108 protein-coding genes and 1 tRNA gene (1 of these 109 cut by a window edge) are annotated in these 112,000 nt (G+C 62.3%); 63 read left to right on the forward strand and 46 right to left on the reverse strand.

Going from position 1 to position 112,000, the window contains the following annotated elements:
* The 5 genes from colR to L1O02_RS06940 form a co-directional block, all read left to right on the forward strand.
* Positions 1-134: the 3' end of a two-component system response regulator ColR gene (colR, locus tag L1O02_RS06920; protein ID WP_060840784.1), read on the forward strand. It extends 550 nt beyond the left edge of the window; only the last 134 of its 684 coding nucleotides appear in the window; the start codon falls outside the window, past its left edge; the stop codon is at positions 132-134.
* Positions 124-1,404 carry a HAMP domain-containing sensor histidine kinase gene (locus L1O02_RS06925; RefSeq protein ID WP_060840783.1) on the forward strand — a complete coding sequence of 427 codons (1,281 nt, stop codon included), beginning with the start codon at positions 124-126 and terminating at the stop codon, positions 1,402-1,404. Before colR ends, L1O02_RS06925 begins: the two co-directional genes overlap by 11 nt.
* 198 nt (positions 1,405-1,602) lie before the next feature.
* Positions 1,603-2,283 (forward strand): class I SAM-dependent methyltransferase, encoded by a 681-nt coding sequence (locus tag L1O02_RS06930; protein ID WP_060842008.1) that lies wholly within the window; start codon positions 1,603-1,605, stop codon positions 2,281-2,283.
* Positions 2,284-2,286: 3 nt separating this feature from the next.
* Positions 2,287-3,000 carry a lipopolysaccharide kinase InaA family protein gene (locus tag L1O02_RS06935; protein WP_235759725.1) on the forward strand — a complete coding sequence of 238 codons (714 nt, stop codon included), beginning with the start codon at positions 2,287-2,289 and terminating at the stop codon, positions 2,998-3,000.
* Positions 3,001-3,002: 2 nt separating this feature from the next.
* Positions 3,003-3,227 carry a hypothetical protein gene (locus tag L1O02_RS06940; RefSeq protein ID WP_060840781.1) on the forward strand — a complete coding sequence of 75 codons (225 nt, stop codon included), beginning with the start codon at positions 3,003-3,005 and terminating at the stop codon, positions 3,225-3,227.
* Between the two features lie 94 nt (positions 3,228-3,321).
* Here L1O02_RS06940 and L1O02_RS06945 read toward each other — a convergent pair whose 3' ends face one another.
* From L1O02_RS06945 to L1O02_RS06980, 8 genes are all read right to left on the reverse strand, one after another.
* Entirely contained in the window at positions 3,322-4,419 is a 1,098-nt protein-coding gene (locus L1O02_RS06945; protein ID WP_235760235.1) for a DUF1513 domain-containing protein, read from the reverse strand.
* Between the two features lie 2 nt (positions 4,420-4,421).
* Positions 4,422-5,486 (reverse strand): imelysin family protein, encoded by a 1,065-nt coding sequence (locus L1O02_RS06950; protein ID WP_060840780.1) that lies wholly within the window; start codon positions 5,484-5,486, stop codon positions 4,422-4,424.
* 43 nt (positions 5,487-5,529) lie between these two features.
* Positions 5,530-6,954 (reverse strand): di-heme oxidoredictase family protein, encoded by a 1,425-nt coding sequence (locus L1O02_RS06955; protein ID WP_235759726.1) that lies wholly within the window; start codon positions 6,952-6,954, stop codon positions 5,530-5,532.
* Between the two features lie 190 nt (positions 6,955-7,144).
* Positions 7,145-8,485, reverse strand: a complete 1,341-nt coding sequence (locus L1O02_RS06960) for an imelysin family protein (RefSeq protein WP_060840778.1) — start codon at positions 8,483-8,485, stop codon at positions 7,145-7,147.
* 162 nt (positions 8,486-8,647) lie between these two features.
* Positions 8,648-10,699: a GGDEF domain-containing phosphodiesterase gene (locus tag L1O02_RS06965; RefSeq protein ID WP_060840777.1), complete on the reverse strand. Its 2,052-nt coding sequence runs from the start codon at positions 10,697-10,699 to the stop codon at positions 8,648-8,650.
* A gap of 303 nt (positions 10,700-11,002) precedes the next feature.
* Complete coding sequence (locus L1O02_RS06970; RefSeq protein ID WP_011063080.1) at positions 11,003-11,599, reverse strand: Fe-Mn family superoxide dismutase; 597 nt, start codon at positions 11,597-11,599, stop codon at positions 11,003-11,005.
* A 176-nt stretch (positions 11,600-11,775) separates the two neighbouring features.
* On the reverse strand, positions 11,776-12,378 hold the full coding sequence (locus tag L1O02_RS06975) for a LysE/ArgO family amino acid transporter (protein WP_060840776.1): 603 nt from the start codon (positions 12,376-12,378) through the stop codon (positions 11,776-11,778).
* 2 nt (positions 12,379-12,380) lie between these two features.
* A complete protein-coding gene (locus tag L1O02_RS06980; protein WP_060840775.1) occupies positions 12,381-12,785 on the reverse strand; it encodes an ACT domain-containing protein in 405 nt (134 codons plus the stop codon).
* Between the two features lie 110 nt (positions 12,786-12,895).
* Between L1O02_RS06980 and L1O02_RS06985 the strand changes: the two genes are divergently transcribed.
* From L1O02_RS06985 to L1O02_RS07000, 4 genes are all read left to right on the forward strand, one after another.
* Positions 12,896-13,795 carry a LysR family transcriptional regulator ArgP gene (locus L1O02_RS06985; protein WP_060840774.1) on the forward strand — a complete coding sequence of 300 codons (900 nt, stop codon included), beginning with the start codon at positions 12,896-12,898 and terminating at the stop codon, positions 13,793-13,795.
* Positions 13,796-13,898: 103 nt separating this feature from the next.
* Entirely contained in the window at positions 13,899-14,891 is a 993-nt protein-coding gene (locus L1O02_RS06990; RefSeq protein WP_060840773.1) for an NAD-dependent epimerase/dehydratase family protein, read from the forward strand.
* 106 nt (positions 14,892-14,997) lie between these two features.
* Positions 14,998-15,837, forward strand: coding sequence for an ATPase (locus tag L1O02_RS06995; RefSeq protein ID WP_235759727.1), 840 nt, complete (start codon positions 14,998-15,000; stop codon positions 15,835-15,837).
* A 117-nt stretch (positions 15,838-15,954) separates the two neighbouring features.
* A complete protein-coding gene (locus L1O02_RS07000) occupies positions 15,955-16,803 on the forward strand; it encodes a cache domain-containing protein (protein WP_108545317.1) in 849 nt (282 codons plus the stop codon).
* 56 nt (positions 16,804-16,859) lie between these two features.
* Here the strand turns inward: L1O02_RS07000 and L1O02_RS07005 are convergent, their stop codons facing one another.
* A complete protein-coding gene (locus L1O02_RS07005) occupies positions 16,860-18,374 on the reverse strand; it encodes an MDR family MFS transporter (RefSeq protein WP_060844461.1) in 1,515 nt (504 codons plus the stop codon).
* Positions 18,375-18,776: 402 nt separating this feature from the next.
* Here L1O02_RS07005 and L1O02_RS07010 point away from each other — a divergent pair, with 402 nt between their 5' ends.
* Entirely contained in the window at positions 18,777-19,691 is a 915-nt protein-coding gene (locus L1O02_RS07010) for a helix-turn-helix domain-containing protein (RefSeq protein ID WP_060840769.1), read from the forward strand.
* Here L1O02_RS07010 and L1O02_RS07015 read toward each other — a convergent pair.
* The gene (locus tag L1O02_RS07015) at positions 19,684-19,860 is read right to left on the reverse strand and encodes a hypothetical protein (protein ID WP_016968420.1); all 177 of its coding nucleotides are present in this window, start codon (positions 19,858-19,860) and stop codon (positions 19,684-19,686) included. The genes L1O02_RS07010 and L1O02_RS07015 overlap by 8 nt on opposite strands.
* A 129-nt stretch (positions 19,861-19,989) precedes the next feature.
* The gene (locus L1O02_RS07020) at positions 19,990-20,895 is read right to left on the reverse strand and encodes a LysR family transcriptional regulator (protein ID WP_060840768.1); all 906 of its coding nucleotides are present in this window, start codon (positions 20,893-20,895) and stop codon (positions 19,990-19,992) included.
* Between the two features lie 113 nt (positions 20,896-21,008).
* On the opposite strand from L1O02_RS07020, the gene L1O02_RS07025 reads away from it, so the two are divergent.
* Complete coding sequence (locus L1O02_RS07025) at positions 21,009-21,893, forward strand: MBL fold metallo-hydrolase (RefSeq protein ID WP_108545319.1); 885 nt, start codon at positions 21,009-21,011, stop codon at positions 21,891-21,893.
* A 69-nt stretch (positions 21,894-21,962) separates the two neighbouring features.
* The gene (locus tag L1O02_RS07030; protein ID WP_060840766.1) at positions 21,963-22,577 is read left to right on the forward strand and encodes an NAD(P)-dependent oxidoreductase; all 615 of its coding nucleotides are present in this window, start codon (positions 21,963-21,965) and stop codon (positions 22,575-22,577) included.
* 113 nt (positions 22,578-22,690) lie between these two features.
* On the opposite strand, the gene L1O02_RS07035 is transcribed toward L1O02_RS07030, so the two are convergent.
* A complete protein-coding gene (locus L1O02_RS07035) occupies positions 22,691-23,572 on the reverse strand; it encodes a LysR substrate-binding domain-containing protein (protein WP_060842006.1) in 882 nt (293 codons plus the stop codon).
* Between the two features lie 144 nt (positions 23,573-23,716).
* On the opposite strand from L1O02_RS07035, the gene L1O02_RS07040 reads away from it, so the two are divergent.
* Together L1O02_RS07040 and L1O02_RS07045 are read left to right on the forward strand one after the other, a co-directional pair.
* Positions 23,717-25,354, forward strand: coding sequence for a 5-guanidino-2-oxopentanoate decarboxylase (locus L1O02_RS07040; RefSeq protein ID WP_235759728.1), 1,638 nt, complete (start codon positions 23,717-23,719; stop codon positions 25,352-25,354).
* On the forward strand, positions 25,351-26,799 hold the full coding sequence (locus L1O02_RS07045; RefSeq protein WP_235759729.1) for an aldehyde dehydrogenase family protein: 1,449 nt from the start codon (positions 25,351-25,353) through the stop codon (positions 26,797-26,799). Before L1O02_RS07040 ends, L1O02_RS07045 begins: the two co-directional genes overlap by 4 nt.
* A 27-nt stretch (positions 26,800-26,826) precedes the next feature.
* Here L1O02_RS07045 and L1O02_RS07050 read toward each other — a convergent pair whose 3' ends face one another.
* Positions 26,827-27,756: an AraC family transcriptional regulator gene (locus tag L1O02_RS07050; RefSeq protein ID WP_060840763.1), complete on the reverse strand. Its 930-nt coding sequence runs from the start codon at positions 27,754-27,756 to the stop codon at positions 26,827-26,829.
* A gap of 328 nt (positions 27,757-28,084) precedes the next feature.
* Between L1O02_RS07050 and L1O02_RS07055 the strand changes: the two genes are divergently transcribed.
* Positions 28,085-28,450: an antibiotic biosynthesis monooxygenase family protein gene (locus L1O02_RS07055; protein WP_060844457.1), complete on the forward strand. Its 366-nt coding sequence runs from the start codon at positions 28,085-28,087 to the stop codon at positions 28,448-28,450.
* A gap of 9 nt (positions 28,451-28,459) precedes the next feature.
* Positions 28,460-28,732 (forward strand): hypothetical protein, encoded by a 273-nt coding sequence (locus L1O02_RS07060; RefSeq protein ID WP_060840761.1) that lies wholly within the window; start codon positions 28,460-28,462, stop codon positions 28,730-28,732.
* A gap of 9 nt (positions 28,733-28,741) precedes the next feature.
* Here the strand turns inward: L1O02_RS07060 and L1O02_RS07065 are convergent, their stop codons facing one another.
* Positions 28,742-29,371 (reverse strand): flavin reductase family protein, encoded by a 630-nt coding sequence (locus L1O02_RS07065; RefSeq protein ID WP_060840760.1) that lies wholly within the window; start codon positions 29,369-29,371, stop codon positions 28,742-28,744.
* Positions 29,372-29,536: 165 nt separating this feature from the next.
* Entirely contained in the window at positions 29,537-29,989 is a 453-nt protein-coding gene (locus tag L1O02_RS07070; RefSeq protein WP_235759730.1) for a heme utilization protein, read from the reverse strand.
* Between the two features lie 386 nt (positions 29,990-30,375).
* Here L1O02_RS07070 and L1O02_RS07075 point away from each other — a divergent pair, with 386 nt between their 5' ends.
* A complete protein-coding gene (locus L1O02_RS07075; protein ID WP_235759731.1) occupies positions 30,376-31,131 on the forward strand; it encodes a hypothetical protein in 756 nt (251 codons plus the stop codon).
* A 98-nt stretch (positions 31,132-31,229) separates the two neighbouring features.
* Here L1O02_RS07075 and L1O02_RS07080 read toward each other — a convergent pair whose 3' ends face one another.
* The 4 genes from L1O02_RS07080 to L1O02_RS07095 all read right to left on the reverse strand — a co-directional run bounded on the left by L1O02_RS07080 (position 31,230) and on the right by L1O02_RS07095 (position 37,583).
* Positions 31,230-32,552, reverse strand: coding sequence for an MFS transporter (locus tag L1O02_RS07080; RefSeq protein ID WP_060840757.1), 1,323 nt, complete (start codon positions 32,550-32,552; stop codon positions 31,230-31,232).
* 259 nt (positions 32,553-32,811) lie between these two features.
* On the reverse strand, positions 32,812-34,146 hold the full coding sequence (locus L1O02_RS07085) for a sigma-54 dependent transcriptional regulator (RefSeq protein ID WP_060840756.1): 1,335 nt from the start codon (positions 34,144-34,146) through the stop codon (positions 32,812-32,814).
* On the reverse strand, positions 34,140-35,906 hold the full coding sequence (locus L1O02_RS07090; protein WP_060840755.1) for an ATP-binding protein: 1,767 nt from the start codon (positions 35,904-35,906) through the stop codon (positions 34,140-34,142). Before L1O02_RS07090 ends, L1O02_RS07085 begins: the two co-directional genes overlap by 7 nt.
* A 153-nt stretch (positions 35,907-36,059) precedes the next feature.
* Positions 36,060-37,583, reverse strand: coding sequence for a fumarate hydratase (locus L1O02_RS07095; protein WP_060840754.1), 1,524 nt, complete (start codon positions 37,581-37,583; stop codon positions 36,060-36,062).
* Between the two features lie 337 nt (positions 37,584-37,920).
* Between L1O02_RS07095 and L1O02_RS07100 the strand changes: the two genes are divergently transcribed.
* Genes L1O02_RS07100 through L1O02_RS07110 form a run of 3 tightly spaced genes read left to right on the forward strand, consistent with a single transcriptional unit; the run spans position 37,921 to position 40,736 of the window.
* Positions 37,921-39,027, forward strand: a complete 1,107-nt coding sequence (locus L1O02_RS07100) for a GGDEF domain-containing protein (protein ID WP_235759732.1) — start codon at positions 37,921-37,923, stop codon at positions 39,025-39,027.
* A complete protein-coding gene (locus L1O02_RS07105) occupies positions 39,020-39,958 on the forward strand; it encodes an iron-sulfur-binding ferredoxin reductase (protein ID WP_235759733.1) in 939 nt (312 codons plus the stop codon). Before L1O02_RS07100 ends, L1O02_RS07105 begins: the two co-directional genes overlap by 8 nt.
* Positions 39,959-39,986: 28 nt before the next feature.
* Positions 39,987-40,736, forward strand: coding sequence for an enoyl-CoA hydratase-related protein (locus tag L1O02_RS07110; RefSeq protein ID WP_235759734.1), 750 nt, complete (start codon positions 39,987-39,989; stop codon positions 40,734-40,736).
* Between the two features lie 82 nt (positions 40,737-40,818).
* Here the strand turns inward: L1O02_RS07110 and pyk are convergent, their stop codons facing one another.
* Positions 40,819-42,270 carry a pyruvate kinase gene (pyk, locus tag L1O02_RS07115; RefSeq protein WP_016963242.1) on the reverse strand — a complete coding sequence of 484 codons (1,452 nt, stop codon included), beginning with the start codon at positions 42,268-42,270 and terminating at the stop codon, positions 40,819-40,821.
* Between the two features lie 157 nt (positions 42,271-42,427).
* Here pyk and L1O02_RS07120 point away from each other — a divergent pair, with 157 nt between their 5' ends.
* Together L1O02_RS07120 and L1O02_RS07125 are read left to right on the forward strand one after the other, a co-directional pair.
* On the forward strand, positions 42,428-42,802 hold the full coding sequence (locus L1O02_RS07120; RefSeq protein ID WP_060840750.1) for a hypothetical protein: 375 nt from the start codon (positions 42,428-42,430) through the stop codon (positions 42,800-42,802).
* A 218-nt stretch (positions 42,803-43,020) separates the two neighbouring features.
* On the forward strand, positions 43,021-43,380 hold the full coding sequence (locus tag L1O02_RS07125; protein ID WP_060840749.1) for a PilZ domain-containing protein: 360 nt from the start codon (positions 43,021-43,023) through the stop codon (positions 43,378-43,380).
* A 15-nt stretch (positions 43,381-43,395) separates the two neighbouring features.
* Here L1O02_RS07125 and L1O02_RS07130 read toward each other — a convergent pair whose 3' ends face one another.
* From L1O02_RS07130 to L1O02_RS07155, 6 genes are read right to left on the reverse strand one after another with little or no spacing between them, the layout of a single operon-like run.
* Positions 43,396-44,727 (reverse strand): DUF58 domain-containing protein, encoded by a 1,332-nt coding sequence (locus tag L1O02_RS07130; protein WP_060844450.1) that lies wholly within the window; start codon positions 44,725-44,727, stop codon positions 43,396-43,398.
* Positions 44,728-44,740: 13 nt separating this feature from the next.
* Positions 44,741-45,766 carry a MoxR family ATPase gene (locus L1O02_RS07135; protein ID WP_060840747.1) on the reverse strand — a complete coding sequence of 342 codons (1,026 nt, stop codon included), beginning with the start codon at positions 45,764-45,766 and terminating at the stop codon, positions 44,741-44,743.
* Positions 45,763-46,926 (reverse strand): DUF4350 domain-containing protein, encoded by a 1,164-nt coding sequence (locus L1O02_RS07140; RefSeq protein WP_235759735.1) that lies wholly within the window; start codon positions 46,924-46,926, stop codon positions 45,763-45,765. Before L1O02_RS07140 ends, L1O02_RS07135 begins: the two co-directional genes overlap by 4 nt.
* On the reverse strand, positions 46,923-48,473 hold the full coding sequence (locus L1O02_RS07145; RefSeq protein WP_235759736.1) for a DUF4129 domain-containing protein: 1,551 nt from the start codon (positions 48,471-48,473) through the stop codon (positions 46,923-46,925). The genes L1O02_RS07140 and L1O02_RS07145 overlap by 4 nt, the downstream gene beginning before the upstream one ends.
* The gene (locus L1O02_RS07150) at positions 48,460-49,440 is read right to left on the reverse strand and encodes a stage II sporulation protein M (protein WP_235759737.1); all 981 of its coding nucleotides are present in this window, start codon (positions 49,438-49,440) and stop codon (positions 48,460-48,462) included. The genes L1O02_RS07145 and L1O02_RS07150 overlap by 14 nt, the downstream gene beginning before the upstream one ends.
* Entirely contained in the window at positions 49,437-50,162 is a 726-nt protein-coding gene (locus L1O02_RS07155) for an RDD family protein (RefSeq protein ID WP_060840744.1), read from the reverse strand. The genes L1O02_RS07150 and L1O02_RS07155 overlap by 4 nt, the downstream gene beginning before the upstream one ends.
* Before the next feature lie 185 nt (positions 50,163-50,347).
* Between L1O02_RS07155 and sbcB the strand changes: the two genes are divergently transcribed.
* Complete coding sequence (gene sbcB, locus L1O02_RS07160) at positions 50,348-51,775, forward strand: exodeoxyribonuclease I (protein ID WP_060840743.1); 1,428 nt, start codon at positions 50,348-50,350, stop codon at positions 51,773-51,775.
* A 104-nt stretch (positions 51,776-51,879) separates the two neighbouring features.
* Here sbcB and mvaT read toward each other — a convergent pair whose 3' ends face one another.
* Positions 51,880-52,254 carry a histone-like nucleoid-structuring protein MvaT gene (gene mvaT, locus L1O02_RS07165; RefSeq protein ID WP_060840742.1) on the reverse strand — a complete coding sequence of 125 codons (375 nt, stop codon included), beginning with the start codon at positions 52,252-52,254 and terminating at the stop codon, positions 51,880-51,882.
* Positions 52,255-52,601: 347 nt separating this feature from the next.
* On the opposite strand from mvaT, the gene purU reads away from it, so the two are divergent.
* Together purU and L1O02_RS07175 are read left to right on the forward strand one after the other, a co-directional pair.
* Entirely contained in the window at positions 52,602-53,450 is an 849-nt protein-coding gene (purU, locus tag L1O02_RS07170) for a formyltetrahydrofolate deformylase (RefSeq protein WP_047305937.1), read from the forward strand.
* Between the two features lie 67 nt (positions 53,451-53,517).
* The gene (locus L1O02_RS07175; RefSeq protein ID WP_060840741.1) at positions 53,518-53,718 is read left to right on the forward strand and encodes a hypothetical protein; all 201 of its coding nucleotides are present in this window, start codon (positions 53,518-53,520) and stop codon (positions 53,716-53,718) included.
* A 9-nt stretch (positions 53,719-53,727) separates the two neighbouring features.
* Here the strand turns inward: L1O02_RS07175 and L1O02_RS07180 are convergent, their stop codons facing one another.
* Positions 53,728-55,617, reverse strand: a complete 1,890-nt coding sequence (locus L1O02_RS07180) for a methyl-accepting chemotaxis protein (RefSeq protein WP_060840740.1) — start codon at positions 55,615-55,617, stop codon at positions 53,728-53,730.
* 193 nt (positions 55,618-55,810) lie between these two features.
* Here L1O02_RS07180 and L1O02_RS07185 point away from each other — a divergent pair, with 193 nt between their 5' ends.
* Positions 55,811-57,298, forward strand: a complete 1,488-nt coding sequence (locus tag L1O02_RS07185) for a helicase HerA-like domain-containing protein (RefSeq protein WP_108545330.1) — start codon at positions 55,811-55,813, stop codon at positions 57,296-57,298.
* Positions 57,299-57,315: 17 nt separating this feature from the next.
* Here the strand turns inward: L1O02_RS07185 and L1O02_RS07190 are convergent, their stop codons facing one another.
* Positions 57,316-57,771 carry a DciA family protein gene (locus L1O02_RS07190; RefSeq protein WP_060840738.1) on the reverse strand — a complete coding sequence of 152 codons (456 nt, stop codon included), beginning with the start codon at positions 57,769-57,771 and terminating at the stop codon, positions 57,316-57,318.
* Positions 57,772-58,093: 322 nt separating this feature from the next.
* On the opposite strand from L1O02_RS07190, the gene secA reads away from it, so the two are divergent.
* The 3 genes from secA to L1O02_RS07205 all read left to right on the forward strand — a co-directional run bounded on the left by secA (position 58,094) and on the right by L1O02_RS07205 (position 63,234).
* Entirely contained in the window at positions 58,094-60,835 is a 2,742-nt protein-coding gene (secA, locus tag L1O02_RS07195; protein ID WP_060840737.1) for a preprotein translocase subunit SecA, read from the forward strand.
* A gap of 120 nt (positions 60,836-60,955) precedes the next feature.
* Positions 60,956-62,173 (forward strand): bifunctional glutamate N-acetyltransferase/amino-acid acetyltransferase ArgJ, encoded by a 1,218-nt coding sequence (gene argJ, locus L1O02_RS07200; RefSeq protein WP_060840736.1) that lies wholly within the window; start codon positions 60,956-60,958, stop codon positions 62,171-62,173.
* A gap of 116 nt (positions 62,174-62,289) precedes the next feature.
* On the forward strand, positions 62,290-63,234 hold the full coding sequence (locus L1O02_RS07205) for a Nudix family hydrolase (protein ID WP_060844446.1): 945 nt from the start codon (positions 62,290-62,292) through the stop codon (positions 63,232-63,234).
* Positions 63,235-63,347: 113 nt separating this feature from the next.
* Here L1O02_RS07205 and L1O02_RS07210 read toward each other — a convergent pair whose 3' ends face one another.
* Genes L1O02_RS07210 through L1O02_RS07220 form a run of 3 tightly spaced genes read right to left on the reverse strand, consistent with a single transcriptional unit; the run spans position 63,348 to position 66,937 of the window.
* On the reverse strand, positions 63,348-63,935 hold the full coding sequence (locus tag L1O02_RS07210; protein WP_060844445.1) for a cob(I)yrinic acid a,c-diamide adenosyltransferase: 588 nt from the start codon (positions 63,933-63,935) through the stop codon (positions 63,348-63,350).
* Between the two features lie 2 nt (positions 63,936-63,937).
* A complete protein-coding gene (locus tag L1O02_RS07215; RefSeq protein WP_060844444.1) occupies positions 63,938-65,974 on the reverse strand; it encodes an ATP-binding protein in 2,037 nt (678 codons plus the stop codon).
* A 45-nt stretch (positions 65,975-66,019) separates the two neighbouring features.
* Positions 66,020-66,937 (reverse strand): putative 2-dehydropantoate 2-reductase, encoded by a 918-nt coding sequence (locus L1O02_RS07220; RefSeq protein ID WP_108545331.1) that lies wholly within the window; start codon positions 66,935-66,937, stop codon positions 66,020-66,022.
* A 143-nt stretch (positions 66,938-67,080) separates the two neighbouring features.
* Between L1O02_RS07220 and L1O02_RS07225 the strand changes: the two genes are divergently transcribed.
* Positions 67,081-67,566 (forward strand): YajQ family cyclic di-GMP-binding protein, encoded by a 486-nt coding sequence (locus tag L1O02_RS07225; RefSeq protein WP_011063029.1) that lies wholly within the window; start codon positions 67,081-67,083, stop codon positions 67,564-67,566.
* A 138-nt stretch (positions 67,567-67,704) separates the two neighbouring features.
* A complete protein-coding gene (locus tag L1O02_RS07230; protein WP_108545332.1) occupies positions 67,705-68,547 on the forward strand; it encodes a mechanosensitive ion channel family protein in 843 nt (280 codons plus the stop codon).
* 272 nt (positions 68,548-68,819) lie between these two features.
* On the opposite strand, the gene L1O02_RS07235 is transcribed toward L1O02_RS07230, so the two are convergent.
* Positions 68,820-70,136, reverse strand: coding sequence for an OprD family porin (locus L1O02_RS07235; RefSeq protein ID WP_016963221.1), 1,317 nt, complete (start codon positions 70,134-70,136; stop codon positions 68,820-68,822).
* A gap of 932 nt (positions 70,137-71,068) precedes the next feature.
* Between L1O02_RS07235 and L1O02_RS07240 the strand changes: the two genes are divergently transcribed.
* Together L1O02_RS07240 and L1O02_RS07245 are read left to right on the forward strand one after the other, a co-directional pair.
* Positions 71,069-71,494, forward strand: a complete 426-nt coding sequence (locus L1O02_RS07240; protein ID WP_060840729.1) for an HIT domain-containing protein — start codon at positions 71,069-71,071, stop codon at positions 71,492-71,494.
* A gap of 3 nt (positions 71,495-71,497) precedes the next feature.
* A complete protein-coding gene (locus tag L1O02_RS07245; protein ID WP_060840728.1) occupies positions 71,498-71,704 on the forward strand; it encodes a SlyX family protein in 207 nt (68 codons plus the stop codon).
* 66 nt (positions 71,705-71,770) lie between these two features.
* On the opposite strand, the gene L1O02_RS31095 is transcribed toward L1O02_RS07245, so the two are convergent.
* Positions 71,771-72,376, reverse strand: a complete 606-nt coding sequence (locus L1O02_RS31095) for a cold-shock protein (protein ID WP_060840727.1) — start codon at positions 72,374-72,376, stop codon at positions 71,771-71,773.
* 454 nt (positions 72,377-72,830) lie between these two features.
* On the opposite strand from L1O02_RS31095, the gene L1O02_RS07255 reads away from it, so the two are divergent.
* The 17 genes from L1O02_RS07255 to L1O02_RS07335 all read left to right on the forward strand — a co-directional run bounded on the left by L1O02_RS07255 (position 72,831) and on the right by L1O02_RS07335 (position 86,030).
* Positions 72,831-73,304: a Dps family protein gene (locus L1O02_RS07255; protein ID WP_060840726.1), complete on the forward strand. Its 474-nt coding sequence runs from the start codon at positions 72,831-72,833 to the stop codon at positions 73,302-73,304.
* Positions 73,305-73,491: 187 nt separating this feature from the next.
* Positions 73,492-73,713, forward strand: a complete 222-nt coding sequence (locus L1O02_RS07260) for a zinc ribbon domain-containing protein (protein WP_010457489.1) — start codon at positions 73,492-73,494, stop codon at positions 73,711-73,713.
* A gap of 95 nt (positions 73,714-73,808) precedes the next feature.
* Positions 73,809-75,584, forward strand: a complete 1,776-nt coding sequence (gene aspS / locus L1O02_RS07265; RefSeq protein ID WP_060840725.1) for an aspartate--tRNA ligase — start codon at positions 73,809-73,811, stop codon at positions 75,582-75,584.
* Between the two features lie 110 nt (positions 75,585-75,694).
* On the forward strand, positions 75,695-76,441 hold the full coding sequence (locus L1O02_RS07270) for a YebC/PmpR family DNA-binding transcriptional regulator (RefSeq protein WP_060840724.1): 747 nt from the start codon (positions 75,695-75,697) through the stop codon (positions 76,439-76,441).
* A 129-nt stretch (positions 76,442-76,570) separates the two neighbouring features.
* On the forward strand, positions 76,571-77,095 hold the full coding sequence (gene ruvC / locus L1O02_RS07275; protein WP_016963215.1) for a crossover junction endodeoxyribonuclease RuvC: 525 nt from the start codon (positions 76,571-76,573) through the stop codon (positions 77,093-77,095).
* A gap of 114 nt (positions 77,096-77,209) precedes the next feature.
* Entirely contained in the window at positions 77,210-77,818 is a 609-nt protein-coding gene (gene ruvA / locus L1O02_RS07280; RefSeq protein ID WP_060840723.1) for a Holliday junction branch migration protein RuvA, read from the forward strand.
* A complete protein-coding gene (gene ruvB / locus L1O02_RS07285; protein ID WP_060840722.1) occupies positions 77,819-78,877 on the forward strand; it encodes a Holliday junction branch migration DNA helicase RuvB in 1,059 nt (352 codons plus the stop codon). It abuts the gene before it with no gap.
* Between the two features lie 138 nt (positions 78,878-79,015).
* On the forward strand, positions 79,016-79,483 hold the full coding sequence (gene ybgC, locus L1O02_RS07290) for a tol-pal system-associated acyl-CoA thioesterase (protein WP_060840721.1): 468 nt from the start codon (positions 79,016-79,018) through the stop codon (positions 79,481-79,483).
* Positions 79,473-80,168 (forward strand): protein TolQ, encoded by a 696-nt coding sequence (tolQ, locus tag L1O02_RS07295; protein WP_016963211.1) that lies wholly within the window; start codon positions 79,473-79,475, stop codon positions 80,166-80,168. Before ybgC ends, tolQ begins: the two co-directional genes overlap by 11 nt.
* Before the next feature lie 13 nt (positions 80,169-80,181).
* Positions 80,182-80,634, forward strand: coding sequence for a protein TolR (tolR, locus tag L1O02_RS07300; RefSeq protein ID WP_011063015.1), 453 nt, complete (start codon positions 80,182-80,184; stop codon positions 80,632-80,634).
* On the forward strand, positions 80,634-81,695 hold the full coding sequence (gene tolA, locus L1O02_RS07305; protein WP_016963210.1) for a cell envelope integrity protein TolA: 1,062 nt from the start codon (positions 80,634-80,636) through the stop codon (positions 81,693-81,695). The genes tolR and tolA overlap by 1 nt, the downstream gene beginning before the upstream one ends.
* 17 nt (positions 81,696-81,712) lie before the next feature.
* Positions 81,713-82,993 (forward strand): Tol-Pal system beta propeller repeat protein TolB, encoded by a 1,281-nt coding sequence (tolB, locus tag L1O02_RS07310; RefSeq protein WP_015636767.1) that lies wholly within the window; start codon positions 81,713-81,715, stop codon positions 82,991-82,993.
* Between the two features lie 53 nt (positions 82,994-83,046).
* The gene (gene pal, locus L1O02_RS07315; RefSeq protein WP_003227510.1) at positions 83,047-83,544 is read left to right on the forward strand and encodes a peptidoglycan-associated lipoprotein Pal; all 498 of its coding nucleotides are present in this window, start codon (positions 83,047-83,049) and stop codon (positions 83,542-83,544) included.
* Positions 83,545-83,550: 6 nt separating this feature from the next.
* Positions 83,551-84,375, forward strand: coding sequence for a tol-pal system protein YbgF (ybgF, locus tag L1O02_RS07320; RefSeq protein ID WP_060840720.1), 825 nt, complete (start codon positions 83,551-83,553; stop codon positions 84,373-84,375).
* 165 nt (positions 84,376-84,540) lie between these two features.
* On the forward strand, positions 84,541-85,188 hold the full coding sequence (queE, locus tag L1O02_RS07325; RefSeq protein WP_016963208.1) for a 7-carboxy-7-deazaguanine synthase QueE: 648 nt from the start codon (positions 84,541-84,543) through the stop codon (positions 85,186-85,188).
* Between the two features lies 1 nt (position 85,189).
* Complete coding sequence (gene queC / locus L1O02_RS07330) at positions 85,190-85,891, forward strand: 7-cyano-7-deazaguanine synthase QueC (protein ID WP_060840719.1); 702 nt, start codon at positions 85,190-85,192, stop codon at positions 85,889-85,891.
* A 63-nt stretch (positions 85,892-85,954) separates the two neighbouring features.
* A tRNA-Lys gene (locus L1O02_RS07335) sits at positions 85,955-86,030 on the forward strand.
* A gap of 90 nt (positions 86,031-86,120) precedes the next feature.
* Here the strand turns inward: L1O02_RS07335 and L1O02_RS07340 are convergent.
* Positions 86,121-86,993, reverse strand: a complete 873-nt coding sequence (locus L1O02_RS07340) for a response regulator transcription factor (RefSeq protein ID WP_060840718.1) — start codon at positions 86,991-86,993, stop codon at positions 86,121-86,123.
* Positions 86,994-87,324: 331 nt separating this feature from the next.
* Here L1O02_RS07340 and L1O02_RS07345 point away from each other — a divergent pair, with 331 nt between their 5' ends.
* The 12 genes from L1O02_RS07345 to L1O02_RS07400 all read left to right on the forward strand — a co-directional run bounded on the left by L1O02_RS07345 (position 87,325) and on the right by L1O02_RS07400 (position 98,027).
* Entirely contained in the window at positions 87,325-87,516 is a 192-nt protein-coding gene (locus L1O02_RS07345) for a Flp family type IVb pilin (RefSeq protein ID WP_060840717.1), read from the forward strand.
* 626 nt (positions 87,517-88,142) lie between these two features.
* Positions 88,143-88,334, forward strand: coding sequence for a Flp family type IVb pilin (locus L1O02_RS07350; protein ID WP_016967360.1), 192 nt, complete (start codon positions 88,143-88,145; stop codon positions 88,332-88,334).
* Between the two features lie 29 nt (positions 88,335-88,363).
* Positions 88,364-88,882: a prepilin peptidase gene (locus tag L1O02_RS07355; RefSeq protein ID WP_060844440.1), complete on the forward strand. Its 519-nt coding sequence runs from the start codon at positions 88,364-88,366 to the stop codon at positions 88,880-88,882.
* 14 nt (positions 88,883-88,896) lie between these two features.
* Positions 88,897-90,219, forward strand: coding sequence for an AAA family ATPase (locus L1O02_RS07360; RefSeq protein ID WP_060840715.1), 1,323 nt, complete (start codon positions 88,897-88,899; stop codon positions 90,217-90,219).
* 12 nt (positions 90,220-90,231) lie between these two features.
* Positions 90,232-91,038: a Flp pilus assembly protein CpaB gene (cpaB, locus tag L1O02_RS07365; protein ID WP_060840714.1), complete on the forward strand. Its 807-nt coding sequence runs from the start codon at positions 90,232-90,234 to the stop codon at positions 91,036-91,038.
* 47 nt (positions 91,039-91,085) lie between these two features.
* Positions 91,086-92,417, forward strand: coding sequence for a TadE/TadG family type IV pilus assembly protein (locus L1O02_RS07370; protein WP_235759738.1), 1,332 nt, complete (start codon positions 91,086-91,088; stop codon positions 92,415-92,417).
* Between the two features lie 9 nt (positions 92,418-92,426).
* Complete coding sequence (locus L1O02_RS07375) at positions 92,427-92,897, forward strand: TadE/TadG family type IV pilus assembly protein (RefSeq protein WP_016967354.1); 471 nt, start codon at positions 92,427-92,429, stop codon at positions 92,895-92,897.
* Entirely contained in the window at positions 92,897-93,400 is a 504-nt protein-coding gene (locus L1O02_RS07380; protein WP_060840712.1) for a TadE/TadG family type IV pilus assembly protein, read from the forward strand. The genes L1O02_RS07375 and L1O02_RS07380 overlap by 1 nt, the downstream gene beginning before the upstream one ends.
* On the forward strand, positions 93,394-94,611 hold the full coding sequence (locus L1O02_RS07385; RefSeq protein ID WP_060840711.1) for an AAA family ATPase: 1,218 nt from the start codon (positions 93,394-93,396) through the stop codon (positions 94,609-94,611). Before L1O02_RS07380 ends, L1O02_RS07385 begins: the two co-directional genes overlap by 7 nt.
* A 3-nt stretch (positions 94,612-94,614) precedes the next feature.
* A complete protein-coding gene (locus tag L1O02_RS07390) occupies positions 94,615-96,054 on the forward strand; it encodes a CpaF family protein (protein WP_060840710.1) in 1,440 nt (479 codons plus the stop codon).
* Positions 96,051-97,037, forward strand: a complete 987-nt coding sequence (locus tag L1O02_RS07395) for a type II secretion system F family protein (protein WP_060840709.1) — start codon at positions 96,051-96,053, stop codon at positions 97,035-97,037. Before L1O02_RS07390 ends, L1O02_RS07395 begins: the two co-directional genes overlap by 4 nt.
* Before the next feature lie 27 nt (positions 97,038-97,064).
* Complete coding sequence (locus L1O02_RS07400; RefSeq protein ID WP_060840708.1) at positions 97,065-98,027, forward strand: type II secretion system F family protein; 963 nt, start codon at positions 97,065-97,067, stop codon at positions 98,025-98,027.
* 117 nt (positions 98,028-98,144) lie between these two features.
* Here L1O02_RS07400 and L1O02_RS07405 read toward each other — a convergent pair whose 3' ends face one another.
* The 3 genes from L1O02_RS07405 to L1O02_RS07415 all read right to left on the reverse strand — a co-directional run bounded on the left by L1O02_RS07405 (position 98,145) and on the right by L1O02_RS07415 (position 100,479).
* Positions 98,145-98,402, reverse strand: a complete 258-nt coding sequence (locus tag L1O02_RS07405; RefSeq protein ID WP_060840707.1) for a DUF3613 domain-containing protein — start codon at positions 98,400-98,402, stop codon at positions 98,145-98,147.
* Positions 98,403-98,404: 2 nt separating this feature from the next.
* A complete protein-coding gene (locus L1O02_RS07410; protein ID WP_060840706.1) occupies positions 98,405-99,130 on the reverse strand; it encodes a tetratricopeptide repeat protein in 726 nt (241 codons plus the stop codon).
* Between the two features lie 107 nt (positions 99,131-99,237).
* The gene (locus tag L1O02_RS07415) at positions 99,238-100,479 is read right to left on the reverse strand and encodes a type II and III secretion system protein family protein (RefSeq protein WP_060840705.1); all 1,242 of its coding nucleotides are present in this window, start codon (positions 100,477-100,479) and stop codon (positions 99,238-99,240) included.
* A gap of 789 nt (positions 100,480-101,268) precedes the next feature.
* Here L1O02_RS07415 and nadA point away from each other — a divergent pair.
* Positions 101,269-102,327, forward strand: coding sequence for a quinolinate synthase NadA (nadA, locus tag L1O02_RS07420; protein WP_060840704.1), 1,059 nt, complete (start codon positions 101,269-101,271; stop codon positions 102,325-102,327).
* A 63-nt stretch (positions 102,328-102,390) separates the two neighbouring features.
* Here nadA and L1O02_RS07425 read toward each other — a convergent pair whose 3' ends face one another.
* The 8 genes from L1O02_RS07425 to L1O02_RS07460 all read right to left on the reverse strand — a co-directional run bounded on the left by L1O02_RS07425 (position 102,391) and on the right by L1O02_RS07460 (position 111,928).
* Positions 102,391-102,879: an RDD family protein gene (locus L1O02_RS07425; protein ID WP_060840703.1), complete on the reverse strand. Its 489-nt coding sequence runs from the start codon at positions 102,877-102,879 to the stop codon at positions 102,391-102,393.
* 96 nt (positions 102,880-102,975) lie between these two features.
* On the reverse strand, positions 102,976-103,188 hold the full coding sequence (locus L1O02_RS07430) for a cold-shock protein (protein WP_007977299.1): 213 nt from the start codon (positions 103,186-103,188) through the stop codon (positions 102,976-102,978).
* A gap of 392 nt (positions 103,189-103,580) precedes the next feature.
* On the reverse strand, positions 103,581-104,705 hold the full coding sequence (gene gcvT / locus L1O02_RS07435) for a glycine cleavage system aminomethyltransferase GcvT (RefSeq protein WP_235759739.1): 1,125 nt from the start codon (positions 104,703-104,705) through the stop codon (positions 103,581-103,583).
* A gap of 39 nt (positions 104,706-104,744) precedes the next feature.
* Positions 104,745-106,121, reverse strand: coding sequence for an L-serine ammonia-lyase (locus L1O02_RS07440; protein WP_060840701.1), 1,377 nt, complete (start codon positions 106,119-106,121; stop codon positions 104,745-104,747).
* A gap of 107 nt (positions 106,122-106,228) precedes the next feature.
* Positions 106,229-109,078 carry an aminomethyl-transferring glycine dehydrogenase gene (gcvP, locus tag L1O02_RS07445; RefSeq protein ID WP_235759740.1) on the reverse strand — a complete coding sequence of 950 codons (2,850 nt, stop codon included), beginning with the start codon at positions 109,076-109,078 and terminating at the stop codon, positions 106,229-106,231.
* A 10-nt stretch (positions 109,079-109,088) separates the two neighbouring features.
* A complete protein-coding gene (gene gcvH / locus L1O02_RS07450) occupies positions 109,089-109,472 on the reverse strand; it encodes a glycine cleavage system protein GcvH (protein ID WP_060840699.1) in 384 nt (127 codons plus the stop codon).
* A gap of 416 nt (positions 109,473-109,888) precedes the next feature.
* Positions 109,889-111,397, reverse strand: coding sequence for a sigma-54-dependent transcriptional regulator (locus tag L1O02_RS07455; RefSeq protein WP_060840698.1), 1,509 nt, complete (start codon positions 111,395-111,397; stop codon positions 109,889-109,891).
* A gap of 171 nt (positions 111,398-111,568) precedes the next feature.
* Positions 111,569-111,928, reverse strand: coding sequence for a DUF5064 family protein (locus L1O02_RS07460; RefSeq protein WP_016967335.1), 360 nt, complete (start codon positions 111,926-111,928; stop codon positions 111,569-111,571).
* Between the last annotated feature and the right edge of the window lie 72 nt (positions 111,929-112,000).

A 112,000-nucleotide genomic window follows, 5' to 3' on the forward strand; every position in this document is an offset into this window, starting at 1 on the left:
GCCCGGACAGCGACAGCCTGCGTAGCCACGTTCACCAACTGCGCCAGGTGATCGACAAGCCATTTGCCAAGCCGCTGCTGCACACCGTGCATGGTGTCGGTTACCGGCTGGCCGAGGGCCGTGATGGAGTTTAAGCAAAGCCTTGCCCAGCGCATCATCATCGCCTTTGCCTTGATGAGCGCATTGGTGGCAGGGGCATTCGCCATGGGCATCGTGGCGACCGTGCATCTGGTGGAAGAGAAGCTCATCTCCGCTGGCCTGGGGGGCGACCTGCAACGCCTGTTGCTGATGGACGACGTCAACGATTGGCGGCATCGTCCCGAGCCCGACCAACTGTTCTACTACAGCGGCGGTCGCGGCGATTTCGAGTTGCCCAAGGACTTGCGCCATCTGGATCCGGGCTTCCATGAAGTGTTCCGCGAGCAGCTGTCCTACCACGCCATGGTCGAAGTGGTGGACGGCCGGCGTTACGTGCTGCTGCAGGACCAGAGCGATTTCGAAGAGCGCGAGCGGGTGCTGTTCGCCGTGGTGCTGGTGGGCTTCGTCCTGAGCCTGGCGCTGGCGGTGTTCCTGGGCTGGATCCTGGCGCGCCGGGTGATGGCGCCCGTCGTGCGCCTGGCCCGTCAGGTACGGCATCGAGATCAGTTACTGGGGTTGGCGCCGCCGTTGGCGCCGGATTATGCCGCGGATGAGGTGGGCGAGTTGGCCATCGCCTTCGACGCCACCCTGGGGCGCTTGCGTCAGGCCTTGAGCCGCGAGCGGCTGTTCACCAGTGATGTCAGCCATGAACTGCGCACGCCGTTGATGGTGTTGGCCACCTCCTGTGAGCTGCTCCTGGAGAACCCCGGGCTGGACCCGCGCGGACGGGCTCAGGTGGAACGGATTGCCCGGGCCTGCGAGGAGATGCGCGAACTGGTGCAGACCTTCCTGATGCTCGCGCGTGCCCAGCGAGAAGACGCCGGCATGGCGCCGCAACTGACCCTGACGCAAGCGGCCACCGATCTGGTCGGCCTGTGGCGCGAGTCCATCGAGGGCAAAGGCATCGAGTTGATCTTCGAACCCGGCCAGCCCGGCGACACTCGCTACAACGCCACCTTCCTGCATGCGGTGATGGGCAATCTTCTGCGCAACGCCTTGCACTACACCGAGCAGGGCTTTATTCGCCTGAGCCTTGAGCCGGGCGGGTTTGTGGTGGAAGACAGCGGCGTGGGCATTCCCGAAGAGAAGCGCGAGGCGATGTTCCAGCCCTTCGTGCGCGGCGATGAAAAGCGTGGTGAAGGCTTGGGCTTGGGCTTGTCCCTGGTGCAACGCATCTGCGAGAACCAGGGCTGGAGCGTCAGCCTCACCACCATGATCCCCAATGGCTGTCGTTTTCACGTGCAGCTGCAACCAGCCAAGAGCTGAGTTTCCTGATCCGGCCCTGTTATGCAGGGCCGGTCACTTGTCGTTTTTTGTTCCTCTGTGGCCCTAGGCCATTGCCGGCAGCCTGTAAAAATCTGAAATATCTTCCTGTCGGACGGTACGAAGTTTTCACAAAGGGATGACCTGTCGCTGACATGCCGCTGCCTAAGGTGGCGCCATCAGCTACAGGAGACCTTGATGATGGCCAAGCCGATCAGGCTGGAATTTTCCGACAAGTACGATGCCCAACACGCCGAGCAATACCTGCAGAAGCATCAGGATGGCCTGGCCCGTCGTTTGTCCCATTGGCGCGATGAACAACTGGCCCGCGCGGCCCTGGCCGCTGCCGGCGAGCCGGGGCTGGTGCTGGACCTGCCTTGTGGCGCTGGCCGCTTCTGGCCGTTGCTGGCGCAGAAGGCCAACCGGGTCATCATTGGCGCGGACAATTCATCGGCTATGCTGAGCACCGCCATGGCGGCGCAGCCTGCCGACGTGGTGAGACGGGTACGGCCTTTGCAAACGTCCGCCTTTGCCATTGATTTGCCGGACAACGCCGTGGACTGCATTTTTTCCATGCGGCTGTTGCACCATGTGGGCCAGGCTGAGCATCGGCTGGCGTTGTTGCGGGAGTTCCAGCGCGTGACCCGCGACAGCGTGATCATCTCGCTGTGGGTTGACGGCAATTTCAAGGCCTGGAAGCGCAAGCGCCTGGAGCGCAAGCGGTTGTCCGCAATGGGGCCGGAGACTTACCAGAATCGTTTCGTGTTACCGGCGGCCACCGTCGAAAAAGAGTTCAGGCAAGCCGGTTTTCGTGTCCAGGAGCACCTGGATTTTGTTCCGCTCTACGCCATGTGGCGAGTGTACGTATTACGAAAGAGGTAACGGATGGTTGTTGAATCTGCTTCGCAAATGGATGCTGCGCCCTCGGATCGCTTCGAGTACTTCTGGAACAGACAAGGTGAATGGGTCGAGGAACCCAATCAGCGTCGAGGCGGTGAAAGCGGTGTGCAGCGCATTGTGAGCAGCAGCGGGCGTCTGCTCTATGCCAAGCGCCAGATCGGGCACATTTATCGAAGCGTGCTGCACCCTTTCGGGCGACCGACCGTCTTGCGCGAACTCGCCGCGTTGCAAGGCCTGCGGGTGCTCGATGTGGGGGTTCCGGAACTGGTGTTTTGTGGTGCTCGGCGCGATCCGCAGAATCGCTGGCAGGCCCTGCTGGTGACCGCGGCGCTCGATGGCTTTGTGGAAATCGACAACTGGTACGCCGCCGGTGAGCGTGAGCACCATGGTGAAGCGTTCCATGAGCGTTTGCTGGAGGCCCTGGCGGTGACCCTGGCGCGCATGCACAAGGGGCGCTGGCAACATGGCTGCCTGTACGCCAAGCATATTTTCGTGCGTGTGGAAGGCGAGGGCGAGCAGGCCCGGCCACAGATCGCGTTGCTGGATTTCGAGAAGTGCCGGCAGCGCCTGAGCAGTCAACGAGCAGCAGCCCACGACCTCAAGCAACTGCGCCGCCATTCGTCGTGGAACGACACGGATTGGCAAAAGCTCTACTACTTTTACAAAACGGCGTTTGGCAGCTCCATCAAAGGTTTATAGCTATGAAGCTAGAAATTGCACGAGGTGTTTTCCTGGCAGGAGCCTTGGCAGTTGCTTCCTTGGCCCTGGTTGTCTGGGAGCAGCCGCGAACGCAGGTGCTCAGTGCCGCTCAAGGGGAACATTGTCCTTTGCCGCGGGTTGCCAAATCGACAACCGCCGCGCGGCCCGATCATGAGCTGCTGTTGTTCATGTTCGGCATGAGCCAGGGCTTGAAACCCCAGAGCTGAACCTATTCTCCTGCCCAACCAAAGGCCTCGCCATGCGAGGCCTTTGGCATGTCTGGGGCTCGGGCATTGGCGCTGCCCGCTGCCCGGAGGCTGTTCAGACCAGATGCAAATGGTTGTCCCAGAGCCCGGCGGGCAGTTCCAGGGGCTTGGCCACAATCTGCTGCTGACGACAGTCATAGAAGCGGCAGCGGCCTTGGCCCGAGGTCACCACGAAGCCGTCGGCCACGGCACCGACCCCGGCGCAGTCCGGCAGAGGCGCATCGACCCGCACCGCGCCAGTGTCCAGATCCCAGATGAAGAAGCGGTTGCCCCGCGGGGCGGTCAGGGCCACCAGGCGCAAGTCGCTGTGGACGGCAACGCTGGCGGTGTAGTGCCCCATGGCCTGCAGCTGCTGCTCGGGGACCGGGAAAGGCGCAAAGGGCTGGCCCGGGCGCTTGATCGCCAACAGCTCCGAGGATTCGTGGGCGGCGCCCATGAACTGCTGGCCGGTGACGATGGTGCCGTCGCTGGCGATGCCCATGTGGCGCACGCTGTTCATCTGCTGGGCCAGGGTTTCCTTGCTCAGCAGGGTGCCGTCACGCTGCATCAGCACCAGGCTCGGCTCCATGGCGTCGAGGTTCATTTCCACCCGGCTTTCGGCTTCGGTGCGGATACCGCCGTTGGCCACCACCAGGGTTTCGCCGTCGGGCATCCAGGACACTTGATGCGGGCCGATGCCATGGGTGGACAACTCGCCGCTGTGCACCAGGCGTTCGCCTTCAAAACGGTAGATCCCCAGCAGGCCGCGCCCCGGATCACGGGTGTCGTTCTCGGTGGCATACAGCCACTGGCCGTCCTTGTGGATCACTGCGTGGCCGTAGAAATGCCGGTCAGGCTGCGAGCTCAGGGTTTGCAGCAGGCTGCCGTCCCGCAGGTCGATCAGGTAGCTCTCGGTGCCCGGACGCCGGGCCACGAACAGCGCGATCGGCAGTTGCGGGTGATTGATGATGTCGTGGCAACGCTGGCCGACCTGGGTAGCAAACACCTGTTTACCGTCCAGCTGATAACCGACGGCGTAATGCTTGCCGTCACCATCATCCCTGGCCGACAGCAGCAGGGGCTGCTTGTCCTTTTGCTTGAACAGCGTCCAGCCGCCCAAGGTCACCGCACTGAGCAGCAGGCTGCCCAGTGCCAAAGCCTGACGTCGCAGCATCATCAGTCACCGTCGTTGGCGTTGAAGCCCAGTTGGATGCCCAACGCCTTGGCCAGTTCGCCTTCGTGCAGGCGGTGGACCACGTTGAGGCTGTCGTACAGATCGTTGAGCTGCTGGCGCCCGGCGTCGTCATTGAGCATTTCAGTGAGCGAGCGCTGGGTGCTGGCAAAGAGTTTCAGCGAGGCGGCGTAGGCGGCGTCGATCTTCTCGGCCAACGGTTTCTGGTCGGCCGGCAACAGGCCACGCAGGCCCTTGTTGTCGACCCCGGCCCAGACGGTCTGGGCGGCGCTGAGGCTGGCTTCCAGGCCCTGCAGGGACGACTGGCTGCGCCAGGCGTCGGCCTGGAACGGCTGGGGGATGCCCTTGGTCTGGCGGCCCATGGGCGTACCGAGTTTCTTCTTCAGGGTATCCAGAGCGGTGACCTGAACCCGCAGCAGGTCGGCGATGGCCTCGTGGGAATCGGCGTAGCGCTGGTTGGGGAACTTGCTCATCTGCGCGAGCATGCCGTCGTTGGTGTTCCAGCTCGACAGGATCTCTTCGGCCAGTTGCTTCTGGCGTTCACCGATGGCGGTCAGCAATGGGCAGTAGCGGGCTTTCTGCGCGCTGTCGGCCATGTCGATCTTGCTGTCGAAGAGGATGTATTCGTAGGCCGACAGGCCTTGCACCACCACGCTGGACTTGGCCAGGGCCGCGGCATCGATCTGCGGGGTGGCGCTGACCAGTTGCTCGACCTGACGGCCCACCAGGTTCTTCTTGTCCGGCCAGAACTGCACCTGCCAGGAGCGGTTGCCCTCGGCCAGCGGACCAATCAGCAAGGGCTGCAGCTCGGCCCAGGCCTTTTGCGCGTGGAGGAAGTCGGCCCGGGCGGTGTCCAGGCTTTCCTTGCCTTCACAGAAGGCCAGGGCGCTGATGGCCAGCTGGCGGTCGGCATCGACCCAGCGGCTGTAGGTCGGCAGGATGACCTGCTTGGCGATGGCCGCCGAGGTCACGGCTTGTGGGTCCTGAGGCGCGCAGGCGCCCAGAGCGAGTGCAGCCAGGCTGGTGAACAGCAGTTTGGGGCGGAACATGTTCGGGCTCCCTTTATTGTGGAGAAAGCAGTTGAGTCGAGCGTTATAGAGAATTCAGGAAGGCCAGCAGCGCGGCGCGCTGCTCGGCGTTGAACGCGAGCACCTGTTGTTTTGCGCCTTCGGCCTCGCCGCCATGCCAGAGCACCGCTTCCATCAGGTTGCGGGCACGGCCGTCATGCAGGAACTGGGTGTGGCCACTGACGGTTTCCGTCAGGCCAATGCCCCACAAGGGGGCGGTGCGCCAATCGCGGCCACTGGCCTTGAACTCCGTGCGGTGGTCGGCCAGGCCTTCACCCATGTCATGCAGCAGCAGGTCGCTGTAGGGGCGTATGACCTGGTTGGCCAATTCGGGTTCGGCGGCATCGGCCGCCGTGGTGAAACTGGGGGTGTGGCAGGACTGGCAACCGGCCTGGAAGAACAGGTTCTTGCCCGCCAGGACCTGGGGCGAGTCGACGTCGCGGCGCGCCGGTACCGCCAGGTTGCGGGTATAGAACAGCACCAGGCGCAGGATGTTGTCACTGACCTCCGGCTCGTCGTCCGGGCCATTGCCGTTGGGCGCCTGCTTGCACGCGGTTTGCGCCTCGGTGCAGTCGTCGAAGGGCCGCAGGCTTGTGGTCAGGCCCATGTCGCCGGAAAACGCATGAACATTTTGTTGATTGAGATTGGGTTGTCCGGCTTTCCAGCCAAAGCGCCCGAGCACGGTCTTTTGCTGAGCGTCATCCCAGACCCAGTTGGGCCGTCCGGCAATCCGGTTGTTGCCGGTGGCGGGCTGAGCGTTGGCCAGGATCGCCGCTTCGGGAATGGCTTCCAGCAGCCCCAGGCCGATCATCGGCGGCGCGACCCGGGCTGAAAAAGCGGTGTCCGGATGCATCGGGCCGTAACCCAGGTCGGTGATCTGCAGCCTGGGCTTGCGCAACTCCACCAGGCTGCCGTCCTTGAACCGTACCGGCACGCTGTCGTAATCGACCCGGACCCGGCCTTCGGGAGCGACGCCGGGAATCGCCATGTCCTGCAACTGGCCGCCGTACACCGGTTCCGGCACCACGCCGAGCTGTTCGATGACCTTGGCGTAGGCCGGGGCATCCGGGATCGACAGGCGCACCAGCATGGACACCGCGTTCAGGGCATCCGGCGCGGGCGGATGGCCGCGGCCGTCCTTGACGTGGCAGTTCTGGCAGGCGTTGGTGTTGAACAGCGGGCCCAGGCCGTCGCGGGCGGTGGTGGTGGAGGGGGCGATGACCCAGGGGTTGCGGAAGAAACTGTTGCCCACGCTGAAGTCCAGGCGCCGGGTCGCTGGCAGATTGGCCGAAGGCAGGGAAAACGCGTTGCGATCCGCCTTGTTGACCGTGGTGGCGCCGCCGGCGCGGGCTTCACCCGGTTCGGCCTGGGTAAAGCGTGGAGCGTCATCGCAGGCACTCAGGCCCAGGGCCATGGTCAGAGCGAACCAGCGAAGCAGCGACGAGGGCATCGGACATCCTGCAAGACGAGCAAAACAAGGGCGCAAAGTCTAACAGGCTGCTGAAGTTTGAATAAGAGGAATTATCGTTTGGTTTGACCCAGGACAAGCTTGCCGAGGGACGGCTCACCCACGGCGTTGGAACCGCGCAGCGACAAAAAAAGGCGACCCTAGGGTCGCCTTTTACCTGCAGCGGCGCTGATCAGAACTCGTGATCGGCGTTGTCCGGGTTCAGGTCGCTGATGCCCAGCTTGCCGGCGGCCTGTTCGATCGAACCGGTCTGCTTGACCAGGGCGGCGATGGCGTCGCGCACGATCTGGTTGCCGGATTCGTTGCCGGCGGCGATCAGCTGGTCGTAGTGCTCACCCTTGTTGGCGTGGTCGACCATGACCTGGATCTTGGCTTCGGTAGCTGCCAGATCGGCTTTCAGGGCGGCGTCGGCTGCGGGGTCGGCCTTGGCCACCAGGGACGACAGGCTGGCGCCGGTCATCTTGGTACCGTCGACACGGGTGTATTCGCCCAGGTAGACGTTGCGGATGCCCTTGGCGTCATAGAAGTGCGAGTTGTGGGTGTTGTCGCTGAAGCAGTCCTGTTCGTCTTCAGGCGAGTTGGCCTCCAGGGACACTTTCATCCGTTCGCCGGCCAATTCGCCCAGGGACAGGCTGCCCATGCCGAAGAGCATTTTGCGCAGGCCGGTTTCGGCCGGTTCCGCTTCCAGGGTGGCGCGGTAGTTGTCGGCCACGTCCGGTTTCCAGTTGCCGACCATCTCTTCCAGGTCGTTGACCAGCAGTTGGGTCACGGCTTTCAGATAGGCGCGACGACGATCGTTGTGGCCACCGGTAGCACCTGCGCCTTCCAGATAGTCGGACGCCGGGCGCGCGCCGGCGCCTGGGCCGGTGCCGTTCAGATCCTGGCCCCAGAGCAGGAATTCGATGGCGTGGTAGCCGGTGGCGACGTTGGCCTCGGCACCGCCCAGCTCGTTCAGGCTGGCCAGGGTTTCCGGGGTGATGTCCTTCACGTCGATCTTGTCTTCGCCGACCTGGATCTCGGTGTTGGCGATGATGTTGGCGGTGGCACCGGGGTTGCCCAGGGCGTGTTCATAGCTCTTGTCGACGTAGTCGATCAGGCCTTCGTCCAGCGGCCAGGCGTTCACCTGACCTTCCCAGTCATCGATGATGGTGTTGCCGAAGCGGAACACTTCGCTCTGCAGGTAAGGCACGCGAGCGGCCACCCAGGCAGCCTTGGCGGCCTTCAGGGTTTCGTCGTTGGGCTTGGCGAGGAAGGCGTCGATGGCGGTTTGCAGGGTTTTCGCGGTGGATTCGGCGTCGCTGTAAACGGCAAATACCATGTCGGCGTAATGCGCGACCACGGCCTTGGCTGCGGCTTCGTCGACCTTGCCGGCGGCGTCGTTGGCCGGGGTGGCAGTGCTGGCAGCCGGGGTCGGCGCTTGAGCGGCAGCCTTGTCGTCTTTGCCTTCGCCGCAGCCGGCGAGGGAAATAGCGATGGCCAACAGACTGGCGGTAGCCAGAGGCATACGAATCATGGCGAACATCCTGCTTCGAGAGGGGGAATGGACGGCGCGTGGGGCGCGCAAAACTGCGACATAATGCGAAAGATTTGCATTATGTGTAAAGGGTCGTGCCTGTAAATATTTCTTATTCAGCGCAGGATTGCGTCAGCCGGGGGGACCGGCGCAATACCCGGTTCAGAGGATGGCCGCGTTACTGCGCTGCGCCTGTTTCAGGTAGGCACTCAGCTCCCGGGCCGGCAGGGGTTTGCTGTAGTGGTAGCCCTGACCTTCATGACAGCCTTCGGAGATGATATAGGCCTCCTGTTCGGCGGTTTCCACGCCCTCGGCAATCACTTGCATGCCCAGGCTTTTGCCCAGTTGGATGATGGCGCGCACGATGGTGGCATCGTCGTCGTCATCCAGCAGGTCCTGCACGAAGCTCTTGTCGATCTTGATCTTGTCCAGGGGCAGGCTTTTCAGGTAGCTCAGGGACGAATAGCCGGTGCCGAAGTCGTCGATGGCGATCAACGCCCCGGAGCGGCGCAGGCTCAGCAGGTGCTGGGCGGCGGTGCTGATGTCTTCCATCAGGCCGGTTTCGGTAACTTCCAGTTCCAGGCTGCGGGGCGGCAGGCGGTAGATCTGCAGCAGGTTGTTGACCACCCGTGGCAGTTCGGCGTGGTGCAGTTGCACCGTGGACAGGTTGACCGCCATGCGCAGGTCGGTGAACCCCATGTCGTGCCATTCCCGCAGTTGGCGACAGGCCTGGTCCAGTACCCATTCACCGATGGCGATGATGGTGCCGTTCTGTTCCGCCAGGGGGATGAACAGGTCCGGCGGCACCATGCCGTGCTCGGGGTGCTGCCAGCGGATCAGGGCCTCGACCCCCACTACCCGATGGTCGCGATAGCTGATCTGCGGTTGATAGACGAGGAAGAACTGTTCCCGGATCAGGGCTTCGCGCAGGTCCTTTTCCAGTTCCCGGCGCCGGCGCATCTCGCTGTCGACGCTGGCGATGTAGAACTGATAACGGTTGCGTGAGCGGCTCTTGGCCAGGGTCATGGTCTGTTCGGCTTTCTGCAGGAGTTTTTCCGTGCTGTCGCCGTCTTCCGGGAACAGGGTGATGCCGATGGTGGCGCGCAGGCGGATTTCCTGATGATCGAGAGCAAAGGTGGCTTCCAGGTCGTCGAGGATGCTTTGCGCCAGTTCCGCCGCTTCGTAGGGCTGTTCGATATCGGCCTGGACCAGGGCGAACTGGTCGCCGCCCAAACGCGCCAGGGCACCGAGACGGCCGCTGTGGCCACGCAGGCGGTCGGCCAGGGCTAGCAGCAACTGGTCACCGGTCTGGTAACTGAACTGTTCGTTGATGCCCTTGAAGTCGTCCAGACCGACACACAGCACGGCGACCCTGCGTTGCAGGCGGCCGGCGTCTACCAGGATCTTGTCCAGCTGTTGTTGCAGTTGCTGGCGATTGGGCAGGCCGGTGAGGAAGTCGTATTGGGACATGCGCAGCAGGCTGTTTTCCGCCTCGTGGCGCAAATGGGTGTTGCGCTCGATGGAGGCCAGCAACTGGTTGGCGGTGTTGATCCAGATCCCCAGTTCGTTCTTTTCGTGGCCCTTGAGCAGGGGCAGCTGGTGTTCACTGGGGCGGTCGGGGTTGATGTTGGTCAGGTGCTCGATGATCCGTGACAACGGCTTGGTCAGCAGGCAGTGATAGACCAGGTACAGCACCAGGCCCATGGCCAGGGCGCGCAGGACCCCTGAGACAAAGATGATCACCGAGCTGATGATGAAATCCTGGCCATAGGTGGCGGTGTCGAGGGTAATGCTCAGGTCGCCGTAATACTCGCTGTAGGGCCCGCGGCCAACCAGTTGGGTGGTGAAGGTGCGTTCCTGGCCAAGGATCAGGTCCGTGAGCCAGCGACTGGGGGAATGCTGCAGCTCGCGGGATTTCTCCGCCAGCATGGTTTCGTTGGGGTGGCCGATGGACGCCATGCGCACCGCGTCATCCTGGAACAGGCCTTCAATGACTTGCATGCCCATTTCCCGATCCAGGCTGTAGACGGCCTGTGTCGATGGGTCGCGAAACATGTCGAGAATGCGCTGGGCATCGTTCGCGACCGCCTGCCGGGTCTTGTAGGCGTCGAAGACGATCTGGGCGCAGCTCAGAACCACGCCGACGATGAGTGCCGACAGCAGCACAACCCGGAGCAACTTCACCGACAAGCTGTTTTTGAGTTCCAGCTTCAAAGGGCTATTCCTTGTTCCGTGCGTGTAGCGTCAAGTTGCCGTGAGTATTGGCAATCCCGTGATAGCCGTCAAAGTGACATCAGCGCCGAAAACGGGACGTCTGCGGGCCAGGCCCGGGTGATCAGATTCAGGATTGCTCTAGCTGTGGATAGTGTGTCGGTAGCGACGCCTTGCAACTTGAGGGGCGGCGTTGTTTTTTACATCAGATGAATCTTAGCGCCTCGGCTGGGCGGGACAAGATGCCAGCTTTGTCCAAGGCAAAAAAAACCCGGCCAGGCCGGGTTTTTTGCACTGCAAACGGACTTAAGCGACGAAGTTCTTGCCTTCGAACTGCTCAGCCACGAATTTCCAGTTGACCAGGTTCCAGAACGCCTCGACGTACTTAGGACGAACGTTGCGGTAGTCGATGTAGTAGGCGTGTTCCCAGACGTCGCAGGTCAGCAGCGGGGTGTCGCCGCTGGTCAGCGGGTTGCCGGCGCCGATGGTGCTGGCCAGGGCCAGGGAACCGTCAGCCTTCTTCACCAGCCAGCCCCAGCCGGAACCGAAGGTGCCAACCGAAGTCTTGGTGAATTCTTCTTTGAACTTGTCGAACGAACCGAATGCCGCGTTGATGGCTTCGGCCAGTGCGCCGGTAGGTTGGCCGCCGGCGTTTGGCGCCAGGCAGTTCCAGTAGAAAGTGTGGTTCCAGACCTGGGCTGCGTTGTTGAAGATGCCGCCCGAAGAGGTTTTGACGATCTCTTCCAGAGTCTTGCCTTCGAACTCGGTGCCTGGCACCAGGTTGTTCAGGTTCACGACATAGGTGTTGTGGTGCTTGTCGTGGTGGTATTCCAGGGTTTCCTTGGAAATGTGCGGCTGCAGGGCGTCGTGTGCATAGGGCAGCGGCGGCAATTCGAAAGCCATGATGATTCTCCTAATCAGGTCAGTTGCGGTGAGCGCAAGGCCGATCACGGGCGGCCGGACATGCGCCGGGGAGTTTGTACTCTTTGCGGCGCAGGGATCGGATCATAGCACCGGGGGTGCGGCTTAACCACGCAACAACTGTGTGGGATAGAGGTTCCAGAGCCTTTTGGAATAAGTCACGCAGCGCTGATCAACTGCAACGCCACGCTGAACATCATCACCGCCACCAGCAGGTCGAGAATCCTCCAGGTGCTCGGTCGGGCGAGCCAGGGAGCCAGCCAGGCGGCGCCCAAGGCCAGGGTGAAGAACCACAACAGCGAAGCACTCGCAGCACCGACCACATAGGCGCCCGGTTCGGTCTGCTGAGCCCCCAGCGAGCCGATCAGCAGCACGGTGTCCAGGTACACGTGAGGGTTGAGCAGGGTCACCGCCAGGGCGCTGAGCATCACCGCCCGCAGGGAGCGCACGGTCTGGCCTTCGCCCTGTTGCAGGCTTTGCCTGGAGCAGGCCCGGCGCAGCGCCTGGGCTCCATACCAGATCAGGAACGCCGCCCCGCCCCAGCGCGCCACGGCCAGCAGCATCGGACTCTGGGCGAGCACGGTGGCCAGGCCGAATACTCCGGCGGCCACCAGCAGGGCATCGCAGGTGACGCACAGTGCCGCCACCGGCAGGTGGTGCTCACGGCGCAGACTCTGGGCCAGGACGAAAGCGTTTTGCGTACCGATGGCCATGATCAGGCCGGCGGCCACCAACAGGCCGTTCACATAGCTTTGCCACATGTTCATTGCTCCTCGCCGGCGGCCAGTTGCTGCAGGACCTGCATGGCCCGCTGGGCATCTGCCTGACCGACAAACAGGTGATCGTGGTAGTAGCCGGCGATCACGTTGCAACTGATCCCGGCTCGGCCCAGCGCGCCGGCAAAGGCGGCCGTCAGGCCGACCGCCTGGAGTGCCGAATGCACATTGAGGGTGATCCAGGCCGCGACGTAATCGAAGACCAGCCCCAGGCGTTCGGCTTCCTGCCGCTGGATGATCACCGTCAGGCCTTCCTGTTCGCGAAAACTGCCCAGCACCTCGACGCCCTGCAGCAGGCTGTGGTCAGCGAGGGAACAGAACACGTATTCGCCGTCGTTGAGTTGCGGGCTCATGCTGCGCAGCAGGGTTGTGAGGGAAGTTTCACCGGCCATGAACAGAATCCTTTAACGAAGAGGTATTACCGAGGCTTTAGGCTGGCTATTTTCCGGTTGCATGCCGTATAAGAAAAACCAATATTGCTGATCACTCATTAGGAAAACTGATGTTCGACTACAAGCTGCTTTCCGCCCTGGCTGCGGTGATCGAACAGGCAGGCTTCGAACGGGCGGCCCAGGTGCTGGGGTTGTCGCAGTCGGCGATTTCCCAGCGCATCAAACTGCTGGAGGCCCGGGTCGGGCAGCCGGTGCTGGTGCGGGCGACACCGCCGGCGCCCACGGAAATCGGCCGGCGCCTGCTCAACCATGTGCAACAAGTGCGTCTGTTGGAGCGGGACCTGCAAAGCCTGGTGCCAGCCCTGGATGAAGAAGGGCTGCCGGAGCGCTTGCGCATCGCCCTCAATGCCGACAGCCTGGCCACCTGGTGGGCCCAGGCCGTGGGGGACTTCTGCGCCGAGCATCGCCTGCTGCTGGACCTGGTGGTGGAGGACCAGACCGTGGGCCTCAAGCGCATGCGGGCCGGGGAAGTGGCCGCCTGTGTCTGCGCCAGCGAGCGTCCAGTGGCGGGGGCCCGCAGCCTGCTGCTGGGGGCCATGCGCTACCGGGCCCTGGCCAGCCCGGCATTTGTCGCGCGGCACTTCCCCCAGGGCGTGCGTGCCGAGCAACTGGCCCGGACCCCGGCGCTGGTGTTCGGTCCCGACGACTTCCTGCAGCATCGTTACCTCGCCTCCCTGGGCGTCAACGGCGGTTTCGAGCATCATCTGTGCCCGTCATCCGAAGGCTTCATCCGCCTCACCGAAGCCGGCCTGGGCTGGGGACTGGTGCCCGAGCTGCAGGTTCGCGAGCAACTGCAGCGCGGTTCGCTGGTGGAGCTTTTGCCGGATAAACCCATCGATGTGCCGTTGTACTGGCATCATTGGCGCAATGGCGGGCAGTTGCTCGGGTTGTTGACCGAACACCTGGCTCGTCTATCTGCACAATGGTTGGTGCCCTGGGAGCAGCCATGAGCGTCAAGCGACAGTCAATCCGCGGCTGTGCACTTGCAGCTTGTCGCTCGTGGCTTGTCCCTGCTTTTCTGTGGTTCGTCACTGCTTTTCTTAGGAATATTTCATGAAGATTCTGGTTACCGGCGCAAGCGGCTTCATCGGCGGGCGCTTTGCTCGCTTTGCCCTTGAGCAGGGCCTGGAGGTGCGGGTCAATGGCCGGCGTGCCGAAGCGGTGGAGCATCTGGTGCGCCGCGGCGCGGAGTTCATCCCGGGCGACCTGAGCGACGCCGATCTGGTCCGCGAGCTGTGCCGCGACGTTGATACCGTGGTGCATTGCGCCGGTGCCGTGGGCCTGTGGGGGCGCTATCAGGACTTCCATCTGGGCAATGTGCTGGTCACCGAGAACGTGGTCGAAGCCTGCCTCAAACAGCGGGTGCAACGCCTGGTGCACCTGTCTTCGCCATCGGTCTATTTTGATGGTCGCGATCATCTGGGGCTGACCGAGGAACAGGTGCCCAAGCGCTTCAAGCACCCGTATGCGGCCACCAAGTTCCTGGCCGAACAGAAGGTCTTCGGCGCCCAGGAGTTCGGCCTGGAGGTGATTGCGTTGCGCCCGCGCTTCGTCACTGGCGCCGGCGACATGAGCATCTTTCCGCGGCTGTTGAAGATGCAGCGCAAAGGCCGCCTGGCCATCGTCGGCAATGGCCTGAACAAGGTCGACTTCACCAGTGTGCACAACCTCAACGAGGCCCTGTTCAGCAGCCTGCAGGTCGGCGGCTCGGCCCTGGGCAAGGTCTACAACATCAGCAACGGCGCACCGGTGCCGCTGTGGGACGTGGTCAACTACGTGATGCGCCAGATGCAGGTGCCGCAAGTCACCCGCTATCGCTCCTTTGGCCTGGCCTACAGCGTCGCGGCGCTCAACGAGGGGTTCTGCAAGCTCTGGCCCGGACGCCCGGAGCCGACGCTGTCGCGCCTGGGCATGCAGGTCATGGACAAGAACTTCACCCTGGACATCAGTCGCGCCCGGCATTACCTGGGGTATGAGCCCAAGGTCAGTCTGTGGAGCGCCCTGGATGAGTTCTGTACCTGGTGGAAGGCTCAGGACATAAGCTGAAATCAAAGACTGAACCCCGCTTGCCCGGTCCGGTCCATTGGCCGGGCTGATTAGCGGTTTATACTCGCCGCACTCAGCCATCACCGCGGTCCATAAAGGTTGCCCCATGCGTAACGATGCACACGATGACTTCGATGACGTTCCAAGTCTGCGCGCCGATCCCCTCGACGACGATGTCTTCCCCACCACCCACGCTGCCCGCGAACGCACCACCGTGCATTCGCGCAGCACCCCGGTGGTCAAGGTCAAGGGGCCCAGCACCGGTCCTTTGTGGGCACTGGTCGGTGCGCTGTTCTTTGCCTTCATCGGTCTGGCCTGGTGGAGCTTTCAGCAGATCTCGCTGATGGAGCAGCAGCTGGTGGCGACCCAGGAAAGCTTCGCCAGGATCAGCGAAGAGGCGGCCGGACGCTTGCAGGACATTTCCGGCAAGGTGGTGGCCAGCCAGACCAATGTCACCACCGACAGCGAAGCGTTGAAGCTGCAGATCAAACAGTTGGAAAGCCGCTTGCAGGACCAGAGCCGACAGCAGCAGGGCGTGGCGGGCCAGGCCACCGACCTGGACAAGCGCCTGGCGCAGATGAGTGCCCAGACCGGCGAACAGCAGGCGGCCAACAGCCAGTTGCAGGCCCAGGTCAAAGCCCTGAGTGCTGAGCTGGCGAGCCTCAAGGGCGCCCAGAGCGATGCCGGCAAGCTCGATGCCCAGCTCAAGAGTCTGAACGCCGATCTGGCCGCGCTGAAAAAACAGGGCAACCCGAGCGCCGCCATCGAGCGCCTGGAACAGGAACTGGTGGTGCTCAAGAGCGAACAGGACAATCGTCCCGCCGCCGCGCAGAACGGCGCCAGCACTGCCGAGTTCGATGCCTTCCGTGGTCAGGTCACCCGCAACATCAATACTCTGCAAAGCCAGATCCAGAACCTGCAGCAGCAGATCAACAACCGTCCTTGAAGGCTCAGCCCCCCGCCTGTGGTGGCGGGGGAGGGCCAGCCAGGGTTTGCTGAATACTCGACCATATCCTGCCGCCGTCTACGCTCTTCACACGCCAACGGGAACGAGGAGCGAGCGATGAGGCGAGTGAAGAAAACGACCTGGCTGGGATGGCTGCTGTGGCTCTGCATGGGGTCGCTGCAGGCGGCGGTACCGGCTGCCGATGATTCGGTGGCGGCCCGCGCGTTGCTGGAAAAGGCCCTGCGCTATTACCACGACCAGGGTGACAAGGCGTTCGCGGCGTTCAGTCGTCAAGGCGAGTTCGTCGATCGCGATCGTTATGTGTTCGTGGTCGATACCCGGGGCGTGATGCTGGCCAGTGGCGGTCCTTCGTCGGCGCTGATTGGCCGTGATGTCTCCGAGGTACTGGGGCCGGACCTGCGCAAGGCGTTCAAGGACGCGCTGAAGACTCCCGAGGCCAATGGCATCCAGCAGGCCGAATACCGCTGGCAGAACTGGGCCGACGGCAAGATCGAGCGCAAGCATGTGTATTTCCAGCGTATCGGCGAGCGCATCCTGGCAGTGGGGTATTACCTGCCACGGGCCTCGGCCGACCAGGCCAAGGCCTTGCTGGAACGGGCGGCCACGGCCTTGGAGCGCGACCGCGCCGGCACCCTCAAGGCCATCAATGATCTGCGGGGCGGGTTTCTCGAAGACGATCTGTATGTGTTCGTGGTGGACCTCGACAGCCGGCGCTATCTGGCCCACGGCACCAACCTGCGGCTGCTCAACACCGATTTCGCCAAGATCAGGGATCCCGAGGGCAAGCCGGTGGGGGAACCGATCCTGGCGCTCATGGCTCGCCAGGACCAGGGGGAATACCAGTACCGCTGGAAGAATCCGGTGACCGGCAAGGTCGAGGACAAGCACGCCTATCTGCGCAAGGTGGGCCGGGTGCTGGTTGCGGTGGGCTACTACAGCCCCTGACTCCCGGTTGCGGGCCGCTGGCCGCCCTGGTCCGGCGGCTGGCGGCGGGTGGTCCCTCAGGCCTTGTCTTCACGCCCGCGCAACAGCCGGTTGGGCATGGCAATGGCCGCCGCCAGGCCCAGCAGGGAAACCCCGGCACTGACCAGCAGCAGATGGCGGAAGGTCAGCAACAGTTCGTTGCGCAAGGCCTCCCGCGCGGGACCGGGGGCGGCATTCAGACCGTCCAGCAGCGCGTTGCCGGATTGACCTTCGCCCATCAGCCCGGCGCCGCTTAAATGGGCCAGGCTGGAATCCTGCAGCAAGGCCAGCAGCAGCGCCGACATCAGCGCCACCCCCACCGCACCGCCCAGGGCGCGAAACAGGTTGGTGGTGCTGGTGGCGACGCCGATGTCCCGCTGCTCCACCGAGTTCTGGCTGCCCACCAGGGAGGTGGGGAACTGCATGCCGCTGGCGATTCCGCAGAGCAACATGCACAGGCCGCTCGGCAGCAGCGCTTGGGGCGGCACCAGGGCCATGCCGAGAATCGCCAGCGGCATCAGCAGCGCGCCACCGAGGATCATGGGTTTATAGCGTCCGGTCACCGAGGTCAGGCGGCCGGCGCAGTAGGCGCCCATGGGCAGGCCCATGGCCAGGGGCAGCAGGTGCAGGGCGGCGCTGTCGGCCCCGGCCCCGGTGATGCTCTGAAAGCGCAGCGGCATCAGCACGATCAGCGAGATGGCCTGGAAGCTGGTGAAGAAGATCGTGCACCAGCACAGCAGCGCGTTGCGGTTGGCGAACAGGTGCATCGGCAGCAGGGGTTCCCGGGCCCGTCGTTCATGCCAGACGAACAGGGCCAGGACGATGACGGCGATGGCCAGCAGGTCGAGCACGTCGGCACTGCGCCAGGAATGGCCCTGGCCCACCTGCGTGATGCCCAGCAGCAGGGCGCTCAGGCCGATGATCAGCAGCACGGTGCCGAGGTAGTCGATGATCGGTTTGCGCTGGGGCACCGGCAACCCTACCAGGGTGCGATGGGCCACCCACCAGGCGCCCAGGCCCAGGGGCAGGTTGATCAGAAACACCCAGCGCCATGAGAGAAACTCGGTCATGTAGCCGCCCAGCACCGGGCCGGCGACACTGGCCACTGCGTACATGCTGCTGAAGTAGCCCTGGTAGCGACCGCGCTCCCGGGGCGGGACTATGTCGCCGATGATCGCCTGGCTCACCGAGATCATGCCGCCGGCACCGATGCCCTGGAAGATCCGCGCCAGCACCAGTTGCTCCATGTTCTGTGCCAGGCCGCAGAACAGTGACGCCAGGGTGAACAGGCCCATGCCGAACAGCATCAGCCGTCGCCGGCCATAGAGATCGCCGAGCTTGCCGTAGATCGGCACGGCCACGGTCATTGCCACCATGTAGCCGGAGATGACCCAGGCCAGCAGGCTGACATCCTTGAACTGGGCGGAAATGGCCGGCATGGAGACAGCGACGATGGTCTGGTCCAGGGCGCCGAGAAAGATCGCCAGCATCAGGGCGATCAGCACGCTGCGGATGGCCGGTTTGGTCGGGACGGGTTGTTGGAGGTGAGTCACGAAAGAACCTGCGGGCGGTAATTGACCCGGTGCGGCAAGGCCGGCGGGGTTAGGCGCCAGTGTACTCGATAGGGAGCTATCGGATAGCTCCGCCAGCCTGGTGCCGGGAGATTTTCATGCAGGTTTTTCAACTCGGGGTGTCGCGCCAGACCGTCTCGTCTGCCGCGTTCCGGAAAAGCTTTGTGGCACTTGCTGATGCCGGGTAATGGGACGCATTCTGTATAGTGTCGGCCCTGTACCGGCAGCCTGAACCTTGACTGTACGAATGTTCATTTGTGTGTGCGGTGCTTGCATTTTTCCTGGGTGAACCTGTCAATTGACCGGTGGAACCTGGCGGTTACCCGAGCATTTCGCCGATCGGTGCAAATGTCCCCCCGATACTCTGAGGCCTGGACTGTAGTGATGAACAAGCCTGCCCTTGCGCCCATTCCCGTGTTCAAACTCTATGGCGAAAGCCTGGGCTGGCCGACCCCGGACCTGCTTCATTGCGAACCCATCAGCCAGCGCAGCCGCGAGCACCATTGGGAAATAAAACCCCATCGACACGCCGACCTCTGCCAGTTGCTGTTTATCAGTCGCGGGCAGGCGCAGTTGCAGGTCGAAGGGCAGCACAGGCTGCTGGACGAGCCGCTGGTCCAGGTGTTGCCACCGCTGTCGGTGCACGGCTTTCGTTTTTCCGAAGACATCGAAGGCTTTGTCGTGACTCTGGCAGCGCCGCTGGTCAGCCACTTGCAAGCTCAGTTGGGAGCCTCGGCAACTGCCCTGGCGAAGTCGGGCAGCTATCCGGCCGGGGAGGATACGCAATACCTGAACGGGCAGTTCGCCGCCCTGCAGAATGAATACCAGGGACAGCAACCTGCCCGGGAAATGCTCATGCATGCGCTGGTGAGCACGATCGTGGTCTGGATCGGGCGCCGGGCTCTGCAGTGCAGCAGTGCCAGCCAGCGTCCGCAGCGCGCCCGGGAATATTTCAATGGCTTCATTCAGTTGGTCGAGGCCCATTACCGCGAGCATCTGAAGGTCGAGGATCTGGCGCAGAAACTCGGTATCTCGGTGTCGCACCTCAATGGCACCTGCCGTGAGCTGGCCGGGCAACCGGCGCTGCAGATCATCCACCAGCGCCAGTTGCTGGAAGCCAAGCGCCTGCTGACCTACACCGGGATGACCATCTACGAGATCTCCGATGAGCTGGGGTTTTCCGACCCCACCAACTTCACCCGGCTGTTCCGGCGCCGCGAAGGCATCTCGCCCAAGGTGTTCCGCGACCGGCTCAAGGCCGATCAGGCCGGAGACGGCGTGGCGTCGTCACTCACCTGAGGGCGTTCAGGGTGGCGTTGTGGGGGATGCAGCGTTCCAGGTTGCAGCTGGCGTAGTTGCGCGGCTGCATGCGGGCCTGCTCGACGCGATAAGCCGCGGTACCGTAAAGCGCCAGGGTCACGGTGCAGGTCATGAAGATGGCCAGGTACCTTCTTGTCTTGACGTTCATGGCTAAAACCTCTGAACCAATACCCCCGTCATTTGAGGGGGTACTGTTATCAGCATAGGTCAGTTGCCGTTGCTTGCCAGACCGCTGGCCGGTCTGATTGGCGAGGTATTCAGCGGTTCGATCGTATGGCTAGAGCCCCACGTCCCAGAGCGGTTCCTGGGGGAATCTGAGGACCAGGAAGTCCAGCATGCTGCGCAGGGTGGCGGGCATGTGCTTGCGCGAGGCGTAGACCGCGTACATGTTCATCTTGCGCGGTTCGGCATGGGGCAGCAGGCGCACCAGCTCTGCGCGCTTGATGTACTCCCCGGCCTGGTAGCTGGGGAGCATGGCGATACCGGCGCCGGCCACGGTGGCGCGCAGCAGGGTGCTGGCTTCGTTGGCGCTGATGTTGCCCTGTACCGGCACTGACACCTGCTCGCCGTCCTGTTCGAAATGCCACAGGCTCTTGCCGAAGTAGGAGTGGGTCAGGCAGTTGTGCCGGCTCAGCTCTTCCACCCGTTGCGGTGCCGGGTGTTCGCGCAGATAGGCCGGGGACGCGCAGATCACCGAGCGGCAGACGGTCAGGCGGCGGGCGATCAGGTTCGGGTCCAGGTCGTTGCTGGTACGGATGGCCAGGTCGATGCGCTCATCCACCAGGTTCACCGTGCGATCGAGCATCTGCAGGTCGATGCTCACGCCCGGATAGCGTTTGACGTAGTCGGCCATGGCATCGGCCAGTTGCGATTGGCCGAACGAGGTACTGACGCTGATGCGCAGCAGCCCGCGGGGCGCGTCATCAGGTTCGCCGACCGCCGCCTGCATGTCGTTGGACAACTCCAGCATCTGTCGGCAGCGGGGCAGGATCTCGCCGCCGGCGGCGGTCAGACTCAGCTTGCGCGTGGTGCGGTGCATCAACCGCGCGCCGACCCAGTCCTCCAGTTCCGCCAGATAGCGTGAAACCACCGGTCGCGACAGGTCCAGGTGGTCGGCGGCGGCCGATTGGCTGCCCAGGTCGACGACGGTGACGAAGACCCGCATTGCTTGGAGACGATCCATGATTTGCCCGCTTTCAGAAACAAACTATGTTCAAGCATCGCATTTTTTGTAACGAGACTGGCAACTAAGCTTGCTCCACTTCTCACCTGTCAATCGATGCCGGAGCTGCCTTCATGATCGGATTCACCTCACTCAAACGCCTGCTGCTGGCCACCGCCACCCTGGGTTTTGCCGCCCATGCCGCAGCCGCCGAGCCCAGCCTGCAACTGGATGTCTACAACCCGGGCGCCAATGCCATCTTCCCGGTGACCTCGGTGCTGGTCAGCGGCAAGAAGGACGCCATCCTGGTGGACGCCCAGTTCGGCAAGTCCCAGGCCCAGCAACTGGTGGACAAGATTCGCGCCAGCGGCAAGCACCTGACCACCATCTACATCAGCCACGGTGACCCGGACTACTACTTCGGCCTCGACACCCTGACTGCCGCCTTCCCCGACGCCAAGGTCGTGGCTTCGCAGCCGACCGTGGATCACATCAAGGCCACGGTGGACGGCAAGCTGGCGTTCTGGGGCCCGAAAATGGGCGCTGACGTGCCGGCCAAGACCATCGTGCCCGGTGTGCTCAAGGGCCACAGCCTGACCCTGGAAGGGCAGAAGCTCGAAGTCATCGGCCTGGACGGCAAGCAGCCGGACCGCAGCTTTGTCTGGATTCCGTCGATCAAGGCGGTGGTCGGTGGCGTGGTGGTCGCGGAAAACATCCACGTGTGGATGGCCGATACCCAGACGCCACAGTCCCATACCGACTGGCTGAGCACCCTGAAGACCATCGAGGGCCTGCAACCCAAGACCGTGATCCCCGGGCACTTCCTGGGTGACAGCGCCCGTACCCTGGCCCCGGTGCACTTCACCGCGGACTACATCAAAGCCTTCGATGAAGAGACAGCCAAGGCCAAGGATTCTGCCGCACTGATCGCGGCCATGAAGAAGCGTTACCCGGACCTGGGCGAAGACAGCTCCCTGGAGCTGAGCGCCAAGGTCGCCAAGGGCGAAATGAAGTGGTGACACCGGTTTGACCCGCTCCCCTGTGGGGGCGGATGCCTCTGTACTCTCTTAGCCAACTGGAGACACATCATGAGCAACATCGCAATCATTGGCGCCACCGGCCGTGCCGGTAGCCAACTGCTGGAAGAAGCCCTGCGTCGCGGTCACAGCGTCACCGCCATCGCCCGTAGCACAGCGAAGATCGGCCAGCGTGCCGGCGTGGTCACCCGCGAAGTGGATGTGGCCGACAGTGCTGCGTTGCAGGCGGCTGTGGCCGGTCACGACGTGGTGATCAGTGCCGCGCATTTTTCCACCATCCCGGCCAATGCCATCATCGATCCGGTGAAAAAGGCCGGGGTCAAGCGTCTGCTGGTGGTGGGCGGTGCCGGTTCGCTGCTGTTGCCCGGCGGCGGCAAGGTCATCGACAGCCCGGGCTTCCCGGAGGAGTACAAGGCCGAGGCCAGCGCCGGTGGCGTGTACCTGGACACCTTGCGCAAGGAGCAGGATCTGGACTGGACCTTTCTTTCGCCATCGGCGGAGTTCGTCGAAGGTGAACGTACCGGGCACTTCCGCCTGGGCCAGGACGATCTCTTGGTGAGCGCCGAAGGCCGCAGCTGGATCAGCTTTGCCGACTACGCCATCGCCCTGCTCGATGAAGTGGAAAAACCGGCTCATCGCCGTCAGCGTTTCACCGTTGGTTACTGATTAGCGGCCGATTGCCCCGGCAGCCGCCTGCTCCAGGCGGCTACCGGGGTGCACTCAGTGTCGAAGGCCCCACGCGGGCCTTTTTGCTGTCTACCGGCATCAGGTTTTCTGCTTCAGCGCTGTCGGGCCTGTTCCACCAGCCAGTCCAGCAGTTCCTGCAGGGCCGCCGAAGGCCCCGGACGTTCCGGGTACACCAGGTAATACGCCTGCCCCGTGGGCACCTTCAATTCAAAGGGCATGACCAGCCGCCCGGCACTCAGGTCATCGCCAATCAACGCCCAGTCACCAATCGCCACGCCCGTGCCCTGGGACGCCACGGACATCGCCAGGTCCAGGGTTTCGAAGTGCTGGCCCTTGCCCAGGGTGTCCAGTGGCGTACCGGCGGCCTTGAGCCAGGTCTGCCAGTCCCGTTGGTCATGGGATGGGTGCAGCAGCAGGTGCTGTTGCAGGTCGGCTGGGCTTTTGAGCGGTACCGGGCCTTCCAGCAGCGGCTGGGAGCAGACCGGGGTCAGCTGTTCATTGAACAGGTGCCGCGAGCCCAGGGTCGGGGGCGGCGGCGCGCCATACATCACCGCCGCGTCAAACGGCTCGCGGCCGAAATCCACCCCGTGGGCAATGGTCGTGGTCAGTTGCACCGGCACCTCGGGGCGTTCCTTCTGCCACTGCAGCAAGCGGGGCAGCAGCCAGCGCATCACACAGGTCGGGGCCTTGAGCCGCAGGTGGCGATTGCGCCCGCCGATCTCGTCCACCGCACCATTGATCAGTTCGAACACCTGCTGCACCCGCGGCAGCCATTCCCGGCCTTCGGCCGTGAGGCTCAGGCCGCGGGCCTGGCGCTGGAACAACGGATAACCCAGGTGGCTTTCCAGTCCGGCGATCTGCCGGCTCACGGCGCCTTGCGTGATGTGCAATTGCTCGGCGGCGCGGGTGAAGTTGCAGCACTGGGCGGTGACCAGAAAAGTGTGCAGCGCGGGCAGGGGGGGAAGGCGTTTCATGGGGAGCCAAGGCATGACGTGGGGACATGGCTAGTATGACTTTTTATCCATTGTTGCGGCTACCGGCGCGCCGTTCCAATAGCCCTCTCCCGGCGCCCGGCAGTGGCGCCCGCCGGGTATCCAATCAACAAGAAGGGCGATGAGATGGCGACGTGCGGTGAAGTACTGGTCAAGTTACTCGAGGGCTATGGCGTCGAGCAGGTGTTCGGCATTCCGGGGGTGCATACGGTCGAGCTGTACCGCGGCCTGGCCCGTTCGTCCATCAAGCACGTCACCCCGCGGCATGAACAGGGGGCCGGTTTCATGGCCGATGGCTACGCCCGCACCAGCGGCAAGCCCGGTGTGTGCTTCATCATCACCGGCCCCGGCATGACCAACATCACCACCGCCATGGGCCAGGCCTACGCTGACTCGATCCCCATGCTGGTGATCTCCAGCGTGCAGACCCGCAGCCAGCTGGGCGGCGGGCGCGGCAAGCTGCACGAGTTGCCCAACCAGAGTGCGCTGGTCAGTGGCGTGGCGGCGTTTTCCCATACCCTGATGAGCGCCGACGAGCTGCCGGCAGTGCTGGCCCGGGCCTTCGCCCTGTTCCAGGCCGGGCGGCCGCGGCCGGTGCACATCGAGATTCCCCTGGATGTACTGGTGCAACCCGCCGATCACCTGCTGGCCAGCGAACCGGTCAACATCGCCCGGGCCGGTGCAGCCCCGGCGGCGGTGGCGCAGATGAGCCAGTGGCTGGCTCGGGCCAAGCGTCCGCTGATACTCGCCGGCGGCGGTGCCATCGAGGCGGCGCAATCCCTGACCCTGCTGGCCGAGCTGCTGCAGGCGCCGGTGGCCTTGACCATCAACGCCAAGGGCCTGCTGCCGTCGGCGCATCCGCTGCTGATCGGCTCCACCCAGTCGCTGGTGGCGACCCGGGCCCTGGTGGCGGAGGCCGACGTGGTGCTGGCCATCGGCACCGAACTGGCGGAAACCGACTATGACGTGACCTTCGCCGGTGGTTTTGAAATTCCCGGTGCCTTGCTGCGCATCGATATCGACCCCGACCAGACCGTGCGCAACTACCCGCCGAAAGTGGCATTGGTGGCCGACGCACAGATTGCAGCCCAAGCGCTGCTGGCAGAATTGTCGCGCCAGCCCTTGAGTGCCCGGGGCACCGATTGGGGCCCGGTTCGGGCTGCGGCCCTGCGCAGCGAACTCGAAGGCCTCTGGGACGCGCCGACCCGGGCCCAGACCCGGTTGCTGGAAACCGTGCTCGAGGAGTTGCCGGAGATCGTCGTGGTGGGCGATTCCACCCAGCCGGTGTACAGCGGCAACCTGACCTTCAACCCCGAGCGGCCACGACGCTGGTTCAATGCCTCCACCGGCTACGGCACCTTGGGTTATGCCTTGCCGGCGGCGATTGGTGCCTGGCTCGGCGGCGGCTCGCAGCCCAGCCAGCGCCGGCCGGTGGCCTGCCTGATCGGCGACGGTGGCTTGCAGTTCACGCTCGCGGAACTGGCCTGCGCGGTCGAGGCGCAGACCCCGATCATCGTCCTGCTGTGGAATAACCAGGGCTACGAAGAGATCAAGAAATACATGGTCAACCGCGCCATCGAGCCGGTGGGCGTCGACATCTACACCCCGGATTTCATCGCCGTGGCCAAGGGCCTGGGGTGCGCCGCCGAGCGCATCGACACCGCCGAGCAACTGCGTGCGGCATTGCGCGCGGCGGTGGATCGCCAGGGCCCGACCCTGATTGAAATCGACCAGAACCGCTGGACCCAGGGAGTCACGGCATGAGCGCGCAAGCGGTGTTGAACGGGCTGTACATCGACGGCCAATGGTCGGCGGGCGACGCGCTGTTGCAGGTCATCAGCCCCGTTACCGAGGCCCCGCTGGCGCAGGTGGCGGTGGGCGGTGCCGAGGCGGTGGATCAGGCGTTGCAGGCCGCCACCCAAAGTTTCGCGCGCTGGTCGCAAAGCAGTGGGGCCGAGCGTGCCGCGGTGCTGCGCAGGATTGCCCGCGGCGTCGCCGAGCGCCGTGAGCGCCTGATGCACTTGCAGTCGAGCAACAACGGCAAGCCGCAGTTCGAAGCCGCAATGGACGTGGACGATGTGATTGCCACCTTCGACTATTACGCCGGGCTGGCCGAGGGTCTGGACCGGGCCCAGGACACCGAGGTGGCGCTGCCCAGCGCCGACTTCAGCGCCCGCTTGCGCCGCGAGCCCTGTGGCGTGGTCGGGCTGATCGTGCCGTGGAACTTCCCCATGGTCACCACCGCCTGGAAGCTCGCGCCCGCTCTGGCGGCGGGCTGTTGCGTGGTGCTCAAGCCTTCGGAAGTGACCCCGCTGGCGGAGCTGGAGCTGGCGGCGATCATTGCCGACAGCGGCTTGCCCGGTGGCGTGTTCAACCTGGTGTGCGGCACTGGCTTGGCGGTGGGCGCGCCGTTGGCGGCGGACCCGCGCGTGGCGAAGATTTCCTTCACCGGCAGCAATGCGGTGGGGGGCCAGGTGATGCAGCGGGCGGCGGAAACCGTCAAGGGCGTGAGCCTGGAACTGGGCGGCAAGTCATCCTTGCTGGTGCTGGCCGATGCCGACCTGGACCTGGCGGTGGAGCTGGCCTGTGGCGGCGGTTTCTTCAATGCCGGGCAGATGTGCTCGGCCACCAGCCGGGTGTTGGTCGCCGACGAACTGGCCGATGAATTCCTCTTGCGGCTCAAGGCCCGGACCGAGGCTATTCGGGTGGGCGACCCGTGCGACCCGGAGGTGACCATGGGGCCCCTGGTCAACCAGGCGCAATACCGGCGCGTGCTGGCGCACATCGAGCGCGGCTTGAATGTCGGTGCCAGGCTGGTGCGTGGCGGCGGCCGTCCGGTGGGGTTGGCCCAGGGCTTTTTCATCCAGCCCACGGTGTTCACCGAAGTGCCGCTGGACAGCGCCTTGTGGCGCGAAGAGATCTTTGGCCCGGTGCTTTGCGTGCGCAGCTTCAGCAGCGAACAGGAGGCGATCGCGCTGGCCAACGACAGCGAGTTCGGCCTGGTGGCCAGCGTGGTGGGAGCGGACCTGGACAATGCCGAACGGATCGCCAATGCCTTGCAGGCCGGCCTGGTATGGATCAACGCGCCCCAGGTGATCTTTCCCCAGACCGCCTGGGGCGGTTACAAGCAGAGCAGCATCGGCCGCGAACTGGGCCCCTGGGGCCTGCAGGCGTTCCAGGAACTCAAGCACGTCATCCGCGCCCTGTAGGCGCCGGCGTGTTCTGGCGAACCCGAGCTACCCGCCAACCCGCAGGCGCGCCATGTCCCGCAACGGCGGCGCGCCGAACAACCGACTGTATTCGCGGCTGAATTGCGACGGGCTTTCATAGCCGACCCGGTAACCCGCCGCCGAAGCTTCCAGCCCTTCGGCCAGCATCAAGCGCCGGGCTTCCTGCAGGCGCAGCTGTTTCTGGTACTGCAAGGGACTCATGGCGGTCATCGCCTTGAAGCGGTGGTGCAGGGTCGACACGCTCAGGTTGACTTCCCGGGCCAGCTCATCGATGCGCAGCGGGTGGACGAAATTGCCGTTGAGCCACTTGATGGCCTGGTTGACCCGGTGGCCCTGGCTGTTGGCGGTGGCGATCTCATACAGGCGGTGGCCCTGGGGGCTGCGCAGCAGGCGATAGAGAATTTCCCGGCGCACCAGGGGCGCGAGCATGGCGATGTCTTTCGGGGTGTCCAGCAGGCGGGTCAGGCGCAGCACCGCGTCGAGCATCGCCGGGTCCAGGCGTTCCACGTACAGGCCGCGCCCGGTGGGCCGGGCAGGGACGCCGAGGGGGCCGGCATCGGCGATCAGCGCATTGATTTCGCCGGGGTCGATGTCCAGGCGCAGGGCCAGGATCGGCTCCTGCGGCGACACGATCGCCACCTTGCCGCTCAGCGGTACGGAAACCGAGACCACCAGGTAATTCAGCGGGTCGTAGTTGTAGCTTTCATCGGCCAGGCGCACTTCCTTGCGGCCCTGGGCCATGATGCACAGCGCTGGTTGCGCCAGCACCGAGCCGAAGTGATGGGAGGTGCTGTGGCGCGAGACGAACAGCGAGTCGATGGCAGTGGCGTAGCTGCCGTCTTCGGTGGTGTTGCGCGCGATGATCGCGGCCAGTTCCACGCGCTGGCGTTCCATCTCCGGAGCCAGGGGCGGCGGCAGGGTATCCAGTGATGACATGGGGCGCCTCGGGGTGTTTGCAGTCGGCACAGCTTAAGTTTGTGCAAGAGTCGCGGGTAGGCGAATCCTGCGTAAAACTTGCCTGATCCTGCTGCTTACGCGCGGGATAGACAAGAGGCGCCGACGCCCGGGCGCGTCACTTGCTTGAAACGCCGCGGTAACGCTTTTGCCCCATGCCGCCGCCCAAGCGATGGAGAAAGCGGCTGGTCGCAGGATTGGGCAAATCAACGGCAGAAATCGACTAACGCGCGAAAGGGCCCGCCCCGTATCGTTGATCCTGTCGCAGCCCGTCCCCGGCTGCCTCGACAACACCCTGGGAGGGTCGCACATGTCCACGCATATTCCGGTCAGTCACATGGCCTTTGTCCGAGCCCGGGCCGGGCGTTCCAAGGAACTGGGTGCGCGCTTGAGCAGCCTGATCGAACCGTCGCGCCAGGCCAGTGGTTGCCTGCACTTCGCCCTGCAGCATTCGCAGTGTGATGCCGACCTGTGGCTGGTGTCCGGTTTCTGGAGCAGCCAGCAGGCGATGACCGCCTATTTCAGCTCGCCGGCCATGGCGATCTTTGCCGAGCTGGTGCAGGACCTGGTGGTCAACAGCCTGGATTTTCATACCTTCAGTACGGTGTCGGCGCTGCAAGCCCATGGCGAATACCCCCAACTGCAGCGTGCACCGCTGCACAAGCTGGCCAGTTGAAGGTTTAGAATGGCCGACTTTTCATTGGCCAGGACTTGCAACATGGCACGCAAAGAGTTTGCACATTACGAAGCCGTTTCCGCGGTGGTTCCGGGGGAGGGCGGATACAGCGCCGCCATCGCCGTCAAAGCCCTCGGAGCATCGGGCGCCCCGCGCTTTCACAAAGTCCTGGATGAGCAGAGGTTCAAGACTGCTCATGACGCCGACCAGGCTGCCGCACAACAACTCGAACAGCTGGCCGACGTCGATCAGGACGGCGAATTGAGCTGGAAAGCCGACTGATTCGTCGCGCTACTTGACCGCCCCCGGGCGGTGCATCTTGAACAACGCTTCCGGCCCCAGCTGGAAGTAATCCGCCGGTCCGCCGCCGCGCAGAATCGGTTCTGCCGCGGCGGTGTCGTAGATCCCGTCCTTGAGCAGCCACTTGGCGATATGCACGGCGACCACCTCGCCGAGGATCAGCCAGCTCGGCACCAGCTCTTGGTCCGCCCGCTGCAATTGAATGATCTGGGTGACCTTGCACTCGAAGGACACCGGGCTCTCGGCTACCCGCGGCACACTGATGACCTTCGACGCCACGGGCGTCAGGCCGGCCAGGGCGAACTCGTCGACCTCGGGCGCAACCGCGGCGCAGCTCTGGTTCATCTGCTCGGCCAGTGGCCGGGTGGCCAGGTTCCAGGCGAATTCACCGGTGGCCTCGATGTTGTTCAGGCTGTCTTTGCGCCCGACGCTGGAGAACCCGATGATCGGTGGAATGTAGTTGAAGGCATTGAAGAAGCTGTAAGGCGCCAGGTTCAGGCGGCCTTGTGCATCCTGGGAAGAGATCCAGCCGATGGGACGCGGGCCGACGATGGCATTGAACGGGTCATGGGGCAGACCGTGGCCGAGGGCGGGTTGGTAGAAGTGGATATCGTCGGACATGGCTCAAGGTTCCTGCTGTGGGGCGAGTGAAGGGCGCCATAGTGCAGTGCGCACTGCTCGAATTCCAGCGTTCCAAACCCCGGTTTAGGCCGCTGACGGGGGATGTTGGCGGAGCACAAAAGACTAAGCCCGGCCGAAGCCGGGCTGTGATGTCAGGTGAGTCGATCAGCTGATGGTGGCGGAACCGGTGCGATCGTAGCCGTCGGCCGCGAAGGTGGCGGAACCGGTGCGGTCGTAGCCGTCTTCAGCGAGGGTGGCGGAACCGGTGCGGTCGTAGCCATCGGCAGCAAGGGTGGCAGAGCCGGTGCGGTCGTAGCCATCGGCGGCGAAGGTGGCGGAACCGGTGCGGTCGTAGCCGTCTTCAGCGAGGGTGGCGGAACCGGTGCGATCGTAACCATCGGCGGCGAGGGTGGCAGAGCCGGTGCGATCATAGCCGTCGGCGGCGAGGGTGGCGGAACCGGTGCGGTCGTAACCGTCGGCAGCGAAGGTGGCGGAACCGGTGCGGTCGTAGCCATCGGCGGCGAGAGTGGCAGAGCCTGTGCGGTCGTAACCGTCGGCAGCGAAGGTGTTGGCAGCCAGTACCGACAGGGTCAGGGCGAGGATCAGTTTGGTTTTCATGGCGGTGTCTCCGGGTTCGTTGAGGTGTTTGCGTTGGGCTTGATGTGAATCCTACTCCGATAAAGTTGATTAAAAAGCGCAAATAAATGCTTATTAAAATCGAATTTATCGATGTGTATAGGGGCGTCACTCACCGCCGATCAGCGCATTCAGGCCTCATTACAGATACGCACCAAGTCGCAACTTGGATTCAGTAGCAGCCTAAGGAGCCGGTATTAACTGACCGTTAATGGCTCAGTCCATGGGGCGGGAAAGGATTAAAAAAACCATCAACGGTTTTTTCATTCGGCCCCGACCTATTTTTCACCCCCGAGCCTTCAGCCTTCGCGCAGGTCTGCAACCCACGACAGGCCATTTTGAATGCGACCCTTGGAGCTCCTTGATCAATGAACAAACTTCCCCAGATCACCCTGGCCTTCTGGGTCATGAAAATCTGCGCGACAACCTTGGGGGAAACCGCCGGTGATCTGCTGTCGATGACCCTCAATGTCGGTTACGCCATCAGCTCGATGATCCTGATCAGCGTGTTCCTGCTGACCCTGGTCACCCAGCTGTGGTCCAAGACCTACAACCCGGTGCTGTACTGGATGGTGATTCTCTCCACCAGTACCGCCGGCACCACCCTGTCGGACTTCATGGACCGCACCCTGGGCCTGGGCTATGCCAGTGGCTCGCTGATCCTGATCGGGATGCTGCTGGCGACCTTCGCCGCCTGGCGCCTGAGTGGCGACTCGCTGAACGTCAACAGGATCCAGACCTTTCGCGGCGAGCTGTTCTATTGGATGGCGATCCTGTTTTCCAACACCCTGGGCACCGCCCTGGGCGATTACCTGGCGGACGATTCGGGGCTGGGTTTTGCCGGCGGCGCGTTGCTGATCGGCTCGACCATTGCCGTGGTGGTCCTGCTCAAGTACCTCACCCGGCTCTCGTCGGTGCTGCTGTTCTGGGTGGCCTTCGTGCTGACCCGGCCGTTCGGCGCCACCCTGGGCGACTTCCTCACCAAGCCCCATGAAAAGGGCGGGCTGGATTTCGGCACCATCGGCTCGTCGGCGGTACTGGCGGGGATTCTGCTGGTGATGATTGTCGGCGCGGCCTGGGCCCAGAACCGCTACGCGCGCCAGGGCGCCGCCGAACTCTCCTGAGCCACACCCACTTTCTGTAGGCGCCGGCTGGCCGGCGAACGCCTCCCCACAGATCGCGAAAAAAAGCGCCCGGGCCTTGCACCCGGGCGCTGTGGTTTTCAGTCGGTCTCGATCCGCGAATGCTTGCGGGTGTCCTTCATGGTCGCGTAGACCAGCAGCGAACAGGCAATACAGGCGGTGACGTACCAGTAGTAGCCGGTTTCCATGCCGATGCTCTTGAACCACAGGGCGATGTATTCCGCGGTGCCGCCGAAGATCGACACGGTCAGTGCGTAGGGCAGGCCCACGCCCAGGGCGCGGATTTCCGTGGGGAACAGCTCGGCCTTGACCACTGCGTTGATCGAGGTATAGCCGCTGACGATGATCAGCGCCGCCATGATCAGGAAGAACGCGCCCCACCAGGTCTGGATGGTGTGCAGGGTGGTGAGGATCGGCACGGTGAACAGCGTGCCGAGGATGCCGAAGGCAATCAGGATCGGCCGCCGGCCGACCTTGTCCGAGAGGGCACCGATCACCGGCTGCAGGCACATGAACAGGAACAGGGTGGCGGCAGAAATGGTGGTGGAGTCGGAAATGCTCATGCCGACGGTGTTCACCAGGTATTTCTGCATGTAGGTGGTGTAGGTGTAGAAGGCCAGGGTGCCGCCCATGGTCAGGCCGACCACGGTCAGCAGTTCCTTGGGATGACGCATCAGGGTGCGCATCAGGCTTTCTTTGGGCTTCTCTTTCTTCTTGGTGAAGGACTCGGTTTCTTCCATGCCGCGACGCAGGTAGAGCGCCACCACCGCACACAGGGCGCCGATGCCGAACGGAATTCGCCAGCCCCAGGATTGCAGCTCCTCGGTGGTGAGGATGTTCTGCAGCACAATCAGTACCCCCAGGGCGATGAGCTGGCCGGAGATCAGGGTCACGTACTGGAAGCTGGAGAAGAAGCCGCGACGATCCTTGGTCGCCATCTCGCTGAGGTAGGTGGCCGAGGTGCCGTATTCGCCGCCCACCGACAGGCCCTGCATCAGGCGCGCCAGCACCAGCAGGATCGGGGCGCCGACGCCGATGGTTTCGTAACCCGGGGTCAGGGCGATGATCAGCGAGCCGAAGCACATCAGCAGCACCGAAGCCATCAGCGCGGCTTTACGGCCTTTGCGGTCGGCGTACAGGCCCATCAGCCAGCCACCGATCGGGCGCATCAGGAAGCCCACGGCGAAGATCGCGGCGGTGTTCAGCAGTTGCGCGGTGGTGTCGCCCTTGGGGAAGAAGACCTTGGCGAAGTACAGCGAGAAGGCGGCGTAGACGTACCAGTCGTACCACTCGACCATGTTGCCCACGGAACCGCTGAAGATCGACTTCAGGCGGCTGGCGGTGGTCTTTTCGGTGGCGGATGCGGCCGCCGACCCAGCAGGCAGGGTATTAGAGATATCCATGACGGATCCTTCTATTCATTGTTTTTGTGGAGCGCGCGCAAGCGCAGCCTGCTGGGGCTATAGCAGGACCTGTGCCAGGGCCGGGAAGCCCGGAATACAAGGGTTTGGCGAAAAGGATGAGCGGAAATCCGCCGATTGGCGGCGATCTCATGAGCGGAAATCTGCCAGGGGGGGGCAGGGGCAAGCTTTAAGCTGCAAGCCGCAAGCTTGGCGTTTGGCTTGCCGCTTGCCGCTTGCCGCTTCTGCTGCCGTTGTCGCTTCAGCTGTCCTTGAGGAACATTTCCCGGGTCAGGCCGTGCCGCTGCATTTTTTCATTCAGGGTCCGGCGTGGCAGTTGCAGTTCGTTGAGCACGGCCTTGATCTCGCCCTTGTGGCGGGTCAGGGCGGCGCGCAGGCATTGGGCTTCGAAGGCTTCCTGCTGCGCGGCCAGGGATGGGCCGGTTTCAAGCACTTCGGCCTCCGGCTCCCCGAGGCCCAGCACCTGACGCTCGGCGGCGTTGGCCAGTTCGCGCACGTTGCCCGGCCAGTCGTGACTGAGCAGGCGGCTCAACTGGGCGCCACTCAAGGGCGCGACGCTGCGTCCCAGGCGCTCGGCGGCGGCCCGGGCGAAGTGCTCGTAGAGCTGTGGAATGTCTTCGCGGCGCTCGCGCAGGGGCGGCAGGCGCAGTTCGGCCACGGTCAGGCGATAGGCCAGGTCTTCGCGGAATCGTCCGGCCCGCGCTTCCTCCAGCAGGTCCGGTTTGGTGGCGGCGATCACCCGCAGGTCGACCTTGATGCTCTGGTTGGCCCCCAGGCGCTCCAGTTTCTGTTCCTGCAACACCCGCAGCAGCTTGACCTGCTGGGCCAGGGGCATGCTCTCGATCTCGTCGAGAAACAGCGTGCCGCCGTCGGCATATTCCAGCTTGCCGATGCGTCGGCCCTGGGCGCCGGTGAACGCCCCGCTTTCATGGCCGAACAGTTCGGCCTCGAACAACTGCTCGGGGATCGCTGCGCAGTTCAGGGCCACGAAGGGTTTGCCGGCCCGGGGGCCGAAGTCGTGCAGGCAGCGGGCAACCAGCTCCTTGCCGCTGCCGGTTTCGCCACGGATCAGCACATTGACTGGCAGCGCGGCCAGGTCCAGCACCTGGCGGCGCAGGGTCTGCAGGGCGCGGGACGCCCCGAGCAAGGTGGCATCGAGCTTGGCCCGGCTGTCGGCCTGGTGATGCAGGTGGCGGTTCTCCAGGACCAGGCGCCGCTTGTCCAGGGCCCGGCGCAGGCTGCTGAGCAGGGTATCGGGGCTGAAGGGTTTTTCCAGGAAGTCATAGGCGCCGTCGCGCATGGCCTCGACCGCCATGGGCACATCACCGTGGCCGGTGAGCAGGATGATCGGCAGATCCGGGTCCAGGCGCTGGACCTGGGCCAGCAGCTCCAGGCCACTGATACCAGGCATGCGCACGTCGCTGAGGATCACCCCGGGAAAGTTCTGCGGCAATTGCGCCAGGCAGTCCTCGCCACGGCTGAACAGCTGGACGCTGAACCCCGAGAGGCTCAGCCACTGTTCGACGGCGGTGCGGATACTGGCCTCGTCATCCACCACGATCACCGAGTTCAGCATTGGATATGGGCCTCCAGGTCGATGGGCAGGCTCAGGGTGAACACTGCGCCCTGATCGCGATTGGCGGCGCTCAAGCGTCCTCCCAGTTCATGGACGATGGCGTAGGACACCGCCAGACCCAGGCCCAGGCCGTCGCCCACCGGCTTGGTGGTGAAGAACGGGTCGAACACGCTCAGCAGGTGTTCTTCGGCGATCCCGCCGCCGCTGTCGGCGACCCGCAGTTGCCACAGCTGGTCCTCGGCTTCGAGGCTGATCTGCAGGTGTTTTTCGGGCTTGTTCTGCATGGCGTCGAGGGCGTTGCGCAGCAGGTTGATCAGCACCTGCTCCAGGCGGATGGCATCGCCGCGAACCCAGGCCGGGCGGGTCAGGTGCAGCTCGACCTGGATGTTGTCGGCACGCAGCCGGGTTTCCAGCAGTTGCAGCGACTGGTCCACCACCGCGGCCAGGTCCAGGCGTTCGCGCAGGCCGCTGGGGCTCTTGCGGGCAAAGGTCTTGAGATGACTGGTGAGGGCGGCCATGCGCGTCAGCATGTCGTCCAGGGGCCGCAGGGCCTTGTAGGCCTCATCCACCCGACCGTGATCCAGCAGCAGCCGCAGGGTGGCGAGCTGCATGCGCTGGGCGGTCAGTGGCTGGTTGATTTCATGGGCCAGGGCCGCGGACATCTGCCCCAGGGCGGCCAGCTTGGCCGATTGCACTAGGCCTTCCTGGGCGGTGCGCAGGTCCCGGGTGCGTTCTTCCACCAGTTGTTCCAGCTCCTGGCGATTGCGCTGGCGGATTTTCCCCAGGCGCCAGCGCTGGCTGAGGAACAGCAACAGGAACACCAGGGTCAGCCAGGCGCCGGCGGCGGCGAGGCCGGCGTTGCGGCTTTCCTCGAAGGCGCTCGCCGGCTTGCGCAGCAGGTGCAGGGTCCAGCCTTCGGCGCTCAGCGGCAGGGATTCCCACAGGTAATTGGCAACGCCGTCGGGGCCGTCGACCCGGACCAGGCTGCTGTTGGCGTCAAACCGTTGCAGGGCCGTGTGTTGCAGCGGAGTCAGGGGTTGCTTGTCGTACTGGCGGGTCAGCCTGATGTCCGCCAGATCGCTTTCGGACAGCGGCTGTAACTGCCGATAGCGCCAGCCGGGCTGGTTGGCGATAAAGATGATGCCTCGCGAGTCGCTGACCAGGAGGGTGTCATTGCCCTGGCTCCATTCATGCTCCAGCTCGGGAAACTCCAGCTTGACCACCATGGCCCCGAGGAAGTCATCGTTGTCGGCCTTGACCGCGCTGGAGAGGAAATACCCGGGAATCCCGCTGGTCACGCCCACCGCGTAGAAACGTCCGCTGCCCTGGCTACGGGTCTGCTTGAAGTAGGGGCGGAAACCGTAATTGTGGCCCACATAGCTGCTGGGCAACTGCCAGTTGCTGGCGGCCACGGCCAGGCCTTCGTGGTTGAGCAGCTCAAGGGTCGAGGAGCGGGCGGCGCCGTTGATCTTTTCCAGCTTGCGGTTCAGTGCATCCTGGGTCTGTGCCGTGACCGGGCCCTGCAGCGCCGCACGCAGTTCCGGGTCCAGGGCCAGCACCGCCGGCAGCGCGCGATAGCGCTCGATCAGGGTGTGCAGGGAGTTGGCGTAGAGTCCCAGCTGCTCGTTGGCGCGAGCCGCCTCTTCCACCAGTGCCAGGCGCTCGGCGTGGCGCATGGCCAGGCCGGCGCTGATTACGGTACCGGCGAGAATCACCAGGATGTAGAACGTCAAGCGTAGAGGGCGAGAGATCTGGGCCATGAGTCGGGGCAGGCTGCAATGGGGGCGGGAACGATAGCATGAGCGCCGGAGGTAACGTTGATCGCCGACAGTGTCGCGCAAGGGCGCGGCATAAAAAAAGCGGCGGGCCGTTGTCTCAACAGCGCCGCCGCTTTGGCCAGACGAGAGAAGGGCTTACTGCACTTCTACCGCCAGGCTGTCACTGATCTTTTTCTGCCAGATGGCGGGACCGGTGATGTGGACCGACTCGCCTTTGCTGTCCACGGCGACAGTCACCGGCATGTCCTTGACCTCGAACTCGTAGATCGCTTCCATGCCCAGTTCGGCAAAGGCCAGGACCTTGGACTTCTTGATCGCCTGGGCCACCAGGTAGGCGGCGCCGCCGACGGCCATCAGGTACACGGCCTTGCTGTCCTTGATCGCGTCGATGGCGGTCGGGCCGCGCTCGGACTTGCCGATCATGCCCAGCAGGCCGGTCTGCTCGAGGATCTGCCGGGTGAACTTGTCCATCCGCGTGGCGGTGGTCGGACCGGCCGGGCCCACCACTTCGTCGCCTACCGGATCAACCGGGCCAACGTAGTAGATGAAGCGACCCTTGAGGTCCACCGGCAGGGTTTCGCCCTTGTTCAGCATCTCGACCATGCGCTTGTGCGCAGCGTCGCGGCCGGTGAGCATCTTGCCGTTGAGCAGCACGGTTTCGCCCGGTTTCCAGCTCTGTACTTCTTCCGGAGTCAGGGTGTCGAGGTTGACCCGACGCGCCGACGGACCGGCTTCCCAGACGATTTCCGGGTAGGCGTCCAGAGGTGGCGCTTCCAGTGCGGCCGGGCCCGAGCCGTCGAGCACGAAGTGTGCGTGGCGGGTGGCGGCGCAGTTGGGGATCATGCACACCGGCAGGGAGGCGGCGTGGGTCGGGTAGTCCATGATCTTCACGTCGAGCACGGTGGTCAGGCCGCCCAGGCCCTGGGCGCCGATGCCCAGCTGGTTGACCTTCTCGAACAGCTCCAGGCGCATTTCTTCGATGCGGTTGGACGGGCCGCGAGCCTTGAGCTCGTGGATGTCGATGGACTCCATCAACACTTCCTTGGCCATCACCGCGGCTTTCTCGGCGGTGCCGCCGATGCCGATGCCCAGCATGCCCGGTGGGCACCAGCCGGCACCCATGGTCGGAACGGTCTTGAGCACCCAGTCGACGATCGAGTCGGACGGGTTGAGCATGGCCATCTTCGACTTGTTCTCGGAGCCGCCGCCCTTGGCCGCCACGTCCACTTCCACGGTGTTGCCCGGGACGATGGAGTAGTGGATGACCGCCGGGGTGTTGTCCTTGGTGTTTTTCCGGGCACCTGCCGGGTCGGCGAGGATGGAGGCGCGCAGGACGTTTTCCGGCAGGTTGTAGGCGCGACGCACGCCTTCGTTGATCATGTCGTCCAGGCTCATGGTGGCGCCGTCCCAGCGCACGTCCATGCCCACGCGAACGAACACGGTGACGATGCCGGTGTCCTGGCAGATCGGCCGGTGGCCGGTGGCGCACATGCGCGAGTTGATCAGGATCTGCGCCATGGAATCACGGGCGGCCGGCGATTCTTCGCGCAGGTAGGCCTCGTGCATCGCCTGGATGAAGTCCACGGGGTGGTAGTAGGAAATGAACTGCAGGGCGTCGGCAACGCTCTGAATCAGGTCGTCTTGCTTGATCACGGTCATGAGTCGCGCTCCTCTAAAAGACGGGAACATTTAATAAGGTGGCTGCAGCGGGGTACATCGGTCGGTTGCAGGCACCTTCTAAGGCACGCCGGACAGACAACTGGCGCGACGCTAAAAAGGCGCGGCAGTATACCGCGCCTGGGGGCCTGGCACACCCGCCAGCCGGGCAAACGAAAGTCGCCTATCGGATGGGCACCGTTCTTGCGTGGATCGGCGGCGAAAGCGCGGAACACGGCTTAAAATTTGGATAGTCATTTGCAGGGCGCAGCACTAAAGTGGCAACTGGCCTGCAGGGTAGGACACTCTTTAAGCCTCCTTTCTCACGGTGAATCGACGATTGACCCATAAAGCCATCCAGAGCTTGTTGTTCAAGCGCTTCAGCATTGCCGCTGGCACGTACGGACTGATCCTGCTGCTGTTCTGGCTGGCCGTTCTTACGGGGCACTATCGCGCCTCCATCAGCAGTGCACTGTTGGGCAGCGCCTTGGTGGTGGCCAGCCAGGGGGTGCTGTACTGGGTCTTCACCAGTGGGCGCAACCTGCGCTTTGCCGACCCCAGCCTGACCGAGGTCCAGGTGGTGTTGGGCATTGCCTGGCAGACCTGGCTGATTGCCCATCTGGATCAGGCCCGCGGCGCCTTCCTGGTGTTCTATATCCTGCCGCTGCTGTTCGGCCTGTTTCACTTGTCCCGGCGTGCCTACCTGCGCTGCGCGGTGCTGATCTTCTTCTGCTTTGCCGGGGTCAACCTGTGGGACGGTTTTCGTTTTGTCCTCGAGGACCCGCAACTGGCGGCGCTGCAAGTCTGTGTGTTGCTGGTGATGCTGGTGTGGATGTGCCTGTACGCCGCCTATGTGCAGGCTTCGCGCTCGCGCATGCGGCAGCGGCGTTTTGCCTTGCAGGCCCACCAGGACACGCTGCGGGGAATGATGCGGCAACTGGAGGATCTGGTGGCCACCGACGAACTCACCGGCCTGTTCAACCGCCGGCACTTCCTGCGCAATGCCAGCCGTGAACTGCAGGCCATGGGCCAGGAGCAGGTGCATGGGTTGGCACTGATCGATCTGGATCATTTCAAGCGCATCAACGATCTGCATGGTCATGCGGCGGGGGATCAGGTGTTGCAGGCCTTCGCCGGAGTGGCCAGCGCCTGCCTGCGGGACGGCGATGTACTGGCGCGCTACGGCGGTGAGGAGTTCGTGGTCCTGCTGCCCGAGTGTGATGCCGAGCGCCTGACCTCCTGCTGTGAACGCCTGCGCCTGGCCTTCATGGAGGTGCAACTGGTGGGCCTGAATGTGCGTGACCTGAGTCTGTCCGCGGGGATGACCCTGCTGCAGGCCGGCGATGACCTGGACGTCGCTCTGCAGCGGGCCGACCAGGCGCTGTACCGGGCCAAGCGCGATGGCCGCAATCGTTGCTCGGCCGCCTGGGAAAACCTCGATGCCTGAATTGACTGTCGGTAGCCGGCGCTGGTCGGTGGCGCCGGCCAGCAATCTGCTGGATGCCTTGAATCAGGCCGGGGTGGCGGTGCCCTACAGTTGCCGCGCCGGCAGTTGTCACGCCTGTCTGGTGCACTGTGTCCAGGGCCTGCCCAGCGACAGTCGGCCGGATGCCCTGAGCGATGAGCAGCGCCGTCGCGGCTGGCGCCTGGCCTGTCAGTGCCAGGTGGTGGAGGATCTGCAGGTCGAGACGTTCAATCCGCAGCGCGATGGCCAGCCGGCCAGGGTGAGCGGGCTGGACTGGCTGTCTTCCTCGGTCCTGCGCTTGCGCCTGCAACCTGAACGGCCGTTGCGTTATCGCGCCGGCCAGCACCTGGTGCTGTGGACGGCCACTCAGGTGGCCCGGCCATACTCCCTGGCCAGCCTGCCGGAAGAAGACCGCTTCCTGGAGTTTCACCTGGACTGTCGGCACCCGGGGCAATTCAGCGATGCGGCGCGCCAGTTGCAGGTGGGCGATACCCTCTCTCTGGGCGAGTTGCGCGGTGGTGCCTTGCACTACGACCCGGACTGGCAGCAACGGCCCCTTTGGCTGTTGGCGGCGGGCACCGGGCTGGCGCCGTTGTTTGGCGTTCTGCGCGAGGCCTTGCGGCAGGATCACCAAGGCCCTATCCGTCTCATTCACCTGGCCCATGACAGTTCCGAGCATTACCTGGCCAAACCCTTGGCTGCGCTGGCGGCGAACCGCCCGCAACTGAGCGTCGAGCTGTGGCAGGGGGCTGAGTTGACGGCGGCCTTGGCGCAACTGCGGCTTGTTTCCCGGCAAACCCTGGCCTTACTCTGCGGGCACCCCGACAGCGTCGAAGCCTTTGCCCGGCGCCTGTACCTGGCGGGGCTGCCGCGCAATCAACTGCTGGCCGATGTGTTCCTGCCCCGTGGTTGAGCGCTGACTTTTCCAAAGCGAGATCTCCATGACCGATGCCATCGAGCTGCACCGCGAAGGTGGGCTGCTGACCCTGCGCCTGAACCGCCCCGACAAGAAAAACGCCCTGACCCGTGCCATGTACGGTCGCCTGGCCCAAGCCCTGGCCGAGGCGGACGCCGATCCGCAAATCAATGCCGTGCTGATCTGCGGCAGCAGCGAATGCTTTACCGCCGGCAACGACATCGCCGACTTCCTGGAGCAGCCCCCCAAGGACCTCGACAGCCCGGTGTTCCACTTCATGCGCAACCTGCTCGATTGCCGCAAGCCGGTGGTGGCTGCGGTCGCGGGGGCGGCGGTGGGCATTGGCACCACCTTGCTGCTGCATTGCGATCTGGTCTACGTCAGTCGTGATGCGCGCTTGCGCATGCCGTTCGTCAACCTTGGGCTGTGTCCGGAATTCGGTTCGAGCCTGATCCTGCCGCGCCTGCTGGGGCGGGCCAAGGCCGCTGAGTTGCTGCTGCTCGGCGAAGGCTTCAGTGGCGAACAGGCCGCTGCCTGGGGCATTGCCACTGCGGCTTTGGGGGATGGCGTAGCGACCTTGGCCAAGGCCCGGGAAGCGGCCTTGCGTTTCAGTCAGCTGGCGCCCGACGCGGTGCAGATCAGCAAGCGCCTGATGCAGGCGCCGGACCGTGAGCTGTTGCGCCAGGTCATCGAGCAGGAGGGGATGGAATTCACCCGGCGCCTGCAGTCGCCGGAAGCGATTGCCGCGCTGTCCGGGTTTCTCGCCAAGGGTTGAGGGCGGCGATATCTGTTCCCGGCGGAGATGAAAAAGCCCCGGCGTTTTCGGCGCCGGGGCTTTTCGTGCAGCGGGTCGGTACTCAGACCATCGGGTCGCCAACGTGCAGGATCTTCATGCCGTTGGTGCCACCGGTGGTGTGGTAGCTGTCGCCCTTGGTGAGGATCACCCAGTCGCCTTTCTCCACGACGCCGCGCTTGAGCAGCTCATCGATCGCGGCCTGGCTGACCTGCTCGGGCGGCAGGGAGGCCGGGTCGAACGGGATGGTGTAGACGCCACGGAACATTGCCGCGCGAGCCTGGGTTTCGCGGTGCGGGGAGTAGGCATAGATCGGCACCGAGGAGCGGATGCGCGACATGATCAGCGGGGTGTAGCCACTTTCGGTCAGGGCGATGATCGCCTTGACGCCAGGGAAGTGGTTGGCGGTGTACATGGCGGCCAGGGCGATGCTCTGGTCGCAGCTTTCGAACACCTTGCCCATGCGGTGGCTGGAGGTCTTGCTGGTGGGGTGCTTTTCCGCCCCGACACAGATCCGCGCCATGGCCTGCACCGCTTCCAGCGGGTAGGCGCCGGCGGCGCTTTCCGCCGAGAGCATGACCGCGTCGGTGTAGTCGAGCACGGCGTTGGCCACGTCGGACACTTCGGCACGGGTCGGCATCGGGTTCTGGATCATCGACTCCATCATCTGGGTCGCCACGATCACCGCCTTGTTGTGGCGACGGGCGTGCAGAATGATTTTCTTCTGGATGCCCACCAGCTCGGCATCGCCGATTTCCACGCCCAGGTCGCCACGGGCCACCATCACCGCGTCGCTGGCATTGATCAGGCCGTCGAGGGTTTCGTCGTCGGCCACGGCTTCGGCGCGTTCGATCTTCGCCACCAGCCAGGCAGTGCCACCGGATTCGTCACGCAGCTTGCGCGCGTATTCCATATCGGCGGCGTCGCGAGGGAAGGACACGGCCAGGTAGTCGACCTGCATTTCGGCCGCCAGCTTGATATCGGCCTTGTCCTTTTCGGTCAGGGCCGGAGCGGTCAGGCCGCCGCCACGACGGTTGATGCCTTTGTGGTCGGACAGCGGGCCGCCCACGGTCACCACGCAATGCAGCTCGGTGGCGGTGGCGGTTTCCACGCGCATCACCACGCGACCATCGTCCAGCAGCAGTTCGTCATTGACGCCGCAGTCCTTGACCAGGTCCGGGTAGTCGATGCCGACGATGTCCTGGTTGCCTTCGGTCAACGGATGCACGGTGGAGAAGGTGAACTTGTCACCGATCTTCAGTTCGATACGCTTGTTGGCGAATTTGGCGATACGGATTTTCGGGCCTTGCAGGTCACCGAGGATGGCCACGAAGCGGCCGTGCTTGGCTGCCAGGTCGCGGACCAGTTGGGCGCGAGCCTTGTGCTCGTCCGGCGTGCCGTGGGAGAAGTTCAGGCGGGCGACATCCAGGCCTGCAAGAATCAACTGTTCGAGAACTTCCGGCGAGTTACTGGCCGGGCCAAGGGTGGCAACGATTTTGGTACGACGAACGGACATGCACGGACTCCTGAGTTCAAGCGCAACGAGAGGCTACTATGCTCCGAAGTTGTAGTCATTGTTCGTTTGCACTACTTATTGCTTTGTTTGTTTACCGCAACAACCTTGAAGATTTTTGCCGATGAGTCGATACACTGCACAAGACAGGAGATACCCCATGCGATTCGTACTCATTGCTATCTTGGCCGTCAGTGTTGTCGGCTGCACCCGCTGGTCCATGAACCATCATTTGAATAACGCCTATCGCGCTTATGACCGTGGCAACTGCGAGAGCGTGATGCTCGAGTTGAGCCAGGTCGACCGTGACAGTCGTGCGCGGCGCTATATCCAGCCGGAAGTGTCGATGCTGCGCGGGCAATGCCTGGAGCGGCAGAAGTTGTTCGTCGATGCGGCGCAGACTTATCAGTTCATCATTACCCAGTACCCCAGCAGCGAGTACGCCTACCGTGCCCGTGCGCGCCTGGACACCTTGCAGCAACTGGGTCACTACCCGGCAAACGGTGCGGCGCAAGTTCGTCGTACTGCGTTGTAAGTCACAGCGCCGCGGGGCAGTGTAATTGCCCCTCGCGCTTGAGCTAACATTTGTACAGGTTGTTCGAACACTGCCCGGTTCCTGCCTGGGCAGTGGCGTTGAAATCCTCCAGACGATTTTCCTCGCACCTCGAATCCGGGCGAACGAGCTGCTCTTGCAGGTCCGTTCCGATGCACTAGTGCGGTCATGCTTAATGGCCTTTCATAGCGATACCCAGCATGTTCACTGAACCGCGGATCGAGCGGCATCAACTGCCGTCCTACTTGAGAGTCTTCAATCGGTTTACCGACAAGCCGGTCGGTTTCCTGGGCAATATCTCTGCAGACGGGCTGATGCTGATCAGCCCGTTGCCGATGCTGATCGGCGCCGCGTTCGAGTTGCGGGTCAAGGTTCCCGGCGGTGATGGACAACTGCAGTTCATCGACTTCAGCGCCTGGTGCCTGTGGTGTCACGAGGACCTGACCCCGCACCAGTACGACAGCGGTTTCAGCCTGCTGCGAGCGAGCGACGACTTCGCCGAGCTGGAGCATGCCCTGCGGCATTACTTCAGCTTTCATCCCTTGCAGACGTCGGCCTGACAGGCACGATTGCCGTTACAGGCTGCCGGCTTTCTTCCAGCCCAGATAACGGCTGACCAGTTCCGCGCCAAGCTCTCCCGGGCGTGCATCGAGCAGGGCGATGCCGTGGGCGCTCAGCCGTTCGTGAAGTTCGGCGCGGCCGTTCAGGTAGTTCACCGCCGAGCTGTAGAGCAGCGCTTCGGGCAAGGTCTGCACCGGGTTCTGGCGCAACTGGTCGAGCACTTCCTCGCGCAGGCTGGCCACCAGCACCCGATGCTGGCGCCCGATGCGCTTGACCGCGGTCAGCAGTTCCTCATCGTCTTCGTCCCGCAGGTTGGTGACCAGCACCACCAGGGCCCGGCGCTTCTGCCGGGCCAGCAGTTCACTGGCGGCGGCCTGGTAGTCGGCGGGACGCTGGCTGGTGTGCAGATCGTAGACGCCGTTGAGCAGCACGTTCAGATGGGCCTGGCCCTTGATCGGCGCCACGTAGCGCGAGCGCTCCCCGGCGAAGGCGTACAGCCCCACGGCATCTCCCTGGCGCAGGGCCACGTAACTGAGTAGCAGGCTGGCGTTGAGGGCATGGTCGAAATGCGCCAGTTCGTCGTCCTGGCTGCGCATGCGGCGTCCGCAGTCGAGCATGAAAATGATCTGCTGGTCGCGCTCGTCCTGATACTCCCGGGCGATGGGCGTGCGTTGGCGGGCGGTGGCTTTCCAGTCGATCTGCCGCAGGCTGTCGCCCTCGCGAAACTCCCGCAACTGATTGAACTCCAGGCCCAGGCCCCGACGCTGCAACTGGCGCACCCCGAGCTGGCTGAGCCAGTTGTCCACCGCCAGCAACTGCGCACCGTACAGGCGGGCGAAGTCCGGATAGACCCGGGTGCTGCCGTGCACCTTGAGCAAACGCCTGGCGCTCCACAGGCCCAGAGGGCTGGGCAGCGCCACCTCACACTGGTCGAAGTCGAAATGCCCCCGTTGCAGCGGCCGCACGCTGTAGCCGACCTTGCTGGCCTGGCCGGGCTCCAGGTTGACGGACTGTGGCAGATGCTCGAAGCCCAGGCCCTGAGGCGGATGATCGAACAGTTGCACGCACAGCGCCTGCCCGTAGGGATGGCGGATCTCCAGCTGCACTTCGCTCCAGCGCCCCAGGGGCAGGCTGCCGGGCAACTGGCGCCGGACCTCGGGCGAGGCCATGCGCGACAGGCGCAGGGCATCGAGCAGGGCCAGCAGCAACAGGGCCAGCAACAGGCCCCAGGCGATCGAGTCCAGGCGCGGCATGGCCTGGATGCCCAGGGCGCGCATGGCGCCCAGGAGCAGGTCCAGGCCGGCCAGAGTGCCCAGCCAGATGAGCAGCAGACGAGTCGGTTTCATCGTGCTGTACGGCTCACAGGCGCGGAGCCGGGATCTGTTCGAGCATCTGCTTGAGCACCTGCTCCACCGACAGTCCTTCGATATCCAGCTCCGGGGCGATCCGCACCCGGTGGCGCAGCACGGCCATGGCGCAGCCCTTGATGTCGTCCGGAACCACGAAGTCGCCGCCACGCAGCAAGGCCCGGGCCCGGGCGCCACGGACCAGGGCAATCGAGGCCCGAGGACCGGCGCCGAGGCTCAGGCCCGGCCAGCTGCGGGTGGCCCGGGCCAGGCGCACGGCATAGTCGAGCACCTGATCGTCCAGGGGCAGGTCACTGGCGATGCGTTGCAGGGCCAGCACGTCCTTGGCCTGGAGCACGGTGCGCAGGGGCTGCACATCGAGCATGTCGGCGCGGGTCGAACGTGCGACCTGGCGGACCATGTCCAGCTCCTCGTCGGCATCCGGGTAGTCCATGCGCAGCTTGAGCATGAAGCGGTCCAGCTCGGCTTCCGGCAGTGGGTAGGTGCCTTCCTGTTCGATGGGGTTCTGGGTGGCCAGGACCATGAACGGCTGGGCAATGGGCAGGGCCCGGCCTTCCAGGGTGACCTGGCGTTCCTGCATGGCTTCCAGCAGGGCGGCCTGGGTCTTGGCTGGGGCGCGGTTGATCTCGTCCGCCAGCAGCAGGTTGGTGAACAGCGGGCCCTTGCGCAGCTTGAACTGTTCGCTCTGCAGGTCGTACACCGCGTGGCCGGTGACGTCGCTGGGCATCAGGTCCGGGGTGAACTGGATCCGCGCGAAGTCACCGCCGAAGCAGCGGGCCAGGGCCCGTACCAGCAGGGTCTTGCCGAGGCCGGGAACCCCTTCGAGCAGCACGTGGCCACCGGCGATCAGGGCGGTCAGCACGTCATCGATCACCGCGGTCTGGCCGATCAGCACTTTCTGCAGTTCCTGGCGCACGGCCTGGGCCAGTTGGCTGGCGCGCTGGCGCTGCTGGGCGGCATGCTCCTGTGGCGCTGGAGCCTCGGAGGTGTCTTGGGATTCGACGGGTTGTTCGCTCATAGGGCATTCCTGAGTGTTTGCAGGTGGGCGACCTGGTGGCTGAAATCAGCGCTGGAAAGGCGCTGCCCGGACAAGGGTTGCAGGGCCTGTTGCACCGTGCTGACCGGCTGTTGGCTGAGCAGGGCGAGGACCTCCCACTGGGCTTCGCTGGGCAATTGCTCGAAGCCCGGATAGCGGCGGCGCGCCCGGCGCCGGATATCCAGGTGCAGCGCTTGCAGCAACGGCGCCTGGCCGCCATGGCGCAGGAGAAAGTCGGCGCTGGCCCGCAGATGCTCGCGTAGCTGACGCCGGGCCTTGGGGGCCGGTGCCTGCAACGGACCCTGGCGGCTGCCGGCCTGCCACAGCCACAGGCCGATCAGCAGTGCCAGGGCCACCAGCGCCTGGGGGAAATAGCGCCAGAGCAATTGCCACAGGCTCGGGTGGTCGGTGTCGAACAGCAGGGTCACCGCCGTATCGGTATTCAGGTACCACAGCAGCCAGGCGTTGTCGTACAGACCGATGCCCGGGGTTTTCCAGATGTCGGCATCGGTCAGCACGGTGACCGACCCCTGGCCGTAGTCGAGCTGGACCATGTGGGTGGCCGTGGCGCTGTTGGCCCAGGACTGGGCCAGGTTGTCCGGGTCGACCAGATCAAAGTCGGTATCGAAGCTGACGTAGGCCGGGGCCTGTTCGCCTTCCAGGTAGATCTTGGTCAGTTTCGGAAAGGCGTCGTCGGCGTCCTGTTGCACCGGTGGTTCCTGGTCCGCGCTGAGCTGCTGATGGATCTGTACCCGGTCCAGCAGCAAATCGCCGCTTTGCTCGGTGTCTTCGTCCCACAGGGCTTCGGCGACAAAGATCAGCCGGCCGCCGGCACGGGCCCAGTCCAGCACCTGGTCGACCTGGTGCGGACTCATGTTGGAGCGCTCGCCGAGCAGCAGCAGGCTGTTGCCGACCGGCTTGAGGCTGGCCAGCACTTCCAGGCTGTTGGCGTGGTCGACCTTGAGGCCGCGCTCGCGCAAGAACATCTCGGCAGCCAGATAGGGATTGGCCTGGGCCTCGGGAGACGGGCCGTGATCGACCAGTTCCTGATAGGGCGTGGCGTGGCGGTACAGGAAGTAGCCGGCAGCGCCCAGTACCAGGATCAGCAACAGCGCCAGGCCGCCCCACAGATAGCGTTTCATGCGCAGGCTCCCGGGCCGAACAGGCTACGCCAGCCATCGCACAGTTGCGCTTGCAGGTCGGCACCGGGCACGCGATGACCGTAGGCCATGTTCTGCCAGTGGGTGGTCAGTTCGCGGCTGAAGGCTTCCAGGGACGGTTGCTGCAGCGCCTTGATCCGCTCCAGTACCTGACCTTCGGTGTCGGCCACGCTCAGCGGCAGTTGAAAGTCCTCCAGCAAGCGGCTGAGCAAGGCCCGATACAACAGGCCCAGCGCTTCCCGAGGCTGGCTGGCCCACAGTGCCTGGGCGTGGGCGGCCACGTCGGCGGGCAGGGTCTGGCTGCTGACGTCCAGGCCGAACAGCTGCTGGGGGATCGGCGCCGGGCGCTTTTTACGCGGCAGCGGACGGCGGCCGACAAAGGCCCGCAGCCAGTCGCGGTAGCGCCACAGCAACCAGCCCAGGGCACTTAGCAGCAAGCCCCAGAGGAGGATTTCCAGGCCCTTGGCAAGGTTGCTGAAGCGATTCTGGTCGAGGCTTTCCAGCAGGCTCTTGAGCCAGCCCGGAGGCTTGCCCTTGGCGTCCTTTTTCGCTGTTTGCTCCTCACCGAAGCGGTAGCGGGTGACCGATTCCTGATTCTTGAACGGCGGTTTATCCAGGATGCCCTGGATGCTGTCTTTCGCGGCCTTGCTGGTCAGGGGTTGCTGCAACAACCGGGGCACTTCGGGGCCGGCCACGGAACTGCTGGGGCTGGCTGCCCACGGCGCCTGGCCCGGCACCGCCAGCAACAGGCCGCTCACCAGCAGCAGCGCCGCGACGCCGCCCAGGCGCTGACGCAGGCGGCGAAACACCAGCTCGATGTCCCAGGCCTCGAGCTCGGTGCGGCGATTGAGGTACAGGCTGAAGCCGCAGGCCACGTAGATCGGTTCCCAGATCACCAGCACCAGGGCGTAGAAGGCGTTGGTCAGGTGTTCCAGCCACAGCCAGTCCTGCTGGGCGGCAATGACCAGGCTCTGCCAGTTCCAGTCCAGCTCGACCTGTTGCGGCAGCAGCAGGTAGAACAGCACCAGCAGGCCGATCCACAAGGCGCCCTCCAGATGCATGCCGATCAGCGTCAGCCAGCGCGCAGCCCCGGCGTTGCGCTGCAACAGCACCCCCAGGCGCTGCTGCCGGGCGTCGCCGTCCAGGCCCTCCAGTTGCACCACCGGCAGGACGAAACTGCGGCTCAGGCTGAAGCGGCGCCAGGTCAGGCTGGCCAGCCATTGCGATTTGAGCAGGCGCGGCCACTGGCGCAGGGCCTGGCCCAGGCTCGGGGTTTCACCGAACAAAGCCTTGGACAGGATAAACAGCGGCAAGGGCTCGAAGGCCGGCTTGAGCCACCAGAACAGCAGCACCGCCAGGGAGGGCGATTGCCACAGCAGCAGGCTCAGCAGGGCGAACACCGGCAGACTGACGATGGCCCAGCTGGTCATCAGCAGCCACCGGTGGCGCTGGCTCAGGAGTACGCCCAGGTCCATGGCTTCCCAGGTCGTGCGGGGGCGGATCACCACACTGGCATCACTCAGGCGCATGGGGTTCTCGTCCGGCCAGGGTCAGGTACGCCAGCATCAGGCCCCACAGGCTGGCGCCGACGCTGTATTTGATCCAGGCCGCCGGCCAGGTCATGGAGGACCAGTAGGCTTCTATAAAGGCGGCGATCAGCAGAAACACGATCACCCCGTAGATCAGTTGCACGCTGATCCGCGCAGCCTGCAACAGCGCGTCGCCGCGCCGCAGGCGACCGGGGGCGATCAGTGCCCAGCCCATCTTCAGCCCGGCCGCACCGGACAGGGCAATGGCGCTCAGTTCGAAGGCACCATGGCCGATGACGAAGGGCCAGAAGGTCTGGCCGAAGCCGATCTGGGTCAGGTGGCCGGCGATGGCGCCTATCATCAGGCCGTTGAAGAACAGGAAGAACACACTGCCCAGGCCAAACAGCAGGCCGCTGGCGAAGGTCTGAAAGGCGATACCGATGTTGTGCATGATGTAGTAGCCGAACATCACCCAGTCTTCGCTGGAGGCGCGCTCGGCGACCCGTCCCAGGCGTGCGCCGCCAGGGTCGTACATGCTGCGCATTTCCGATACCTGCTGCGGGCTCACCAGGCTGTAGACCAGTTCGGGGTACAGGTACACCAACAGGCCGATACCCAGCAGACTGCCGAAGAACAGCAGGCTGGCGATCAGTACCAGGCGCCATTCCTGGCGCACCAGGCGTGGAAAGCCGGCCAGTAAGAAAGCCAGGACATTGGTGCTGATGGCGGTGCGTTGCCGGTAGAGTTGCTGATGGCCGCGCAACACCAGTTGCTGCAATGGATCGATCAGGTAACTGCTGTAGCCGCGCTCCTGGGCCAGGGCCAGGTGCTGGCACAGGCGGCGGTAGTCCTGGACGAAGGTCTGGCAGTCTTCGGCCCGGGCGCGACCCCGCTCGAGCTGGTCGAGCAGTTGCTCGAACTGTTGCCATTGCGCCTGGTGGCGGCTTTCGAAAAGGCTCTGTTTCATGTGGATCCCAGAAAGCCGCGAGCGATGCCATTGAGTTCGGCTGTCGCCTGGGCTGCGGGCACGTGCAGTGGTTGCGCGAGGATGCCTGCCAGTTCCCGGGTTCGTTCGGCAGACAGCTGGCCCTGGCGTTCGGCAAAGCCGAGGATCGCCCGTTGTTCATTCAGGCTCAGGGCGAAGGGCGCGGAGCGGGGCGTGGCGTCGGGCAGTTGCGGTCGGGTCAGGGATTGCTCGCGGTAGATCACCAGGGTGCCGGCGGCCAGATCGCCGAGGCGCTTGAAGGTCGGATGCTGCAGGCAACTGATGGCGCCGAGGAAGTAGCCGAACGGCAACATGTCGGCAAAACGCAGCAGGTTGCGGGTCAGGGAGGCGCTCCAGCCAATGGGGGTGCCATCGTCCTGAACCACTCGCAGTCCCATCAGGTGCTTGCCGGGCGAGCGGCCCTGGTTCAGCACCTCGAACAGCACCATGTACCACCAGCTGATCAGGAACAGCAGGATCGAACCGAGGCCGATGCCGATCTCGCCGAAAAAGCCCAGCACGATGAACAGCAGGCCCAACACCAGCCCGCGAATGCCCAGGTCGAGGGAAAACGCCAGGGTACGGACCAGCAACCCCGCCGGTCGCAGCGGCAGATCGATACCCTCGGGGGTTTCGACCTGATACCGCGTATCCAGTGGCGGGTGCAGCGATGCGTTCCTTGGCGTTGCTGTCGTCTCAAGCATGGGCAACTTGGGGGCTTGGCCTGGTAGAGAAAAATCCAGCGCAGATGCTAGCAGTGTCCGAGGGGCAAACGACATCATTAACTACGATTTCGGTGTGCTGCCCTGCGCGCCGCCCGTTCACGCGGCTGGCCCTGGTGACGCTTGAGCGCCTAGACTGCGGCGGTCTTTCAGTTCAGGAACAGGCCGTGACTTCCCTCTTTTGGTACGACTACGAAACCACCGGCATCAATCCGCGCTGCGATCGCCCGTTGCAAGTGGCCGGTATTCGCACCGACCTGGCGCTCAACGAGATCGACGAGCCGGTCAACCTCTATTGCCAGCCCAGCGACGATATCCTGCCGCACCCGGCAGCCTGCATGATCACCGGCATCACCCCCGGTCGCCTGGCGGCCCAGGGCTTGAGCGAGGCGGACTTCATGACCCGGGTGCACGCCCAGCTGGCGCGCCCCGGCACCTGTGGCGTGGGCTACAACACCCTGCGCTTCGACGATGAGGTGACCCGCTACAGCCTGTATCGCAATTTCTTCGATCCCTATGCCCGCGAGTGGCAGGGCGGCAACAGTCGCTGGGATCTGATCGATGTGGTGCGCACCGCCTATGCCTTGCGTCCCGAGGGTATCGTCTGGCCCGAGGAGCAGGGGCAGGTGACCCTCAAGCTGGAACGGCTGACCGCGGCCAACGGCATCGATCATGGCCAGGCCCACGATGCGCTGTCCGATGTCCGGGCGACCATTGCCCTGGCGCGCTTGATTCGTGATCGGCAACCCAAGCTCTATGACTGGCTGTTCCAACTGCGCAGCAAACAGCGGGTGATGGATCAGATTCGCCTGTTGCAGCCTCTGGTGCATATTTCCGGGCGCTTTTCCGCCGCGCGCCACTACCTCGGCGTGGTACTGCCCCTGGCCTGGCATCCGCGCAATCGCAATGCGCTGATTGTCTGTGACTTGCATCTGGATCCTCAGGGATTGCTGGAGCTGGATGCCGACACCTTGCGTCAGCGTTTATATACCCGGCGTGATGATCTGGCGGACGGCGAGTTGCCGGTGCCGTTGAAACTCATCCATATCAATCGCTGCCCGGTAGTGGCGCCCTTGAATGTCTTGCGGGGCGAGGATCAACAGCGATTGCACTTGGACATGGAGCAGTACCAGCGCCGGGCCGGGCTTTTGACTGAAACTCAGGAAGTTTGGCGGGATAAACTTTCGCTGATTTATGGGCCCGATGAGTTCGCGGCCAGCGAGGACCCGGAGCAACAGTTGTACGACGGCTTTATTGGCGATCGCGACCGGCGATTGTGTGAGCAAGTACGTGAGGCCGACCCGCTGCATTTGGCTCGGCAACAGTGGCCCTTTGATGATGAGCGCTTGCCCGAATTGCTCTTTCGCTACCGCGCTCGCAACTTTCCGGAAACATTGGATGACGCCGAGCAAGAGCGTTGGCGGGCATTTTGTCGTCAGCGTTTGCTAGAAGCGAAATTCGGCGCGCCCAATACCCTGGAAAGTTTTGCCCAGGGGCTTGAACAATCGTTGTTAAGTGCAGATCCCAAGCAACGTCAGGTACTGGATGAGTGGCAGGCCCATGTTCAGGACCTCAGCGGGCGCCTGGCTCTTTGAGAGCGGGGCCGGCCCCTTGGGCATTAAGCCCGGCCATGAAAAAACGCCAGCAAGCTGGCGTTTTTTCATGGCGGCGGTAAGGCCCGGGCGCTCACTGGCGAGACTTAGCCCAGCAGGGTTGCCCAGCCTTCAACCACGTCGCCGCCCCACTTGGCTTTCCACTCTTTCAGAGTCTTGTGGTTGCCGCCTTTGGTTTCGATGACTTCACCGTTGTGCGGGTTTTTGTACTGTTTAACTTTACGGGCACGCTTGGTGCCGGTGGTTTTTACAGCAGCGCGCGGCGCTTTAACTTTCGACTCAGGATCCAGCAGGGCAATGATGTCGCGCAGGGACTTGGAGTACTCGCCCATCAGGCTGCGCAGTTTGCCTTCGAATTCCAGTTCGGTTTTCAGTTTGTCGTCCTGGGACAGGTTCTTCAAACGTGCTTGCAGTTCTTTAATGGCTTCTTCTGTAGCACGGTATTCGTTGATCAGGGACATGAGGACTACCTTATTGAGCGCTGAGTGACTGGGTGACAGTGTCGCAATAATAGTCACGGAGTTTGTGCAAGTAAACATAATAACGCTGTTTTATTCGGCGCTCTTAGTGTGTTTAGGCGCAAAAGTCATTTCGCTATTTAATAGATCGAGGGATTCGATTGCGCTATTCACAAATTACTTGTGCGCTATTGGCAAGTGTCTGCGGCAGTGCTTGCAGTGATGCCCGTTAAGACGCAATCAGGGTGCTGTTGCCAATCTAATCCGGGCCTGCGGCGCAATGAATACTGCAGTTTTGTCGCGTAATGGCTAGAATGGCGACCTTTGCGAAGTTCTGGAGTTTTCCCCTCATGCGCACCTTTCGGTTGGTGATTTCTTGCCCTGACCGCGTTGGCATCGTTGCCAAAGTCAGTAACTTTCTGGCCTCCCATAACGGTTGGATCACCGAAGCGAGCCACCACTCGGACAATCTCAGTGGCTGGTTCTTCATGCGTCACGAGATTCGTGCCGACTCCCTGCCTTTTGGTCTGGAGGCTTTTCGCCAGGCTTTTGCGCCGATCGCCGAAGAGTTCTCGATGGACTGGCGCATTACCGATACCGCCGAGAAAAAGCGCGTCGTGCTGATGGCCAGCCGCGAGTCCCATTGCCTGGCGGATCTGCTGCATCGCTGGCACAGCGATGAGCTCGATTGTGAAATCGCCTGTGTGATCTCCAACCATGACGACCTGCGCAGCATGGTCGAGTGGCATGGCATCCCTTATTACCATGTGCCGGTCAATCCTCAGGACAAGGAGCCGGCGTTTGCCGAGGTGTCGCGTCTGGTCAAGCAGCACGATGCCGAGGTGGTGGTGCTGGCGCGCTATATGCAGATCCTGCCGCCTGAGCTGTGCCGCGAATACGCGCACAAGGTGATCAACATCCACCACAGCTTCTTGCCGTCCTTCGTCGGCGCCAAGCCTTACCACCAGGCGTCCCTGCGTGGGGTGAAGCTGATCGGCGCCACCTGCCACTACGTCACCGAAGAACTGGACGCCGGTCCGATCATCGAGCAGGACGTGGTGCGGGTCAGCCACAGCGACAGCATCGAGGACATGGTGCGTTTCGGTCGTGATGTGGAGAAGATGGTCCTGGCCCGCGGCCTGCGCTACCACCTGGAAGACCGGGTGCTGGTCCACGGCAACAAGACCGTGGTGTTCTGATCGAAAAAAAACCAGGAGCCGGGTTCAAGATCCCGGTCCTGGTTGTTCACCTCGAGAGGTCAGCGCGATGACCGATCCACTGGATAAAGCCACTTCCAAAGCCCCCGCCACCCTCGGCGAGGGATGCCTGAGCCGCTACGACCCCGATGAGCTGGATGCTGAAGACGGCACCGAGTTTCCGGGTGCCGCCCAATTGTGGGAGCAGTTGCAGCAGGAGCCCACGCCACCGGCGTCCGTAGACACCGGCTCGCCGGCTAAAGGGGCCTGAGGCCCTGCGTCAGATCCTGAAGCTGCCCACCAGGTGCTTCAAGCGCGCCGATTGCTGTTCCAGATCGGAGCAGGCCCGCAGGGTCGCCTGCAGGTTTTCAACGCCTTCCTGATTCAGCGTGTTGATTTCGGTGATGTCCATGTTGATGGATTCGACCACCGAGGTCTGTTCTTCCGTGGCGGTGGCCACCGACTGGTTCATGCCGTCGATCTCGCCGATGCGCTGGGTCACGCTGCTCAGCCGCTCCCCGGCCTGGTTGGCGATCTCGACGCTGTCCTGACTGTGGCGCTGGCTGTTGCTCATGGTGCTGACCGACTCCCGGGCGCCCACTTGCAACTCTTCGATCATGGTTTGCACTTGCTGTGCCGATTCCTGGGTGCGGTGCGCCAGGTTGCGTACTTCATCGGCCACCACGGCGAATCCGCGGCCGGCCTCGCCGGCCCGGGCCGCTTCGATGGCCGCGTTGAGCGCCAGCAGGTTGGTCTGCTGGGAAATGCTGGTGATGACTTCGAGAATCTGCCCGATGTTCACGGTCTTGCTGTTCAGGGTCTCGATGTTGCTGCTGGATGCGCTGATCATCTCCGACAACTGGTTCATCGCCTGGATGCTGCGATCCACCACTTGCTGGCCGTCTTCGGCCAGGTTGCGCGCGTCGCTGGCCTGTTGTGAGGCCTGGGCGGCATTGCGGGCGATTTCCTGGGCTGCGGCCCCCAGTTGATTGATGGCTGCGGCGACGCTGTTGGTGCGACTGGCCTGTTCATCGGAGTTGAGCATCGATGAGTTGGAGGCGCTGACCACCCGCAGGGCCACTTCGTTGACGTGCTCGGTGGCCGAGGAAACTTCGCGGATCGAACTGTGGATGCGTTCGACGAAACGGTTGAAGGCGGTGCCGAGAATGCCGAATTCGTCCTGGTTGTGGATGTTCAGGCGGCGGGTCAGGTCGCCTTCGCCGTCGGCGATGTCCTGCATCGCCCGGGTCATTACATGCAGGGGCTGCATCAGCAGGCGGATCAGCAGGCCGAGCAGGGCAATGGTCAGGGCCACGGCGGTCAGGGTGGCGATCAGGGCCGAGGTGCGGAACTCGCTTAGCATGGCGAAGGCCTTGTCCTTGTCCACCGACAGGCCGATATACCAGTTCACCGAAGACAGGCCCTTGATCGGGGTGAAGGTGACGATGCGGGGTTTGCCGTCGACGCTGATTTCGCTGAGTTCATTGCTGATGCGCGGGGTGTCCTGGGGATAAACGTCCTTGAGGGTCTTCATCACCAGGTTCTTGTCCGGGTGCACCAGGATCTTGCCGTCGGCGCTGATCAGGAACGCATAGCCCATGCCGTCGAAGTCCAGAGCGTTGATGCTGTCGGCAATCACTTGCAGGCTCAGGTCACCGCCGACCACGCCAATGCGCTGGCCAGCCTTGATCACGCTGTCGACGATGGAAATGACCAATTGGCCGGAAGCCAGGTCGATATAGGGTTCGGTCAGGGCCGAGCCGTTGCTGCTCTCGGCGCTCTTGTACCAGGGGCGTGCGCGGGGGTCGTAGCCGTCCGGCATCTTGCTGTCCGGGCGGATGATGAAGGTGCCGTCCTTGTTGCCCAGGTAAGCCCCCATGAAGGTCGAGCTCACCGACTTCTGTTCCAGCAGGTTGCTGACATTGGTCGGGTCGGGGTTGAGGGCCACCGACTGGGAGATGTTTTCGATCAGCAAGGCACGGCCGGCAAGCCAGGTCTGAATATTTTTTGCCGTGACGTCGCCCATTTCCTGAAGATAGTTGTCCAGATCATTGCGAATGGCGTTGCGTTGCAGGTAATCGTTGTAGAGCGTGAATAGTGCAAAGGCAGCTATGACGATCAGCGAGGCGGCAAGCAGGATCTTGTGGCTGAAGCGCAGATTTTTGTTCATGGCTTGGGGGGTCCGCTAAGGTCTTTGAGTCCAGGGCATCGGGTTGGAAAAGCGCGCGAAAAGGGCGGTGTTGTAAGTAAGCTGATATCTCCATCTATCCCAAAGGAATTACCTGACCTTTTTTTCAGATACTTCTGATCCATCATTTTTCATATCGACCGTGTAAGGCCAAAGATTAACCTGAGGTGACAAAATGCCTGACTCTTTGCAACTGATTATCGGTGCCGACCTCGGTGGCCAGCCGGTCGCCCAGGCCATGCGCCTGGCCAACCGCCACGGGCTGGTGGCCGGCGCCACCGGTACCGGCAAGACCGTGACCCTGCAGCGCCTGGCGGAAGCGTTCAGCGACGCCGGGGTCGCGGTGTTCGCTGCGGATATCAAGGGCGACCTGTGCGGGCTGGGAGCCGCAGGGGATCCCCAAGGCAAGGTCGCCGAGCGAATTGCCGGGATGCCGTGGCTCAAGCATAGGCCTCAGGCTTATCCGGTAACGCTGTGGGATATCCACGGGCAATCCGGTCATCCCCTGCGTACCACGTTGAGCGAAATGGGACCGCTGTTGCTGGGCAGCTTGCTGGAACTGACCGACAGTCAGCAGTCGGCGCTGTATGCAGCGTTCAAGGTGGCGGACCGTGAAGGGCTGTTGTTGCTGGACTTGAAGGATCTCAAGGCGCTGCTCAATCACCTCAAGGACCACCCTCAATTGCTGGGCGATGACGCGGCGCTGATGACCACAGGTTCCAGTCAGGCGCTGTTAAGGCGTCTGGCGACCCTGGAGCAGCAAGGGGCGGAAGCTCTGTTCGGCGAGCCCGCATTGCAACTGGAAGACATTCTGCAACCGGCTGCCGATGGCCGTGGGCGGATTCATCTGTTGGACGCGAGTCGTCTGGTGCATGAGGCGCCGAAAGTCTATGCCACCTTCCTTTTATGGCTTTTGGCTGAGCTGTTCGAGCAACTGCCGGAGCGCGGGGACTCGGACAAGCCTCTGCTGGCGCTGTTTTTTGACGAGGCGCACTTGTTGTTTTCCGGTACGCCCAAGGCGCTGCAGGATCGCCTGGAGCAGGTGGTGCGACTGATTCGCTCCAAGGGCGTGGGGGTGTATTTCGTGACCCAGTCGCCGGGAGATTTGCCGGACGATGTGCTGGCGCAGCTGGGGCTGCGGATTCAACACGGCTTGCGGGCCTTTACCGCCAAGGAACAGAAGTCGTTGCGTGCGGTGGCCGATGGTTTTCGTCCCAACCCGGCGTTCGACGCGCTGTCGGTGCTGACCGAACTCGGCATCGGCGAGGCGCTGGTGGGCACCCTGCAAGACAAGGGAACCCCGGAAATGGTCCAGCGTGTGCTGGTGGCGCCGCCGCAATCACGGATCGGGCCGCTGACCGCCGCTGAACGCCAGGCGCTGATTACCAGCTCGCCGCTGCTGGGGCGTTATGACCAGCCGATCGATCGTGAATCGGCTTATGAAGTGCTCATGGGGCGCAAGAACCTGGCGCCCAAGGAGCCTGCAACGGCAGACAAGCCGGGAGAGCAGGAGCCGAGTCTGGCGGATCGCGCCGGTGAGTTTCTCGGCACTGCGGCCGGGCAGGCCTTGAAGTCGGCCATGCGTCAGGCGGCCAATCAGTTGGGGCGGCAGTTGGTCCGCGGGTTGATGGGCTCGTTGTTGGGCGGCAGCAAGCGGCGCTGAAGCCTGGCGTGTCCGGGTCAGCCTCGCGGCTTGGCGTGGCTGGCCAGGCGCTCCAGGGCGGCGCGCAAGTTGGGATCGCTTATGCCTTCGGCGGTGGCCTGGATGGTTTCGGCGGCATTGTTCGACAGGTCCATGGTGTGCCCCACTGCGCCTTGTTGAACCGTGGGCGGCTGAACCTTGAACAGAATGCGCGTCAGGTTGCTGAATTCGTTGAACTCCTGCAATTGGCGCTGCAGGCGCTTTTGCTGATAGCGCAGGCGCGTGGCCCAGTGACCGTCGGTGACGATCAGCAACAGGCTGCCTTCGCGCCATGAAGCGACGTGGCAGTGTTCGCGAGCCGCCGGTTGCAACTGGCTCTCCAGCAGGCGCTGCAGGTGCGCCAGGCGCTGAGCGTGGCCGAGTATGGCTTTCAGAGGCTTGGCTTCGCGAAGAAGAACGGCGGGGGCGCGTGCCGTAAGGGGGCGAAATGCCATGGTCAGACACCTGAAGTTACAGAGGCGCCATGGTAGCAGAAAGCGTCCCGGCCGCCGGGCTCATCGCTTTTTCGTACTCTGACGACTTTCTCGCGCTTTGCTGATCGTAATCATTAACTTCGGGGGGGAATGGGCTTGAAGTTCGGCAAAAAGCCCTTATTTTAGGTGAGCCCCGTCACAGCGCTGTGCCAGCATCGTGGAATAACGCCACTTTCCTCACCATCGTTTCCGGGTAGAATGCTCGTTCGCATGCGGCCATGAGGGCTGCTCGGGCGACTCACGGGGCCGCCCTCCAACCCTATGTGTGGAAGATCCTGCCGATATGTTTGCGCCTTTGTTAAAGAAACTTTTTGGAAGCAAGAACGAGCGTGAAGTCAAACGCATGCTCAAGACGGTACAGATCGTCAATGCCTTCGAAGAGCAAATGGTGGCCCTTTCGGACGATCAATTGCGCGCCAAGACCGCCGAGTTCAAGGCCCGTATCGCCAAGGGTGAAACCCTCGACAAACTGCTTCCCGAAGCCTTCGCGGTCGCCCGTGAAGCCGGTAAGCGCGTCATGGGAATGCGTCACTTCGACGTGCAGTTGATCGGTGGCATGACCTTGCATGAAGGCAAGATCGCCGAAATGCGCACCGGTGAAGGCAAGACCCTGGTGGCAACCCTGGGCGTCTACCTCAACGCACTGTCCGGCAAGGGCGTGCACGTTGTGACGGTGAACGACTACCTGGCTCGTCGTGACGCCAACTGGATGCGTCCGCTGTACGAATTCCTCGGCCTGACTGTTGGCGTGGTCACGCCGTTCCAGCCGCCTGAAGAGAAGCGTGCCGCCTACGCCGCCGACATCACCTACGGCACCAACAACGAATTCGGTTTCGACTACCTGCGCGACAACATGGCTTTCAGCATGGAAGACAAGTTCCAGCGCGAGCTCAATTTTGCCGTGATCGACGAAGTCGACTCGATCCTCATCGACGAAGCCCGTACCCCGTTGATCATTTCCGGCCAGGCTGAAGACAGTTCCCGCCTGTACACCGAAATCAACAAGCTGATCCCGCGTCTGGAACAGCACATCGAGGAAGTGGAAGGCCAGGTCACCAAGGCCGGTCACTTCACTGTCGACGAGAAGACCCGTCAGGTCGAACTCAACGAAGCCGGCCACCAGTTCATCGAAGAGATGCTGACTCAGGTCGGCCTGCTGGCGGAAGGCGAAAGCCTGTACTCGGCGCACAACCTGGGCTTGCTGACTCACGTCTATGCCGGTCTGCGTGCGCACAAGCTGTTCAACCGCAACGTCGAGTACATCGTTCAGGATGGCCAAGTGGTCCTGGTGGACGAACACACCGGCCGTACCATGCCGGGTCGTCGTCTGTCCGAAGGCCTGCACCAGGCCATCGAGGCCAAGGAAAACCTCAACATCCAGGCCGAGAGCCAGACCCTGGCATCGACCACTTTCCAGAACTACTTCCGCCTGTACACCAAGCTGTCCGGCATGACCGGTACTGCCGACACCGAAGCTTTCGAATTCCATCAGATCTACGGCCTGCAGGTGATGGTGATTCCACCGAACAAGCCGCTGGCCCGTAAGGACTACAACGACCTGGTGTTCCTGACCGCGGACGAGAAGTACGCCGCGATCATCAACGACATCAAGGAATGCATGGCTCAGGGGCGTCCGGTGCTGGTAGGTACCGCGACCATCGAAACCTCCGAGCACATGTCCAACCTGCTGCAAAAGGAAGGCATCGAACACAAGGTTCTGAACGCCAAGTTCCACGAGAAGGAAGCGGAAATCATCGCCCAGGCCGGTCGCCCGGGAGCACTGACCATCGCTACCAACATGGCCGGCCGTGGTACCGACATCCTGCTGGGCGGCAACTGGGAAGTGGAAGTCGCTTCCCTGGAAAACCCGACCCCTGAGCAGATCGCCCAGATCAAGGCCGACTGGCAGAAGCGTCACCAGCAGGTGCTGGAGTCCGGTGGCCTGCAGGTGATCGCCTCCGAACGTCACGAATCGCGTCGTATCGACAACCAGCTGCGTGGCCGTGCCGGTCGCCAGGGTGACGCCGGCTCCAGCCGTTTCTACCTGTCCCTGGAAGACAGCCTGATGCGCATCTTCGCCTCGGATCGGGTGAAGAACTTCATGAAGGCCCTGGGCATGCAGTCCGGTGAAGCGATCGAGCACCGCATGGTGACCAACGCCATCGAGAAGGCCCAGCGCAAGGTTGAAGGCCGCAACTTCGACATCCGCAAGCAACTGCTGGAGTTCGACGACGTCAACAACGAGCAGCGTAAAGTGATCTATCACATGCGCAACACCTTGTTGGCGGCGGACAACATTGGCGAAACCATCGCCGATTTCCGCCAGGACGTGCTCAACGCTACCGTCAGTGCGCATATTCCTCCGCAATCCCTGCCGGAACAGTGGGACGTGGCGGGTCTGGAAGAGGCCATCCAGAGCGGCTTCGGGGTCAGCCTGCCGATTCAGCAATGGCTCGATGAAGACGACCACCTGTACGAAGAAACCCTGCGCGAGAAACTGCTCAACGAACTGATCGCCGCGTACAACGAGAAGGAAGATCAGGCCGGCGCCGAAGCGCTGCGCACCTTCGAGAAGCAGATCGTGCTGCGGGTACTGGACGACTTGTGGAAAGACCACCTGTCGACCATGGATCACCTGCGTCACGGTATCCACCTGCGCGGTTATGCACAGAAGAACCCGAAGCAGGAGTACAAGCGCGAGTCCTTCACCCTGTTCTCCGAGTTGCTGGATTCCATCAAGCGCGACTCGATCCGCGTACTGTCCCACGTCCAGGTGCGTCGCGAAGACCCGGCCGAAGAAGAGGCGCGCCTGCGTCAGGAAGCCGAGGCACTGGCTCAGCGCATGCAGTTCGAACACGCCGAAGCTCCGGGTCTGGATCAGCCTGAAGCCCTGGAAGAAGGGGTTGATGTGGATGTCGCCCTGGCCTCCGCGCCAGTGCGCAACGAACAGAAGCTGGGCCGCAACGAGCTGTGCTACTGCGGTTCGGGCAAGAAGTTCAAACACTGTCACGGCCAGATCAACTAAGATCCTCGCCAGACACTGAAACACCCACGCCGTGACGGCATCAGCCGTCGCGGCGTTTTTCCATTTGCAACACCGTCTTTTGAGACGACGGTGCAGACACCTGATAAGAGGAGCGCATTCATGGCTGTTGGTCTTGGTCCTTTGCCTACGTTGCACCCGGTTGCCGGCTTCGAGCTCGGTATCGCTTCGGCCGGCATCAAGCGCCCGGGGCGCAAGGATGTGGTGGTCATGCGCTGCGTCGAAGGCTCCACCGTGGCCGGCGTGTTCACCCTCAATGCGTTCTGCGCGGCGCCGGTGATCCTGGCCAAGCAGCGGGTGCAGGGGCCGGTGCGCTATCTGCTGACCAATACCGGCAATGCCAACGCCGGCACCGGCGAGCCAGGCCTGGCCGCAGCCCAGCGCACCTGCGCCAAGCTGGCGGAGCTGACCGGAGTCGATGCCAGCGCCGTGCTGCCGTACTCCACTGGCGTGATCGGCGAGCCGCTGCCGGTAGAGAAAATCGAAGGCGCCCTGCAAGCCGCGCTGGATGACCTGTCCGTGGACAACTGGGCCGCCGCCGCCACCGGGATCATGACCACCGACACCCTGCCCAAGGGCGCCAGTCGTCAGTTCCAGCACGATGGCGTGACCGTCACTGTGACCGGTATCAGCAAGGGCGCGGGGATGATCCGTCCCAACATGGCCACCATGCTTGGCTACATCGCCACCGACGCCAAAGTCTCCCGCGAAGTGCTGCAGAACCTGTTGCTGGACGGTGCCAACAAGTCCTTCAACCGCATCACCATCGACGGCGATACCTCCACCAACGACTGCTGCATGCTGATCGCCACCGGTCAGGCCAATCTGCCGGAAATCACCCGGGCCGAGGGGCCGCTGTTCGCAGCCCTGAAGCAGGCCGTGTTCGAGGTGTGCATGGAAGTGGCCCAGGCCATCGTCCGTGACGGCGAAGGCGCGACCAAGTTCGTCACCGTTGAAGTCAACGGCGGCGCTACTCACCAGGAATGCCTCGACGTGGGCTACACCGTGGCGCACTCGCCGCTGATCAAGACCGCGCTGTTCGCCTCCGACCCGAACTGGGGTCGCATCCTCGCGGCCGTGGGCCGTGCCGGCGTGGCGGATCTGGACGTCAGCAAGATCGATGTGTTCCTTGGCGAAGTGTGCATCGCCAGCCGTGGCGCGCGGGCTGCCAGTTACACCGAAGCCCAGGGCGCCGCAGTGATGCAGCAGGAAGAGATCACCATCCGCATCGAACTGGGTCGTGGTGCTTGCAGCGAAACCATCTGGACCACCGATCTGTCCCACGAATACGTGAAGATCAACGCGGAATACCGCACCTAAGTACCTCGCCGGCAACGCCGCTCCCGCCCTGTAGGAGCCGGCTTGCCGGCGAAGCGCAGATCCAATGCCCGGCCCGCAAGGGCCCGGCCCAATGCCTGATCAGAGGAAACAGCGCGGTGAAACGAGTCCATGTGGCTGCGGCCGTTATCCGGGATGCCAGCGGCAAGATCCTGATTGCCCGGCGTGCCGACACTCAACATCAAGGGGGCCTGTGGGAGTTTCCCGGAGGCAAGGTCGAGGCCGGCGAAGCGGTCAATGCCGCACTGGCCCGCGAGCTGCAGGAAGAGCTGGGGATCGCCGTACAGGCGGCGCGCCCGCTGATCAAGGTGCAGCACGATTACCCGGATAAACAAGTGTTGCTGGATGTCTGGGAAGTCTCGGCATTCAGTGGCGAGCCTCACGGCGTCGAAGGCCAGCCTCTGGCCTGGGTCAGTCCTCGTGAGTTGACCGACTATGAGTTTCCGGCGGCCAATCAGCCGATCGTCGCTGCCGCGCGTCTGCCGGCGCACTACCTGATCACCCCGGAAGGTCTGGAAACCCCGGCCTTGCTGCGTGGCATGCAGAAGGCCATTGCCCAGGGCAGCAAGCTGATCCAGTTGCGTGCTCCCGGCGGTTACGATCCGCAATACCGCGATCTGGCGGTGGATGCCGTGGGCCTGTGTGCCGGCAAGGCGCAGTTGATGCTCAAGGGGCCCTTCGAGTGGCTGGGGGACTTCCCCTCGGCGGGTTGGCATATCACCTCGGCACAGTTGCGCAAGTACGCCAGCGCCGGGCGCCCCTTCGGCAAGGACCGCTGGCTGGCGGCCTCTTGTCACAATGCCGAGGAGTTGTCCCTGGCACAGCAGATGGATGTGGACTTTGTGACCCTGTCACCGCTGCAGCCGACCCAGACTCACCCCGACGCCCAGCCCCTGGGCTGGGAGCAGGCGCAGCAGCTGATCAACGGTTTCAACAGGCCGGTGTATCTGCTGGGCGGTGTCGGGCCTGCCGAGTGTCAGCAAGCCTGGGACGCCGGTGCTCAGGGGGTTGCCGGAATCCGCGCCTTCTGGCCGCAGGACTGAAGAGCGCCGTGTCAGCACGGGCCAGCGGCGCTCCAGGTGGCAACTGGCTTGCCAGTTGAGGCGTCGTTAACCGTTGCCCAAGATTCGTGGATCCTTTCGCCGACAGCCGGCTCCTACGCTGAGGGGGCGGGCTTGGCGGCGGCCTGCCAGAGGATTTCCGCGATGCCTTGGCGCTTGGCAATCAGCCGGGCCGCGACAAACAGCAGGTCCGACAGGCGATTGATGTAGGCCAGTCCCACTCCCTGCAAGGGTTCCACGGCATTCAGGTGTTGGCAGCGGCGTTCGGCGCTGCGCGCCAGGCTGCGGCAAACGTGAGCCTGGGCGATCAGCGACGAACCGCCGGGCAGGATGAAGTTCTCCAGGGGGCCCAGCTCCTCATTCCAGATATCGATGGCTGCCTCAAGGCGCTCCACCTCGGCCGCGTTCAGCGCCTGATACACCGGCATGGCCAGTTCGCCCCCCAGATCGAACAACCGGTGCTGGCAGGGAGCCAACACCTCGATGATCTCCTTGAGGCCAGGGCAGGCATCAGCTTGCTCCTCCAGGCCGGCCAGAAGCAGTCCCAACTGGCTGTTCAAGGTGTCGACTTCGCCGATGGCTTCCACTCGTGGATGATCCTTGGCGACCCGGCGGCCGTCTCCGAGTCCGGTTTCGCCTTTGTCGCCGGTGCGGGTGTAAATCTTCGACAAGCGAAAACCCATGCTTAGTTCTCCAGTGGTAGCGGTTCTTGAACCGGGGGCTGGTTGCTGGCCAGGGGCAGGCGCAAGGTAAAGCAGGTGCCCTGGCCCCGGGTCGATTGCACTTCCATTTGCCCCTTGTGATTGTTGGTGATGATGAAGTACGACACCGAGAGGCCGAGTCCGGTGCCCTGGCCGATCTCCTTGGTGGTGAAGAAGGGCTCGAAGGTGCGCTTGCGCACGCTTTCGCTCATGCCGATGCCGTTGTCTTCCACCTGGATCTCCGCCCAGGGCGGATTCAGCTTGGTGCGCAGGATGATGCGCCCGGGTTCGCTGTCGTCCTCACGCTGGTGGATGGCCTGGGCGGCGTTCTTCAGCAGGTTGAGCAACACTTGCTCCAGTTCGTTGGCGGTGCCGGGCACGGGCCCCAGGTTCGGGTCGAACTGGCGGATGATCGCCTGCCCCTTGAAGTCGAAGCCGATGGCCAGGTCGAAGTCATTGCTGGCGATTTCCACCGCCTGGTCAATCAACGCCGGCAGGTCGCAGGGGGCCATCTGGCGATTGCTGCGGCGGCTGAAACTGAGCATGTGGGTGACGATCTTGGCGGCCCGGGCCCCGGCTTGCTGAATGCCATCGAGCAGTTGCGGCACTTCGCGGCTTTCCAGGTAGCGGTTGACGGTTTGCAGTTCGACGCCGATCTGTTGTGCGTGCTCGAGGTTCTTCGGCAGTTCCGGGGACAGCCGGCGGCGGATGTTCTGCACGTTGTGCAGGATGGCCCCCAAGGGGTTATTGATCTCATGGGCCATGCCGGCGGCCAGGCCTCCCACCGAGAGCATCTTCTCCGACTGCACCATCATCTCTTCCAGGGACAGGCGCTGGGTGATGTCGTCGATACGGATCACCACGCCACGGCCGGCGCCGCCCATCAGCGGGTAGAAGGTCAGGGCGTAATGCCGGGCCTCATCGTCCTTGACCCAGGTCACCCGTTCGACCTTGGTCACTGTGTGTTGCTCGACGGTTTCCTTGAGTTGCGGCAGGAACGGCTTGAGCGGTTCGAAGGCGAGGAAGATCGGCTGGTTCAGGGCTTCGTCCAGGCGAGTGCCGGACAGGGCACTGGCTTCCTGGTTCCATTGGGTGACGTACAGTTGCTCGTCCAGGGCGATCAGGGCCGAGGGCATGGAGTCGATGATGCTGTTGAGGTAGTTCTGGAAGCCGGTGAGCTTCTTCTCGATCTTGCTGCGAACCTGGACTTCCAGTTCCAGCTTGCGGTTGGTGTGGCGGGTTTCTTCAGCCAGTCCCTGAGCCTGATCGTAGGCGGCCTGGGAGTCGTCGCGCGCGCGCTTGAGTTGCTGCTCCCGCGCTTCGATGCGCGACAGCATGGTGTTGAAGGCTTCCGCCAGGCTGCCGATTTCATCGTGGTTGCCGCGGGAGGCACGCAATGAGTAGTTCTCCTCGCGGGTCACCTGGCGCGACAGTTCCTCGAGCTGGTGGATCGGCTGGGTGATCAGGCGCTTGATCTGTCGGGCGATGATCAGCCAGAGCAAGACGCTGAATATCAGGATCCCCAGGCTGGCGGTGAGGGTGCCGGTATAGAACGCCATCGGCAGTTCGCTGGTGGCGACCAGCAGCAGATGCCCCGGAGCCTGGCCCGGGCGAGGCAGGGTGATGATCTGGTTGCTGCGAAACTCGGTCAATTGCCAGGCTTCGATATGGCGGTAGCGCTCGGGCAGCTTGAGGTGTTCGCCGTGTTGCAACTGCGCCAGGCGCACACCCTTGCCGTCATACAGGGCCGCTGCCCGCAGCGGGGTATAGCTGTCGAGTTCATCCAGCAGCTTTTGTGCGTCCTCGGGGGAGTTGAGGGCCTGGGTTGCCAGGATCGGATTGGACACCAGTCGGCCAATGGTCTGCAGGGCCTGGGGCGCCATGCTTTCCTGGGAGATCCAGTAGGCGGCGCTGATAAAGGTCAGGTTGGCGACCAGCAGTACGGTGGTGAGCAAGACGAGCAGGGCGGCCAGGAGCTTTTGGCCCACGGGCAGGTTTTCGAGACGCTGGCGCAATGGCATCGGCTATATCGCTGGAAATGAGCAAGTGGGCAGCGTAGCCGCTGCTCAGGCGCTGGGCAATCCGCGCAGTTGCAGGTGGCTGACCAGGCGTTGCTGCAACTGTTGCAGATGGGGCAGTTGCAAGCGATGACGGGCGGCAGCCTGACAGGCATATCCGAGCAAGTAGCTGATCTCGGTGCGGCGTTGACTGGCCACGTCCTGATGCATGGAGGAGTAGTTGGCGGCGGTGGCCTGGATCACCCGTTCCACTTCCTGTTGCAGGTTTTGCGCGGCTGCCGGTTGTCCGCAGCAGTGCAGCAGCTCGCTCAGTTCAGCGCATAGCGTGGCCACTTCGCACTGGTGTTGCTGCAGGCCTCCGTTGCGGCAGTCGTGCAGCACGGTCAATGGATTGATCGCGCAGTTGAGGGCCAGTTTGCGCCACAGGCGGGTGAGGATCTGGGTGCTCCATTCGTGGGGGATGTCACTGGCGGTCAGGTCGTCGAGCCAGATCGGCGGGGTCGGGTGGCTGCAGTCGCCGAGCCAGGTATAGCCATGGCCGGCGAAGACCACGCGCCAGTCACCGTCGCGAAAGGCCCCTTCGGTACTGGAGGCGGCGACGCAGCGAGCCTGGGGCACCCGGGCAGCCACTGCGTCCTGGCTGCCAAGACCGTTCTGCAGCAGGATAAGCTCGGCGTCCTGGGTCAGGCGCGGGGCGATGCTGGACACCGCTGCTTCGGCGTCATAGGCCTTGCACGCCAACAACAGACGGCTGATGGGCGTCGCGCTATCGACGGTTTCCCCGGGAATCGCCAGCAGGCTGCTCTGGCCCTGCTCCACCAGGGTCAGGCCGCCCGCCGCTTGATACGCCTGCAAGCGGGCCTGATTGCGCAGGATCAGGCGCACCGGCAAGCCGGCGCGGGCCAGGCGGGTGGCCCACAAAGTGCCGAGGCTGCCGGCGCCGAGAACATGCCAGGTGGTGGACATCAGCTTTTCGCTCTGTTTGGCCGCTCAGGGGAGGGCACGCGGTGAAGGAGGGGAAAGACCCGTTATAATGAGCGCGGATTTTAACCGCAAGCCGGGCGTGTTCGATGTTCTGAACAGCGCCCCTTTTTATTTGGAGAGATTACATGCCGTCGTTTGACGTGGTATCCGAACTGGACAAGCACGAAGTCACCAACGCGGTGGAAAACGCCGTCAAGGAACTGGATCGCCGCTATGACCTCAAGGGCAAGGGCAGCTTCGAGTTCAAGGACAAGGAACTGACCGTCAACCTGACCGCGGAAGCTGAATTCCAGCTGGAAGCGATGATCGAAATTCTCAAGCTGGCCCTGGTCAAGCGCAAGATCGATGTGCAGTGCCTGGAGGTCAAGGACGCTTATGCCTCGGGCAAGGTGATGAAGCAGGAAGCGGTGCTCAAGGAAGGTATCGATAAGGAGCTGGCGAAGAAAATCGTCGCCCATATCAAGGATGCCAAGTTGAAAGTGCAGGCCGCCATTCAGGGCGAGCAGGTACGGGTCACTGGCAAGAAGCGTGATGACCTGCAAGAGGCCATCGCCGCCCTGCGTGCCAAGGAATTCGGCATGCCGCTGCAGTTCAACAACTTCCGCGACTGACCCTCGGTCTCCGGGAACCTCTAGAGCTTTTTGGCGTCCGAGGCCGGAGCAATGGCAGAAACGATTGCGCTCCAGCGGAGCCGGTCGTTCTGCCGGTCAGTCATGCACGCCGCCACCCCGGGGAATCTGGAGAGATAGATGGATTTGAACGCTGAAGTAGACAACCTGGTCCGGGCTTCCCAAGCCTGGATCCCGATGATCATGGAATACGGCAGCCGGGTGCTGCTGGCAGTGATCACCCTGGCCATCGGCTGGTGGCTGATCAACAAGTTGACGCACAAAGTGGGCAAGTTGCTGGCGTTGCGTAATGCCGACCTGGCGTTGCAAGGCTTTATCAGCAGCCTGGCCAACATCATTCTCAAGGTGCTGCTGATTGTCAGCGTGGCCTCGATGATCGGTGTCGAAACGACCTCGTTCGTTGCCGCGATTGGTGCCGCCGGGCTGGCTATCGGCCTGGCCCTGCAAGGCAGCCTGGCGAACTTCGCCGGAGGGGTGTTGATCCTGTTGTTCCGTCCGTTTCGCATTGGCGACTTCATTGAAGCCCAAGGCATCAGCGGTAGCGTGGACAGCATTCAGATTTTTCACACGGTGTTGCGTACCGGTGACAACAAGACGGTGATCGTACCCAACGGCAACCTGTCCAACGGCATCATTACCAACTACAACCGTCAACCCACTCGCAAGGTGGTATTCGACGTGGGTGTGGATTACGACGCAGATCTGCAGAAGGCCCGTGAAGTGCTGCTGGAGCTGGCGAAAGACGAGCGCGTGCTGGCCGATCCCGCGCCGGTGGCAGTGGTGTCCACCCTGGGTGACAGTGCTATTACCTTGTCTCTGCGGGTTTGGGTCAAGACTGCGGATTACTGGGACGTGATGTTCCAGTTCAACGAGCTGTCGCGCGATCGCTTGAAGGCGGCGGGCATCGATATTCCCTTTCCGCAGCGCGTGATTCGTGTGGTTCAGGACGCGGCTGTCTCATAAGGTGCTTTCAATACTTGGCCATGTGGTCAACTAATGCTGTTCAAGACAAGGGGCTTTTAGGCCCCTTGTTTGTTTTCAGGGTTCCTTGGCAACTATCAAGTTTCATTCGAAAGCGGGGGCATAACGAGTGCAAGCAACTTCTTTAGTTAGCTTGCTATTTAAGTTTTTCTTCTACGAGTTACTGTTGCCGCGCACAAAAAAGCCGCCGACCTGATCCAGGGCGGCGGCTTTTATTTGAGTTGCGCGTTGGCGCAATCAACTGAGCATTGAAATTACAAGATGCTCAGTGGGTACTCTACGATGATACGAACGTCGTTGTTGTCTGCGGTGTAGTCCTTGTTGTAAGCACCGTTGGCACGGTACACGGCGCTACGCAGGCGGAACGACAGGTCCTTGGCTGGACCTTCTTGCATCACGTACTTGGTTTCGAAGTTGAACTCGTTTTCCTTGCCTTCGGTGTTCGACGAAGTGGTGATGTTGTCACCCTTCACGTAACGGGCCATGAAGCTCAGGCCAGGGACGCCGAGGGTTGCCATGTTCAGGTCGTAGCGAGCCTGCCAGGAACGCTCGTCTTCACCGATGAAGTCGGAGATCTGGATGGAGTTGGCGACGAAGATGGTACCGTTGCCGTCCACACCGTACAGGTAGTTGGTGTCGCCGGTGGAGCGCTGGTGAGCGATGGTGAACTTGTTCGGGCCGATGCTGTAAGCAGCTGCCAGGCTCCACAGTTTGTTGTCCAGCTTGCCGTACAGCTTCTTGCCGTCGTCTTCGGTGCGATAGCCGTTGAAGTCCAGGTTCAGGGACTGACTGTCGGCGATCGGGAAGGTGTAGTTCAGGTTGATGTATTGCTTCTTGAAGTAGTCATCAACCTTGGACGCTGCCACGCCGCCGACGAAGTTGTCGGTGAACTTGTAGGTTGCACCTGCGAAGTCGGCAGAGGTCAGGCCTGGGTTTTTCAGGCCGGTGTCGCTGTTACGACCGTTGATGCTGTCGTTGTACTGACCGGTCTGCGAGCGCAGTGCGGTGAAGTGACCGGCATTCAGCTCCAGGCCTTTGATCTCGTTGCTGGTGATCAAGGTACCGGTGGCGACTTCAGGCAGCAGGCGGCTGTCGTCGGTGGAGAATACCGGGCTGGCAACCATCTGGTTACCGTACTTCAGTACGGTATCGGAGATGCGGAACTTGACCGCGCCACCTACAGCGGAAGAGTCTTTTTCAGGCTCGCCCAGGCTGTTGTTGGCTGCCAGGCCGTTACCGGAGCGACCGGCACCACCGTCCAGCTTGACCACGCCCATGGCGAAAGCGTCAACGCCTACGCCTACGGTGCCTTGAGTGAAGCCGGAGCTGTACTGCAGCAGTTCACTCAGGCCGGTGTCTTGGCGGTAGCCGCTTTTGAAGGTGCCGTCTGCTTGCTTGTGGTTACCTGCACCGTTCTTGAAGTCACGGTTCATGTACTCAAGACGGGTTTTCGCAGTCAGGGTGCTATCTTCGATAAAGCCCTTTGCATCGTCCTGGGAGGACGCGATTGCGAACTGCGAGGTGCCTGCTGATACAGCCAGGGCGATCATGCTCCACTTCATCACGCGCATCGTGATTTGCTCCTTTGGTTTTTAGAAGAGTACTGCCGTCCCACCTGTTTTTTTATCTGGGCGGCTCTTTCTTTTTGTGTCGGCGCAAACTTATATCACGCTGACAATGTTGGCGATACTTGCCTATCTATCCTTTCAGCTTCTTTACGAGCCTGTCGCAATTTGCTCGGTCAGTGTCGCAATTTTGCAGCCAGTCTGTATCCGAACCAACAACTTAGGTCGTGTTCTTCGAAGGAACATCACGAGCAATTCAGCTCCCGACGTACACACTCTAAAAAGCACCGCCGGGCAGCCTTGCCACTATTATTATGAGTCTGTGACGAGCCACTTCCGGTGCTCCATCGCAGACGATGTCGGGGGTTAATGCAACAAGCGTGCACAAACCAAAGTTGTCTGGTCTTTTTTCTTCCGGGCGGCGTGCCGACCTGTAAAAACCGCATAAAACAGCCATGTAAAGCGTCTTTTTGTTTGGCTTGACGCAAGGAGCTTACTGGTGCAGGGCTGTGCAATAAGTCGCACAGCGCGCCAAAATGTTACCGGTCCACACTGCAAGGTGAGTAGACGGCGGATGCTTGAGGAATTGAGCGTAGACCGTCTGTGCGATTTTGGTGCAAAACTTTTGTAATGCTGTGCAGGGTTCATACAGTCATGTGTGGTTATGGTTGGCGACGACGATGGCGTAACGAGTCATGTTCTGGTCAGTTGTGACGCCTCGTGCACAAATGGTGCAAGGCATCTGAAAGTGTACTGTCGTGGGGCGCTTGGGCTGCATTGAAGCTGGCTCCTTGCCGGCTGATTGGCGGGCGATGTCCCGGGTGAGCGCTTTGCTCATGAAGCCCGTGGCATTCGCAGGTATGCTGCGCGTCTGTCGCCTGGCCAGTGTCACCGATGCTGTGAGCCAGGCTGAAATGAGCTGAGCGGGAGTAAATGCAGTGTTCACTTTAGATTCACGGCTGCAACAAGACACATTGCCCATCGGGGATTTCCCCCTCTGTCGGTTGCTGCTGTCCAATGACGCGAACTATCCCTGGTTCATCCTCGTGCCCCGTCGTGAAGATATCAGCGAGTTGTTTCAACTGGATGTCACCGACCAACTGCAGCTATGGCGGGAAACCACGGCATTGGCTGAAGTGCTCAAGGACTCCTTCGATGCCGATAAGTTGAATGTGGCGACGTTGGGTAACGTGGTGAGTCAGTTGCACATGCACGTGATCGTGCGCAAGCGGGATGACGCCGCTTGGCCGGCGCCAGTGTGGGGCAAGCACCCCGCCAAGCCTTACACCGCTCAGGAAGTTGCGGCGATTCGCAATCGGCTGCGGGTGGTGCTGACCGATGATTTCCATTTTCTGGAGGTTTGAGCCATGAGTCTGGAAGCGCGTGTTACCGATCTGGAAAGCCGTCTGGCGTTTCAGGATGACACCATTCAAGCCTTGAACGATGTGCTGGTATCGCAGCAGAAGGTGTTGGAGCGCCTGCAGCTGCAGATGAACGCCTTGCTCAAGCGCCAGGAGGAAATGGTTGGGCAGTTCGAGTCTTTCGAGGAAGAGGCGCCGCCCCCGCACTATTAAAGGAAGGTCGGCATTCTCGCTGCACAAAAAAAACCGCGCCAGGGCGCGGTTTTTTGTTGGCGTTGATCAGCGGCGTGGCAGTGCAGCGATCACGTCTTCGGCTTGCAGGCCTTTATCGCGATTCATGACCGAGAACTCCACGCGCTGGCCTTCCACCAGGACGCGGTGACCTTCTCCGCGAATGGCGCGAAAGTGCACGAAGATGTCATCGCCGGAGTCGCGGGAAATGAAACCGAAACCCTTGGATGTGTTGAACCACTTCACGGTGCCGGTATCGCGGTTGCTCATGTCGTAGCTGGGAGCTGCGGAGGCCGCGGGCGAGGACTTGTAGAAGCTGATGCCCAGGTGCAGTGCCACGGCGACCAGGGCGGTCAGCAGGCTCACCAGGACTGCCGGTTGACCACCGATCACCGGCATTGGCGCCAGCAAGGTGAGGGTTTGCAGGACCACGACCAGTACCAGCAGAGCGCTGACCAGGTTTTGCAGGTGATGGCGCGAACCTTTGTTCCAGTGCGGGATAACTGGAGCGAGGATCAGGTTGAGCAGGCCGAACAGAGCCAGGTAAATAGCATCGGATTGTTGCAGGTAGGGAACCGCGTCAGATCTAAGACTCGGAATCAAGGACAGCAGCAAAGCTGCAATGCCTGTCAGCAGGTGGACGATTTTCAACATTTTGATTAACTCACGTTAAGAAGGATGCACAAGGAAGAGCTGATCACGCACGGTTCGCTTCTGAATAAATGGGTGAGGCGGTGGTTACGTACGCGGGGTCAGCCTATGCGCGCTGGCCGAAGAAATAGGCATCAGCGACACGGAGTCTATTTAACAGCAAAGCCCCGGCCTTCTCAAATCAGCAGCGGGTGATTGGAAATGCTCCATGTTGCCCTTGGTAATCGGAGCATCGGGCAAAGTCGCGTTCTAGACAGATGGCCGCGGTTTTCCGGGGAACTCCGGTTTTTTCCGCAGGTCAGCCATTGCCTGGAACCCAGTGTTGGCAAGCCATGGCCGGCCCATGGGGCAATCCACCGCGGGCCAATTGCCGATCCGGGTCGGCGGGGGAGCGACACTCTTGCTAGAGTGGTCCGGCAGCTGATTGGGTGAATCCATCCTGTTAACGGAGAGAAACATGACAATTGATATCGGTATCAGCGAAGAAGATCGTAAATCCATCGTCGACGGCCTTTCCCGCCTGCTTTCGGACACCTACGTGTTGTACCTGAAAACCCATAACTTCCATTGGAATGTCACCGGCCCGCAATTTCGCACCCTGCACCTGATGTTCGAAGAGCAGTACAACGAACTGGCCCTGGCGGTTGACCTGATCGCTGAACGCATCCGTGCCCTGGGCTTCCCGGCACCGGGTGCATACTCCATCTACGCCCGGCTGTCTTCGATCAAGGAAGAGGAGGGCGTGCCGGCCGCGGAAGAAATGATCAAGCAGTTGGTGGCCGGCCAGGAAGCGGTCACCCGCACCGCCCGTGGCATTTTCCCGTTGTTGGACAAGGTCAGCGATGAGCCAACGGCGGATCTGCTGACCCAGCGCATGCAAGTGCATGAGAAAACCGCGTGGATGCTGCGCTCCCTGTTGGAACATCGTTAAGCCGCTCATGGCCGATGGCGTCCCGGACGCCATCGGCGCCTTTTGACAGGCTCCGGCATCTATATGGTCATACGGCTGCACAGGGCCGATTTAATGGATATAATCCCGCTCTTTGCTAGGTAGCCCGAGCTTTGGCGTGGGCTCTGGCTGTAGTTCAAGCAGTAATCTGGATTGCCGAGACGCCCCCATGCCCATGTACGATTACCAATGCGCTTCCTGTGGTCATCAGTTGGAAGCCATTCAAAAGATCAGTGCTGCGCCGCTGGTCGACTGCCCTGCCTGCCAGGCACCTGAACTGAAAAAGATGCTGTCCATGCCCGGATTCCGCCTCAGCGGCACCGGCTGGTATGAAACCGACTTCAAGACCGGCTCCAAGAAGAATCTGGCCGGTGGCGACAAAGCTGACTAAGTTGAACGACACGCGCGAGTTCTTGCACTATCCGGCACCTCATGGTGCGCAAGGCCTCCATCGAATTTCGAATTACGAGAAGTGAAACCACTACCATGATGCGCAGCCATTATTGCGGCCAACTGAACGAAAGCCTGGAAGGTCAGGAAGTAACCCTTTGCGGATGGGTCCACCGTCGCCGTGACCACGGCGGGGTGATTTTCCTCGATATCCGTGATCGTGAAGGTCTGGCCCAGGTGGTGTTCGACCCGGACCGCGCTGAAACCTTCGCCACCGCCGACCGCGTGCGCAGCGAATACGTAGTCAAGATCACCGGTAAGGTGCGCCTGCGCCCGGCCGGTGCCGGCAACGCCAACATGGCTTCGGGCATGATCGAAGTTCTGGGCTACGAGCTGGAAGTGCTGAACGAAGCGGAAACCCCGCCGTTCCCGCTCAACGAATACTCCGACGTGGGTGAAGAAACCCGCCTGCGCTATCGCTTCATCGACCTGCGCCGTCCGGAAATGGCCGAAAAGCTGCGCCTGCGTTCGCGCATGACCACCAGCATCCGTCGCTACCTGGACGAAAACGGTTTCCTCGACGTGGAAACCCCGATCCTGACTCGCGCCACTCCGGAAGGCGCCCGCGACTATCTGGTGCCGAGCCGCACCCACGCCGGCAGCTTCTTCGCCTTGCCGCAATCGCCACAGCTGTTCAAGCAGCTGCTGATGGTGGCCGGCTTCGACCGCTACTACCAGATCGCCAAGTGCTTCCGTGACGAAGACCTGCGTGCCGACCGTCAGCCTGAGTTCACTCAGATCGACATCGAGACCAGCTTCCTCGACGAAAAAGACATCATGGGCCTGACCGAAGGCATGATCCGCAACCTGTTCAAGGAAGTGCTGGGTCTGGAGTTCGGCGAATTCCCGCACATGACCTTTGAAGAAGCCATGCGTCGCTACGGTTCCGACAAGCCGGACCTGCGCAACCCGCTGGAACTGGTGGACGTTGCCGACCAGCTCAAGGAAGTGGAATTCAAGGTGTTCAGCGGCCCGGCCAACGATCCGAAATGCCGTATTGCCGCCCTGCGCGTTCCTGGCGGAGCGAGCATGCCGCGCAAGCAGATCGACGATTACACCAAGTTTGTCGGCATCTACGGTGCCAAGGGCCTGGCGTACATCAAGGTCAACGAGCGCGCCAAGGGCGTTGAAGGCCTGCAGTCGCCGATCGTCAAGAACATTCCGGAAGCCAACCTGAACGTGATCCTCGATCGCGTGGGTGCGGTCGACGGCGACATCGTGTTCTTCGGTGCCGACAAGGCCAAGATCGTCAGCGAAGCCCTGGGCGCCCTGCGCATCAAGCTCGGTCACGACCTGAACCTGCTGACCTGCGAATGGGCACCGATGTGGGTGGTCGACTTCCCGATGTTCGAAGAGAACGACGACGGCAGCTTCACCGCCTTGCACCACCCGTTCACCGCGCCGAAGTGCTCGCCTGAAGAGCTGGAAGCCAACCCGGCTACCGCTCTGTCGCGCGCCTACGACATGGTCCTGAACGGCACCGAGCTGGGTGGCGGTTCGATCCGTATCCACCGCAAGGAAATGCAGCAAGCGGTGTTCCGCCTGCTGGGCATCAGCGAAGCGGAACAGGAAGAGAAGTTCGGCTTCCTGCTGGACGCCCTCAAGTACGGCGCACCGCCGCACGGTGGCCTGGCCTTCGGTCTGGACCGTCTGGTGATGCTGATGACCGGCGCCCAGTCGATCCGTGAAGTGATCGCCTTCCCGAAAACCCAGAGCGCGGCCTGCGTCATGACTCAGGCACCGGGTCTGGTGGATGCCAAGGCTCTGCGTGAGCTGCACATCCGCCTGCGCGAACAGCCCAAGGCTGAATAAGCCGGCCCGATAAGGCGCACCTTCGGGTGCGCTTTTTCTATGGGTCGAGTTTTGTTGCCCCGCCCGCCAAGCGGCGTGGGCAATGTTTCAAAGAGAATTTGGAGCAAGTTATGGCAGGTCATTCCAAGTGGGCGAACATCAAGCACCGCAAAGAGCGTCAGGATGCCAAGAGAGGCAAGATCTTCACCAAGTGGATTCGTGAACTGACCGTTGCGGCCCGTCAGGGCGGTGGCGAGCCAGGTTCCAACCCACGTTTGCGCCTGGCCCTGGACAAGGCCCTGGGCGCCAACATGAGCCGCGACATCATTGATCGTGCCATCGCCCGTGGCACCGGCGCTGCCGGCAGCGACGACGTGGTCGAGCTGACCTATGAAGGCTATGGCCCCAATGGCGTGGCGGTGATGGTCGAATGCATGACCGACAACCGCAATCGCACCGCGGCTGCGGTTCGTCACGCGTTCAGCAAGTGCGGCGGCAACCTGGGGACCGACGGATCGGTGGCCTATCTGTTCGAACGCAAGGGCCAGATCACTTTCGCCGAAGGTGTCGATGAAGATGCGCTGATCGAGGCGGCGATGGAGGCCGATGCCGACGATGTGGTGAGCAACGAAGACGGTTCCGTCGACGTGTTCACGTCGTTTGCTGGTTTCTACGGTGTGCGCAATGCCCTGGAAGCGGCTGGCTTCACCGCTGCGGACGCAGAAATCGTCATGCTGCCCACCACCAGTGCCGAACTGGATCTGGAGGGCGCGGAGAAGGTCCTCAAGCTGATCGACATGCTGGAAGACCTGGACGATGTGCAGAACGTCTATTCCAACGCGGATATCCCGCAGTCGGTGGCCGAGCAGCTCGGCTGATCCACTTGCACTACCCTTGAAGCCGGACGTGCCACGTCGCGATGAATGCGCGGCAGGGCGCTTCCGGCTTCTGCCTTTTTGCGTTTCCGGTCCTGGCCGGCCGGTCTTCTTACTCAAGCAGCAGGCTTTATGACTCTTATTCTTGGCATCGACCCCGGCTCACGCATTACCGGTTATGGCGTGGTTCGAGACACCGGGCGTGGCTGCGTGTACGTGGCGTCCGGTTGTATTCGCACCGGAGCCGGCGAGTTGCCCGAGCGCTTGCAGATTGTCTATCGCGGTGTGCGTGAGGTGATTCAGACCTACGGTCCGGTGACCATGGGCATCGAGAAGGTGTTCATGGCGCGCAATGCCGATTCGGCACTCAAGCTCGGGCAGGCCCGTGGGGCGGCGATTGTCGCCGGGGCCGAAGAAGGCCTGGAGATCGCCGAGTACACGGCGACCCAGGTCAAGCAGGCCGTGGCCGGGACCGGCGGTGCCAACAAGGAACAGGTGCAGATGATGGTCATGCACCTGCTCAAGCTCACCACCAAGCCGCAGATCGATGCCTCGGATGCCCTGGCCATCGCCATCTGTCACGCCCATACCCGCTCCAGTCTGTTGCCCCATGGTCTGGGAACGGCACGCAGTCGTGGCGGGCGCCTGCGTCTCTGATAGCATCAGCGCAGTCATTTTAGGAGTGGAGCACTGTGCGCCTGGGTAGTCGGCGCCGGCGCTCGCTCAACGAGTCGCCAGCTGCGAGCTGGCCATCGCCTAAGGATCTGAAACGTGATTGGACGCTTGCGCGGCACCCTGGCTGAGAAACAGCCGCCGCACCTGATTCTTGATGTAAACGGGCTGGGCTACGAAGTCGAAGTGCCCATGACCACCTTGTACAGGCTGCCGTCGGTCGGTGAGCCTCTGACCTTGCACATCCATTTGGTCGTGCGCGAGGACGCGCAGTTACTCTACGGCTTCGCCGGCAAGCGCGAGCGAGACTTTTTTCGCGAGTTGATCCGTCTCAATGGTGTGGGTCCCAAGCTGGCCCTGGCGCTGATGTCCAGCCTCGAAGTGGATGAGCTGGTGCGTTGCGTGCAGGCCCAGGACACCTCGGCCCTGACCAAGGTGCCCGGGGTTGGCAAGAAGACCGCCGAACGCCTGCTGGTGGAACTCAAGGACCGCTTCAAGGCCTGGGAAGCCGTACCGAGCATGTTTGCCCTGGTGCCGAACCAGCCGGATGCACCGGTGCCGGTGGCCAGCGCCGAGTCGGATGCGGTCAGCGCGCTGATCTCCCTGGGCTACAAGCCGCAGGAAGCCAGCAAGGCAGTATCCGCGATCAAAGACAAAGGCTTGAGCAGTGAAGACATGATCCGCCGAGCCCTGAAGGGAATGATTTAAGTGATTGAAGCTGACCGTCTGATCGCCGCCACGGGCCCCCGTGAGCGCGAGGAAATCCAGGACCGGGCGATTCGTCCGGTCAGCCTGGCCGACTATATCGGCCAGCCCAGCGTGCGCGAGCAGATGGAGCTGTTCATCCAGGCCGCCCGCGGGCGCAACGAGTCCCTGGATCACACCCTGATCTTCGGCCCTCCGGGGCTGGGCAAGACCACCCTGGCCAACATCATCGCCGAGGAAATGGGCGTCTCGATCAAGAGCACCTCCGGGCCGGTGCTGGAGCGCCCCGGCGATCTGGCGGCGCTGCTGACCAACCTTGAACCTCACGACGTGCTGTTCATCGACGAGATTCACCGCTTGTCGCCGATTGTCGAAGAAGTGCTGTACCCGGCCATGGAGGACTTCCAGCTCGACATCATGATCGGCGAAGGTCCGGCGGCGCGCTCGATCAAGCTTGATCTGCCGCCGTTTACCCTGGTGGGTGCCACCACGCGCGCGGGGATGCTGACCAACCCACTGCGGGACCGCTTCGGCATCGTCCAGCGCCTGGAGTTCTACAGCACGGCGGACCTGGCGACCATTGTCAGCCGATCCGCCGGGATCCTCGGTTTGCCACTGGATCCGGAAGGCGCCTTCGAAGTGGCGCGGCGGGCCCGTGGCACTCCGCGGATCGCCAATCGCTTGCTGCGCCGGGTGCGGGATTTCGCCGAAGTCCGGGCCAAGGGGCATATCACCAAGCCGATCGCCGACCTGGCGCTGAACCTGCTGGATGTCGATGAGCGTGGCTTCGACCACCAGGACCGGCGTCTGTTGCTGACCATGATCGAGAAGTTCGACGGTGGTCCGGTGGGGGTCGACAGCCTGGCGGCGGCGATCAGCGAAGAGCGTCACACCATTGAGGACGTGCTGGAGCCGTACCTGATCCAGCAGGGCTACATCATGCGCACTCCCCGAGGTCGTGTGGTGACCCGGCATGCGTATCTGCACTTCGGTCTAAACATTCCGTCACGATTGGGGGATATGCCTGTGGTAGACGAATTCCTCGATGCTGTGGACGATTAATCACCCGCTGCTTGTCGATTTATTCGGGGTTTGTGCTGTCCTAGGGACTGGCATTGCCCAAACTGCATGAAAAGTCGTTCAAGAATGAAAAAACAGTTGCCTGGCCGGATTGGCAACCTGAGGAGTAAGCACTAGAGTATGCGCGCGCAAAACGGGCTTGAGCCGTTCGCACATCGTTGTCGCGTTTATTACGAGGACACCGATGCCGGCGGCATCGTGTATTACGTTAATTACCTTAAGTTTATGGAGCGGGCTCGAACCGAGCGGCTACGACACCTGGGCTTTGCCCAATCGCAGCTGGCAGGGGAGAACCTGTTATTCGTCGTGCATTCCAGCGAAGCGCGTTATCACGCGCCGGCGCGACTGGACGACGAGCTTCTGGTCAGTGCCCATGTCACCGAATTGAACCGGGTCAGCCTGCGCTTCACTCAGCAGGTCAGGCGAGCCGCGGATAATGCACTGCTCTGTGAGGGGCAGTTCCTGGTGGCCTGTGTGCGCGCCGACACTTTCAAACCCCGCGCCATTCCAGACGCTCTGCGTACGGCCTTTGTCGACGAGAGCAGCGCGGGTACACACTCAGAGCAGGAGATAAAGCGTGGAAGCTAACGTCGTCGACCATTCCTCCATGTGGAGCCTGGTCAGCAATGCCAGCGTTGTAGTGCAGTTGGTAATGCTGACCCTGGTTGCCGCATCGGTGACTTCATGGATCATGATCTTTCAGCGCAGCAACCTGCTGCGCGCCGGTCGACGTGCCCTGGAGAGCTTCGAAGAGCGCTTCTGGTCCGGTATCGACCTGTCCAAACTCTACCGTCAGGCAGGCAGCAATCCGGACCCGGATTCCGGGGTCGAGCAGATTTTTCGTGCCGGCTTCAAGGAGTTCTCCCGTCTGCGTCAACAACCGGGCGTTGATCCAGAAGCCGTGATGGAAGGCGTGTCCCGCGCCATGCGCGTTGCCATTTCCCGTGAGGAAGAGAAGCTCGAACAGAGCCTGCCGTTCCTTGCCACCGTCGGTTCGGTCAGCCCGTACATCGGTCTGTTCGGTACCGTGTGGGGGATCATGAACTCCTTCCGCGGCCTGGCCCAGGCCCAGCAAGCGACCCTGGCCACTGTGGCCCCGGGTATCGCCGAAGCCCTGATCGCCACGGCCATCGGTCTGTTTGCGGCCATTCCGGCGGTGATCGCCTACAACCGCTTCGCCGCTCGTGGCGAGACGCTGATCAGCCGTTACTACACCTTCGCCGACGAGTTCCAGGCGATCCTGCACCGTAAAGTGCACACCAGCGAAGAGTGAGCAGGTAAACCCAATGGCCCGAGTTCGCCACAAACGCAAGCCGGTTGCCGAGATGAACGTGGTGCCCTACATCGACGTGATGTTGGTACTGCTGGTTATCTTCATGGTGACCGCGCCGATGCTCAACCAGGGCGTGAAAGTTGATCTGCCCAAGGTTTCCAGCGAAGCCTTGCCCCAGGACAACAACACCCAGGTACTGACCATTTCGATCAAGGCTGACAAGACCTACTACTGGAACCTTGGCAGTGAAGTCGACACCGAAAAGCAACAGGACAAGGCGATGACCTTGCCGCAGATGACCGACGCGGTGACCAAGATCATCCGTGCCGGCAACGAAGGCGGCAAACACACCCAGGTGTTCATTCGCGGTGATAAATCCGTCGACTACGGCGCCGTGATGGGTGCCATGGGCGGCCTGCAGAAAGCCGGAGTCGGTAACGTTGGCTTGATTACCGAGGCGCCCTGATGCACCAACAGCGAGAGCCGTCCGCCTCGGAAAGCTACTTCTGGCCTAGTGTCTGGGCGATCGCCCTGCACGTGCTGGTGTTTGGCATGCTGTTCGTCAGCTTCGCCATGACCCCAGAACTGCCTCCGGCCAAGCCGATCGTCCAGGCGACCCTGTATCAGCTGAAATCCAAGAGTCCGGCAACCACCCAGACCAATCACAAGATTGCGGGTGAGGCGAAGAAATCCGCCGCGCGTCAGACCGAAGCCGAGCAGCTGGAGCAGAAGAAGGTCGAGCAGGAAGAGATCAAGGCTGCGGAACAAAAGAAAGAAGAGGCAGCTCAAAAGGCCGCGGAAGCGAAAAAGGCCGATGAAGCCAAGAAAGCTGACGAGGCTAAGAAGGCTGATGAAGCCAAGAAAGCTGCCGAAGCCAAGAAGGCTGAAGAGAAGCAATTGGCTGATGTAGCCAAGAAGAAAGCCGAAGAAGAAGCCAAGAAAGCCGCTGAAGAAGAGGCCAAGAAAAAGGCCGCTGAAGAAGCCAAGAAAAAGATCGTCGAAGACGCGAAGAAGAAAGCCGCGGAAGACGCGAAGAAGAAAGCTGAAGCTGAAGAGGCGAAGAAAAAGATCGCCGAAGACGCGAAGAAGAAAGCTGCTGCCGACGCCGCGAAGAAAAAGGCCCAGGAAGCAGCGCGTAAATCTGCCGAAGAGAAGAAGGCTCAGGCCCTGGCGGACTTGCTGTCCGACAAGCCGGAGCGTGAAGCCACTAAGTCGGATGAGGTCGGTGACAGTGTCGCGGGCAGTTTCGATGACCTGATTCGTATCCGTGCAGCGGAAGGCTGGGCTCGTCCTCCTTCGGCACGCAAGGGCATGACAGTGGAGCTGCGGATCGGCATGTTGCCCGATGGCACGGTGACCACGGTTAGCGTGATCAAGTCCAGTGGTGATGGTCCGTTCGATGCCTCGGCGGTAGCGGCAGTCAAGAATATTGGGCGTTTGACAGAAATGCAGGGGTTGAGTCCGAAGGATTTTGCTCCCTATCGTTCATTCAAGATGACATTCACACCTGAGGATCTAGCCTTGTGAGAAACCTTCTTCGAGGAATGCTTGTCGTTATTTGCTGTATGGCAGGGATAGCGGCAGCGGATGAAAAAAACATTCTGGTTACCAGTGGCAGTGACCGGGCAACTCCCATCGCCGTAGTGCCGTTCGGTTGGCAAGGCGGCAGCGTGCTGCCGGACGACATGGCGCAGATCATCGGTGACGACCTGCGCAACTCGGGGTACTACGCACCTATCCCCAAGCAGAACATGATCAGCCTGCCGACTCAGGCCAGTGAAGTCATTTTCCGCGACTGGAAAGCCCTGGGCGCCCAGTACGTGATGGTGGGCAGCATTGTTCCGGCGGGCGGGCGCCTGCAGGTGCAATACGCGCTGTTCAACGTCGCCACCGAGCAGCAAGTGCTGACCGGCAGCGTGTCGGGCAGCGTCGATCAGCTGCGGGATATGTCGCACTACATTTCCGATCAGTCCTTTGAAAAACTGACCGGTATCAAGGGCGCGTTCTCGACTCGCCTGCTGTACGTGACGGCTGAGCGCTTCTCGGTGAACAACACCCGCTACACCCTGCAGCGTTCGGACTACGACGGTGCTCGGGCGGTTACCCTGTTGCAGTCCCGTGAGCCGATCCTGTCGCCGCGCTTTGCACCCGATGGCAAGCGCATTGCGTATGTGTCGTTCGAACAGAAGCGTCCGCGGATCTTCGTTCAGCACATCGACACTGGCCGTCGTGAGCAGATCACCAACTTCGAAGGCTTGAACGGCGCTCCTGCCTGGTCGCCGGATGGCACCCGCCTGGCATTCGTGCTGTCCAAGGATGGCAACCCGGATATCTATGTGATGAACATGGCGTCCCGCCAGATCAGTCGTGTCACCAGTGGCCCGGGCATCAACACCGAGCCGTTCTGGGGCAAGGATGGTTCCACCATCTATTTCACCTCCGACCGTGGCGGCAAGCCGCAGGTCTATAAAAGCAACATCAATGGTGGTGGCGCCGAGCGTGTGACCTTTATTGGTAACTACAACGCCAACCCAAAACTTTCTGCTGACGAAAAGACCCTGGTAATGATTCACCGCCAGGATGGTTTCACCAACTTCCGGGTGGCGGCTCAGGATTTGCAGCGCGGTAGCGTAAAAATCCTTACAGACACCAACCTTGATGAGTCAGCTACTGTTGCGCCCAACGGCACCATGGTAATCTACGCCACCCGCCAGCAGGGCCGGGGAGTCTTGATGCTCGTGTCCATTAATGGACGTGTGAGGCTCCCGCTTCCTACCGCTCAAGGCGAAGTCAGAGAACCGTCCTGGTCCCCTTACCTGAACTGACGCGGCGCTACAATGTTTCACTTAACACACTGGGGTTCATTAGGAGTTTCACGATGGAAATGTTGAAGTTTGGTAAGTTTGCTGCGCTGGCTCTGGCCATGGCTGTAGCTGTAGGTTGCTCCTCCAAAGGTGGCGACAACGCCGGCGAAGGCGCTGTTGATCCAAACGCTGGTTACGGCGCTAACACTGGTGCTGTTGATGGCTCCCTGAGCGAAGAAGCTGCTCTGCGCGCAATCACCACCTTCTACTTCGAATACGACAGCTCGGACCTGAAGCCAGAAGCCATGCGCGCTCTGGACGTTCACGCCAAGGACCTGAAAGCAAACGGCGCTCGCGTTGTTCTGGAAGGCAACACCGACGAACGTGGTACTCGTGAGTACAACATGGCACTGGGCGAGCGTCGTGCGAAAGCCGTTCAGCGCTACCTGGTTCTGCAGGGCGTTTCCCCAGCTCAGCTGGAGCTGGTTTCCTACGGTAAAGAGCGTCCAGTTGCCACTGGCCACGACGAGCAGTCCTGGGCTCAAAACCGTCGCGTCGAACTGCGTAAGTAATTCGTCATGCGAACGTGCCGTCGTGCTGTAACTATTTTGGCTCTCAGTCTCACGCCGCTAGCGGCGTGGTCTGCGGTTCCTGTGGTCGATAACAACTCCGGCTATAACAATAGCGGGAGCAGTTATCCGCCAGCGGGTTATGGCACGAACGGCGCCTATGCCGGGGGAGGGGTTTCGACCCCTGTCTCGGCACAGGGCGAGCTGTTCCAGCAACTGCAGCAAATGCAGGAGCAGATCGCACGGCAACAAGGTGTGATCGAAGTTCTGCAAAATGATGTAGCGCGCATGAAGCAAGAGAGCCTGGAGCGTTACCAGGATCTTGATCGGCGCATAGGAAGCGGTGTTGCACCTGCCGCGTCTCCTGAGAATTCTTCAGCCGGTGGCGATAGCAGTGCCGCCGGTGCCGCAGCCGGAGCTGCTGCTCCAGCACCCGCGGCCAGTAGCGAACCGGGTGATCCGGCCAAGGAAAAGCTCTACTACGATGCTGCCTTCGACCTGATCAAGGCCAAGGACTTCGACAAGGCCAGCCAGGCCTTCTCGGCTTTCCTGCGCAAGTACCCCAACAGCCAGTACGCCGGCAATGCCCAGTACTGGTTGGGAGAAGTGAACCTGGCCAAGGGCGATCTGCAAGGTGCAGGTCAGGCGTTCGCCAAGGTTTCCCAGCTGTACCCCAAGCATGCCAAGGTGCCGGACTCGCTGTACAAGCTGGCTGACGTAGAGCGTCGCCTGGGTCATACCGACCGGGTCAAAGGCATTCTGCAGCAGGTGGTGGCCCAGTATCCGGGCACTTCCGCCGCTCAGTTGGCACAACGGGATCTGCAACGCATGTAGGCGTGTTGGCAGCCGTTACAAGAAACCCGCGCTTGTCGCGGGTTTTTTCGTTAGAATTCACCCCCTTTTTTGAAACACGCTTCCTGGGATCTGCGCGATGGCGGGGTTCCTTGAAGTGCCTGACGGAGGCGGACAGCCTGTTTAGCTGTTACGCCCGTGGCGACTATGCAAGACACATTGAGAATTACCGAAGTTTTCTACTCGTTGCAGGGGGAAACTCGGACTGCCGGGCTGCCCACGGTTTTCGTGCGCCTGACCGGATGTCCGTTGCGTTGCCAATACTGCGACAGCGCCTACGCCTTCAGCGGCGGCACCCAGCGTACCCTCGACAGCCTGCTGGAGCAGGTTGCCGGTTTCCGTCCGCGTTATGTCTGTGTCACCGGCGGCGAGCCGTTGGCGCAACCTAATGCCATTCCCTTGCTCAAGCAGCTGTGCGATGCCGGCTATGAAGTCTCCCTGGAGACCAGTGGCGCGCTGGATATTTCCGAGGTGGATCAGCGCGTCAGCCGTGTCCTAGACCTCAAGACTCCAGGCTCCAAGGAAGCTCATCGCAATCGCTACGAGAACATCGAGCTGCTGACGGCCAACGACCAGGTCAAGTTTGTCATCTGTTCCCGTGAGGACTACGACTGGGCAGTGTCCAAACTGATCCAGTACGGTCTTGAGCGACGTGCCGGCGAAGTACTGTTCTCTCCCAGCCACCATGATCTCAGCGCACGGGATCTGGCCGACTGGATCGTGGCGGACAACCTGCCGGTGCGACTGCAACTGCAGCTGCATAAATACCTTTGGAATGATGAGCCGGGGCGCTGAAATGACTGAGCAAGCACAGAATCAATCGTCGACCGAGAAACGTGCAGTGATCCTGCTTTCCGGTGGACTGGACTCGGCCACGGTAGTGGCCATGGCCCGCGCCGAAGGCTACCGCTGCTACACCATGAGCTTCGATTATGGCCAGCGCCATCGGGCCGAACTGCACGCTGCCGAGCGCGTGGCGCGGGACCTGGGCGTGGTGGAGCACAAGGTGATCGGCCTGAATCTCAATGGCATTGGCGGATCGGCCCTGACCGACAGTTCCATTGATGTGCCCGAGGCTCCCGGTGAGGGGATTCCGGTGACTTACGTGCCGGCACGCAACACCGTGTTTCTGTCCCTGGCTCTGGGCTGGGCGGAAGTTCTGCAAGCGCGGGATATCTTCATCGGCGTCAATGCGGTGGATTATTCCGGATATCCAGATTGCCGCCCCGAGTTCGTCGAAGCCTTCGAGCGCATGGCCAACCTGGCCACCAAGGCCGGTGTCGAAGGGCAGGGCTTCCGGATCCAGGCGCCCCTGCAGAACCTCAGCAAGGCCGAAATCATCAAGGCCGGTGTGGGTTTGGGAGTCGATTATGGCCTGACGGTTTCCTGCTATCAGGCGGACGACAACGGCCGTGCATGTGGCAAATGCGACAGCTGCCGTCTGCGTGCAGAAGGTTTCGACGCGGCCGGTGTCAGCGATCCAACGGTTTATTTTTGATTTTTTTCATTTAGGGTGTTGAATTCCCGTTAGAAATCAGTATTATACGCGCCACCACACAGCGGGTCGTTAGCTCAGTTGGTAGAGCAGTTGGCTTTTAACCAATTGGTCGTAGGTTCGAATCCCACACGACCCACCATATTTTGGCGGTTTAGAAAATCCGGAAGGCCCACGAAAGTGAGGATTTCCGGGTTTTTTTTTGCCTGCAATAAACCCGGGCGTTGGGGCATCAAAGCTCGATGCGCTCTGGAAGGCTATCAATGACCTGCGACAGCTGCTCGTCTTGCGGCTCGTCCTGCGGGGGTGTTGTACGGTGTGCCTGGCGGTATTCGCTGGGGGTGCAACCGGTGAACTGCTTGAAGGCCCGGGCGAAATAGGAAGGATCCTTGAAACCGACCTCATAGCCGATGCTGGTGACGGGCATCTGGCTGTTGTCCAGGAGTTCCTTGGCGCAATCCATACGCTTGCTCAGGATGTAGTCCATGAAGCCCAGGCCATTCACTTCCTTGAACAGGCGGCTGAAGCGGAATGTCGTCATGCCGCAGCGCTTGGCCAGTTCCTTTTGATCGATGCTGTCGCGAAAGTGTTGGTCGATATACAGCAGCACGTTGTTCAGGGCCTGATGTTTCTGGTGTTCTGCGGTCAAGCGGATGCTATCCGGCAAGGACGGGCCATGCTCGACCAGCAACGTCTTGTTGCTAGCGCCAGAGTGGCGACGCAGCTCGCAGAGCTGCCTCAGGGCATGCATGAAGCGTTCGGTTTCCGGGCCGGTCAGGGGCAGCACCATGTACTCCCAGACCCGCGAGCGCATCGCCCAGATGGCAAGCTCTTCTGAGTGCTGCACGGTGAACATGGCGATGGGAACGGAGGGGACCTTGCGTTTGATCTCCAGCAGCAGGTTGAGGCCCGGCATGTCGGGGCGGTCATAGTGCATGCAGATCATGTCCGGCGTCGGCAGCGCATCCATCGCGGAAACGTTGGCCCCCTTGGCCAGGCGACAGTCACAGGCTGAACGAAAATGCCCGATCAGCTCTTCAGCGGATCGGTTGCGAGTGAGATCAAACCATAGCAGGCATGGTTTCTTGATCGCCTCAGGTTTCATTGCCTTGTTCCTTTCAGCGGTCACGCCGCCTCTATCTGAGGTCGGGCATCGCGTGCGTCGATGCATGTCGGGAATAGTGCTTCGTCACCACATGACGATGACGGAGACAAGTCTCCGTGTATTGAAGATCAGGTGTGTTCATAGTTGCTCCTTAGCCTTTCGATTCTGTGCCGGGTGTGTGCGTGGGAATATTTTTTCTAATTAATCACCGCAAAAAAGTCCTAGTTATCGACAATAAACTCCTAACCCTCACTGTTGCCCCTGACTAGCATTCCTTCAGGCGGTGGACCAACTAACCGCTTGAAGTACAGTCCTTAAATGAGGTGGCAAGATGAATCTGAAATCAATCAAAACCTCGGTTACGGCGTTCATCAGGGATGAAGATGGCTTGACCATAGTGGAATATGCAGTGGCTGGCGGGTTGATAACCCTTGGAGCCGTTGCTGCGTTTGTAACCCTGGGCGGCAACGTCAGTACCGCCATTACCAGTCTGGGATGCGCAGTACAGGGCAAGACCTGTTGATCCGAGTGGTTGCGCTGGGGGCTCAGTCCTGTACTGGAGCGGTTCATTGGCTCTGTGTCGCCAGCGTAGCTGGGCCAGACGCCGGGGAGCGATCTTCGTCGGGCTGAGGTCCAGCATGTAGTAGGGATCGGTATGCATATGCAGTGTGCCTGGTTCCTGGCTGTAATCCTGATCGATCCCGAGTAACCGTACGGCGCTGGGCAAGCGCTGTTCGAGTCAGACCCGGCCCGCAGTTTTTCTTCCCTGTCCAGCAGTATCGCTGCTGTGCCGCCTGTCCGAAGATCTAATCCTGATATACAAAAGCCAGCTTAGTTCGTTCTGCACCATGCGCCATTCGGTGACCGTGGTGCCGAGCGCTGTTTTCGTTCGGCAGGGCCGTACCAGGATCGATTTTTCAACGACTGAGAATGCGTGGTCGTGTTGTTTGTGAATTGTTCCCTACTCAAACTTTTACTGGCTGATCAGGTCGTTGGCCCTGTGCTTAGTTGTTTTTGTTTTAGTTGCAATAAAGTCCTAGCGATCAGCAAAAAACTCCTAACCCCCTCAATCTCCTAATGACTAAGGTTTGCCCAGGTAGTGCGAAAAGTGCTGCTCTTGAAGTCAATCACTTGAGTGAGGCAAACAAAATGAAACTGCAATCGATCAAGACCTCGGTGCTGAAGTTCATCAAAGACGAAGACGGCCTGACCATCGTGGAATATGCGGTGGCGGGCGGGTTGATCACGCTGGGGGCTGTCGCCGCGTTCATCACCCTGGGCACCAACGTGAAAACAGCCATCACCAGCCTGGGCTGCGCCGTCCAAGGCAAGACCTGCTAGTAGCGCCAACTCCACAGAGGATTGCGGTCATGGACAAGGAGCCGTTTGTTGCTGTGGCGCTGCTGCTGGGGCTGTTGAGTGTGGCGGTGGTGGGCGATCTGCGCCGCCACCGCATTCCCAACGTGCTGATCTTGCTCGGAGTCTGCCTGGGGCTGGTTGGACAGGCTTACTCCGCAGGTTTAATCGGGTTGGGACACGGATTGCTAGGCCTGCTGATCGGTTTTGCGGTGTTTCTCCCGATGTATGTCTTTGGGGGGATGGCCGCCGGAGACGTCAAGCTGATGGCCATGGTCGGTACTTTTCTGACTCCGCAGGGGGCCTTGTGGGCTGCGTTCTTCAGCCTGATCGCCGGTGGCTTGTGTGGCGTATTGATCGTGCTGGTACGTGGCCAGGCCCAGCAGACCGTGGGGCGTTACTGGCTGATGCTCCGAGCCAGGGCTTACTTCGCGCCTGCAGCCGATGAAGTGGCAGGCAAGCCATTTCCTTACTCGATTGCAGTACTGCTCGGCACGTTGATCAGCATTTTCTGGTTGCCATTCAGTCACTAGTTCAGGAGAGCACCATGTACGCCATGAGTAATAGCCGTGTGTCCTCCTCTGAACGGGAAGCGGTGCAGCGGCTGGCCCCACAGCCATGCACGATTCTTGAAACCGGGCTGGCGGACAACTTTCTCGGCGATCTGGTGTGCAAACATCTTTACGACGCTGGTGTACTGGACATGTCGCGACTGGTGGAACGCCTGGCGCTGACCGGAGCCGTACTGGAAGAGGTGCTCACCTTCCTGCGCAAGGACCGCCGTGTCGAGATACTCGGCCAGGCGCCTGGCCAGACATTGCGCTACGGGCTGACGGAGCGTGGCCGTGCTGCCGCGCGTGATGCCCTGGCGCGCAGCGGCTACATCGGCGCCGCACCTTTTCCGGTGAGTGCCTATCGCTCCCTGATCAAGATCCAGACCATTCACCATGGCCGCATCAGCGCGCACGACATGCATCGTTCCTTTGGTGCGATGGTGCTTGCTCAGGACATGCTCGACCAACTGGGCGTCGCCTTGAACTCCGGGCGCGCCATCATGATTTACGGGCCGGCGGGCACCGGCAAGACTTATGTCAGCAGCCGACTGATCCGTCTGTTTTCCGAATCCATCTGGGTACCGCACGCCATTGCGATCAATGAGGCGGTGATCGAGATCTTCGATCCCCAGGTGCATCGGCGCCTGGATGACGATGAACAGCAGAACAGTCTGTTGCTCAATGAAGGGATCGACCGCCGGCTGCTGCACTGCGAGCGCCCGCTGATCATCACGGGCGGCGAGTTGACCATGGAGCAACTGGACGTCCACTACGACCCCTTCACCCGCCTGTACCAGGCGCCCCTGCAGCTCAAGGCCAGCAACGGCTTGTTCATCATCGACGACATGGGGCGCCAGCGCATGGCCCCGGCGGAATTGTTGAACCGCTGGATTGTGCCGATGGAAGAGAAACGTGACTTCCTCAACCTTGGCGGTGGGCGGCACTGTGAATTGCCCTTCGACCTGATCCTGGTGTTTTCCACCAACATCAATCCCCTGGAGCTGGCGGACGAAGCGTTTCTGCGGCGCATCGGCTACAAGCTGCAGTTCGGTTATCTGAAGCCCGAGGAATACCGGCGCATCTGGATCCAGGAGACCGAGCGGCTGGGCGTTCCTTACGATCCTCAGGTGCTTGGCTATGTGCTCAAGGAACTCTATGGCGCAGAAAACATGCCCTTGGTGCCTTGCCACCCCCGCGACCTGTTGAACATGGCACTCGACCGCCAGCGCTATCTGGGCGGCTCCGGTCCGCTGTCGACCCGGGAGCTGGAGTGGGCGTGGCGCAACTACTTCGTCCAGCTCGACTTTCTTGGATAAGGAGACACTCCCATGAGCTCTCGCACATTCACCCTCATTGCCTTGTCCCTGATCCTGGGGTTGGGCGCGGCATGGATGGCCAACAACTGGCTCAATGCACGGCTCAATGTCGGTCCCGACGACAACCAGCGCAACGTGGTGGTGGCCACTGTCGAGATCGCCTTCGGGCAGATGGTCGAGGCCCAGCAGGTGGGAGTGGTACGCATGCCCAAGGATGCGGTTCCGGACGATGCCTTCGACTCCACCGACAAGGTGGTGGGCAAGATCGCCACCTTCTCCATGCTGCGTGGCGACATCCTGCGCGCTGCGCGCCTGGCCGAGCACCTGGGGGGCAGCACCCTGGCCTCGCTGATCGAGCCGGACAAACGTGCCATATCGGTCCGGGTGGACGATGTGGTCGGCGTCGGCGGGTTCCTGCTCCCGGGCAATCGGGTCGATGTCCTGGCCACTCGCCAGACCGGCAACGATGGCAATGCCGAATCCAAGACCATTCTGGAGGACCTGCGGGTACTGGCCGTGGACCAGACAGCCAGTACCGACAAGACCCAGCCGGTGGTGGTGCGTGCAGTGACCCTGGAGATGACACCGCTTCAGGCGGAAGTGCTGGTCAAGGGCATGACGGCAGGCAAGCTGCAATTGGCCCTGCGCAATCCACTGGATAACAACAAGCGGCCTTTGCCTGTCGAGCCGGTGGCCATGGCTCAGGAAGCACCGGCACCCGTAGTGAGCAAGCCGCTCGTGCATCGGCACGCGAGCCCTGAGGCCGCGGGTATCACGGTAATTCGCGGTGTCGAGGTCAATGTCATCAAGGCTCTGTAGGCGGTTCGGGCTGGACTGGGGCAGAGCGAGAAGGGGAGGGCTTGAAGATGAAATCGTGTATCCGGCAGCCGCTCACCGCGTTTCCGTCCAGTCAGCGCGGGGCAATGATCATCCTGGTGGTGATCGCCATGGCCTCGCTCCTGTTGATGGGCGCCCTGGCACTGGACGGCAGCCATATGCTGCTGAACAAGACGCGGCTGCAAAATGCGGTGGACGCGGCGGCGCTGAGTGGCGCCAAGACCCTGAGCATGGTGCCGGGCGTGACCGGTGCCGCAAGCCTGACCCAGACAGCGGCGTTGGCCACCTTGACCCTCAATGCCAACGCATCAGGCAACCAGGAGCTGGCTAAGGCCATCGGCGGCAACGCCTCGGGGTTCGCCAAGGTCGAACTGGCCTCCAGCGTGTATGGACCTTTCTCTTTCCCCGGGCCGGCCAATGCCAGCTATGTCCGGGTCACGGTAACCAACTATCCCTTGAGCAGTTTTTTCTGGGGCGTGTTCCAGGCCTTGGGCAATGGCGGCAGCAAGTCGGTGGCGGCCGTGGCCACCGCGGGCCCGAGCCCGACCAGCCCGTGCGACCTGACGCCGTTGATGGTGTGCGGCGACCCCAGCAAGAACAACCCGGCCACCGGCATGTTCTGGGGGTTCAAGTTCGGTGATCTGCAGGTGCTGAAAACCGCGGCCAACAACAACTCGGCAATCGGCCCCGGGAATTTTCAACTGCTGGACTTCGGCTCCGGGGGCAATACGGTCAGGCAGGGCTTGGCGGGCGGGATCAATCAGTGCAACAGCGTGGGTTCCACCGTCCAGACCAAGCCGGGCAACACCGTGGGGCCATCCGCCCAGGGGCTCAACACCCGCTTCAACCAATACAGCGGCGGCCTCAGTGCGTCGGACTATCCACCGGACCTGGTGATTGCCGTCAACGCCAAGTCGCTGACCTACACCGGCTCTCCGGCGCAGATCCAGTACAACGGGCAAGCGGTCACTTCGAGCAACGGCAATCTGTCCACGCCCAGTGGCGCTTTGTATGGCTACAACAATTGGGTTCAGGCCTCGGCCGGCTGTGTCGCCGGCACCGGCGGCGGTTGCCAGAGCAACGGCGTGTTCGAGCGGCGGATCCTGAAGGTCGTGATTGGCAACTGTTCGGGCAAGAACGACGGCGCCTCGTCCATCCCGGTGCTCGGTTTCGGTTGCTACTTCGTGCTGCAGCCCGAGGCGCAACAGGGCAATTCGGCGCAGATCTTCGGTCAGTTCGTCAGTCAATGCGAAGGCGACAACGTGCCGGGCCCCAATCCCGCGAACACTTCCGGGCCGCAGATCATCCAGTTGTACAAGACCTACATCGACAACAACCAGACGCCGAGTACCGACTCGTAGGAGGTCGTGATGGGACGCAGTGGATACAGACTACCGACTGCCCAGCGCGGCATGGCGATGGTGGAACTGGCGATTACCCTGCCGCTGCTGGCGTTGCTGATGCTGACCTTCGGTGAATTCGGGCGCATGTTGTTCCAGTACAACAGCCTGATGCAGGCCAGCCGTGACGCCGGGCGCTTTGCTGCCGCCCAGGCCTGGAACGCCACCCTTGGCACGGTCAGCCTGAGTTCTTCGCTGATCTCCCAAACCCAGAATGTTGCCGTTTACGGTGTCCCTGCCAATCCCAATGGCTACCCCCCCGTGGTTTCCGGCCTGACCACCGGCAATGTGCAGGTCAGCACGGTCGGGACCGACCATGTCCAGGTCAGCATCAGCTACACCTTCGTGCCGGTGATCGGCAGCGCGCTGCCTGCTCTGTACGGCAGCAGCGTGCCGCTGGGCCTGGCGTTGACCTCGACTATCGTGATGAGGGCCTTGTGATGAACGTCCGGCACATGCGTGGGGTGTATATCGTCGAATTTGCCATTGCCAGCCTGGTGCTGTTCACCCTGCTGTTCGGTGCCCTGGAAGTCGGCCGGCTGTACTTCACCGTCAACACCCTGAATGAAACGGTACGCCGCGGCGCGCGCCTGGCGGCGGTGTGCGACATCAAGGACCCGGTCATTCTGCGGCGGGCGATGTTCAACTCGGCGACCAATAGCGGAGCCAGCAGCCTGATCGCCAGCCTCACCAGTGCCAATCTGAACCTGGTCTACCTGGATGCAAACGGCGCGGTGGTCGCCAACCCCAACGACCTCACCAGCAGCAATGGATTTATCGCCATCCGCTACGTCCGGCTGGAGGTGTCGAATTTCAGTTTCAACTTGCTGATCCCCGGGTTTGGCGGGGCGTTCATTTTGCCGATGTTCAAGTCCACCGTGCCGCGCGAAAGCCTGGGTCGACAGCCTGATGCGACGGTCAACCCGGAGATCACACCATGCTAAGTACCCGAGCAGCCCCCGCCACCCCTGCGGCTGACAGATCCGGCATGCGCCTGCTGATCAGTGGGCGGGATGCGCCGGCCCTGAGTCATCTGAAAGCCCTGTGCTCGAAACTGCCCGGCCTGCAGGTCAGCACGCGCCTGGTGAGCAACGGTCATACCGATCCGTTGTACGGGTTGGAACAGATGCCGGACTTCCTGTTGTTGAGGGTCAGCCACCTGTGGCGCGAGGAACTGGCGGCGCTGTTGCTGCATCCGGTGAAGGAGCGTCCGCCTCTTCTGGTCTGTGGTCCGTTGGACGAGCGTGAAGGCATGCGACTGGCGATGCAGGCTGGAGCCCGTGACTTTCTGCCGGAGCCGGTCGCCGCCGAAGAGTTGCAGGCGGCCCTGGGCCGTATGGTGATGGAGGCCCATGCGGAGCAGGGGGCAGGGGGCAAGTTGATTGCGGTGATGAATGCCAAGGGCGGGTCGGGCGCTTCCATGCTGGCCTGCAATCTGGCTCATCAGCTCAGCGTGCGGGGGGGGCGAACCCTGCTGCTGGACCTGGACCTGCAGTTTGGCAGCGTGACCCACTGTTTCGATGTCATGCCGACACACAGTCATGTGGAGGTGCTGCAGCAGGTCGAGACCCTGGATGGCATTGCCTTGCGCGGCTATTGCAGCCATTTCAGCCCCACCCTGCATGTGCTGGGAGGGCGTACCGGGGAGCTGTTCCTGGCGCAGGACATCCGCATTGAACAGCTCGAAGGTTTGTTGCGCCTGGCGCGCAGCACCTATGACTGGGTGGTGGTGGATCTGCCGCGGCAGATCGACCATCTCACCGGCATCACCCTGGAGCATGCCGATCACGTCTTCATAGTGCTGCAGCAGAGCCTCAGCCACCTGAAGGACGGCACCCACCTGTTGCGCATTCTGCGCGACGACCTGGGGGTGCAGAACAACCGACTGCAGGTGGTGGTGAATCGCTACGACAAGTCCTCGGCCGTCAGCCTCAAGGACATTGCCGAGGCATTGCGCTGCACCGATCTGCACAAGCTGCCCAACGACTATGCGGTGGTTGGCGAGAGCCAGAACACCGGCGTGCCACTGGAGCTGCACGCGCCGCGTGCCGGCATCACCACGGCCTTGCGCGAGTTGAGTCAGCGCCTGATCGGTATCCAGGCCGAGGAGCAGGGCCTGCTCAAACGTACTTTCAGCCGTCTGTTCGGAGGGTAAGCCATGCTCAGCGACTTTCGAAATCGCTTGCGTCAGCAATCCAGCAAGCCAGCCCCGGCAGATGGGCCAGCTGCAGCCATCAGCAGCGAGGACTGCGTCAGCGTGCTCATGGCCTGGGAAGCCAGCGTGCCCGATGTGCTCTACGAGACCCGGACCAAACTCAGTTCGATGGAGACCGAGTGGCGGGAGAAGATCTACCAGCAGTTGCTCAAGGTCATGGACCTGTCCCTGCTGGATACGCTGGAGCCGGCCGACGCCGGGCGGCAGATCCGCGAGCTCAGCCTGCGGTTGCTCGATGAACACTCGGCGCCGGTCAGTGCCAGCAGTCGCCAGTTGATCATCAAGCAGATCACCGATGAAGTGCTGGGGCTTGGGCCATTGGAGCCGCTGCTGGCCGACCATACGGTGTCCGACATCCTGGTCAATGGCCATGCCTCGGTATACGTGGAGCGCTTCGGCAAGTTGCAGAGGACCGATGTGCACTTTCGTGACGATCATCATCTGCTGAACATCATCGACCGCATCGTTTCCAGCCTGGGGCGGCGCATTGATGAGTCTTCGCCACTGGTGGACGCGCGCCTGAAGGACGGTTCGCGGGTCAACGCGATCATTCCGCCGCTGGCCATCGACGGGCCGAGCATGTCGATCCGCCGCTTTGCCGTGGACCTGCTCAATACCGAGAGCCTGGTGCAGATGGGCACCCTGACGCCGGCCATCGCCCTGATGCTCAAGGCCATCGTCCGTGGACGGCTCAATGTGCTGATTTCCGGCGGGACCGGCAGTGGCAAGACCACCATGCTCAATGTGCTGTCCAGCTTCATCCCGCATAACGAGCGGATCGTCACCATCGAGGACTCGGCCGAGCTGCAGTTGCAGCAGCCCCATGTGGTGCGCCTGGAGACCCGCCCTTCGAATATCGAAGGCCGTGGCGAGGTGAGCCAGCGGGAGCTGGTGCGCAACAGCCTGCGGATGCGCCCGGACCGCATCGTGATCGGTGAGGTGCGGGGTGCCGAGGCGCTGGACATGTTGACCGCGATGAACACCGGGCACGATGGGTCGCTGACCACCATTCACGCCAACACCGCGCGTGATGCCCTGGGGCGGATCGAGAACATGGTTTCGATGACGGGGGCGACCTTTCCGATCAAGGCCATGCGCCAGCAGATTGCCTCGGCCATTGGCGTGGTGATCCAGCTGGAGCGTCAGGAGGACGGTACGCGGCGCCTGGTCAGCGTGCAGGAGATCAACGGCATGGAGGGTGAAATCATCACCATGACCGAGATCTTCAGCTTTGTGCGCAGTGGCATTGGTGAGAAAGGTGAGGTTGTCGGCGAGTTCCGTCCCACCGGAATGGTGCCGGCGTTTCGCAACGTACTGGCCAAGCGTGGCATTGAATTGCCGTTGAGCCTGTTCCGGCCGGAATGGATGGAGGACCAGCCATGAGCCAGATCCCCAGCGAATTTATCCTGGCGTTCCTCGGCATGGTGTTTACCGCCATGTTTCTTCTCAGCCAGGGCTTGGTCATACCGGTGTTCGGTGAGGCCAGCAAGGTGCGCAAGCGTATTCGCGGCCGGCTCAATCTGCTGGAGCGCGCGAGCAACCTGCCGAACATGCAGTCGATACTGCGGCAGAAATACTTACGTCGCCTGTCACCGCTGGAGGCTCGCCTGGAGCAACTGCCCGCGATGGAAAGCCTGGCTCAGATGATCGAGCAGTCCGGTCATGAGTACCGTGCCTATCGGGTGCTGTTGCTGGGGGTGGTGCTGGGGAGTGCCGTGGGTTTGCTGTTGTGGGTGCTTCTGCAAATCTGGTGGGTGGCGCTGCCGGCGGCGATGGCGGTGTTCTGGTTGCCGGTGCTGAAGATCTCCCGCGACCGCGGCAAGCGTTTTGCCGAATTCGAAGAGGGCTTGCCGGATGCGCTGGATGCCGTGTGCCGGGCACTGCGGGCCGGACACCCGTTCAATGAAACCCTGCAACTGGTCGCCGATGAGCACAAGGGCCCGGTCGCTCATGAGTTCGGCCTGACGTTTTCCGACATCAACTACGGCAATGACGTGCGCCGGGCGATGCTTGGCCTGCTGGAGCGCATGCCGAGCATGACGGTGATGATGCTGGTGACCACTGTGCTGATCCACCGTGAAACAGGGGGCAACCTGACGGAAGTGCTGGAGCGCCTGAGCAGCCTGATCCGTGGGCGCTTTCGCTTTCAGCGCAAGGTCCGGACGCTCTCGGCCGAGGGGCGCATGTCGGGCTGGATACTGGTTTCCATGCCCTTCGTACTGGCGGCGGCGATCGTTTTCTCGAGCCCGACTTATCTGCCCTTGCTGTTCCAGGAACCACTGGGCCAGAAGCTGGTCATCGGGGCGTTTGTCGCGATGCTGATCGGCATTTTCTGGATACGCAAAATCATTCGGATTCAGGTTTGAACACCGGCGTTCGCAGGGGGTGAGGTCATGGATTATCTATTGAGTCTGATCAATCGCGTGGTGGGCAACGAAGCGCTCGCGCGCCTGCTGTTCTCCGCGGCCATCGGCCTGAGCGTGGTGTTCGCGGCGGCGACCCTGGTGCTGCTGGTGATGGGGTTGCAAGACCCGGTGCAGCGTCGCCTGTTGCTGATCAAGCGTGGCCATGGCGCGGTGACTCGGGAGGCACCGAGCAACCTGCAGTTGATGCTTGAACAGGTCGGCCAGCGTTTTGTTGCGCAAGAGCAGGACCAGGTCTCAGCGACCCGGACCCTGCTGATACACGCGGGGTATCGCTCGCCTGCGGCGGTGCAGATGTACTGGGCCCTGCGCTTGCTGTCGCCGTTGCTCATGCTGGGCCTGGTGGTCCTGGTGTTGCCGCTGATTCCGAAGCTGTCGCTGCTCCTGGGGATCTTCCTGCTGATTCTGGCGGCCGGTATCGGCTGGCTGGCTCCGGCGATCTATGTCAGTGCGCGGCGGCAGGCGCGCACGACCCGCTTGCTGGTGGCCTTTCCGGATGCGCTTGATCTGATGGTGGTCTGTGTCGAGTCCGGCCTGGCCTTGCCCCAGGCCATCGAGCGGGTGTCCGAGGAAATGGCCGTCAGCCAACCGGACCTGGCTCTGGAGCTGGCGCTGGTCAACTCTGAAATCCGTGCCGGTATTCCCAGTACCGAAGCGCTCAAGCGCCTGGCGGATCGGACCGGGCTGGAGGACATTCGGGGCCTGGTGAGCCTGCTGGCGCAGAGCATCCGCTTTGGTACGAGCGTGGGGACGACCTTGCGGATTTATGCCGAGGAGTTTCGCGACCGGCGTACTCAGCTGGCGGAGGAAAAGGCCGCAAAAGTGGGGACCAAGTTGATCTTTCCATTGATTTTCTGCCTGTGGCCGAGCTTTTTCCTGGTGGCCATAGGTCCGGCAATCATTGGTGTATTCAAGGTCTTCGGGAAGTTATGAAAGACGTGAGCCGCGGCAGATGCCTGCCAGCCTGCTCCATCAGCGGATGGGGCAGGTGCAGGAGGGCGGGTCGAACGATGGCCGCCGGGCTTGAGGCGCGCCGCTGACAGCAACGGCTTATTTCCCCTTGCCCGAGTATTCCTTGTAGTACTCGGGGATCGCGTGTTTGTAGCTCTCCATCCAGCGCTGCAGGCTCAACTCCCGCTCACCGGGAGTCGCCGGCTGCGGCGTGCGCGACGCGACCTGATTGCGGTTTTGCAGTTGCAACCAGGTTTCGGTGACCTGCTGCTGTGGGGAGGACGGACCGGGTTCGATGGCCTGAGCCGCAAGGGGAAGCAGCAAGAGGCCCAGGCAACTGAGCATGTTGTGTTTCATCACTACCTCTGCGTTGTCGAGGGGATGGCGTCGGGTTGCGCCGGATCGCCGGCGGTCGCTACCCGATCATTGGGCGCCGTGGTCCTGAGTTTTTCTGCGCGGGCCTTGGCTTCGGTGACTTGCCCCGGACTCAGGCCGACACGGCTGACCACTTCCGAAGCTTGCTTCCAGTTCCCTTGATAGATCAGCAAGGTCACCAGATTGAGGGCCGCCAATTGATCCGACTGTTTGAGCTCCATGGCGGTGATGAACTCGAACCGGGCTTCTTTCAGGCGTCGTTGATTGAGGTAGACCACGCCCAGATCGTTGCGGATTTTCTCGTCGGTGGGAGAAAGCCGGGCTGCACGTTGCAGGTGCACCAGGGCCTGTTCGTTATCGCCGCGCCCCGCGGCCAGTTGTCCCAGGCCATGTTCGCCTTCCGCGGCCAGGCAACCGCCGAGCAGACTGCGGTATAGCGGGTCGGCTTCGCGTTGTCCCAGCAGGCGGTAGATCTTGGCCTTGCGCAGGCGCACTGCCGGAAGGTCGTCCGGCAGGCGTTGCAGGTTGGCCAGGCCAGCATGCAGTTTGCCGCCGTTAATCATTTCGTCTGCCAGGCTGAGTGACAATTCCTGGTCGGAGTTGATCTTGGCGCAGTTTTCCGGAGCGCTCAGCGACGACCAGGATGCGCCTCCAGGTGAGGCGCAGCCACCGAGTATCGCCAACCCTATCGCCACTATCATGGCTTTCATTTTCCGCTCCCGAAACGCGCTCGATGCTCGGGTCATGACCTCCAGGCGCGGCCTGTCGAGGCCCGGATTACTCAATTTCATCACCAGGGAGGAGGTTAGGTGCTGGTTCATTGCGATAGTCCACTGCGCCGATCAAAGTCGCCGTCTTCCAGGAAGTACATGCGGAACCAGTTCGGATCGTAATTGCGCATCTGCTCACCTGGTAGTGAAGGCAACTGAGCATTGGCGGCCAGTGGTTGCACCAGATGGGGGGTGACCACCATCAGCAGCTCCTTTTCTTCACGATTGATCGTGGAGTCGCGAAAGAACGCGCCGATGATGGGAATGTTGCCCAGGCCTGGCAGCTTGCTCACGCTGGAGCTGTTGTTGGTGCTGATCAGGCCACTGATCACGAAGCTCTCGCCGTCAGCCAGGGAAATGCTGGTGTCGGTACGCCGGACAATCAGCGCCGGAACTCTGGTGCTGGAGATTACCACTCCGTTGTTGTAATCGAGTTCGCTGACTTCCGGCGCCACTTTCAGGGCGATGCGGTTGTTGCCGATGACGGTAGGGGTCAGGGTCAGGCGGATACCGAACTCCTTGTACTCGATGGAAATGTTGTCGCTGCCAGAGCTCGGCACCGGGATCGGCACCTCGCCACCGGCCAGGAAACTCGCACTCTGCCCGCTCAGGGCCACCAGGCTGGGACGCGCCAGGGTATAGGCGAAGCCGCTGCCTTCAAGTGCGTTGATAATCCCCAGCACATTGCCGCCGCCAAAGCCGATATTGAAGCTGCCATTATTCAGCGGGATACGGGGTGCCAGGTTGCCGACCTGCCCGGGCGTCACCGTGACGCCGGGAACGGAATTGGGCGAGCCAAACAGAAAGTTGCCGCTCTTGCCGAAGATCGAGGTACTGGCTTCCTTCAGCTTGGTACGGCTGACTTCGACAAAGCGGATGTCGGTCTGCACCTGGCTGGGCAGCAGGGGACTTTCAGAAGGGGGTAGTTGCGAGCCCACCAGCGATTGGGCTGCTTTGCCCTGGACGAAGACCATGCTTTGCCGTGGCGAACTGGAACAGGCGCTCCAGACCATCAGGCTGGTGGCGCCGGGCGCAATGCCAGTCAGCAGGTAGGAGTCATTGCCATTGAGGTGTACGTCGACGATTTTCGGATCACCCACCGCCAGCCGGGTGATGGCCACGGGAGAGCGTATGGCTGTCTGCATGCCCTCGCTGACTTCAAGCACTGCCGGTAGTGGTTCCAGCCCCGCACAATTGTTCGCTGCCGCCAGGGTCACTCCTGTAGGTAAAGCCGCGAAAATGAGTGTCCATGTCACTCGCCTGAGTACCTGCAAGCAATCACTGTTCATTTACTGCTTCCTTGATTGGCTGGGAGGGTCAGCCGGGACAGTCGGGCGCCACGAATCATTCGTCAGAGCACTCTGAAATAGGCTTTTCCTTGCTGATCCCAGATAACTGTTTCGTTATCTGACGTTAGCGTAGAAAGTTCAAAATGCTATTAATTGTAAAAAAAAACTCTCTATGCTCTGAGCGCCCACCGAGCCGTGCAAGCATGGGCCTTGCTACAGCCTGCGAAGCGCGTGGGAATGCCGCTGGACGGGCATTTCACGAGGCATGGCTGACGCGTCAAAGCCCGCTCGGTTTCAGCTAAGTTTTCCCTTGTAACCTCTGTCTCGCGCCAATTCAGGCGCAGTCAGGCGTTTGCGCTGCTGTTGGCGATCAACCTGGCTGTCTGGTACGGCGTTGAACGCAGTCTTTCGATCCGACAGGTCGTTACTCTTCGGCACGAATGGTTCTACTGGGCGACAGTGCTGTGCGCCTTGTGATCTGGCGAGCGAGAGGCTGGGGCTGGGGCTCTCCATCGTGAGCGCCACGACGCCGAGATCTATTTCGCTTACTCCGAGGATCAGGCCAGGAGCGGGTTGTGCGTGCGGGTGGTGTTTGCGCGGGGCGACCCGGGTCGCAAGGAGCAGGCGCCGGACAGAATTGGCTTTTGAATGCCCCGGATATTCTGTAGCCTTGCGCGGCTCAAATGCTGTCCGTACCTGATGAACTCACTCTCCCGGCGGGGCCCTAATCGGTCCGGAGCCGGTGGTATACTCGACTTTCGCGCCCAAGCGCCTGCAGGTCTTGCGAACATGACGCAAATTTCCGAACGCCTTCTGGTTCAAGCCCACCTCGACGCCAAACAGCCCAAACCCTTGAGTGCTGAGCAAGAGGCCCATTTTCGTGCTGCTATCGCTGCAGAGCTCAAGGCTCAGGACGCGGTGCTGGTTGCGCATTTCTATTGTGATCCGGTGATTCAGGCCCTGGCCGAAGAGACCGGCGGTTGTGTTTCCGACTCTCTGGAAATGGCCCGTTTCGGCAACGCTCATCCGGCCAAGACCGTGGTGGTGGCCGGGGTGCGCTTCATGGGGGAGACGGCGAAGATTCTCAACCCTGAAAAACGCGTGCTGATGCCGACGCTGGAGGCCACTTGCTCGCTCGACCTGGGTTGCCCGGTGGACGAGTTCTCGGCCTTCTGCGATCAGCACCCCGAGCGCACCGTGGTGGTTTATGCCAACACCTCGGCGGCGGTCAAAGCCCGTGCCGACTGGGTGGTGACTTCCAGCTGTGCGCTGGAGATCGTCGAAAGCCTGATGGATAACGGCGAGAAGATCATCTGGGGCCCGGACAAGCACCTGGGCACCTACATCCAGCGCCAGACCGGGGCCGACATGCTGCTCTGGGACGGAGCCTGCATCGTTCACGAAGAGTTCAAGTCCAAGCAATTGGAAGACATGAAGGCGCTGTACCCGGAGGCTGCCATCCTGGTGCACCCCGAGTCCCCCAGCTCGGTGATCGAACTGGCGGATGCGGTCGGTTCCACCAGCCAGCTGATCGCCGCCGCACAGCGTCTGCCGAACAAGACCTTCATCGTCGCCACCGACCGCGGCATCTTCTACAAGATGCAGCAGCTGTGCCCGGACAAGGTGTTCATCGAGGCGCCTACGGCCGGTAACGGCGCAGCGTGCCGCAGTTGCGCCCATTGCCCGTGGATGGCCATGAACACCCTGGAGCGCACCCTGCAGTGCCTGCAACAGGGCAGCAACGAGATTCAAGTGGACCCGGCGCTGATCCCCAATGCCGTTCGACCGCTCAAGCGCATGCTGGACTTCACCCAGGCGGCACGAATGAAACTGGCGGGCAACGCCTGAGCGGTTTTATTGCGTAGTCATGCAAACGCCCCGACTTGTCGGGGCGTTTTTGTTGGTGGCGGGTTATTTCTTCTGTTTAGGGATGCGTACCAGCTGGGTGTTGGAGTAGATGTCATGCCAGCTGCGTTTCTGCTTGTCCACCAGCACCCAGAAGAAGCCCAGGCCGGCACACAGCCAGGACGCGATCGATACCATGAAGCGCAGCAATGCCTGCCACAAGCTGATGCGGCTGCCATCGGCGTTCTGTACGCGGATGCCCCAGACCTGCATGCCCAGGGTCTGCCCTGAATGGGTCCAGAATTTGGCGAAGAAGCCGAACAGCACAAACAGCAGGACGGTGGAGTACAGTGGGTCGCCATCCAGAGCGCCGGATTCGGTCAAGGCACGCATCCGCGCTTCGCCGATGATCTGCATCTGGATAAATTTGTAGATGCCGCCGGTGACGATCAGCAGGGCGACGCACAGTAGAAAATCATAGAACATCGCTGCCAGGCGACGTCCCAGGCCGACAGTAGGGAAATCGCCTTGGGGGCTTAGCAGATGCTTCGACATGACAGGCTCTCGACTGAAAAAAGAAGCCATTTTACGGAATTGCGCGCACAAAAAAGCCCCTGATGTCAGCATCAGGGGCTTTTTCGTTACAGACGATTAAGCTTCTGCTTGTACTTCGTCAGCTTGCATGCCTTTCTGGCCTTGCACAGCGATGAAGGTCACTTTTTGGCCTTCTTTCAGGCTCTTGAAGCCGTTGCCCTGAATAGCGCGGAAGTGTACGAACAGATCCGGACCGCTTTCTGGAGTGATAAAACCAAAACCTTTCTCGTCGTTAAACCACTTGACGGTACCGCTCTGACGTTGGGACATTTCTTATTTCCTTTGACGCTAAAAAATTAATGACAGTCTCTTCCTCGTGGAAGAGTACTGGGCTGGGTTGCAGGAAAGTAAGAGACGTCGAACGGGTTGTAGCAAACTTGTTGGCTACTGCCCAGGTCACGATTCCAAGCGACCCATGCAAACACAGTGGGGAAACTCTACGCCAACTACGGGAGAAAAAACAAGCCCCGCGAAGCCCCGGTTTTACTCAGCTTTCCGAGGTTTGGCGGAACTAGCGTGCAGGCCTTATTCGATAGAGTTGTTCAATTGTTTTCGGGCGTTATAAGTAGTGTTCAGTAGCGAAAATATGCACTGTTTTATGGCGGTTGCGTTACAGATTAGTGCACTTTTAACGCAACCGCGTTACTTATAGAAACAGTCCCTCAGCCTCGGTAGTAGCGTTGGGCTACGAATGGCATTTTGCTTACAAGCATTGGCACCTTTTTCCCACGTACTATCGCTGCAACTGGCGTATCAAGTGCACAGTGCTGGATATCGAGGTAACCCATCGCCAATGGAGCGCCGAGGGTCGGACCAAAGCCACCGCTGCATACGCTGCCGATGATGTTCCCTTCGGCGTCGACGATTTCCGCACCTTCGCGCACTGGCGTGCGTTCCTGAGGCAGCAGGCCGACACGTTTGCGATCGACGCCGCCCTGTTGTTGGGCAAAGATCACCTCGGCACCAGGGAACCCGCCGGCACGTGCGCCGTCCGCGCGGCGAGCCTTGGAGATGGCCCACAGCAGGCTGGCCTGAATCGGTGTGGTGTCACTGTTCATGTCATGGCCATACAGGCACAGGCCGGCTTCCAGGCGCAGGGAGTCGCGGGCGCCCAGGCCGATGGCCGCCACTTCCGGTTCGGCCAGCAGGGCACGGGCGAGTTTTTCCGCCTGCTCGGCAGGTACCGAGATTTCGAAACCGTCTTCGCCGGTGTAGCCCGAACGGCTGACAAAGCAGTCCACACCCAGCACGGTCACCGGCTTGAACTGCATGAAGGTCATGCTGGCCACTTCCGGCGCCAGGCGCGCCAGTACCTTGACTGCCGCCGGGCCTTGCAGGGCCAGCAGGGCGCGTTCCTCGAACAGCGGCTGAATGTCGCACTGCTCGCCGAGATGGCGGCGCAGGTGGGCCAGGTCCTGTTCCTTGCAGGCGGCGTTGACCACCAGGAACAGCTGGTCGTCGCCGAGATTGGCGACCATCAGGTCGTCGAGGATGCCGCCCTGTTCATTGGTGAACATGGCATAGCGCTGCATACCCACCGGCAGGTCGATGATGTCCACCGGCACCAGGGTTTCCAGGGCCTGGGCGGCATTGGCGCCACGCAGGAGAATCTGCCCCATGTGGGACACATCGAACAGCCCGGCCTGCTCACGGGTGTGCTGGTGTTCCTTCATGACTCCCGGCGGGTACTGCACCGGCATGTCGTAACCGGCGAATGGCACCATGCGGGCGCCGAGCTCCAGGTGCAGGCTGTGCAGTGGGGTTTTCAACAGTGTTTCGGTGGACATGGGCAACTCCTGAAAAAACGTGCGGATACGGGCGGCGTATCAGCACTCGATAATGTTCACGGCCAGACCGCCACGGGCGGTCTCCTTGTATTTGCTTTTCATGTCGGCGCCGGTCTGGCGCATGGTGCGGATGACCTTGTCGAGGGAGACGAAATGTTGCCCGTCGCCGCGCAGGGCCATGCGCACCGCATTGATGGCCTTCACCGAACCCATGGCGTTGCGCTCGATGCAGGGCACCTGCACCAGGCCGCCGATCGGGTCGCAGGTCAGCCCGAGGTTGTGTTCCATGCCGATTTCCGCGGCGTTCTCCACCTGCTGCACGCTGCCGCCGAGGACTTCGCACAAGGCCCCGGCGGCCATCGAGCAGGCCACGCCCACTTCGCCCTGGCAGCCGACTTCGGCGCCGGAGATCGAGGCGTTTTCCTTGTACAGGATGCCGATGGCCGCGGCCGTGAGGAGAAAACGCACCACCCCGTCTTCGTTGGCCCCGGGAGTGAAGCGCATGTAGTAGTGCAACACCGCCGGGATGATCCCGGCCGCACCATTGGTGGGCGCCGTGACCACGCGTCCGCCGTTGGCGTTTTCCTCGTTGACCGCCAGGGCGTAGAGATTGACCCAGTCCAGCACCGACAGCGCATCACGCAGCGCGGCCTCCGGGTGCAGGCACAACTGGCGGTGCAGGGCGGCGGCGCGCCGCTTGACCTTGAGCCCGCCCGGCAGGATGCCTTCATTGCGGCAACCGGCAGCCACGCAGTCCTGCATCACCTGCCAGATCTTCAGCAGGCCGGCGCGGGTTTCCGCTTCCGGGCGCCAGGCGCTTTCGTTGGTCAGCATCACCTGGCTGATGGACAGGCCATAGGTGCTGCAATGTTGCAGCAGCTCCTTGGCGGTCTTGAAGGGGAAGGTCAGGCGAGTGGTGTCTTCGACGATACGGTCGGCGCCGGCGGCGTCTTCGTCGACCACGAAACCACCGCCCACGGAGTAGTACTCGCGGCTGCGGATCTGCAAGCCGGCGCTATCGAAAGCACGAAAAATCATGCCATTGGGGTGATAGGCCAGGGGTTTGCGGATCATTGCCAGGTGTTCTTTCTCGTTGAACGCAATGCTGTGTTCACCGAGCAGGTTGATTCGCCCGCTGCTGCGTATCGCCTGCAGCCGAGTGGCGATGTTCTCGGTATTCACGGTGTCCGGTTGTTCGCCTTCCAGGCCCAGCAATACCGCCTTGTCGCTGCCGTGGCCCTTGCCGGTGGCGCCCAGCGAGCCGTACAGCTCGACCTTGACGCAGGCGGTAGCCGCCAGCAGGTCATCGCGACGCAGGCCTTCGACAAAACGCGCAGCCGCGCGCATCGGGCCAACGGTGTGGGAGCTGGAGGGGCCGATGCCAATCTTGAACAGGTCGAACACGCTCAGGGACATGTTGGTTCTCCGGTTTCTTGTTATAGAGGCAGCGGCAAGCGACAAGCTGCAAGTCAGACGCCGATCGGCTCTTTCTTGCAGCTTGAGGCTACTAGCTTGTGGCTGCCTTAGGCGTAGCTTTCGATCGACGGGCAGGCACACACCAGGTTGCGGTCGCCGAACACGTTGTCGACCCGGCCAACCGGCGGCCAGTACTTGCCTTCGATCAGCGAGGCCACTGGGTATACGGCCTGCTCACGGCTGTACGGGTGGGACCATTCACCCACCAGTTCTGCTGCCGTGTGAGGAGCGTTCTTCAGCGGGTTGTCGTCCTTGTCCAGGGTGCCGTTTTCCACCGCGCGGATTTCCTCGCGGATGCGGATCATGGCGTCGCAGAAGCGGTCCAGTTCTTCCTTGGATTCGCTTTCGGTCGGCTCGATCATCAGGGTGCCGGCCACCGGGAACGACATGGTCGGGGCGTGGAAGCCGAAATCGATCAGGCGCTTGGCCACGTCATCGACGCTGATGCCGCTGCTGTCTTTCAGCGGACGCAGGTCGAGGATGCATTCGTGGGCCACCAGGCCGTTGCTGCCGGTGTAGAGCACGGGGTAGTGCTCTTCCAGGCGCCGCGAAATGTAGTTGGCGTTGAGGATCGCCAGCTGCGATGCGCGCTTGAGGCCGGCGCCGCCCATCATGCGGATGTACATCCAGGTGATCGGCAGGATGCTGGCGCTGCCGAACGGTGCGGCACACACCGCGCCTTTCTTGTTCTCCAGCGCGGCGTGACCGGGGAGGAAGGGCGCCAGGTGCGACTTGACGCCGATCGGGCCCACGCCCGGGCCGCCACCGCCGTGGGGAATGCAGAAGGTCTTGTGCAGGTTCAGGTGGGACACGTCGCCACCGAATTTGCCCGGCGCGCAGAGGCCGACCATGGCATTCATGTTGGCGCCGTCGATGTACACCTGGCCGCCGTTGTCATGAATGATGCCGCAGATTTCGCGGATGCCTTCCTCGAACACGCCGTGGGTCGACGGGTAGGTGATCATCAGCGCGGCGAGGTGTTCGCGGTGCTCGATGGCCTTGGCCCGCAGGTCTTCGATATCGACGTTGCCGCGGGCGTCGCAGGCGGTGACCACCACGCGCATGCCGGCCATGTTGGCGGTGGCCGGGTTGGTGCCGTGGGCCGATGACGGAATCAGGCAGATGTCGCGACGGTCATCGCCACGGCTCTGGTGATAGGCTCGGATGGCCAGCAGGCCGGCGTACTCACCCTGGGAACCGGCGTTGGGTTGCAGGGAGACGGCGTCGTAGCCGGTCGCGGCGCAGAGCATCGCCTCCAGCTCGGTGGTCAGTTGCTGGTAGCCAGCACTCTGCTCGGCCGGGGCGAAGGGGTGCAGCGCACCGAATTCGGCCCAGGTGATCGGAATCATCTCGCTGGCGGCGTTGAGCTTCATGGTGCAGGAGCCCAGGGGGATCATGGTGCGATCCAGGGCCAGGTCCTTGTCCGCCAGCTTGCGCAGGTAGCGCATCAGCTCGGTTTCCGAGTGATAGCGGTTGAACACCGGGTGGCTGAGGATCGCCGACTGACGGACCAGGGCCGCGGGGATGCTGCTGTTCACCGTGGCCGCCAGCGCGGCGAAGTCCGGCGCGGCCTGGCCGTCGCCCAGCAGGCTCCACAGGCCTTCGACGTCGGCCTGGGTGGTGGTTTCGTCCAGGGACAGGCCAAGGCGCTCAGCGTCGATTACCCGCAGGTTGATGCCCTGGGCGCGTGCCTTGTCGTGCAGCGCGGCGGTGCCGGCACCGGTGTGCAGGCTCAGGGTGTCGAAGAAGTTGTCCTGCTCCACGACCAGCCCCAGCGCCTTCAGGCCCTTGGCCAGGATCGCGGTCAACTGGTGGATGCGCTGGGCAATCTGAATCAGGCCCTTGGGACCGTGATAGACGGCATACATGCTGGCAATGTTGGCCAGCAGGACCTGGGCGGTGCAGATGTTGCTGGTGGCCTTTTCGCGACGGATATGCTGCTCGCGGGTCTGCATGGCCAGGCGCAGGGCCGGCTTGCCGAAACGGTCTACGGAGACGCCCACCAGGCGGCCCGGCATGTCGCGCTTGAAGGCATCGCGGGTGGAGAAATAGGCCGCATGCGGGCCACCGAAGCCCAGCGGTACACCGAAGCGCTGGGCGCTGCCGATGGCCACGTCGGCGCCAAATTCCCCCGGCGGAGTCAGCAGGGTCAGGGCCAGCAGGTCGGCGGCCACGGCCACCATGGCGTTGGCGGCGTGGAAGCGCTCGGTCAGTTCGCGGTAGTCGAACAGGTCGCCGTTGCTCGCCGGGTATTGCAGCAGGGCACCGAAGAACGGGCTGACGTCGGTCAGCTTGCGCTCATCGCCCACCACCACGTTGATTCCCAGGGGCTCGGCACGGGTGCGCAGTACGTCCAGGGTTTGCGGGTGGCAATGCACCGAGGCGAAGAAGGTATGGCTGCCCTTGTTCTTGCTCAGGCGCTTGCAGAAGGTCATGGCTTCGGCGGCGGCGGTGCCTTCGTCCAGCAGCGAGGCATTGGCGATCGGCAGGCCGGTCAGGTCGCTGATCAGGGTCTGGAAGTTCAGCAGGGCTTCCAGGCGACCCTGGGAAATTTCCGGCTGGTAGGGAGTGTAGGCGGTGTACCAGGCCGGGTTTTCCAGCAGGTTGCGCAGGATCGGCGAGGGGGTATGGCAGCTGTAGTAGCCCTGGCCGATGTAGGTCTTGAACAGCTGGTTCTTGGCGGCGATGGCCTTGATCGAGGCCAGGGCCTCGGCTTCGCTCTGGCCCTGGCCCAGGTCCAGCACGCTGGTGCCCTTGATGCTGTCGGGAATCACGCTGGCGCTCAGGGCTTCCAGGGAGTCGAAGCCCAGGCTGTTGAGCATGGCTTGCTCATCGGCCTGGCGCGGGCCGATGTGGCGCGCGATGAATTCGTTGGCGGTAGTCAGGTTGACGGTCATGACGGGCTCCTCAGGCTTCGGCGCTGGCTTTGATCAGGCGGTCGTAGGCGTCCTGATCCAGCAGTTGGCCGACAGCGGCGGCATCGGCGGGAATGAAGCGGAAGAACCAGCCTTCGCCCAGCGGGTCTTCGTTGACCAGCTCAGGGCTGTCTTCCAGGGCCGGGTTGGTGGCGACCACTTCACCGTCGAGCGGCATGTACACGCCGCTGGCGGCCTTTACCGACTCCACGGTGGCGGCTTCGGCGCCCTTTGCGTAGCTCTGCAGCTCCGGCAGTTGCACAAACACCACATCACCCAGGGCGTTCTGGGCGAAAGCCGTGATGCCGACGGTGACACTGCCATCCGCTTCGCTACGCAGCCATTCGTGATCTTCAGTAAAACGCAACTCGCTCATGGAAACTCCTCAGGGGCCAGACTCGTCTGGTGGACGCGATTGAATGCTCGTGCGGGGCCGAGCCGGATGACAATACCCATAGCAAGAATGCGGCCAATAAATAGTTATCCCTTTAAAATCAATGAGTTAAGTATTGTGGCTGAGTGCCCGCCGCGTTCTCGTGTAGCGAAATCGCTACAGCTGACGGCGTGGAGAAAAGGCTTTGAGGATCAAAGCCTTGCACGGCAGCGATTACAAGGCCGTGTAGCGAAATCGTTCCGCTGTAGCGCTTTCAGTACAGTTGCAGGTCGCTTCCAGAACGCAAGACGCGGCGCGGGGTTCAGGCTCGGGTCTTGCCAGTGAAGGTGCCCGCAAGGGCCGCGCCAGGCCCAGGCAGCCCTTCGCCGGCCAGCCGGCTCCTGCCCCAGGGGAGCCGGTCAGGCCTTGTTGGGAATGCCGTACTTGCGCAGGCGATGGGCGATGGCGGTGTGGGAGGTCTGCAGGCGGTTGGCCAGTTGGCGGGTCGAGGGGTAGTGCACGTAGAGGTTTTCCAGCAGCTCTTTCTCGAAGCTTTCCACGGCCTGTTCCAGGCTTTCGATTTCGGTGTCGTTCTGCCGTGCCACCGACGTGCCGGCGATGTCCAGGTCGCCGATGTCCACCAGGTTGCTTTCGCAGATGGCCGCCGCGCGAAAGATCACGTTCTGCAACTGGCGCACGTTGCCCGGCCAGCGGTTGCTCAGCAGCGCCGGATAGGTGCCCGGGGTCAGGCGACACACCGGGCGCTGGATCTGCGCGCAGGCTTGCTGCATGAAGTAGCGGGCCAGCAGCAGGATGTCCTGGCCGCGCTCGCGCAGCGGCGGCACTTCCACGTTGAGGACGTTGAGGCGGTAGAACAGGTCCTCGCGGAAGCTGCCTTCGCCGACCATTTTCTCCAGGTCGCGGTGGGTGGCGCTGAGGATGCGCACATTGACCTTGATCTCGCGATCGCCGCCCACCCGGCGAAAGCTGCCGTCATTGAGAAAGCGCAGCAGCTTGGCTTGCAGATAGGGCGACATCTCGCCGATTTCATCGAGAAACACCGTGCCCTGGTTGGCCAGCTCCATCAGCCCCGGCTTGCCGCCGCGCTGGGCACCGGTAAAGGCGCCGGGGGCATAGCCGAACAGTTCGCTCTCGGCCAGGTTTTCCGGTAGCGCCGCGCAGTTCAGGGCCAGGAACGGCGCGCTGTGCCGGGCGCTGATGGCGTGGCAGGCACGGGCCACCAGCTCCTTGCCGGTGCCGGTTTCGCCCTGGATCAGCAGAGGTGCATCCAGGGCCGCGACCCGTTGTGCCCGGGCCTTGAGGGTGCGAATCGCCGGTGATTCGCCGAGCAGGGCATCGAAGCCCTCGGCGTGATCGTGGTGCAGGGCCGACAGCCGCTCGCCGATGCGGTTGGGCTGGTACAGGGTCAGCAGCGCGCCGGCGTCGGTGATGGGCGTGGCGTCCAGCAGCAGGGTCTGGCCATTGACGATGATTTCCCGTAGCGGCAGGCGAAAGCCATTTTCCAGCAGGGCCTCCAGCAGCGCCGGATCGGCAAACAGTTCGGCGACGCTTTCCCCGGCCGGCTCGCGGCCATACAGGGCGATCAGCGCCGGGTTGGCCAGCAGCACTTTACCGGCGCTGTCCAGGGCCAGCACCGGATCGGTCATGGCCGCCAGCAAGGCGTCCAGCTGCAAGTGCCGGCGTTGCCCGGGAAGGATGTCGACCACGGTCACCGCCTGCACGCCGCGCACGTTGAACAGCGCGTCGCGCAATTCCTCCAGGACCTGGGGGCTCAGGGTCGGGGCATCGATATAGACGTTGGGTGGCACCATTTCCACCGCATCCAGGTTGAGATTGCGCCCGCCCAGCAGGGCCAGGACTTCCTGGGTGATGCCGACGCGGTCGATGAAGCTGACGTGGATACGCATGAGGCGACAGAGGCTTCTGGAACACTGAAGGGCGCCAGTATGCCTTGGGCGAGAGCCTTAGTCGAAATCGCTGGAGCTGTCGTAGGAGCCGGCGTGCCGGCGAAGGCGGACCAGGCACCCAGGTATGGCGGTGGTCATTTCGCCGGCAGGCCGGCTCCTACAGAAGAGGGGTTATGCCAGGTGTTCGGGGTTGATCGGGTCGCCGGGCTTGACGTTCAGCTGCTTGCGCACGTCTTCGAACATCTCGTCGTAGTACTTGTGCATGGAGGCAATGCTGGCGCTCTTGGGCAAACCGTACTGCTGGGCGATGCGGGTGGCGTGACGGGCAAAGTCGAAGGCCAGGTCCTTGGCCAGGAAGAACTGCTCTTTCAAGGATTTGCCTTCGATGGTGCCGTGCAGGGTGAACAGCATGCCGTGACCCTCCTTGGGGTCCTGGGCCAGTTCATAGTCGATGCACAGGTTGTAGCTGAAGTCGTCCTTGCTCAGCGCATGGCGCTCGATATGCAGGTGACCGGGCTCAAACATGGCCATAGGCGTCTCTCCTCCAGGGCTTTGACAGGAGGGCAGGCACCGGGCCTGCCCCGAGTTCTTACAGCAAGCGTC

The sequence above is a fragment of the Pseudomonas sp. BC42 genome (assembly GCF_021560055.1).
Lineage (GTDB): Bacteria > Pseudomonadota > Gammaproteobacteria > Pseudomonadales > Pseudomonadaceae > Aquipseudomonas.

Excerpts from the sequence above, each read along its gene's own strand:
- L1O02_RS07180 (WP_060840740.1), bottom strand. The coding sequence starts at position 55,617 with ATGAACAAAAATCTGCGCTTCAGCCACAAGATCCTGCTTGCCGCCTCG.
- L1O02_RS07355 (WP_060844440.1), top strand. The coding sequence starts at position 88,364 with ATGGACAAGGAGCCGTTTGTTGCTGTGGCGCTGCTGCTGGGGCTGTTG.
- L1O02_RS07175 (WP_060840741.1), top strand. The coding sequence starts at position 53,518 with ATGACCGATCCACTGGATAAAGCCACTTCCAAAGCCCCCGCCACCCTC.
- L1O02_RS07020 (WP_060840768.1), bottom strand. The coding sequence starts at position 20,895 with ATGGATCGTCTCCAAGCAATGCGGGTCTTCGTCACCGTCGTCGACCTG.
- L1O02_RS07430 (WP_007977299.1), bottom strand. The coding sequence starts at position 103,188 with ATGTCCCAACGTCAGAGCGGTACCGTCAAGTGGTTTAACGACGAGAAA.
- L1O02_RS07455 (WP_060840698.1), bottom strand. The coding sequence starts at position 111,397 with ATGCGTATCCACGTCAGCTTCATCGACCGCGTCGGCATCACCCAGGAA.
- L1O02_RS07075 (WP_235759731.1), top strand. The coding sequence starts at position 30,376 with ATGAACAAACTTCCCCAGATCACCCTGGCCTTCTGGGTCATGAAAATC.
- L1O02_RS07085 (WP_060840756.1), bottom strand. The coding sequence starts at position 34,146 with ATGCTGAACTCGGTGATCGTGGTGGATGACGAGGCCAGTATCCGCACC.
- L1O02_RS07120 (WP_060840750.1), top strand. The coding sequence starts at position 42,428 with ATGCGATTCGTACTCATTGCTATCTTGGCCGTCAGTGTTGTCGGCTGC.
- L1O02_RS07215 (WP_060844444.1), bottom strand. The coding sequence starts at position 65,974 with ATGCCATTGCGCCAGCGTCTCGAAAACCTGCCCGTGGGCCAAAAGCTC.
- L1O02_RS07190 (WP_060840738.1), bottom strand. The coding sequence starts at position 57,771 with ATGGCATTTCGCCCCCTTACGGCACGCGCCCCCGCCGTTCTTCTTCGC.
- L1O02_RS07340 (WP_060840718.1), bottom strand. The coding sequence starts at position 86,993 with ATGAAACCTGAGGCGATCAAGAAACCATGCCTGCTATGGTTTGATCTC.
- L1O02_RS06935 (WP_235759725.1), top strand. The coding sequence starts at position 2,287 with ATGGTTGTTGAATCTGCTTCGCAAATGGATGCTGCGCCCTCGGATCGC.
- pyk (WP_016963242.1), bottom strand. The coding sequence starts at position 42,270 with ATGTCCGTTCGTCGTACCAAAATCGTTGCCACCCTTGGCCCGGCCAGT.
- ybgF (WP_060840720.1), top strand. The coding sequence starts at position 83,551 with ATGCGAACGTGCCGTCGTGCTGTAACTATTTTGGCTCTCAGTCTCACG.
- L1O02_RS07425 (WP_060840703.1), bottom strand. The coding sequence starts at position 102,879 with ATGTCGAAGCATCTGCTAAGCCCCCAAGGCGATTTCCCTACTGTCGGC.
- L1O02_RS07135 (WP_060840747.1), bottom strand. The coding sequence starts at position 45,766 with ATGAGCGAACAACCCGTCGAATCCCAAGACACCTCCGAGGCTCCAGCG.
- L1O02_RS07400 (WP_060840708.1), top strand. The coding sequence starts at position 97,065 with ATGGATTATCTATTGAGTCTGATCAATCGCGTGGTGGGCAACGAAGCG.
- L1O02_RS06940 (WP_060840781.1), top strand. The coding sequence starts at position 3,003 with ATGAAGCTAGAAATTGCACGAGGTGTTTTCCTGGCAGGAGCCTTGGCA.
- L1O02_RS07065 (WP_060840760.1), bottom strand. The coding sequence starts at position 29,371 with ATGTCCGACGATATCCACTTCTACCAACCCGCCCTCGGCCACGGTCTG.
- L1O02_RS07090 (WP_060840755.1), bottom strand. The coding sequence starts at position 35,906 with ATGGCCCAGATCTCTCGCCCTCTACGCTTGACGTTCTACATCCTGGTG.
- L1O02_RS07360 (WP_060840715.1), top strand. The coding sequence starts at position 88,897 with ATGTACGCCATGAGTAATAGCCGTGTGTCCTCCTCTGAACGGGAAGCG.
- L1O02_RS07245 (WP_060840728.1), top strand. The coding sequence starts at position 71,498 with ATGAGTCTGGAAGCGCGTGTTACCGATCTGGAAAGCCGTCTGGCGTTT.
- L1O02_RS07185 (WP_108545330.1), top strand. The coding sequence starts at position 55,811 with ATGCCTGACTCTTTGCAACTGATTATCGGTGCCGACCTCGGTGGCCAG.
- L1O02_RS07385 (WP_060840711.1), top strand. The coding sequence starts at position 93,394 with ATGCTAAGTACCCGAGCAGCCCCCGCCACCCCTGCGGCTGACAGATCC.
- L1O02_RS07010 (WP_060840769.1), top strand. The coding sequence starts at position 18,777 with ATGAACAAGCCTGCCCTTGCGCCCATTCCCGTGTTCAAACTCTATGGC.
- L1O02_RS07155 (WP_060840744.1), bottom strand. The coding sequence starts at position 50,162 with ATGCTTGAGACGACAGCAACGCCAAGGAACGCATCGCTGCACCCGCCA.
- L1O02_RS07350 (WP_016967360.1), top strand. The coding sequence starts at position 88,143 with ATGAAACTGCAATCGATCAAGACCTCGGTGCTGAAGTTCATCAAAGAC.
- ruvC (WP_016963215.1), top strand. The coding sequence starts at position 76,571 with ATGACTCTTATTCTTGGCATCGACCCCGGCTCACGCATTACCGGTTAT.
- L1O02_RS07375 (WP_016967354.1), top strand. The coding sequence starts at position 92,427 with ATGGGACGCAGTGGATACAGACTACCGACTGCCCAGCGCGGCATGGCG.
- L1O02_RS06990 (WP_060840773.1), top strand. The coding sequence starts at position 13,899 with ATGAAGATTCTGGTTACCGGCGCAAGCGGCTTCATCGGCGGGCGCTTT.
- L1O02_RS07110 (WP_235759734.1), top strand. The coding sequence starts at position 39,987 with ATGACCGATGCCATCGAGCTGCACCGCGAAGGTGGGCTGCTGACCCTG.
- L1O02_RS06945 (WP_235760235.1), bottom strand. The coding sequence starts at position 4,419 with ATGCTGCGACGTCAGGCTTTGGCACTGGGCAGCCTGCTGCTCAGTGCG.
- aspS (WP_060840725.1), top strand. The coding sequence starts at position 73,809 with ATGATGCGCAGCCATTATTGCGGCCAACTGAACGAAAGCCTGGAAGGT.
- cpaB (WP_060840714.1), top strand. The coding sequence starts at position 90,232 with ATGAGCTCTCGCACATTCACCCTCATTGCCTTGTCCCTGATCCTGGGG.
- L1O02_RS06995 (WP_235759727.1), top strand. The coding sequence starts at position 14,998 with ATGCGTAACGATGCACACGATGACTTCGATGACGTTCCAAGTCTGCGC.
- gcvP (WP_235759740.1), bottom strand. The coding sequence starts at position 109,078 with ATGACCGTCAACCTGACTACCGCCAACGAATTCATCGCGCGCCACATC.
- L1O02_RS07235 (WP_016963221.1), bottom strand. The coding sequence starts at position 70,136 with ATGCGCGTGATGAAGTGGAGCATGATCGCCCTGGCTGTATCAGCAGGC.
- L1O02_RS07130 (WP_060844450.1), bottom strand. The coding sequence starts at position 44,727 with ATGAAACCGACTCGTCTGCTGCTCATCTGGCTGGGCACTCTGGCCGGC.
- L1O02_RS07415 (WP_060840705.1), bottom strand. The coding sequence starts at position 100,479 with ATGAACAGTGATTGCTTGCAGGTACTCAGGCGAGTGACATGGACACTC.
- L1O02_RS07370 (WP_235759738.1), top strand. The coding sequence starts at position 91,086 with ATGAAATCGTGTATCCGGCAGCCGCTCACCGCGTTTCCGTCCAGTCAG.
- nadA (WP_060840704.1), top strand. The coding sequence starts at position 101,269 with ATGACGCAAATTTCCGAACGCCTTCTGGTTCAAGCCCACCTCGACGCC.
- L1O02_RS07140 (WP_235759735.1), bottom strand. The coding sequence starts at position 46,926 with ATGAAACGCTATCTGTGGGGCGGCCTGGCGCTGTTGCTGATCCTGGTA.
- L1O02_RS06985 (WP_060840774.1), top strand. The coding sequence starts at position 12,896 with ATGTTCGACTACAAGCTGCTTTCCGCCCTGGCTGCGGTGATCGAACAG.
- L1O02_RS06970 (WP_011063080.1), bottom strand. The coding sequence starts at position 11,599 with ATGGCTTTCGAATTGCCGCCGCTGCCCTATGCACACGACGCCCTGCAG.
- L1O02_RS07015 (WP_016968420.1), bottom strand. The coding sequence starts at position 19,860 with ATGAACGTCAAGACAAGAAGGTACCTGGCCATCTTCATGACCTGCACC.
- L1O02_RS06955 (WP_235759726.1), bottom strand. The coding sequence starts at position 6,954 with ATGCCCTCGTCGCTGCTTCGCTGGTTCGCTCTGACCATGGCCCTGGGC.
- L1O02_RS06980 (WP_060840775.1), bottom strand. The coding sequence starts at position 12,785 with ATGGCCGGTGAAACTTCCCTCACAACCCTGCTGCGCAGCATGAGCCCG.
- L1O02_RS07125 (WP_060840749.1), top strand. The coding sequence starts at position 43,021 with ATGTTCACTGAACCGCGGATCGAGCGGCATCAACTGCCGTCCTACTTG.
- gcvT (WP_235759739.1), bottom strand. The coding sequence starts at position 104,705 with ATGTCCACCGAAACACTGTTGAAAACCCCACTGCACAGCCTGCACCTG.
- mvaT (WP_060840742.1), bottom strand. The coding sequence starts at position 52,254 with ATGTCCCTGATCAACGAATACCGTGCTACAGAAGAAGCCATTAAAGAA.
- tolR (WP_011063015.1), top strand. The coding sequence starts at position 80,182 with ATGGCCCGAGTTCGCCACAAACGCAAGCCGGTTGCCGAGATGAACGTG.
- purU (WP_047305937.1), top strand. The coding sequence starts at position 52,602 with ATGCGCACCTTTCGGTTGGTGATTTCTTGCCCTGACCGCGTTGGCATC.
- L1O02_RS07080 (WP_060840757.1), bottom strand. The coding sequence starts at position 32,552 with ATGGATATCTCTAATACCCTGCCTGCTGGGTCGGCGGCCGCATCCGCC.
- L1O02_RS06975 (WP_060840776.1), bottom strand. The coding sequence starts at position 12,378 with ATGTGGCAAAGCTATGTGAACGGCCTGTTGGTGGCCGCCGGCCTGATC.
- L1O02_RS07070 (WP_235759730.1), bottom strand. The coding sequence starts at position 29,989 with ATGAAAACCAAACTGATCCTCGCCCTGACCCTGTCGGTACTGGCTGCC.
- L1O02_RS07270 (WP_060840724.1), top strand. The coding sequence starts at position 75,695 with ATGGCAGGTCATTCCAAGTGGGCGAACATCAAGCACCGCAAAGAGCGT.
- L1O02_RS07055 (WP_060844457.1), top strand. The coding sequence starts at position 28,085 with ATGTCCACGCATATTCCGGTCAGTCACATGGCCTTTGTCCGAGCCCGG.
- L1O02_RS06930 (WP_060842008.1), top strand. The coding sequence starts at position 1,603 with ATGGCCAAGCCGATCAGGCTGGAATTTTCCGACAAGTACGATGCCCAA.
- pal (WP_003227510.1), top strand. The coding sequence starts at position 83,047 with ATGGAAATGTTGAAGTTTGGTAAGTTTGCTGCGCTGGCTCTGGCCATG.
- L1O02_RS07000 (WP_108545317.1), top strand. The coding sequence starts at position 15,955 with ATGAGGCGAGTGAAGAAAACGACCTGGCTGGGATGGCTGCTGTGGCTC.
- L1O02_RS07380 (WP_060840712.1), top strand. The coding sequence starts at position 92,897 with ATGAACGTCCGGCACATGCGTGGGGTGTATATCGTCGAATTTGCCATT.
- queE (WP_016963208.1), top strand. The coding sequence starts at position 84,541 with ATGCAAGACACATTGAGAATTACCGAAGTTTTCTACTCGTTGCAGGGG.
- L1O02_RS07440 (WP_060840701.1), bottom strand. The coding sequence starts at position 106,121 with ATGTCCCTGAGCGTGTTCGACCTGTTCAAGATTGGCATCGGCCCCTCC.
- L1O02_RS07105 (WP_235759733.1), top strand. The coding sequence starts at position 39,020 with ATGCCTGAATTGACTGTCGGTAGCCGGCGCTGGTCGGTGGCGCCGGCC.
- L1O02_RS07260 (WP_010457489.1), top strand. The coding sequence starts at position 73,492 with ATGCCCATGTACGATTACCAATGCGCTTCCTGTGGTCATCAGTTGGAA.
- L1O02_RS07345 (WP_060840717.1), top strand. The coding sequence starts at position 87,325 with ATGAATCTGAAATCAATCAAAACCTCGGTTACGGCGTTCATCAGGGAT.
- L1O02_RS07460 (WP_016967335.1), bottom strand. The coding sequence starts at position 111,928 with ATGGCCATGTTTGAGCCCGGTCACCTGCATATCGAGCGCCATGCGCTG.
- L1O02_RS06950 (WP_060840780.1), bottom strand. The coding sequence starts at position 5,486 with ATGTTCCGCCCCAAACTGCTGTTCACCAGCCTGGCTGCACTCGCTCTG.
- gcvH (WP_060840699.1), bottom strand. The coding sequence starts at position 109,472 with ATGAGCGAGTTGCGTTTTACTGAAGATCACGAATGGCTGCGTAGCGAA.
- L1O02_RS07095 (WP_060840754.1), bottom strand. The coding sequence starts at position 37,583 with ATGACCGTGATCAAGCAAGACGACCTGATTCAGAGCGTTGCCGACGCC.
- L1O02_RS07060 (WP_060840761.1), top strand. The coding sequence starts at position 28,460 with ATGGCCGACTTTTCATTGGCCAGGACTTGCAACATGGCACGCAAAGAG.
- L1O02_RS07390 (WP_060840710.1), top strand. The coding sequence starts at position 94,615 with ATGCTCAGCGACTTTCGAAATCGCTTGCGTCAGCAATCCAGCAAGCCA.
- argJ (WP_060840736.1), top strand. The coding sequence starts at position 60,956 with ATGGCTGTTGGTCTTGGTCCTTTGCCTACGTTGCACCCGGTTGCCGGC.
- L1O02_RS07220 (WP_108545331.1), bottom strand. The coding sequence starts at position 66,937 with ATGTCCACCACCTGGCATGTTCTCGGCGCCGGCAGCCTCGGCACTTTG.
- L1O02_RS07040 (WP_235759728.1), top strand. The coding sequence starts at position 23,717 with ATGGCGACGTGCGGTGAAGTACTGGTCAAGTTACTCGAGGGCTATGGC.
- ybgC (WP_060840721.1), top strand. The coding sequence starts at position 79,016 with ATGCGCGCGCAAAACGGGCTTGAGCCGTTCGCACATCGTTGTCGCGTT.
- L1O02_RS07405 (WP_060840707.1), bottom strand. The coding sequence starts at position 98,402 with ATGAAACACAACATGCTCAGTTGCCTGGGCCTCTTGCTGCTTCCCCTT.
- L1O02_RS06960 (WP_060840778.1), bottom strand. The coding sequence starts at position 8,485 with ATGATTCGTATGCCTCTGGCTACCGCCAGTCTGTTGGCCATCGCTATT.
- L1O02_RS07030 (WP_060840766.1), top strand. The coding sequence starts at position 21,963 with ATGAGCAACATCGCAATCATTGGCGCCACCGGCCGTGCCGGTAGCCAA.
- L1O02_RS07395 (WP_060840709.1), top strand. The coding sequence starts at position 96,051 with ATGAGCCAGATCCCCAGCGAATTTATCCTGGCGTTCCTCGGCATGGTG.
- L1O02_RS07230 (WP_108545332.1), top strand. The coding sequence starts at position 67,705 with ATGGATTTGAACGCTGAAGTAGACAACCTGGTCCGGGCTTCCCAAGCC.
- L1O02_RS31095 (WP_060840727.1), bottom strand. The coding sequence starts at position 72,376 with ATGTTGAAAATCGTCCACCTGCTGACAGGCATTGCAGCTTTGCTGCTG.
- L1O02_RS07150 (WP_235759737.1), bottom strand. The coding sequence starts at position 49,440 with ATGAAACAGAGCCTTTTCGAAAGCCGCCACCAGGCGCAATGGCAACAG.
- tolB (WP_015636767.1), top strand. The coding sequence starts at position 81,713 with ATGCTTGTCGTTATTTGCTGTATGGCAGGGATAGCGGCAGCGGATGAA.
- L1O02_RS07410 (WP_060840706.1), bottom strand. The coding sequence starts at position 99,130 with ATGAAAGCCATGATAGTGGCGATAGGGTTGGCGATACTCGGTGGCTGC.
- L1O02_RS07255 (WP_060840726.1), top strand. The coding sequence starts at position 72,831 with ATGACAATTGATATCGGTATCAGCGAAGAAGATCGTAAATCCATCGTC.
- tolA (WP_016963210.1), top strand. The coding sequence starts at position 80,634 with ATGCACCAACAGCGAGAGCCGTCCGCCTCGGAAAGCTACTTCTGGCCT.
- L1O02_RS07025 (WP_108545319.1), top strand. The coding sequence starts at position 21,009 with ATGATCGGATTCACCTCACTCAAACGCCTGCTGCTGGCCACCGCCACC.
- L1O02_RS07210 (WP_060844445.1), bottom strand. The coding sequence starts at position 63,935 with ATGGGTTTTCGCTTGTCGAAGATTTACACCCGCACCGGCGACAAAGGC.
- L1O02_RS07045 (WP_235759729.1), top strand. The coding sequence starts at position 25,351 with ATGAGCGCGCAAGCGGTGTTGAACGGGCTGTACATCGACGGCCAATGG.
- L1O02_RS07035 (WP_060842006.1), bottom strand. The coding sequence starts at position 23,572 with ATGAAACGCCTTCCCCCCCTGCCCGCGCTGCACACTTTTCTGGTCACC.
- secA (WP_060840737.1), top strand. The coding sequence starts at position 58,094 with ATGTTTGCGCCTTTGTTAAAGAAACTTTTTGGAAGCAAGAACGAGCGT.
- L1O02_RS07225 (WP_011063029.1), top strand. The coding sequence starts at position 67,081 with ATGCCGTCGTTTGACGTGGTATCCGAACTGGACAAGCACGAAGTCACC.
- L1O02_RS06925 (WP_060840783.1), top strand. The coding sequence starts at position 124 with ATGGAGTTTAAGCAAAGCCTTGCCCAGCGCATCATCATCGCCTTTGCC.
- L1O02_RS07145 (WP_235759736.1), bottom strand. The coding sequence starts at position 48,473 with ATGCGCCTGAGTGATGCCAGTGTGGTGATCCGCCCCCGCACGACCTGG.
- L1O02_RS07050 (WP_060840763.1), bottom strand. The coding sequence starts at position 27,756 with ATGTCATCACTGGATACCCTGCCGCCGCCCCTGGCTCCGGAGATGGAA.
- queC (WP_060840719.1), top strand. The coding sequence starts at position 85,190 with ATGACTGAGCAAGCACAGAATCAATCGTCGACCGAGAAACGTGCAGTG.